Annotated in this window: 115 protein-coding genes, 1 tRNA gene and 1 pseudogene (2 of these 117 only partly in view); 73 read left to right on the top strand and 44 right to left on the bottom strand. The window is 36.8% G+C overall.

The features are described 5' to 3' along the window. The 4 genes in view from EL165_RS21615 to EL165_RS21600 are tightly spaced (at most 27 nt apart) and all read left to right on the top strand, a layout consistent with a single transcriptional unit that may run on beyond the window. On the top strand, positions 1 to 480 hold the 3' portion of the coding sequence (locus EL165_RS21615; protein WP_002984226.1) for an NUDIX hydrolase. It extends 150 nt beyond the left edge of the window; 480 of the gene's 630 nt are visible here — the last part of the coding sequence; the start codon falls outside the window, past its left edge; its stop codon occupies positions 478 to 480. A 27-nt stretch (positions 481 to 507) separates the two neighbouring features. Further along, positions 508 to 1,314, top strand: a complete 807-nt coding sequence (locus EL165_RS21610) for a lysophospholipid acyltransferase family protein (RefSeq protein ID WP_002984229.1) — start codon at positions 508 to 510, stop codon at positions 1,312 to 1,314. A gap of 14 nt (positions 1,315 to 1,328) precedes the next feature. Then, positions 1,329 to 1,766, top strand: a complete 438-nt coding sequence (locus EL165_RS21605; protein ID WP_002984232.1) for a hypothetical protein — start codon at positions 1,329 to 1,331, stop codon at positions 1,764 to 1,766. Between the two features lie 6 nt (positions 1,767 to 1,772). Then, positions 1,773 to 3,110 (top strand): UDP-N-acetylmuramate--L-alanine ligase, encoded by a 1,338-nt coding sequence (locus tag EL165_RS21600; RefSeq protein ID WP_002984235.1) that lies wholly within the window; start codon positions 1,773 to 1,775, stop codon positions 3,108 to 3,110. 41 nt (positions 3,111 to 3,151) lie between these two features. On the opposite strand, the gene EL165_RS21595 is transcribed toward EL165_RS21600, so the two are convergent. Together EL165_RS21595 and EL165_RS21590 are read right to left on the bottom strand one after the other, a co-directional pair. Further along, positions 3,152 to 4,219, bottom strand: coding sequence for an NAD(P)H-dependent flavin oxidoreductase (locus EL165_RS21595; RefSeq protein WP_002984237.1), 1,068 nt, complete (start codon positions 4,217 to 4,219; stop codon positions 3,152 to 3,154). Positions 4,220 to 4,390: 171 nt separating this feature from the next. After that, positions 4,391 to 5,266 carry an aldo/keto reductase gene (locus EL165_RS21590; protein ID WP_002984238.1) on the bottom strand — a complete coding sequence of 292 codons (876 nt, stop codon included), beginning with the start codon at positions 5,264 to 5,266 and terminating at the stop codon, positions 4,391 to 4,393. A 332-nt stretch (positions 5,267 to 5,598) separates the two neighbouring features. Here EL165_RS21590 and EL165_RS21585 point away from each other — a divergent pair, with 332 nt between their 5' ends. Both EL165_RS21585 and EL165_RS21580 read left to right on the top strand, forming a co-directional pair. After that, entirely contained in the window at positions 5,599 to 6,033 is a 435-nt protein-coding gene (locus EL165_RS21585) for a GNAT family N-acetyltransferase (RefSeq protein WP_002984241.1), read from the top strand. After that, the gene (locus EL165_RS21580; RefSeq protein ID WP_002984243.1) at positions 6,034 to 6,501 is read left to right on the top strand and encodes a GNAT family N-acetyltransferase; all 468 of its coding nucleotides are present in this window, start codon (positions 6,034 to 6,036) and stop codon (positions 6,499 to 6,501) included. It begins immediately after the preceding gene. Here EL165_RS21580 and EL165_RS21575 read toward each other — a convergent pair. Together EL165_RS21575 and EL165_RS21570 are read right to left on the bottom strand one after the other, a co-directional pair. Continuing rightward, a complete protein-coding gene (locus EL165_RS21575; RefSeq protein ID WP_002984245.1) occupies positions 6,475 to 7,374 on the bottom strand; it encodes a LysR family transcriptional regulator in 900 nt (299 codons plus the stop codon). The two genes, EL165_RS21580 and EL165_RS21575, sit on opposite strands and share 27 nt — an antisense overlap. Positions 7,375 to 7,414: 40 nt before the next feature. Then, positions 7,415 to 8,161: a metallophosphoesterase family protein gene (locus EL165_RS21570; RefSeq protein ID WP_002984248.1), complete on the bottom strand. Its 747-nt coding sequence runs from the start codon at positions 8,159 to 8,161 to the stop codon at positions 7,415 to 7,417. A 400-nt stretch (positions 8,162 to 8,561) separates the two neighbouring features. Between EL165_RS21570 and EL165_RS21565 the strand changes: the two genes are divergently transcribed. The 6 genes from EL165_RS21565 (at position 8,562) to EL165_RS21540 (ending at position 13,491) form a co-directional block, all read left to right on the top strand. Continuing rightward, positions 8,562 to 9,179: an NAD(P)H-dependent oxidoreductase gene (locus EL165_RS21565; protein ID WP_002984252.1), complete on the top strand. Its 618-nt coding sequence runs from the start codon at positions 8,562 to 8,564 to the stop codon at positions 9,177 to 9,179. Next, positions 9,176 to 10,060, top strand: a complete 885-nt coding sequence (locus EL165_RS21560; RefSeq protein WP_002984254.1) for an NAD-dependent epimerase/dehydratase family protein — start codon at positions 9,176 to 9,178, stop codon at positions 10,058 to 10,060. The genes EL165_RS21565 and EL165_RS21560 overlap by 4 nt, the downstream gene beginning before the upstream one ends. 2 nt (positions 10,061 to 10,062) lie before the next feature. Beyond that, positions 10,063 to 10,350: a putative quinol monooxygenase gene (locus EL165_RS21555; RefSeq protein ID WP_002984257.1), complete on the top strand. Its 288-nt coding sequence runs from the start codon at positions 10,063 to 10,065 to the stop codon at positions 10,348 to 10,350. A 2-nt stretch (positions 10,351 to 10,352) separates the two neighbouring features. Continuing rightward, positions 10,353 to 11,108, top strand: coding sequence for a type 1 glutamine amidotransferase domain-containing protein (locus tag EL165_RS21550; RefSeq protein WP_002984261.1), 756 nt, complete (start codon positions 10,353 to 10,355; stop codon positions 11,106 to 11,108). A gap of 211 nt (positions 11,109 to 11,319) precedes the next feature. Next, positions 11,320 to 12,303, top strand: coding sequence for an aldo/keto reductase (locus EL165_RS21545; protein ID WP_002984264.1), 984 nt, complete (start codon positions 11,320 to 11,322; stop codon positions 12,301 to 12,303). A 219-nt stretch (positions 12,304 to 12,522) separates the two neighbouring features. Further along, positions 12,523 to 13,491 (top strand): cyclase family protein, encoded by a 969-nt coding sequence (locus EL165_RS21540; protein WP_002984268.1) that lies wholly within the window; start codon positions 12,523 to 12,525, stop codon positions 13,489 to 13,491. Between the two features lie 226 nt (positions 13,492 to 13,717). Here EL165_RS21540 and EL165_RS21535 read toward each other — a convergent pair whose 3' ends face one another. The 3 genes from EL165_RS21535 to EL165_RS21525 form a co-directional block, all read right to left on the bottom strand. Next, positions 13,718 to 14,161, bottom strand: coding sequence for a carboxymuconolactone decarboxylase family protein (locus EL165_RS21535; protein WP_002984271.1), 444 nt, complete (start codon positions 14,159 to 14,161; stop codon positions 13,718 to 13,720). 7 nt (positions 14,162 to 14,168) lie between these two features. Next, complete coding sequence (locus EL165_RS21530; RefSeq protein WP_228370587.1) at positions 14,169 to 14,600, bottom strand: DoxX family protein; 432 nt, start codon at positions 14,598 to 14,600, stop codon at positions 14,169 to 14,171. A 63-nt stretch (positions 14,601 to 14,663) separates the two neighbouring features. Then, positions 14,664 to 15,236 carry a Crp/Fnr family transcriptional regulator gene (locus EL165_RS21525; RefSeq protein ID WP_002984277.1) on the bottom strand — a complete coding sequence of 191 codons (573 nt, stop codon included), beginning with the start codon at positions 15,234 to 15,236 and terminating at the stop codon, positions 14,664 to 14,666. A gap of 65 nt (positions 15,237 to 15,301) precedes the next feature. Here EL165_RS21525 and EL165_RS21520 point away from each other — a divergent pair, with 65 nt between their 5' ends. From EL165_RS21520 to EL165_RS21505, 4 genes are all read left to right on the top strand, one after another. After that, positions 15,302 to 15,667, top strand: coding sequence for a DUF1304 domain-containing protein (locus tag EL165_RS21520; RefSeq protein ID WP_002984280.1), 366 nt, complete (start codon positions 15,302 to 15,304; stop codon positions 15,665 to 15,667). Between the two features lie 525 nt (positions 15,668 to 16,192). Beyond that, a complete protein-coding gene (locus EL165_RS21515; RefSeq protein ID WP_002984282.1) occupies positions 16,193 to 17,443 on the top strand; it encodes a quaternary amine ABC transporter ATP-binding protein in 1,251 nt (416 codons plus the stop codon). Position 17,444: 1 nt separating this feature from the next. Continuing rightward, positions 17,445 to 18,272: an ABC transporter permease gene (locus EL165_RS21510; protein WP_002984285.1), complete on the top strand. Its 828-nt coding sequence runs from the start codon at positions 17,445 to 17,447 to the stop codon at positions 18,270 to 18,272. 1 nt (position 18,273) lies between these two features. Further along, a complete protein-coding gene (locus EL165_RS21505; RefSeq protein ID WP_002984289.1) occupies positions 18,274 to 19,128 on the top strand; it encodes a glycine betaine ABC transporter substrate-binding protein in 855 nt (284 codons plus the stop codon). A 63-nt stretch (positions 19,129 to 19,191) separates the two neighbouring features. Here EL165_RS21505 and EL165_RS21500 read toward each other — a convergent pair whose 3' ends face one another. Then, positions 19,192 to 19,578 (bottom strand): winged helix-turn-helix transcriptional regulator, encoded by a 387-nt coding sequence (locus EL165_RS21500; RefSeq protein WP_041462152.1) that lies wholly within the window; start codon positions 19,576 to 19,578, stop codon positions 19,192 to 19,194. Positions 19,579 to 19,670: 92 nt separating this feature from the next. On the opposite strand from EL165_RS21500, the gene EL165_RS21495 reads away from it, so the two are divergent. Together EL165_RS21495 and EL165_RS21490 are read left to right on the top strand one after the other, a co-directional pair. Further along, entirely contained in the window at positions 19,671 to 20,666 is a 996-nt protein-coding gene (locus EL165_RS21495; protein WP_002984294.1) for an NADP-dependent oxidoreductase, read from the top strand. Beyond that, positions 20,656 to 21,129, top strand: coding sequence for a cupin domain-containing protein (locus EL165_RS21490; RefSeq protein WP_002984295.1), 474 nt, complete (start codon positions 20,656 to 20,658; stop codon positions 21,127 to 21,129). The genes EL165_RS21495 and EL165_RS21490 overlap by 11 nt, the downstream gene beginning before the upstream one ends. Positions 21,130 to 21,439: 310 nt before the next feature. On the opposite strand, the gene EL165_RS21485 is transcribed toward EL165_RS21490, so the two are convergent. Together EL165_RS21485 and EL165_RS21480 are read right to left on the bottom strand one after the other, a co-directional pair. After that, positions 21,440 to 21,901, bottom strand: a complete 462-nt coding sequence (locus tag EL165_RS21485; RefSeq protein ID WP_002984300.1) for a thioredoxin family protein — start codon at positions 21,899 to 21,901, stop codon at positions 21,440 to 21,442. Next, positions 21,898 to 23,967 (bottom strand): TonB-dependent receptor plug domain-containing protein, encoded by a 2,070-nt coding sequence (locus tag EL165_RS21480; RefSeq protein WP_002984303.1) that lies wholly within the window; start codon positions 23,965 to 23,967, stop codon positions 21,898 to 21,900. The genes EL165_RS21485 and EL165_RS21480 overlap by 4 nt, the downstream gene beginning before the upstream one ends. A 122-nt stretch (positions 23,968 to 24,089) precedes the next feature. On the opposite strand from EL165_RS21480, the gene EL165_RS21475 reads away from it, so the two are divergent. The 9 genes from EL165_RS21475 (at position 24,090) to EL165_RS21435 (ending at position 34,168) form a co-directional block, all read left to right on the top strand. Beyond that, entirely contained in the window at positions 24,090 to 25,241 is a 1,152-nt protein-coding gene (locus EL165_RS21475; RefSeq protein WP_002984307.1) for a homogentisate 1,2-dioxygenase, read from the top strand. 161 nt (positions 25,242 to 25,402) lie between these two features. Further along, positions 25,403 to 26,914, top strand: coding sequence for a succinyl-CoA:acetate CoA-transferase ScpC (gene scpC / locus EL165_RS21470; RefSeq protein ID WP_002984311.1), 1,512 nt, complete (start codon positions 25,403 to 25,405; stop codon positions 26,912 to 26,914). A gap of 217 nt (positions 26,915 to 27,131) precedes the next feature. Beyond that, a complete protein-coding gene (locus tag EL165_RS21465) occupies positions 27,132 to 28,406 on the top strand; it encodes an acetyl-CoA hydrolase/transferase family protein (protein ID WP_002984313.1) in 1,275 nt (424 codons plus the stop codon). A gap of 139 nt (positions 28,407 to 28,545) precedes the next feature. Beyond that, positions 28,546 to 29,340, top strand: a complete 795-nt coding sequence (locus tag EL165_RS21460; RefSeq protein ID WP_002984316.1) for a hypothetical protein — start codon at positions 28,546 to 28,548, stop codon at positions 29,338 to 29,340. A 233-nt stretch (positions 29,341 to 29,573) separates the two neighbouring features. Beyond that, positions 29,574 to 30,704: a 4-hydroxyphenylpyruvate dioxygenase gene (hppD, locus tag EL165_RS21455; protein WP_002984319.1), complete on the top strand. Its 1,131-nt coding sequence runs from the start codon at positions 29,574 to 29,576 to the stop codon at positions 30,702 to 30,704. Positions 30,705 to 30,775: 71 nt separating this feature from the next. Further along, positions 30,776 to 31,237 (top strand): hypothetical protein, encoded by a 462-nt coding sequence (locus EL165_RS21450; protein WP_002984322.1) that lies wholly within the window; start codon positions 30,776 to 30,778, stop codon positions 31,235 to 31,237. Positions 31,238 to 31,290: 53 nt separating this feature from the next. Continuing rightward, a complete protein-coding gene (gene fahA / locus EL165_RS21445; protein ID WP_002984325.1) occupies positions 31,291 to 32,538 on the top strand; it encodes a fumarylacetoacetase in 1,248 nt (415 codons plus the stop codon). A gap of 198 nt (positions 32,539 to 32,736) precedes the next feature. Beyond that, complete coding sequence (locus EL165_RS21440; RefSeq protein ID WP_002984327.1) at positions 32,737 to 33,558, top strand: flavin reductase family protein; 822 nt, start codon at positions 32,737 to 32,739, stop codon at positions 33,556 to 33,558. A 13-nt stretch (positions 33,559 to 33,571) separates the two neighbouring features. After that, positions 33,572 to 34,168 carry a hypothetical protein gene (locus EL165_RS21435; protein ID WP_002984330.1) on the top strand — a complete coding sequence of 199 codons (597 nt, stop codon included), beginning with the start codon at positions 33,572 to 33,574 and terminating at the stop codon, positions 34,166 to 34,168. Positions 34,169 to 34,222: 54 nt separating this feature from the next. Here the strand turns inward: EL165_RS21435 and EL165_RS21430 are convergent, their stop codons facing one another. Further along, on the bottom strand, positions 34,223 to 34,735 hold the full coding sequence (locus tag EL165_RS21430; RefSeq protein WP_002984333.1) for an Ivy family c-type lysozyme inhibitor: 513 nt from the start codon (positions 34,733 to 34,735) through the stop codon (positions 34,223 to 34,225). Positions 34,736 to 34,782: 47 nt separating this feature from the next. Further along, positions 34,783 to 35,625 (bottom strand): alpha/beta hydrolase family protein, encoded by an 843-nt coding sequence (locus EL165_RS21425; RefSeq protein ID WP_002984335.1) that lies wholly within the window; start codon positions 35,623 to 35,625, stop codon positions 34,783 to 34,785. Between the two features lie 124 nt (positions 35,626 to 35,749). On the opposite strand from EL165_RS21425, the gene EL165_RS21420 reads away from it, so the two are divergent. The 4 genes from EL165_RS21420 to EL165_RS21405 all read left to right on the top strand — a co-directional run bounded on the left by EL165_RS21420 (position 35,750) and on the right by EL165_RS21405 (position 39,984). Next, a complete protein-coding gene (locus EL165_RS21420; RefSeq protein WP_002984337.1) occupies positions 35,750 to 36,523 on the top strand; it encodes a HipA family kinase in 774 nt (257 codons plus the stop codon). Then, positions 36,510 to 36,893: a DUF3037 domain-containing protein gene (locus EL165_RS21415; protein ID WP_002984341.1), complete on the top strand. Its 384-nt coding sequence runs from the start codon at positions 36,510 to 36,512 to the stop codon at positions 36,891 to 36,893. Before EL165_RS21420 ends, EL165_RS21415 begins: the two co-directional genes overlap by 14 nt. A 21-nt stretch (positions 36,894 to 36,914) precedes the next feature. Continuing rightward, the gene (locus EL165_RS21410; protein ID WP_002984344.1) at positions 36,915 to 37,949 is read left to right on the top strand and encodes an alpha/beta hydrolase; all 1,035 of its coding nucleotides are present in this window, start codon (positions 36,915 to 36,917) and stop codon (positions 37,947 to 37,949) included. A 193-nt stretch (positions 37,950 to 38,142) separates the two neighbouring features. Continuing rightward, positions 38,143 to 39,984 carry a carbon starvation CstA family protein gene (locus EL165_RS21405; RefSeq protein ID WP_002984345.1) on the top strand — a complete coding sequence of 614 codons (1,842 nt, stop codon included), beginning with the start codon at positions 38,143 to 38,145 and terminating at the stop codon, positions 39,982 to 39,984. Between the two features lie 208 nt (positions 39,985 to 40,192). Here the strand turns inward: EL165_RS21405 and EL165_RS21400 are convergent, their stop codons facing one another. Both EL165_RS21400 and EL165_RS21395 read right to left on the bottom strand, forming a co-directional pair. After that, positions 40,193 to 42,961 carry a TonB-dependent receptor plug domain-containing protein gene (locus tag EL165_RS21400; RefSeq protein ID WP_002984348.1) on the bottom strand — a complete coding sequence of 923 codons (2,769 nt, stop codon included), beginning with the start codon at positions 42,959 to 42,961 and terminating at the stop codon, positions 40,193 to 40,195. A gap of 419 nt (positions 42,962 to 43,380) precedes the next feature. Continuing rightward, a complete protein-coding gene (locus tag EL165_RS21395) occupies positions 43,381 to 45,711 on the bottom strand; it encodes an ATP-dependent helicase (protein ID WP_002984351.1) in 2,331 nt (776 codons plus the stop codon). A gap of 294 nt (positions 45,712 to 46,005) precedes the next feature. Between EL165_RS21395 and EL165_RS21390 the strand changes: the two genes are divergently transcribed. The 3 genes from EL165_RS21390 to secG all read left to right on the top strand — a co-directional run bounded on the left by EL165_RS21390 (position 46,006) and on the right by secG (position 49,896). Beyond that, positions 46,006 to 47,319: a M16 family metallopeptidase gene (locus EL165_RS21390; RefSeq protein ID WP_002984353.1), complete on the top strand. Its 1,314-nt coding sequence runs from the start codon at positions 46,006 to 46,008 to the stop codon at positions 47,317 to 47,319. Positions 47,320 to 47,372: 53 nt separating this feature from the next. Next, positions 47,373 to 49,418, top strand: a complete 2,046-nt coding sequence (locus EL165_RS21385) for a M16 family metallopeptidase (protein WP_002984355.1) — start codon at positions 47,373 to 47,375, stop codon at positions 49,416 to 49,418. 133 nt (positions 49,419 to 49,551) lie between these two features. After that, positions 49,552 to 49,896 carry a preprotein translocase subunit SecG gene (secG, locus tag EL165_RS21380; protein ID WP_002984359.1) on the top strand — a complete coding sequence of 115 codons (345 nt, stop codon included), beginning with the start codon at positions 49,552 to 49,554 and terminating at the stop codon, positions 49,894 to 49,896. Between the two features lie 50 nt (positions 49,897 to 49,946). On the opposite strand, the gene EL165_RS21375 is transcribed toward secG, so the two are convergent. Both EL165_RS21375 and recR read right to left on the bottom strand, forming a co-directional pair. After that, positions 49,947 to 50,786, bottom strand: coding sequence for a glycosyltransferase family 2 protein (locus EL165_RS21375; protein WP_085951011.1), 840 nt, complete (start codon positions 50,784 to 50,786; stop codon positions 49,947 to 49,949). Beyond that, positions 50,782 to 51,393, bottom strand: coding sequence for a recombination mediator RecR (recR, locus tag EL165_RS21370; protein ID WP_002984364.1), 612 nt, complete (start codon positions 51,391 to 51,393; stop codon positions 50,782 to 50,784). The genes EL165_RS21375 and recR overlap by 5 nt, the downstream gene beginning before the upstream one ends. A 376-nt stretch (positions 51,394 to 51,769) precedes the next feature. On the opposite strand from recR, the gene EL165_RS21365 reads away from it, so the two are divergent. From EL165_RS21365 to EL165_RS21345, 5 genes are all read left to right on the top strand, one after another. Beyond that, entirely contained in the window at positions 51,770 to 52,375 is a 606-nt protein-coding gene (locus EL165_RS21365; RefSeq protein ID WP_002984368.1) for an LURP-one-related/scramblase family protein, read from the top strand. Between the two features lie 23 nt (positions 52,376 to 52,398). Continuing rightward, complete coding sequence (locus EL165_RS21360; RefSeq protein ID WP_002984370.1) at positions 52,399 to 52,893, top strand: hypothetical protein; 495 nt, start codon at positions 52,399 to 52,401, stop codon at positions 52,891 to 52,893. A 154-nt stretch (positions 52,894 to 53,047) separates the two neighbouring features. After that, on the top strand, positions 53,048 to 54,490 hold the full coding sequence (locus EL165_RS21355) for an aminoacyl-histidine dipeptidase (RefSeq protein ID WP_002984374.1): 1,443 nt from the start codon (positions 53,048 to 53,050) through the stop codon (positions 54,488 to 54,490). A gap of 198 nt (positions 54,491 to 54,688) precedes the next feature. Further along, positions 54,689 to 55,270, top strand: coding sequence for an LOG family protein (locus EL165_RS21350; RefSeq protein WP_002984376.1), 582 nt, complete (start codon positions 54,689 to 54,691; stop codon positions 55,268 to 55,270). A gap of 114 nt (positions 55,271 to 55,384) precedes the next feature. Next, positions 55,385 to 57,535, top strand: a complete 2,151-nt coding sequence (locus tag EL165_RS21345) for a prolyl oligopeptidase family serine peptidase (protein WP_002984378.1) — start codon at positions 55,385 to 55,387, stop codon at positions 57,533 to 57,535. A gap of 58 nt (positions 57,536 to 57,593) precedes the next feature. Here EL165_RS21345 and EL165_RS21340 read toward each other — a convergent pair whose 3' ends face one another. Both EL165_RS21340 and EL165_RS21335 read right to left on the bottom strand, forming a co-directional pair. Then, on the bottom strand, positions 57,594 to 57,923 hold the full coding sequence (locus EL165_RS21340; protein ID WP_002984379.1) for a 2Fe-2S iron-sulfur cluster-binding family protein: 330 nt from the start codon (positions 57,921 to 57,923) through the stop codon (positions 57,594 to 57,596). Between the two features lie 12 nt (positions 57,924 to 57,935). Beyond that, positions 57,936 to 58,991, bottom strand: coding sequence for an NAD(P)/FAD-dependent oxidoreductase (locus EL165_RS21335; protein WP_002984381.1), 1,056 nt, complete (start codon positions 58,989 to 58,991; stop codon positions 57,936 to 57,938). 153 nt (positions 58,992 to 59,144) lie between these two features. Here EL165_RS21335 and EL165_RS21330 point away from each other — a divergent pair, with 153 nt between their 5' ends. After that, positions 59,145 to 59,915 (top strand): DUF3108 domain-containing protein, encoded by a 771-nt coding sequence (locus tag EL165_RS21330; RefSeq protein ID WP_002984383.1) that lies wholly within the window; start codon positions 59,145 to 59,147, stop codon positions 59,913 to 59,915. A gap of 197 nt (positions 59,916 to 60,112) precedes the next feature. Continuing rightward, positions 60,113 to 61,633, top strand: a complete 1,521-nt coding sequence (locus EL165_RS21325; protein ID WP_002984385.1) for a serine hydrolase — start codon at positions 60,113 to 60,115, stop codon at positions 61,631 to 61,633. Positions 61,634 to 61,910: 277 nt separating this feature from the next. On the opposite strand, the gene pheS is transcribed toward EL165_RS21325, so the two are convergent. Both pheS and EL165_RS21315 read right to left on the bottom strand, forming a co-directional pair. Then, positions 61,911 to 62,921: a phenylalanine--tRNA ligase subunit alpha gene (pheS, locus tag EL165_RS21320; RefSeq protein ID WP_002984387.1), complete on the bottom strand. Its 1,011-nt coding sequence runs from the start codon at positions 62,919 to 62,921 to the stop codon at positions 61,911 to 61,913. Between the two features lie 126 nt (positions 62,922 to 63,047). Continuing rightward, positions 63,048 to 63,707 (bottom strand): YceI family protein, encoded by a 660-nt coding sequence (locus EL165_RS21315; RefSeq protein ID WP_041462154.1) that lies wholly within the window; start codon positions 63,705 to 63,707, stop codon positions 63,048 to 63,050. A 75-nt stretch (positions 63,708 to 63,782) separates the two neighbouring features. Between EL165_RS21315 and EL165_RS21310 the strand changes: the two genes are divergently transcribed. Beyond that, positions 63,783 to 64,718 (top strand): sulfate/molybdate ABC transporter ATP-binding protein, encoded by a 936-nt coding sequence (locus EL165_RS21310; protein ID WP_002984391.1) that lies wholly within the window; start codon positions 63,783 to 63,785, stop codon positions 64,716 to 64,718. A gap of 339 nt (positions 64,719 to 65,057) precedes the next feature. Here EL165_RS21310 and EL165_RS21305 read toward each other — a convergent pair whose 3' ends face one another. Continuing rightward, complete coding sequence (locus EL165_RS21305) at positions 65,058 to 65,402, bottom strand: zinc ribbon domain-containing protein YjdM (RefSeq protein ID WP_027373877.1); 345 nt, start codon at positions 65,400 to 65,402, stop codon at positions 65,058 to 65,060. A gap of 633 nt (positions 65,403 to 66,035) precedes the next feature. Between EL165_RS21305 and EL165_RS21300 the strand changes: the two genes are divergently transcribed. The 14 genes and pseudogenes from EL165_RS21300 (at position 66,036) to EL165_RS21235 (ending at position 80,107) form a co-directional block, all read left to right on the top strand. Continuing rightward, on the top strand, positions 66,036 to 67,241 hold the full coding sequence (locus tag EL165_RS21300) for an RsmB/NOP family class I SAM-dependent RNA methyltransferase (RefSeq protein WP_002984395.1): 1,206 nt from the start codon (positions 66,036 to 66,038) through the stop codon (positions 67,239 to 67,241). Between the two features lie 189 nt (positions 67,242 to 67,430). Next, the gene (locus tag EL165_RS21295) at positions 67,431 to 69,098 is read left to right on the top strand and encodes a GLPGLI family protein (protein ID WP_002984396.1); all 1,668 of its coding nucleotides are present in this window, start codon (positions 67,431 to 67,433) and stop codon (positions 69,096 to 69,098) included. Between the two features lie 319 nt (positions 69,099 to 69,417). Beyond that, entirely contained in the window at positions 69,418 to 71,085 is a 1,668-nt protein-coding gene (gene asnB / locus EL165_RS21290; protein ID WP_002984397.1) for an asparagine synthase B, read from the top strand. 366 nt (positions 71,086 to 71,451) lie between these two features. Then, positions 71,452 to 72,294, top strand: coding sequence for a hypothetical protein (locus EL165_RS21285; protein WP_041462127.1), 843 nt, complete (start codon positions 71,452 to 71,454; stop codon positions 72,292 to 72,294). A gap of 138 nt (positions 72,295 to 72,432) precedes the next feature. Beyond that, positions 72,433 to 73,835, top strand: a pseudogene (locus EL165_RS21280) (MFS transporter). Positions 73,836 to 74,052: 217 nt separating this feature from the next. Further along, entirely contained in the window at positions 74,053 to 74,928 is an 876-nt protein-coding gene (locus tag EL165_RS21275) for a pirin family protein (RefSeq protein WP_002984406.1), read from the top strand. 157 nt (positions 74,929 to 75,085) lie between these two features. After that, complete coding sequence (locus EL165_RS21270) at positions 75,086 to 75,397, top strand: GNAT family N-acetyltransferase (RefSeq protein ID WP_041462155.1); 312 nt, start codon at positions 75,086 to 75,088, stop codon at positions 75,395 to 75,397. A gap of 50 nt (positions 75,398 to 75,447) precedes the next feature. Next, positions 75,448 to 76,347, top strand: coding sequence for a pirin family protein (locus tag EL165_RS21265; protein ID WP_002984410.1), 900 nt, complete (start codon positions 75,448 to 75,450; stop codon positions 76,345 to 76,347). A gap of 20 nt (positions 76,348 to 76,367) precedes the next feature. Beyond that, a complete protein-coding gene (locus tag EL165_RS21260; protein ID WP_002984412.1) occupies positions 76,368 to 76,907 on the top strand; it encodes an NADPH-dependent FMN reductase in 540 nt (179 codons plus the stop codon). Continuing rightward, positions 76,900 to 77,478 carry a TMEM175 family protein gene (locus tag EL165_RS21255; protein ID WP_002984414.1) on the top strand — a complete coding sequence of 193 codons (579 nt, stop codon included), beginning with the start codon at positions 76,900 to 76,902 and terminating at the stop codon, positions 77,476 to 77,478. The genes EL165_RS21260 and EL165_RS21255 overlap by 8 nt, the downstream gene beginning before the upstream one ends. A 1-nt stretch (position 77,479) precedes the next feature. Next, positions 77,480 to 77,698 (top strand): (4Fe-4S)-binding protein, encoded by a 219-nt coding sequence (locus EL165_RS21250; RefSeq protein WP_002984416.1) that lies wholly within the window; start codon positions 77,480 to 77,482, stop codon positions 77,696 to 77,698. After that, a complete protein-coding gene (locus EL165_RS21245; RefSeq protein WP_002984417.1) occupies positions 77,698 to 78,093 on the top strand; it encodes an OsmC family protein in 396 nt (131 codons plus the stop codon). The genes EL165_RS21250 and EL165_RS21245 overlap by 1 nt, the downstream gene beginning before the upstream one ends. 1 nt (position 78,094) lies before the next feature. After that, the gene (locus tag EL165_RS21240) at positions 78,095 to 78,382 is read left to right on the top strand and encodes a GNAT family N-acetyltransferase (protein WP_002984420.1); all 288 of its coding nucleotides are present in this window, start codon (positions 78,095 to 78,097) and stop codon (positions 78,380 to 78,382) included. 165 nt (positions 78,383 to 78,547) lie between these two features. Further along, a complete protein-coding gene (locus EL165_RS21235; RefSeq protein WP_002984422.1) occupies positions 78,548 to 80,107 on the top strand; it encodes a sodium:solute symporter in 1,560 nt (519 codons plus the stop codon). 69 nt (positions 80,108 to 80,176) lie between these two features. Here EL165_RS21235 and EL165_RS21230 read toward each other — a convergent pair whose 3' ends face one another. Next, complete coding sequence (locus EL165_RS21230; protein ID WP_164720348.1) at positions 80,177 to 82,414, bottom strand: reprolysin-like metallopeptidase; 2,238 nt, start codon at positions 82,412 to 82,414, stop codon at positions 80,177 to 80,179. Between the two features lie 324 nt (positions 82,415 to 82,738). Here EL165_RS21230 and EL165_RS21225 point away from each other — a divergent pair, with 324 nt between their 5' ends. The 3 genes from EL165_RS21225 (at position 82,739) to EL165_RS21215 (ending at position 85,245) form a co-directional block, all read left to right on the top strand. Beyond that, positions 82,739 to 83,257 (top strand): hypothetical protein, encoded by a 519-nt coding sequence (locus EL165_RS21225; RefSeq protein ID WP_002984425.1) that lies wholly within the window; start codon positions 82,739 to 82,741, stop codon positions 83,255 to 83,257. Between the two features lie 102 nt (positions 83,258 to 83,359). After that, a complete protein-coding gene (locus EL165_RS21220) occupies positions 83,360 to 84,211 on the top strand; it encodes a transketolase (protein ID WP_002984427.1) in 852 nt (283 codons plus the stop codon). Positions 84,212 to 84,297: 86 nt separating this feature from the next. After that, complete coding sequence (locus EL165_RS21215) at positions 84,298 to 85,245, top strand: transketolase family protein (protein ID WP_002984428.1); 948 nt, start codon at positions 84,298 to 84,300, stop codon at positions 85,243 to 85,245. Positions 85,246 to 85,435: 190 nt separating this feature from the next. Here EL165_RS21215 and EL165_RS21210 read toward each other — a convergent pair whose 3' ends face one another. From EL165_RS21210 to EL165_RS21195, 4 genes are all read right to left on the bottom strand, one after another. Beyond that, entirely contained in the window at positions 85,436 to 85,951 is a 516-nt protein-coding gene (locus EL165_RS21210) for a hypothetical protein (RefSeq protein WP_002984430.1), read from the bottom strand. Beyond that, entirely contained in the window at positions 85,929 to 86,408 is a 480-nt protein-coding gene (locus tag EL165_RS21205) for a hypothetical protein (RefSeq protein WP_050791185.1), read from the bottom strand. The genes EL165_RS21210 and EL165_RS21205 overlap by 23 nt, the downstream gene beginning before the upstream one ends. 478 nt (positions 86,409 to 86,886) lie before the next feature. Then, entirely contained in the window at positions 86,887 to 87,840 is a 954-nt protein-coding gene (locus EL165_RS21200) for a DUF3829 domain-containing protein (RefSeq protein ID WP_002984432.1), read from the bottom strand. A gap of 42 nt (positions 87,841 to 87,882) precedes the next feature. Then, complete coding sequence (locus EL165_RS21195; protein ID WP_041462160.1) at positions 87,883 to 88,203, bottom strand: magnetosome magnetite crystal formation protein family; 321 nt, start codon at positions 88,201 to 88,203, stop codon at positions 87,883 to 87,885. 237 nt (positions 88,204 to 88,440) lie between these two features. Between EL165_RS21195 and EL165_RS21190 the strand changes: the two genes are divergently transcribed. The 6 genes from EL165_RS21190 to gwsS all read left to right on the top strand — a co-directional run bounded on the left by EL165_RS21190 (position 88,441) and on the right by gwsS (position 94,311). Next, on the top strand, positions 88,441 to 90,291 hold the full coding sequence (locus EL165_RS21190; RefSeq protein WP_002984435.1) for a helix-turn-helix transcriptional regulator: 1,851 nt from the start codon (positions 88,441 to 88,443) through the stop codon (positions 90,289 to 90,291). Positions 90,292 to 90,888: 597 nt separating this feature from the next. Beyond that, the gene (locus tag EL165_RS21185; RefSeq protein ID WP_041462128.1) at positions 90,889 to 91,089 is read left to right on the top strand and encodes a TIGR04139 family peptide modification target; all 201 of its coding nucleotides are present in this window, start codon (positions 90,889 to 90,891) and stop codon (positions 91,087 to 91,089) included. Between the two features lie 62 nt (positions 91,090 to 91,151). Further along, positions 91,152 to 92,057, top strand: coding sequence for a hypothetical protein (locus EL165_RS21180; RefSeq protein ID WP_002984438.1), 906 nt, complete (start codon positions 91,152 to 91,154; stop codon positions 92,055 to 92,057). Further along, the gene (gene gwsG, locus EL165_RS21175; protein ID WP_002984440.1) at positions 92,054 to 92,956 is read left to right on the top strand and encodes a grasp-with-spasm system ATP-grasp peptide maturase; all 903 of its coding nucleotides are present in this window, start codon (positions 92,054 to 92,056) and stop codon (positions 92,954 to 92,956) included. Before EL165_RS21180 ends, gwsG begins: the two co-directional genes overlap by 4 nt. Further along, positions 92,953 to 93,135, top strand: a complete 183-nt coding sequence (locus EL165_RS21170; RefSeq protein WP_002984442.1) for a hypothetical protein — start codon at positions 92,953 to 92,955, stop codon at positions 93,133 to 93,135. Before gwsG ends, EL165_RS21170 begins: the two co-directional genes overlap by 4 nt. Before the next feature lie 105 nt (positions 93,136 to 93,240). After that, positions 93,241 to 94,311 carry a grasp-with-spasm system SPASM domain peptide maturase gene (gene gwsS, locus EL165_RS21165; protein WP_002984443.1) on the top strand — a complete coding sequence of 357 codons (1,071 nt, stop codon included), beginning with the start codon at positions 93,241 to 93,243 and terminating at the stop codon, positions 94,309 to 94,311. An 82-nt stretch (positions 94,312 to 94,393) separates the two neighbouring features. On the opposite strand, the gene EL165_RS21160 is transcribed toward gwsS, so the two are convergent. The 3 genes from EL165_RS21160 to EL165_RS21150 form a co-directional block, all read right to left on the bottom strand. Beyond that, positions 94,394 to 94,771, bottom strand: a complete 378-nt coding sequence (locus EL165_RS21160) for a hypothetical protein (RefSeq protein ID WP_002984445.1) — start codon at positions 94,769 to 94,771, stop codon at positions 94,394 to 94,396. Between the two features lie 69 nt (positions 94,772 to 94,840). Next, positions 94,841 to 95,311: an Lrp/AsnC family transcriptional regulator gene (locus EL165_RS21155; RefSeq protein WP_002984446.1), complete on the bottom strand. Its 471-nt coding sequence runs from the start codon at positions 95,309 to 95,311 to the stop codon at positions 94,841 to 94,843. A gap of 134 nt (positions 95,312 to 95,445) precedes the next feature. Then, positions 95,446 to 100,236 carry a translocation/assembly module TamB domain-containing protein gene (locus tag EL165_RS21150; protein WP_041462129.1) on the bottom strand — a complete coding sequence of 1,597 codons (4,791 nt, stop codon included), beginning with the start codon at positions 100,234 to 100,236 and terminating at the stop codon, positions 95,446 to 95,448. 4 nt (positions 100,237 to 100,240) lie between these two features. Here EL165_RS21150 and tsaD point away from each other — a divergent pair, with 4 nt between their 5' ends. From tsaD to EL165_RS21135, 3 genes are all read left to right on the top strand, one after another. Next, on the top strand, positions 100,241 to 101,257 hold the full coding sequence (gene tsaD, locus EL165_RS21145) for a tRNA (adenosine(37)-N6)-threonylcarbamoyltransferase complex transferase subunit TsaD (RefSeq protein WP_002984450.1): 1,017 nt from the start codon (positions 100,241 to 100,243) through the stop codon (positions 101,255 to 101,257). A gap of 113 nt (positions 101,258 to 101,370) precedes the next feature. Then, positions 101,371 to 101,739 carry a four helix bundle protein gene (locus tag EL165_RS21140; protein WP_002984452.1) on the top strand — a complete coding sequence of 123 codons (369 nt, stop codon included), beginning with the start codon at positions 101,371 to 101,373 and terminating at the stop codon, positions 101,737 to 101,739. A gap of 50 nt (positions 101,740 to 101,789) precedes the next feature. Next, positions 101,790 to 102,485 (top strand): RsmE family RNA methyltransferase, encoded by a 696-nt coding sequence (locus tag EL165_RS21135; protein ID WP_002984454.1) that lies wholly within the window; start codon positions 101,790 to 101,792, stop codon positions 102,483 to 102,485. Positions 102,486 to 102,532: 47 nt separating this feature from the next. On the opposite strand, the gene EL165_RS21130 is transcribed toward EL165_RS21135, so the two are convergent. Next, entirely contained in the window at positions 102,533 to 103,207 is a 675-nt protein-coding gene (locus EL165_RS21130) for a TrmH family RNA methyltransferase (protein WP_081457799.1), read from the bottom strand. Positions 103,208 to 103,375: 168 nt separating this feature from the next. On the opposite strand from EL165_RS21130, the gene EL165_RS21125 reads away from it, so the two are divergent. The 3 genes from EL165_RS21125 (at position 103,376) to EL165_RS21115 (ending at position 105,807) form a co-directional block, all read left to right on the top strand. Then, the gene (locus EL165_RS21125) at positions 103,376 to 104,392 is read left to right on the top strand and encodes an asparaginase (protein ID WP_002984458.1); all 1,017 of its coding nucleotides are present in this window, start codon (positions 103,376 to 103,378) and stop codon (positions 104,390 to 104,392) included. 55 nt (positions 104,393 to 104,447) lie between these two features. After that, positions 104,448 to 104,534: transfer RNA gene (locus tag EL165_RS21120), tRNA-Ser, on the top strand. A gap of 118 nt (positions 104,535 to 104,652) precedes the next feature. Continuing rightward, positions 104,653 to 105,807, top strand: a complete 1,155-nt coding sequence (locus EL165_RS21115; RefSeq protein ID WP_002984459.1) for a tyrosine-type recombinase/integrase — start codon at positions 104,653 to 104,655, stop codon at positions 105,805 to 105,807. 60 nt (positions 105,808 to 105,867) lie between these two features. On the opposite strand, the gene EL165_RS21110 is transcribed toward EL165_RS21115, so the two are convergent. From EL165_RS21110 to EL165_RS26120, 8 genes are all read right to left on the bottom strand, one after another. Then, positions 105,868 to 106,380, bottom strand: a complete 513-nt coding sequence (locus tag EL165_RS21110; protein ID WP_002984461.1) for an HNH endonuclease — start codon at positions 106,378 to 106,380, stop codon at positions 105,868 to 105,870. Positions 106,381 to 106,459: 79 nt separating this feature from the next. Then, positions 106,460 to 106,732: a hypothetical protein gene (locus EL165_RS21105; RefSeq protein ID WP_002984463.1), complete on the bottom strand. Its 273-nt coding sequence runs from the start codon at positions 106,730 to 106,732 to the stop codon at positions 106,460 to 106,462. 82 nt (positions 106,733 to 106,814) lie between these two features. Beyond that, positions 106,815 to 107,033, bottom strand: a complete 219-nt coding sequence (locus EL165_RS21100) for a hypothetical protein (RefSeq protein WP_002984466.1) — start codon at positions 107,031 to 107,033, stop codon at positions 106,815 to 106,817. 81 nt (positions 107,034 to 107,114) lie between these two features. Continuing rightward, positions 107,115 to 107,408 (bottom strand): hypothetical protein, encoded by a 294-nt coding sequence (locus tag EL165_RS21095; protein WP_002984468.1) that lies wholly within the window; start codon positions 107,406 to 107,408, stop codon positions 107,115 to 107,117. 33 nt (positions 107,409 to 107,441) lie between these two features. Continuing rightward, entirely contained in the window at positions 107,442 to 107,579 is a 138-nt protein-coding gene (locus EL165_RS25960; RefSeq protein ID WP_002984471.1) for a hypothetical protein, read from the bottom strand. A 33-nt stretch (positions 107,580 to 107,612) separates the two neighbouring features. Continuing rightward, positions 107,613 to 107,894, bottom strand: a complete 282-nt coding sequence (locus EL165_RS21090) for a hypothetical protein (protein WP_002984472.1) — start codon at positions 107,892 to 107,894, stop codon at positions 107,613 to 107,615. A 5-nt stretch (positions 107,895 to 107,899) separates the two neighbouring features. Further along, positions 107,900 to 108,367, bottom strand: a complete 468-nt coding sequence (locus tag EL165_RS21085) for a hypothetical protein (protein ID WP_002984474.1) — start codon at positions 108,365 to 108,367, stop codon at positions 107,900 to 107,902. Positions 108,368 to 108,388: 21 nt separating this feature from the next. Beyond that, the gene (locus EL165_RS26120) at positions 108,389 to 109,012 is read right to left on the bottom strand and encodes a DNA cytosine methyltransferase (RefSeq protein WP_198418440.1); all 624 of its coding nucleotides are present in this window, start codon (positions 109,010 to 109,012) and stop codon (positions 108,389 to 108,391) included. A gap of 112 nt (positions 109,013 to 109,124) precedes the next feature. On the opposite strand from EL165_RS26120, the gene EL165_RS21075 reads away from it, so the two are divergent. Both EL165_RS21075 and EL165_RS21070 read left to right on the top strand, forming a co-directional pair. Then, positions 109,125 to 109,397: a helix-turn-helix domain-containing protein gene (locus tag EL165_RS21075; RefSeq protein WP_002984479.1), complete on the top strand. Its 273-nt coding sequence runs from the start codon at positions 109,125 to 109,127 to the stop codon at positions 109,395 to 109,397. A gap of 164 nt (positions 109,398 to 109,561) precedes the next feature. Continuing rightward, positions 109,562 to 109,789, top strand: coding sequence for a hypothetical protein (locus EL165_RS21070; protein ID WP_002984481.1), 228 nt, complete (start codon positions 109,562 to 109,564; stop codon positions 109,787 to 109,789). Between the two features lie 86 nt (positions 109,790 to 109,875). Here EL165_RS21070 and EL165_RS21065 read toward each other — a convergent pair whose 3' ends face one another. The 6 genes in view from EL165_RS21065 to EL165_RS21040 are tightly spaced (at most 30 nt apart) and all read right to left on the bottom strand, a layout consistent with a single transcriptional unit that may run on beyond the window. Then, positions 109,876 to 110,502 carry a glycoside hydrolase family 19 protein gene (locus EL165_RS21065; protein ID WP_002984484.1) on the bottom strand — a complete coding sequence of 209 codons (627 nt, stop codon included), beginning with the start codon at positions 110,500 to 110,502 and terminating at the stop codon, positions 109,876 to 109,878. Between the two features lie 6 nt (positions 110,503 to 110,508). Beyond that, positions 110,509 to 110,976, bottom strand: a complete 468-nt coding sequence (locus EL165_RS21060; RefSeq protein WP_126358689.1) for a hypothetical protein — start codon at positions 110,974 to 110,976, stop codon at positions 110,509 to 110,511. Next, a complete protein-coding gene (locus tag EL165_RS21055) occupies positions 110,879 to 111,307 on the bottom strand; it encodes a hypothetical protein (RefSeq protein WP_002984489.1) in 429 nt (142 codons plus the stop codon). Before EL165_RS21055 ends, EL165_RS21060 begins: the two co-directional genes overlap by 98 nt. Further along, positions 111,294 to 111,665 carry a hypothetical protein gene (locus tag EL165_RS21050; RefSeq protein ID WP_002984491.1) on the bottom strand — a complete coding sequence of 124 codons (372 nt, stop codon included), beginning with the start codon at positions 111,663 to 111,665 and terminating at the stop codon, positions 111,294 to 111,296. The genes EL165_RS21055 and EL165_RS21050 overlap by 14 nt, the downstream gene beginning before the upstream one ends. 30 nt (positions 111,666 to 111,695) lie before the next feature. Next, positions 111,696 to 114,404, bottom strand: coding sequence for a phage tail family protein (locus EL165_RS21045; protein ID WP_002984493.1), 2,709 nt, complete (start codon positions 114,402 to 114,404; stop codon positions 111,696 to 111,698). Next, positions 114,405 to 115,343, bottom strand: the 3' portion of a protein-coding gene (locus EL165_RS21040) for an SGNH/GDSL hydrolase family protein (protein ID WP_002984495.1). Its footprint extends 684 nt past the window's final position; 939 of the gene's 1,623 nt are visible here — the last part of the coding sequence; its start codon lies beyond the right edge, outside the window — the gene reads right to left on this strand; it ends in the stop codon at positions 114,405 to 114,407. It abuts the gene before it with no gap.

Genomic DNA, 115,343 nt, shown 5'->3' with positions numbered 1-115,343 from the left:
ATTGTTCTGTATCTGAAAGACAACGAGTGGTATTTTCCATTGATTCAAAGAACTATTAACGAGCACGACAGACACAGCGGACAGATATCACTGCCCGGAGGAAAGCGTGAGGAAATGGACAGAGACTTTGCAGAAACTGCGGTTCGGGAAACCTCTGAAGAAATAGGGATAGACAAGCATTATGTAAGAATCATCAGAGAAATGTCTCCTATTTACATTCCGCCAAGCAATTTTTACGTATATCCTTATATCTCCTATACTAAAAAAAATCCTGCTTTTGTTCTTCAGCAGACGGAAGCAGTGGAAACAATCGAATTTCCGATCACATCCTTTCTCAATCTTTCAGACACCCCTGAAATTATGGCCCTGCCAAGTGCAGGCGGACATGAAGTTCCTGTCATTAATTTCAACGGATACATTATCTGGGGCGCTACAGCAATGATATTAAGTGAATTCAGCCAGTTGCTGAAAAATATGTAACTTTGCACTACCGTGTTTAATTGAGAAATGGCGAAGAAAAATATTTTCACCGATGCATTCGGAACACCTTATTTTTTGAAAAGGTTTATTATTTTTATTTTAGGTATTGTATCCTACAGAAGGTTCAATGGCTTTAATAAACTGAAGATTACCGGCACAGAACACCTTGTGGATCTTCCGGATTCCAATGTATTGTTTGTGTCTAACCACCAGACCTATTTTGCAGACGTAGCAGCGATGTACCATGCTTTCTGTGCTGTAAATAACGGATATTTAAACACGATAAAAAACCCGATCTACCTGTTAAACCCAAAGATCGATTTTTACTATGTTGCTGCCGAAGAAACCATGAATAAAGGTATTCTTCCCAAGATTTTTAAAATTGCAGGAGCTGTAACGGTAAAAAGAACCTGGAGATCCGAAGGAAAAAATGTCAACCGAATGGTAGACATGAGTGAGGTAGACAATATTATGAAAGCATTGGACAATGGCTGGGTAGCTACTTTCCCTCAGGGTACTACATCAGCTTTTGCACAGGGACGAAGAGGAACGGCCAAATTGGTGAAAAATCAGCGTCCTATTGTGATTCCAATCAAAATAAACGGATTCAGAAGAGCTTTTGATAAAAAAGGACTCCGCGTAAAGGTAACCGGTGTAAAACCTACGATGGAATTCAAAGCTCCTTTGGATATCGATTATGATAATGAAAAAGCACCGGAAATTCTGTTGAAAATCATGACTGCCATTGAGCAGACAGAAGATTTCAATCTTTTACACAATTATGATGAAGAACTTAAAGCTAAAAAATTAGAACAAAAGGATTCAAATAATTAAGTAAATTAAAAATTATGAACAAAATACTTGGAATATTATTCGCAATCATAGTATTAGTTTCATGCAACAGCCAGAAGGTATATTCGGATTTTGATATCAGCTATTCGAAAAGCGGAGGCTATGCTCCTGTTTATGAAAACCTCCTTATAAAAGGGAATAATGCACACTACTCCTTTGAAGGCCAGGGGAAAAAATACAAACAGGATTTTAAAATTTCTGATGAAGATTTAAAGAAACTGGACCAGGTTCTTTCTCAGAATAATTTCAGGAGGATACAGGAAGACCGTAAAAAATTGTATGACAATATTTCGACTTCCATCAATGTAAAGAGAGGTCCCAATGAAGGCAGCAAAACGGATGCGAGTATGATCATTCCGAATTACCAGACCAACTGGAACAATATTCTTGAGGCTTTCCAGCAGATCATTAATATTAATGTTAAAAAACAGTAAAGACAATTGAAAACCCACTTTATTGCCATTGGCGGAAGCGCCATGCATAATCTTGCCATCGCATTAAAAGACAAAGGATATCAGGTAACCGGTTCCGATGATGCTATTTTTGAACCTTCAAAATCCCGACTGGAAAAGAAAGGAATAATGCCCCGGGAAATGGGCTGGTTCCCGGAGAAGATCACTCCGGATATTGATGCTGTGATTCTCGGGATGCATGCACACCAGGATAACCCTGAGCTGGCAAGAGCTAAAGAACTGGGCCTGAAAATATATTCTTATCCGGAATTCCTTTACGAACAGTCTAAAAATAAAACCAGAGTTGTTATTGCAGGATCACATGGTAAAACAACCATTACCTCAATGATTCTTCATGTGCTGAATTTTCACCGGAAAGATGTGGATTTTATGGTTGGCGCGCAGCTTGAAGGTTTTGACTGTATGGTAAAACTGACGCAGGATAATGACTTCATGGTGCTGGAAGGTGACGAATATCTTTCCTCTCCTATTGACCTGCGCTCAAAATTTTTACTGTATCAGCCGAATATTGCTTTAATGAGCGGAATTGCATGGGATCACATCAATGTATTCAAAACTTTTGATGATTATATTGAGCAGTTCAGAAAGTTTGTGGCAAGCATTACTGCAGGCGGAGTTCTCGTATACAATGAAGAAGACCCGGAAGTAGTGAAAGTAGTGGAAAATGCTGAAAATTATTTCAGAAAGATCCCATACAAAACTCCTGAATATGAAATCAGCAACGGTAAAGTATATCTAAAAACTGAAATGGGAGATGTTCCGCTTTCTGTTTTTGGAGCGCATAATCTGTTAAACCTTGAAGGAGCAAGACATATCTGCCAGCAGCTCGGCATCATGGATGAAGATTTCTATGAGGCTATTATGAGCTTTAAAGGCGCCTCCAAGCGTCTTGAAAAAGTGGAAAGAGAAGATAAAGGAATCCTTTACAAAGATTTTGCCCATGCACCAAGTAAGGTAAAAGCTGCTGTAAAAGCATTCGTAGAACAGTTTAAAACTGATAAGAAATATGGATTTCTGGAGCTTCACACCTATTCAAGCCTAAATCCTGCTTTCCTTGAACAGTATGACCACGCTATGGATGGTCTGGACGAGGCAGTGGTTTTCTATTCTGAAGATGCTTTGAAGATTAAAAGAATGGAGCCTATTTCTCCTGAATTCATCAAGGAAAAATTCAGAAATGATCATTTAAAAGTTTTCACTAATGCTGAAGATCTTCATGCCTACTGGAATACATTAGATAAAACGGATGGTGTTTATTTAATGATGAGTTCCGGAAACTTTGGCGGATTGGATTTAACAAAATAACTAATAAAAAAGCTTCAGATCATATTTCTGAAGCTTTTTTGTTAGCATTTATCTTTTTCACACTGGCTGATTAAATGTTTCAGAATCTCTTCTGTAGAACGTTCACTATACTGATGAATGGATTGTCCGACCCAGATTCCTACAAACTCCGGATTTTGCAGTGATTTTGCTGCTTTTCGTAACGCATTGGTGAGTTTGTTCTGATAAGGATATGGTAAAATATATTCCGAGTTTTCAACAGTTTCTATAAATTTATTTTTTACTCCCCTGGCATATCTCCCGGAGAAGCTCTTCGTTAGAACAATTTCTTCTTCTCTTACTTTTTTCAATCTTTCTTTTTCAAATGGCAGTAAGGCACTTTCCTGAGAAGCTAGTAGAAGGTTACCAACCTGAAAGCCCTGTGCCCCTAAATCTTTAACAGCCTGCAATGTTCTTGAGCCATAGATTCCTCCTGCATAGATCAAAGGAACATTTACCTGATCATATATCTGCGACAATAAAGATAGACCTCCGATCTGCGGAATATCTTCTGCTTCGAAACTTCCTCTGTGACCGCCGGCTTCTATTCCCTGAACACAAATGATATCAATACCGGATTTTTCAAGCATTAAAGCTTCATTTACAGAAGTACATGTCCCGATAAGGGTTACTCCGTTTTCTTTTAATTTCTGAATACTCTGATCATCAAGATTTCCAAATGTAAAACTCAGAATCTTGCATCCTTCCTGAATAATGGCATCCACCTGTTCATGATAACTGTTAATACCGATCGCATCTAGGTCCGGAAGCTGTACTTGTATACTATTTTCTCTGGCCAGTTGTTCTATAAACTGCCTGGTTTTACTATATTTTTCTTTTAAAGCATCTGTCACTGCAGGAATGTAATGGACAAAAATATTGGCAGCAAAAGGCTTATCTGTCAGTTTTTTTGTCTCTCTGATCAACTCAACAGATTGATCCGCAGAAAGATCAGCCAATGCCAATGACCCAAGACAGCCTGCCTGAGCCGCTGCTACAGCCATTTGTACCGTGCTGACTCCAAACATCGGAGCCTGAATTACAGGATATTTTATTCCCAACTTTTTACTGATTGTATCCGGCCAAAACATAAGAATTATTTTAATTAAAAGGTACAAAAAATAGGAACAGCTCATTTTCAACAGGATATGACATTCCTCATCCTGAATGAAAATACAATTCCCACAGGTTTCACAGAAAACACAGATTGTAATCTGTGAAATAGTGAAAGCTGTGGGAATATTCTTAATTTCCGGTTTTTATTATATATCCGCTACAGAATTTAGCATCTTTTGTTCCCACGCAGGATCTTTCGGATCAAAGAATAATCTTTTTCCCGTATCTAAGCTACGAACAACATTCATTTCATCTTCTGTAAGTTCAAAATCAAATACATTAAAGTTTTCCTCAATTCTTGATGGAGTCACAGATTTTGGAATCACCACAAATCCTTCCTGCAGATGCCATCTCAGAATGACCTGTGCTACGGTTTTACCATATTTTTCAGCAATTGCTTTCAGATCAGGATTGCTTAAAAGATTCGCATTACCATTTCCAAGCGGGCTCCACGGCTGTGTTATAATATTGTTTTCCCTGTCATATACCTGCAGTTCTTTTTGCTGGAATACAGGATGCAGTTCAATCTGGTTGATTACCGGTAAAACTGTTGAATTGGCTTTCAATTCTTCCAGTTTCTCAACCGTAAAATTACATACTCCGATAGCTTTGATTTTCCCCTCCTGATAGAGTTCTTCCAAAGCTTTCCACGTTCCCAGAAAATCTCCATAAGGCCAATGGATGAGATACATATCAAGATAATCCATCTGTAATCTGTCTAATGTTCTCTGAAAAGCCCTTTTCGCTTTTTCATATCCGTGATCCTGAACCCAGACTTTTGATGTAATAAACAGTTCATCCCTGTCTACTCCGCTATTTTTTACCGCAGCACCTACTGCTGTTTCATTCTGGTAAATAGCAGCAGTATCAATCATTCTGTATCCTGTCTGAATAGCTTTGATGACTGCATTTTCACATTCTTTCAGATCATCCATCTGCCATACCCCAAAGCCTAAAGCCGGAATATCCACTCCATTATTTAAAGTTACCACAGGCTGTCCTGGATAGGTTTTCTTTTGCATAAGTCTTTATTTTAATGATTAATATAAAGTGATAAACAAATTTGCAATAAAAAATTGAAAATCCGGCCTACCATTTTTACTGTTTCTGTTAAAAGATTCTTATTCATAAGGTTTTTAATATGATGTATAAACTACCCCGTCTTTTTGCTTTGCAAAAATCCACCCCTTCAAGTAAGGGGAATGAGTAGTTGATAAAACCAACCCTTTACAATTCTACCTTCTACCTTCCATCTTCCATCTTCCATCTTCCATCTTCCATCTTCCATCCTCAAATTTTCTCTCCTGCCGGCACTTCTCCTCAATTTTCACTATTTTTGTTCAAATTAAAAATCATGTCACAACATATCAGACTGGCTCATGCAGAAGATTATCCAAGAATTATGGAAATATGGGAATCAGCCGTGAAAGCAACCCACGATTTTCTTGCAGAAGAAGACTTCAACTATTTTAAAGAGGTAATTCCAAGGGATTATCTTCCTAACCTTGATGTTTATTTAATTACTGAAGATCATGAAGCTAAAGGTTTTGCATCCGTTGCAGAAGGCAACCTGGAAATGCTTTTTATTCATAATGATACGCGTGGAAAAGGCTACGGAAAAAAGCTTTATGAGTTTATGAAAGAGAAAACCGGATTGACCAAAGTAGATGTTAATGAGCAGAATCCTCAGGCAATTGGTTTTTACGAAAAAATGGGTTTCAAAAAAATCGGAAGATCAGAAAAAGATGGTTCCGGAAAGGATTATCCGCTTATTCATATGAGTTTATAAATGGAAGATTTTATTTTTCATCAATTAAGTTCCGATTCGGAAATACCTTATCAACTCTTGTTATTGGCCGATGAAACCAAAGAAGCCATTGATCAGTATATTTTTAAATCTGATATCTATCTTTTACATGATGGCATAGAAGATATTGCTGTAATGGCATTATGTAAAAGCAATGAGACCGAACTGGAAATAAAAAATGTTGCTGTAATTGAAAGCTACAGAAGCAAAGGAATCGGAAGTATCCTGATGAACAAGGCTAAGGAAATTGCCGGAGAAAATCATTATAAAACACTGATCGTTGGAACGTCAGATACCGGCTTCCAACAGATCAGATTTTATGAGAAAAACGGTTTCAAAAAAACCGGAATCCGGAAAGATTTCTTTATTGAAAACTACCCGTTACCCATTTTTGAAAACGGTTTACAGATGCGGGATATGGTTTTACTTACCCATTACCTGGCGGAATAAGCCTTTAATATGTTCTATTTCGGCTTGATAATTCGTTTTTTTACGGCATCCGAAATACAGTGTATTTTCCAGCTTTTTCTTTCCTTCCCAGATCATTTTAACTTCACCGCCTTCAATGTCATTTTTACATAGGAAGTCAGGAACAACGGCTAATCCTGTTCCTCCTTTCAGACATCGGATGATTGAATTCAGATTGGGAACGATATAATTGGGCCGGAAATTCGGCTTATGACCAAAATTCAAGGTCCAGAACTGGAAAAGGTGTTCCATATCTCCCGTAGTTCCGTACCATTTTTCGTTCTTCAGCCACTCCTCTATCTGTTCTGCATCTTTTGTTTTTAAAACTTTACTGAAAGCGGCAGTATCTACATCTTTCCCTCCAACCAGAATGATCTGCTCGGAAGAGAAGGCTTCATGCTCTATATTGGGGGAAGAACCTTTTTTAGGAGTAATGATAAGATCCAGAATTCCTTTATCCAGCTGATCCAGCATTTCAGGATATTCTCCAAAACTGATGATCAGATTGAAAGGCAGTGATGAAACATATTGTTCCAGTGTAGTCTGAAAAGTCTCAAAACACATTCCCACACTGATTGTAGGCGTAAGCTTTTCTGTAGATTTCTGAAAATTCTTCTCTACATCTTCCAGTCTGGTAAGAGGCTCAGCAACGGCATTGAACAACACCTTCCCTCTTTCTGTCGGAATCATTTTTCTACCGGTTCTGTCAAACAGTTTATAGCCTACATAAGCTTCCAAAGAACTTAAATGCAGGCTTACTCCCGGCTGTGAGATGAATAAGGCATCTGCTGCACCTGTCAATGTCCCGGTTTTATATATCGCTTTAAAAGTACGATACCATTCTAAGTTAACCATGACTTAATTATTAATATTCTGATGCAAATTTACAAAATAATTATAATATTGATACATTTTCATTTTCCAGAAACGCTGCATAATAATCCGGAATTCCGCTTTCCCTTATCTGGCAGGCAGTTTCCTCAATCGGATAAGATAACTGTACAATTTCAGGAGTAATTTTTTCTTCATCCAAAGTGAGCACCAGATAAGAAGCCAGTCTGTTTTCTTCTTTGGAACGTCCTACAGATCCACAATTGACAGCCCAAGAGTTATTTTCAAATTGTTTTTTAAATGATAAATGAGTGTGTCCCATCACAATAAGATCAGCGTCCGCATTCTTCAGCATAGACGTAAAAATCTCATCATTCTTGGACTCGTACAGATAGGTATCGTTACTTTCAAGGCTTGAATGAACCAATTGGATATTCCAGTGTTTTTCACCTGTTTTATAGTTTAATTTTAAATGAAAAGGAAGTTCAGCGAGAAATTTTTTATTCTGTTTTGTAATATGCTTTTTAGAATGGTCTATTGCAATGAACCGGGCTTCAGTTTCTTCTTCCGAATGCTTTGAAAGAGGAATGACAGGAATATCAAAAGCAATTCTTTCATCATGATTTCCCATCAAACAGGGAATGTTCAGGCTTCTGATTTTTTCAATCACTTCATTTCCCCAGGGTGCAAAATCTACAAGATCTCCAAGACAGAATTTCTGGCTGATTCCTCTCTCTTCAATATCCTTCAATACCACTTCTAGTGCAGGAAGATTTCCGTGCACATCGCTAAAAACAGCTATCTGTATCATTGTCCTTCAATTTGTTAAACAAATTTACCTGTCACAACATAATTCCGGTTTAGAAATGATATGATATTTTACCATGAAATGAGAAAAAAGTAAATTGTCAATCGTCAATTTTGCTTCGCAAAGTCAATAGTGAATGATTAACTGCTGATTAGAAATACCTGTACATACAAACAAATCGGCTGCACTCAATCCCCAATCACACATCCCGAACCTATAAAAATTCACAAGCAAAGCGAATTGACTTTTCACCATTCACATACAAAACCTTAAATTTTGAACCCAAAACCTTGAACTCTACAAACTATAATTTAAATAATACTTTTCTATAAATTATATTATTTTTATTATACAAGCATCCATCCTAACTTTGCAGAGTAAAATTTAAACAATCATAAAAGAAATGAAAAAAGTACTAATCATCAACGGAGGACAGAATTTCGGACATTCCGGAGGAAAATATAATCAAACGATCGCAGAAAATACATTGGCAGTTCTTAAAGAATTTGACAACGTAGAAGTAAAGATCACCAATGTAAGCGAAAATTATGACAAACATGAAGAAGTTCAGAAGTTTGTATGGGCGGATTACATTATTTACCACACTCCAATCTGGTGGTTCCAGCTTCCGAACGGATTGAAAAGATATATCGATGAAGTGTTCACCGCAGGTCATGCAAAAGGAATTTATATGAGTGACGGTAGAAAAGCTGAGAATCCTGAAATCAATTATGGAACAGGAGGAATGCTTGGTGGCAGAAAATATATGCTGACTACAAGCTGGAATGCTCCTGCAACCGCTTTCACACTTCCCGGAGAATTCTTTAATGAAAAAAGTGTGGACAAAGGTCCGTTATTTGGGTTCCACAGAATGAATGCTTTTGTTTCTATGGAAAAAATGGAAAGCTTCCACTTCCACGATGTGGAGAAAAACGCCAATATAGAGCGCGATATGAAGCTTTACAGAGAACATGTAAGAAATGTTTTTGAAAAAGAATTAAAATCTGAACTGGTATCATGAAAAAAATACTGATCACAGGTATTACCGGCTATATTGGCGGCAGTATTGCAAAAAAGCTCCTTGAGAGGAATTATGAAGTGACAGGACTCGTCCGTAATGAATCCCATGTACAGGAACTGGAATCATTGGGAATCAAGACGGTTGTAGGGAACATTCACAATGAAGACCTTATCAAAACAGCTGTTGCTGGTGTTGATGCAGTCATTCACAATGCTGATTCTGCCGATGATGCTTATGCTGTGGATAACTTTATCAAAGCTCTGGAGGGAAGTCATAAAACCTTCATTTTTACTTCAGGATCTGCCATTTTTGGAGGTAAAGAAAATGGTAGAAGGAGTGATTTTGTGTATAGAGAAGACTACCCTTTGACTCCAAGACTGGAAATGGCATCAAGGGTACTTATCAATAATTATGTACTTCAATCTGTTCAAAAAGATATAAGAAGTATCGTTATTGTTCCTACCATGGTGTATGGAGAAGGTCTGGGAATAAAAAAAGACAGTATCCAGATCCCTGCTCTGATTAATTTCTCACAGAAAAAAGGACATGGTGTTTATTTTGGCGAAGGTGAAAATATCTGGTCCAATTTACATATTGAAGATCTGGCAGATCTTTATGTACTGGCCTTGGAAAAAGCAAAAGAAGGTTCCATTTATTATGCAGAAAACGGAGCCTCATCTTTAAAAAACATTGCGGAAATCATCAGCAAAAAATATCATCAGCAACCCGCCAGATCTTTAAGCATACAGGATGCTGTTGACAATTTCGGGCCTGCAGGCGGCTATTTCGGTTTTGCATCTAACAGTATATGCAGCGCAGATAAAGCCAGAACAGAACTGGGGTGGAAACCCGTCTATAACTCAATTGAAAATTTTATTTAATTATGAAAATTTATCTTACAGCGATTATAAAGTCTAAAGAAGAACATCAGGCAGAAGTATTTGAAGTTCTTCAGAATATGGTAAAAGAAACAAGAAAAGAAGAGGCTTGTGAACTTTACAGCCTTCACCAGGGAATTGAAGACAAAAATGAGTTTGTTTTCTACGAAATCTGGAAAAACGAAGAAGGATTAGCCCAACATAATCAGCAGCCTTACATCAAGGCTTTCGGAGCTTTGGTTGAAGAAAAGCTTCAGGAGAAACCACAGATTTATACTACCCATATCATTTAATCATGAAAAAATTAGCGTTTTTAATGCTTGCAGTCCTTACAGTAGGATTTGTACATGCACAAACCAAAAAATCAAAGAATATGAAAAAGAAAATTTTATTTGTCGTAACCAGCCATGATAAAAAAGGCAGTACCGGCGAAGATACAGGATATTATCTGGGCGAAGTCTCTCACCCATGGGAAGTTCTGCACAAAGCAGGATATGAAATTGACTTTGTAAGTCCTAAAGGCGGAACTCCTCCGGTAGATGGTTTCGATTTGAAAGATCCGGTCAACAAAGAATTCTGGGAGAACAAGGAATATAAAAACAAAATTGACCATTCTATGACGCCGTCACAAGTCAATCCTAAGGAATACTCAACCATTTTTTATGCAGGAGGACACGGAGCGATGTGGGATTTTGCAGATAATCAGGAACTGGCAGACATTGCTTCCAAAATCTATGAAAACGGCGGTATTGTAGCCGGAGTATGTCATGGTCCCGCAGGTTTGGTGAATATCAAACTGAATAATGGAAAATATCTTGTAGACGGCAAGAAAATCAATGCTTTCACTAATGAAGAGGAATCTGAAGTAAAATTAACAAACGTTGTTCCTTTCTTATTGGAAGATAAGCTGAAAGAAAGAGGAGCAAAATTTGAAAAATCAGGGCTTTGGCAGAATCATGTGGTAACGGATCAGAGAGTGATCACAGGACAGAATCCACAGTCTGCAAAGAGTGTTGGAGAAGCAATTTTAAAGGAATTAAATAACAAATAATTTTTAACCACAAAAGTCACAAAAGCTTCAGACACTTAAATAAAAAGAAGTTTCTAATCAGAATACAGAGAAGAATATTTAAAGTCTTTTTATATCGAAAAGTTCTTAAAAGTGTCAACATTGAAACGGCGAGAATTCCCCTCCAGTGGAGGGGTGGCGAAAATTCAAAGAATTTTTGACGGGGTGGTTTACACATAACAATTAAAACAAAATGGAATACAGAAAATTAGGAAATACTGATTTAGAATTATCAACAATCACACACGGAGCATTTGCAATCGGTGGAAATATGTGGGGCGGTAATGAAAAGCAGGATTCTATCAACTCTATTCACGCATCATTGGATCACGGTGTTACTTCTATCGATACTGCACCATTTTATGGTTTCGGACTAAGTGAAGAAATGATCGGGGAAGCCATCAAAGGTAAAGACCGTTCAAAAATCCAGCTTTTGACAAAATTCGGATTGGTATGGGACGGAAGCAATAATGGCAAAGGAGAATTTTTCTTTGATGCTGAAGACGAAGGAAAAACTCTTCCGGTTTATAAACTGGCTTCAAAAGAAAATATCATCAAGGAAGTTGAGGAGAGTTTAAAAAGATTAGGGACGGATTATATCGACCTTTTACAGCTTCACTGGCCGGACAGCACTACCCCAATCTGCGAAACTATGGAAGCTATGGAACTATTGATCCAGCAGGGAAAAATCCGTGCCGCAGGGGTAAGCAATTACAGCGTGGCTCAAATGGAAGAAGCTAACAGAACGTTAAAGCTTGCCAGCAACCAGGTTTCTTACAGTATGTTGAACCGTGCTATTGAAAATGATCTTGTTCCTTATTCTTTGGAAAACAATTCAGGAATTATCGTGTACAGTCCGATGGAAAGAGGTCTTTTAACCGGTAAATATTTTAAGGAAACCCAATTGAAAGATAACGACCACAGAAACGGATATTTCTCTCAGTTTGATTTGAATAAAGTGAAAACTTTCTTAGAAAAAATAGAACCTATTGCTCAGGAAAAAGGAGCCAGCCTTTCTCAGCTGGTACTAAGATGGACAACTTTACAACCAGCCATTACCGTTGTATTGGCAGGAGCAAGAAATGCACAGCAGGCTATTGAAAATGCAAAAGCAATGTCTATTGACCTTTCACAGGAAGAATTGAACATCATCAATTCAGCTTTAAGCGAGATATAATATAAAGCTGGAAGAAAGGGGCTGGAAGAAGGAAGTTATTGATGTCGGATAACCAATAGATTGGTTTACGATTGAACTTCAACTGTCATTCCGAAGAAGGAGGAATCTCTTTGTCACATACAGAAAAGTGCATAGAAACCACCTAATTATCAATACACTAATAGAACTTCCCTCTCCCAGCTTCCAGCTTCCTTTCTTTTAACCTCAATCCCTATAAGAATGAAAAATAATCTGATCAAAGTGTTCGGGTTAGCGACACTATTGACTATAAACAGCATTACATTAAACGCTCAGACCCTCGTTAACCCCGAAGACCAATCATGGTATCCTTCTGCTTATGGCTCAAAAGATGAGATCGGAGCTGCTAATTTATTGACACCTGAAGTTGTCAAACAGGCATTAGGACTGGTAAAACAAGGTAAAACGCTGGCGCTTGCCGTTCCCATTGATAAAAATCTTCCTGCTTTCAGACACAGAAGTTTTAATTTATACAATATTCAACCCGGAGAACAGGGCGGAAAAAGCATAGGACCGAATAAATTCACCTTCAATGATGAACTGGTCAACGGATGGACCGGCGTGGGAACCCAGCTTAACGGAATCGGGCACATCGGGATTGACAACACCTACTATAACGGAAATAAAGCAGCAGACTTTGTAACCGTAGAAGGTGTCAAGAAACTGGGCGTTGAAAAAGTACCACCTTTTGTAACCCGTGGTGTAGTGCTTGATATGACTGCTCATTATGGAAAATCAATTGTGCCGGGAGGAACAGAATTTACGGTAGAAGACATTCAATCCGTTTTAAAGAAACAAGGAATTACTCTGAGAAAAGGTGATATTGTTCTTTTCAACACCGGATGGCTTGAATTGATTGGTAAAAACAACCAGCAATTCCTGGAAACTGAACCGGGAATCGGAATGGATGCTGCAAAATGGCTTGCCGATCAGGGAATCGTAGCTTTTGGCGGCGATACCTGGGCTTCTGAAGTATATCCTAACCCAAAAAGTAAAGAAGAATTCCCTATCAACCAGTTTATGCTGGCCAAAAAAGGAATCTATAACCTGGAACTGATCGACAGCCGCCCGTTGGTGAAGCAAAAAATCTGGGAATTTTTATTCGTTCTGGGACAGCCTTTATATGTAGGCTCTACTCAGGTGAATGTAAATCCTGTGGCGATTTATTAAATATACCTTCCTAAATTTTGAAGAACAGAGAGACAACGTAATTGCGTTAAAAAATAAAATTAACCTTAAAATTTATTTTTAGAATTAATACCCAAACCAGGTTACATTGTCACTTTGCTTCTTATACTAAAACGGCCTTTCACATTTGAAAGGCCATTTTTATAAAGTAAATATCAGTAAATTATGCAGTCTTCATTGACTTCCATCTACCCGCTCCCATACTTCACTATTTTGCAATCGGAAGATGAGTACTTACTGCAATTCTGTTCCAGGCATTGATGGTTATGATCGCCATGATGATCTGGGCAATCTGGTTATCATCAAAGAAAGATTTTGCTTTCTGATAAGTTTCTTCAGTTAACCCCTTTTCACTGATCAGAGTAATTTCTTCTGTCATAGCCAACAATGCCAGCTCTTCCTCAGTGAAAAACTCTTTGGCTTCTGTCCATCCGTTCAGAATAAAGATTCTCTGGGGATTTTCTCCGTATTTGATAGCATCTTTTGTATGCATATCCAGGCAGAAAGCACATTTATTGATCTGTGAAGCTCTGATTTTAATTAATTCTTTCTGAATAGGTGTTAAAGAAATAGTCTGTAAATACCCTTCCAGTCCCATCATCGCTTTGTAAGCTGCCGAATCTACTGTTGCAATATTTAATCTTGCGCTCATAATATTATTATTTTTTGGTTAATTGATCTATACTTAAAGAATAATGTTGTTGTACCGCCAGTAAAAGTGCAGCAGCACTTCCCACCCATACAGAGTAATTCAGCGGGGCTTTTGTTCCTGATGCAATGGTCATGGATACTGCAAAAATCAGCAGCAGAATACTGCTTCCATACGCTGCAATTCTGGTTTTAAATCCAAGAATCAGCATCAAAGGGAAAAGAATTTCCAAAAAGGTAGCAGCATATGCTGAAAATGTACTCAAAGATTCCGGAAGAAAAAATGTCAGCTGTCTTGTATATTCTTTAAAGCTTTCCATATTTCCCCATGACGAATTTTCTTTGCTCCACAACCCGAACCGGTCTGCAACTGCAGAAAGCATCGTCACGGCAAGAGCCAGCCTTAAATAGAGTTGCGGAAATTGTTTTTTTGTATCTGTCATTGCATTAGCTTTTAATTGCATGACAAATTTCCGGCTTATGATCCGTAAAAAACTTAAACTGGTTTAAGAACGTAGTTTTGCTTTAATTTCACTTAAATACTCCGGTGTAAATCCGAGAAACGAAGCAACAAGATATTGGGGAATCCTTTGAATAAACCATGGGTACATTGTGCTGAAATGGATATACAGTTCTTCTCTTGAAAATTCAGACAAATAACGGAGTTTTCTTTCTGAAGCGGCGTAAGCCCTTTGATAAATAATCCGGAAATAACGCTCCATTACAGGATGTTTTGCAAACAATAATTCCTGATTTTTAAAATCAATCACCAAAACAGTAGAATGCTCCACCGACTGAATATTAAAATCCGTCTGCTGCTGCCTTTCATACGCAAATGTATCCGTAATCCACCAGTTTTCAATGGCAAACTGAGTGGTATTCTCCACTCCTTTTTCGTTGATAAAGAATTTCCTCAGACAGCCCTTTACCACAAAAAACATATTCCGGCATATCTCTCCCTCAAGCATCAGATTCTGCTTCTTCTTTACCTCCATCACCTTGAAAAATGATACAATAGAAGTATACTCCTCATCGGTTACGGTAATGAATTTATTTAAATGTGCTTTGAATGGATCCATTGTAAGAATTAATACTCAAACTTAACTTTATTTTTTTAGTTTTACAATGAGAAAAATATTGAATCATGGAAATCGTTGCTAAAATTCTGACCGCTGTTGTTGCACTGGAACACCTTTATATCCTTTGGATGGAAATGTTTGCCTGGGAAACCAAAGGAAAAGAAGTTTTTAAAGCAGCTTTGCCTGCGGAGATGTTTAAACCGACGAAAGGACTTGCTGCCAATCAGGGGCTTTACAATGGTTTTCTGGCTGCAGGACTGATCTGGTCATTTTTGATTAAAGATCCGCAATGGCAGACCAATGTGGCATTATTCTTTTTAGGATGTGTAGCTGTGGCCGGAATCTATGGAGCCATTTCTGCCACTAAAAAAATATTTTTCGTTCAGGCATTACCCGCTATCCTTGCGATTATTGCCGTTTTACTGAAATAACTTGACAAGCTATCATAAAGATTTCTTTCCAATCACCATTCTCTTAACTTTCATAATAAGAGAAAAATCATCATGAAAATACTATTTCAAAACCACACTGAAAATCAACAACTTATCTACACAAAAATCCATTTAATATAAATTTTGTAAATTTGCACCGTCATAAAAAACTGATATACAGTTTTTTGATACTGGCAAGCATTTTGATGAAATGTAGCCATTCAAGTTGTTCAGTACACATATCTGTAATTACCTCATCAGTAATTTAATTGTAGACTCTATGTAAAAAGATTAATTTCTTTTGCATAATACACTCTTTTTCTAGAGTATAATCTATTGAAATATTTAAAATAAACATAAGACCATCAGGTCTTTATGCTGTTATTTTTTGTTTGAAGCTTTTATCACTAAAGGCCCGGCAAATTATTTTATCCTATCGTCATCAGCAGAACAACGAAAGCTAAATGTATATACTAAACTGGTGTACAGTTTTTATATCAAATTATTAATTGAAAAATTCTGAATATGGAAAAAAATGAAAACACCCGAAAAGTAAAACTTAAGGTTGAAGACCTGACCATCATCTTTGGTAAAAACAAAGAAAAAGCACAGGAACTTTTAGACAAAGGTTTTTCCAAAAAGGAAATTCTTGAAAAAACAGGCTGCACCATAGGAATCAACAAAGCCAGTTTTGAAATTTATGAAGGGGAATTCTTTGTCATCATGGGACTGTCAGGAAGTGGAAAATCTACTTTACTGCGCTGTCTTAACAGACTGAATGAGCCTACTTCCGGAAAAGTATACATCAACAACGATGATATTACCAGTAAAAACAACAAGGAACTTTTAGAAGTAAGGAGAACGGAAATGAGTATGGTATTTCAGAAATTCGGATTGCTGCCCCATCATACCATTTTAGACAATGCAGGTTTCGGGCTGGAAATCAGAGGAGAAAGCAAAGCTTCCCGGGACAAAAAAGCACAGAAAGCACTGGATATTGTAGGATTAACAGGTTTTGAAAACCAATATCCTTCGCAACTTTCAGGAGGAATGCAGCAGAGAGTAGGATTGGCAAGAGCTTTGGCCAATGATCCCGAAGTATTGTTGATGGACGAAGCTTTCTCAGCACTTGACCCATTGATAAAATCTGAAATGCAGGATCAGATGCTTGAACTGCAGAATACCTTACAGAAAACCATCGTCTTCATTACCCATGATCTGGACGAAGCCATTAAAATCGGAGACCGCATCGTCATCATGAAAGATGGTGTCATAGAACAGATAGGAACAGCGGAAGAAATTTTAACCAACCCAGCAAGCGACTATGTAAAAGCGTTCGTAGAAAAAGTAGACCGTAAAACCATTATTACAGCAAGATCTTTAATGTTTGATAAAGCTACGGTGGTCCGTTTCAGAAAAGATGGCCCTGAGGGAGCTTTACGAAAAATGAGAGCCACCGGATTAGAAAACTTACCTGTTGTAGATTTTCAGAATAAATTCCTTGGATTTGTTACCCTTAACGATGTCGTACGCATTGCCAGAAAGAAAGAACCAACGGTAGAATCCATTATCAACAGTAATGTTCCTTCGGTGTACCCTGAAGTGACTGTTGAAGAAATGTTACCCCTGATCTCAGAAAATAAATCGTCCATTGCCGTGATTGATGAAGACAATAAATTTTTAGGTCTTGTGACCCAGTTATCTCTGGTCATAGAAGCCACAAAGTTTAACGAAGAAGAAATTATTGAATTAAAAGAAATCGCAAACAACCAATAAGATGAATAAAACTATAGATATAGGTCAATATGTAGAAACTGCAATCAATTGGCTCACAGAAAACGGAAAACCTGTATTCGATGTTATAAAACACTTAGGAAATGCCTCTATCATGGGGATTGAATGGGTATTAACAAACACACCTTTTTATGTAATCATTCTCTTCTTTACCCTTCTGGCACTGTGGAAGGCCGGAAAAGCTATCGCTGTGGTAACTGCAGCCGGACTAAGCTTAATATTTTTAATGGGATTATGGAAAGAAACCATGGAAACGCTGGCATTGATCTTTGTTTCTACCATTACTGCCCTTATCCTTTCTATCCCTTTGGGAATTCTGGCTGCTAAAAGCAAAATAGCAGACAAAATCATCCGTCCTTTACTGGATTTGATGCAGACCATGCCCGCATTTGTCTACCTGATTCCGGCAGTACTGTTTTTCAGTATCGGAAAAGTACCTGGTGCTTTTGCCACCATCATTTTTGCGATGCCGCCTGCAGTAAGGTTAACGGCATTGGGAATTGAGGCTGTTCCAAAAGATATTGTAGAAGCAGCAAGAGCTTTTGGAGCTACCGGCCGTCAGATTTTGTTTAAAGTAGAGCTTCCTTTAGCGATGAAAACGATTTTAACAGGGATCAATCAAACGATATTATTATCCTTATCCATGGTCGTGATTGCAGGAATGATTGCTGCAGGCGGTTTGGGAGAGAAAGTACTGGAAGGAATTAATAATCTGGATATCGGTTTAGGATTTGAAAGTGGATTATCCGTTGTGATTTTAGCCATTATCCTCGACCGTATTACCCAGGGATTTGTAAAGAAAAAGCAATAAGATGAAACAATTAAAATATCTGTTTTTACCCGTTTTAATGTTACTTTTTACAGCATTAAGTTCGTGTGAAAATATTAAAAACTCTAAATATATCACCATCGGAATGGTAGATGGCTGGGCGGAAGATGTCGCGATGACACACCTTGCTAAAGCCATTCTGGATGAGCAGGGATATCACGTTATTATTCAAAAAGCCTCTACGGATATGATCCTGGCTTCAATGAATAATGAAGATACAGACCTTTTCATGGGAATATGGCTTCCTTACACTCACGCAAAAAAGCTCGCTAAATTTCCCGGATTAACTTATCTTGGAACCAATTACGACAACGGCCGTATAGGATTGGTGGTTCCGGATTACGTTCCTGTTTACTCTATTGAAGAGCTCAATCAGCATAAAGATCAATTTAATCGTAGAATCATAGGCATTGAAAAAGGAGCCGGATTAACCACCGGAACAGATAAAGCAATCATAGATTATAAACTGGATTATCAGCAGATCAATTCCTCTACCATTGCCATGATCACCGAGTTACAGAATGCCATACAACGAAAAGAATGGATTGTGGTAACCGGATGGCAGCCTCACTGGATGTTTGGTAAGATGAAGCTTAAGTTTCTTGATGATCCCAAAAAGATATATGGTGAAGCAGAACAGATTAAGACTTATTCCAGGAAAAGCTTTTCAACAGATCATCCGGAGCTGGCCAGATTCTTTTCAAAACTTCATTTTGATGATGAGAACATGTCTGATCTTTTAATGAAAATGGAACAGAGTAAAAACAAAGAAGCCACGGCCAAAGAATGGGTGAAAGATCACCCGGAACTGGTACAGTCTTGGTTAAACAAAAATTAATAAACAATTTGGTATTATTTAAAATCCTCAACTCTATATGAGCCTGAGGATTTTTTTGATTTATTATGCAGAAGAACTCATTGATTCTTTGATTTTCTCACGATGAAGGATTCCCCAATTGACTAATGTTTCTGTTACCGGAAATACAGATTTTCCATATTCTGTGACAGCATAGGTTACCGTAATAGGTTTTGTATCCTGAATCGTTCTTGTGATCAGGAGATTGGTTTCCAGTTCTTTTAATTCTTTGCTCAGCATTTTTGCAGAGATCCCTTCAATACTGCGTTCCAGCTTTTTAAAATGAATCATTTGATCCGGTCTGTTCGTCAGATACCGTAAAATCATCAGTTTCCATTTTCCTCCCAAAACATCCAGACTGTCACGCATTGCAAACAGTTCTTCTGTACAGCTTGCTTCTCTTTCGATACCGTTTTCAATAATTTTTGCCATAATAGTTTCATGAAGGTAACTAGTTACCATTGGTTAACTAGTAGCAAATATAAACTATTCCCTCTTTACATTTGTGTATCAAATTAACAATAATGAAAGCAGTTATTTTAAATAAGAACGGAACACTGGAAGACGGATTTGCTGACCAGCCGCAACGTAAAAGTAATGAAGTATTAATACGGATTAAAGCAAGTGGTTTCAATCCCATTGATTACCAGATGCTGGAAAATGAACTGGAAAGAAAACTCATCAGTTCTCCGATATTAGGAAGAGAATTATCCGGAATTGTAGTAGATATAGGTTCAGAAGTTACAGAATTCAATATTGGAGACGAAGTCTATTGTGGAAGCGGTTCTATGGGAAGTAACGGTACTTATGCAGAGTACATAAGCGTTCCCGAGGCCATTATTTCTTTTAAACCAAACAATATTTCGTTTGAGCAGGCGGCTGCTATTCCTTCAGCAGGGCTTACTTCTTTACAGATCTTTAACCGTTTGAAATTAAACCCGGAAAATACAATCCTTGTTACAGGTGCTGCCGGAGGTGTTGGTTCATTCCTGATTAAACTTTTATTAGCTTATAATATCAGGAAGATCACGGCAACCGCTGGCAGTGAAGAAAACAGGCAGATGCTTCTTAATTTAGGATTAAAAAGTGATCAAATCATCAATTATAAAGAAGAAAATCTTATTGGAAATATCCTGAAAGCCAATAATGACGAGCCATTTGAATATGGAATTGATCTCGTAGGAAACTACATGTCAGAAGTAACGGCAGAAGTTTTAAAAATCAACGGTATGTATGTAGATGTTACTGCTTTGGTAACAAAATATGCTCATGAAACATTGTTCAACAAAGGAACTTTAATCATGAATATCTCCAATTACGCGTATGGTATGACTAAAAAATATGACTATTATAAAAACAGTTTACTGGAAATAAAAAGACTTATTGAAAACGGAACCATTCTTCCTCCCCAGCATAAAATAGTTGGAAATCTTTCTTTGGAAACTGTTATGAAAGCACATTCTATGTTAAAAAATAACCAGACCCAGGGTCATAAACTTATCATGAGAAATGATGAATAAAATACCAAGACGTATCGTAACAGGAATTAAAGACGGAAAATCTGTTATTGTAGAAGATCAGCAGGTTGAAAACGCTGTGGAACATTTTCCGGGACTTATCATTTCAGATGTATGGAATACTCAGACAATGCCAGCCAGCTTAGACTTTGAAACCAGAATTCACAATACAGGATTTCCGAAAACACCTAAAAACGGCACTTATTTTAGGTATGTAGTAGTTCCTCCGGATAAAGATTTAGGCGTAGAATGGAAAAAAAACGAACCTCATCCGATGATGCACCAGACTCCTACGTTGGATTATATCATTATCCTTTCCGGTGAACTGTATCTGATCATGGAAGAAGGTGAAACGCTTTTGAAACCGGGCGACATTGTCATCCAAAGAGGAACGAATCATGCATGGAGCAACCGTTCTGACGAGCCTTGTATTCAGCTGGCTGTGTTGATTGATGCAAAAATTTAATAGTAAAGAATTTCCCACAGATCACACAAATACCACAGATAAAAATTCACGTAGATGCAGCAAATTTTACAGAGATCTGCATAATCTGTGGGAAATAAAAAAGATTTTTAAAGTTGGGAAAACGCAAAGGCGCAAAGAAAAATAAACAATAGGTTGTTTTAAGGCGCAAGAAAATCAAAGATTTTCAGCAAAGATTAATCCATATAGTATTAGGAACATACAATTTTATTGCAGATAAAATCCTTGCGCCTTACAGCATAATAAAAGAAAAAAATTGTGCCTTTGCGTTTTCCAACAAAAACCTCTTAACTTACAAACCAGAAAGCTCCTTCAGTTTCTGCTTCATTTTTTCAGGCGTCATCTGCCCTTCCTGATAATACACCAGATTCTGATGCTGATCAAGAAATATCCACAAAGGATAAACAGGCTGATTTTTATTCTTTGATAATGCCAGTGCCAATTCATGAATTCCGGAATTTCCATTCTGCAGATATTCAAAATCCTGATTTTGAAAATGAATGGTCTCCTTCGTCTTTTCTGCCTCAAAGTTGATAAAATAAAAGTGATCATTGATCATACTCACCAGCTCTTTATCTTTATTCAAACGATGGGCCTCAATCTTACAGACTGCACACCAATCTGTATACAGATGAATCACCACCGGCTTTGGATTTTCTTTCTGCTGAGTCTCAAGGTCAGAAAAAGTGCCCGTCTTCATCTGAGACAGATAAAAACAGGGCACTAACATTAAAAATAAAGCTATTTTTTTCATTTCAAAGTATATTTTACTCCGAGGAAACCTCTGATTCCCTGCATGGGTGCATAGCCATATGCCGTATCAAATGTATAATGATTAGGATTATTGATGGGATCATCAACATGTTTATCAAATGGGTCAAATGGTCTCATCAAAGGATCTTTAGGTCTGAAATTGAATAAATTTTTCATCCCGCAATACACTTCAAATCCAGATTTGAAGCTCTTGGACACCTGAATATTGGCCAGAGAATAAAACGGTGAATATTCAGGGCGGTAGTCATTCACCAGAACAGGAAGCCGCATCGGTCCGTAAAACTGTCCCGTAAAGTCTATCGTCAGATTATTCGCAAACTTATAAGTCAGGTTATAAGTACCACTCCATTTTGGGGCATGCAGCTGTTGTTTTTTTTGATTTTCATTATCAAATTTCTGATACACATCCAGATATGTGACTCCCAGATTAATACTTAGAGGAAATTGAAAGCTAAAATCTACATTCAAAGAAGCTCCTCTTGAAATTCCATATCCGTGAAGATTGTCGTAAATAATTTTGTTCGGATCGGAATCAAAATCCCCTACAATTTTATTGCTGAAATAAGTATAAAATGCCGAAGCATCAAGATTTACCATTATGCTACCTACCGGAATTTTCCAGATATAATTCAGGTTACCGTTAACAGATCTTTCCGGCTTTAGATCTGATTTTACCACGACTTCCCTGGAACCTGTCAAAGCTGCATGATCTTCCGTAAACAAATTAACCACTCTGAACCCTGTTCCAAAATTGAAACGCAAAGTGTGATAAGGATTAGGGTTAAATTTCCATGCAAACCTTGGTGAATGTACGGAATGATGCACTTTATCATAATCGTATCTGTACCCAAGTAACAAGGTATTTTTATCGTCGATCTCCCACTGGTCCTGGATAAAGGCGCCCCAGATAGGAGACTTCATCGGTGCATTGGTAATTCCGTCCGCATCGAGTGTTCCCGGAGTATTATCATCGTAAAATGTTCTTTTAAAAGTAATCCCGGCAGTAATATCATGCTTCCCGAAGCTTCTGTCCCAATACGTCTGTACAAAGGCTACCTTTTGTGTCGCATTGAACGGATTTGATCCATAAAACGAATTCTGATCGTGATAGTTATAAGAAAACTGAGTCACGATATGCTCTTTCATGGGCCATTCGTATAATCCGAAAATCTCTGCCCTGTTTGTATAAATACTTTCTCCGTATACTTCATCACTGCCACGGAAAGATTTATTCCACTGCATTTCACCTCCAAAACGGTCTTCATACAGATATCTCATGGCAAAACTTGCCTGTCTGTTTTCCTTTCTTTTAAAATTCCATTTGTTAAAAACCGAAATTCTGCTTTGCAGCGTAGCATCTGTAAAATTATCTTTATTCTGATCTATCCTCTCCTGAAAACTGAAATAATTTAAACTTAATAATGAAGCGGCCTTTTTTCCAACATTGAATTTTGTGGAAAGATCCAGGTTATTCTCACTCCAGGTACTGGTCATCATATCAACACTCAGTTTAGGAGCGGTCAGTGCATTTTTGTTGATAATATTGATCACTCCTCCCATGGCTTCAGAACCATAAATAGAAGATGCCGGACCTTTTACTACTTCTATTCTATCTACCAAGCTATTAGGGATTCCGCTTAATCCGTATACGGTGGAAAGTGAACTCACAATCGGCATTCCGTCAATCAGGATCATCGTGTATGGACCTTCCAGTCCGTTGATGTGAATATCTCCTGTATTACATACAGAACAGTTCAGCTGAGGTTTTACTCCATTCACCATGGCAATGGCCTCAAAAATACTTGGGGTAGGATTTTTCTGAAAAAATTTCTGACTGTAGATCTCTACCACCACAGGACTTTTGGATCTGCTCATTGGTTTTATGGTTCCTGTAACCACTACATCCTCAATGTTGCTTGTTTTGTATTCCCTCTTCATAACGCTGGCAGAATTCTGACTTTTAGTCTGCTGTAAACTCAAACTGTCCGTCTCCTGTGCAAAACAATAGGTTGATAAAAAAGTAATAGAAAATAATATTCGCTTCATGAAATTAAAATTGTTAGACAAATCTAACAATTATTTTTCAAATACAAAACTTTGCATGAAAATATAGATTGAGTCAATTCATGAAAAATGATTAAATTTGAGAAACTACATACGAAAGTAAAATGAGATATCATCAATCGGGAAATATCCCACCAAAAAGGCATACGATCTTTAAGTCTCCTGAAGATAAATTTTACTATGAACAGCTTTTCGGTACAGAAGGCTTCCATGGTATTTCTTCTCTGTTATATCATATCCACCGCCCTACACAGATCAAATCTATCGGTGAGCCGAAAGATGTGACTCCTAAGATCGCAGTGGAAAAAAACATTACTCCCAGAATGTTTAAGGGAATGAATGTCACTCCTGAAAACGATTTTCTGGACAGCCGAAAAATCCTTTTGATGAACAACGACCTGAAAATGGGATTGGCAAAACCAAGAAATTCGATGGATTATTTCTACAAAAATGCGGAATGTGATGAGCTTTTGTACGTTCATAACGGAGCCGGAATTTTAAAAACATTTGTAGGAGACCTTGAATTCGTAACCGGCGATTATCTTATTATTCCGAGAGGAACCATTTATCAGGTAGAACTAAAATCTGATGATACTGTATTTTTCGTACTGGAAAGTCACTCTCCTATTTATACTCCGAAAAGATACAGAAATGAATTCGGGCAGCTTCTGGAACATTCTCCATTCTGTGAGAGAGACATGATTGCTCCTACTTTCAAAGAACCCGTTGACGAAAAAGGAGAATTCCTGATTAAAGTAAAAAAAGAAAATCAGATTACAGATTTCATCTATGCAACACACCCGTTTGATGTGGTGGGCTGGGATGGCTATTTCTATCCTTATAAATTCAATATTAAAAACTTTGAGCCGATTACCGGAAGAATTCACCAACCGCCACCGGTTCACCAGAATTTTGAAGGACACAATTTCGTAGTATGTTCATTCTGCGCAAGAATGTATGACTACCATCCACAGGCGATTCCGGCACCTTATAATCATTCCAATATTGATTCTGATGAGGTATTGTTCTACACAGAAGGTGATTTTATGAGCCGTAACCATATTGATTTGATGGATTTCACGCTTCACCCCGGAGGAATTGTACACGGGCCACACCCGGGTGCTATGGAAAGAAGTATCGGTAAAAAATTCACAGAAGAATATGCTGTAATGGTAGACCCTTTCCGTCCTTTAAAAATTACAGAGGAAGCTTTAAAAGTGGAAGATCCTTCCTATAAAACTTCCTGGCTTGAATAAATCTCAAAAAGTATTACTGAATACATACAAAAGACGCTTTAAATCCTTTATTTAAAGCGTCTTTTTTCGTAAATTTGTAAGGTATGGTTAAACATATTGACCATCATTATTTTTCATGACGCATCCTAAGTAATGGTGGTTTAAAACAAAATCAATATTACATGTTAGAAAGAATCAGATTAGAAAGTCTACGCGACAAAGTAACCACCGCGGAAAATGCAGTAAAAATTATCAAAGACGGTATGACTATTGGGTCCAGCGGCTTTACAAAGGCAGGTGACAGCAAAGCCATTTTGCCGGCACTGGCTGAAAGAGGAAAAACCGAAGACCTTAAAGTCACTTTAATGACCGGAGCTTCACTGGGCCACGGTACTGATGGAAAACTGGCAGAAGCCAACGTCCTGAAAAAAAGAATGCCCTTCCAGGTAGATCCTATTCTAAGGAACAAAATCAACAATGGTGAAATTCTCTTCATCGACCAGCATTTAAGCGAAAGTGCAGAACTTCTTCACACTAAAAACCTTCAGAGCATTGATGTAGCCATTATTGAGGCTGCCTATATTGAAAGAGACGGAAGTATTGTTCCTACCACCTCTGTGGGAAATTCGGTGACCTTTGCGGCTTTGGCTAAAAAAGTCATCATTGAAATCAATACCGAAGTTCCTGAAGAAGTCTATGGAATCCATGACATTTACCAGGCAGAAGATTATCCTTACAGAAATGTTATCCCAATTGTAGCTCCTTGGAATAAAATCGGAAGAAAAAGCATTCCCGTTGACCCCGATAAAATTGAAGCCATTGTTTTTACTAACCGCAAAGACAGTCCGGCAGATATTGCAGAACCGGACGAAAAAACAACAGCCATTGCTAAACACCTTCTTGCATTCTTTGAAAACGAAGTTCTTTTAGGTCGTCTTACAGACCGTTTACTTCCTCTTCAGGCCGGTATCGGTAAAGTAGCCAATGCTGTTCTGACAGGTTTCAAAGACAGTAATTTTTATGATCTCACCATGTTTTCCGAGGTGCTGCAGGACAGTACTTTTGATCTGATCGATTCCGGTAAACTAAGCTTTGCATCAGCATCTTCCATTACCGTTTCTCAGGAATGTTATGAAAGAGTTTTAGGAAACCTTTCAAAATATAAAGACAAATTTGTTTTAAGACCTCAGAATATTTCCAATACACCCGGACTGATCCGAAGATTGGGAGTGATTGCCATCAATACAGCTATTGAATTCGATATTTATGGAAATGTAAACTCCACTCATATCGGAGGAACAAAAATCATGAACGGAATCGGAGGTTCCGGAGACTTTGCGAGAAATGCCTATCTGAGTATTTTTGTGACTCAGGCGGCTTCAAAAGGAAACAATATTTCCCATGTTCTTCCTATGGTTTCACATACCGATCATACAGAACACGATGTGGATATTCTGGTAACAGATGTCGGATTGGCAGATTTAAGAGGACTGGCACCAAGAGAAAGAGCACAGAAGATTATAGACAATTGTGTTCATCCGGATTATAAAGAAGAATTGCAATCTTACTTCGACAGAGCATGCGAAAAAGGAGGTCATACTCCCCATTTATTACAGGAAGCCTTCAGCTGGCATTTACGATTTGCAGAAACCGGAAGCATGAAACAGAAAACAACTGTAGAAGCCGCTAATTAAATATTTTCATCAAAGAATAAATAAGAAAAAAGGACCGGATGTCAATGCATCCGGTCCTTTTTTATACAATATTCCTGCATGTTCTGCATGACAAAAGTCTTTTCAATATCTTTAAAATATTTGAAAAGTATATTGTTATAAAGATTATCTTTGAAAGAAGAGCTGTATTTTTTATGAGATTTAAAATACGTTGAACACCCTTTTAAAAAGACAAAATATGAATAATTACATCAGTGCAGAAGAAGCAATATATACGATAAAAAGTGGAAACCGTGTATTCTTTCACGGCAGTGCATGTACCCCGAACTACCTGATTGATGAGCTGGCAAGACAATCTAACCGATTGCAGAATGTGGAAATGGTTTCCATTACCCAGCAGGGAAATGTGGAAATTGCAAAACCACAATACAAAGACAGTTTTTTCATCAATTCTTTATTTGTTTCCACCCCTGTGCGTGATGCTGTAAATTCCGACAGAGGTGACTTTGTTCCGGTATTTTTAAGCGAAATTCCTATTTTGTTCAGAAAAAATATTTTACCCCTTGACGTAGCCCTGGTAACCGTTTCTCCTCCGGACAGACATGGTTTCTGCACATTGGGAACTTCTGTAGATATTGCCAGAGCAGCAGTAGATACGGCAAAAATCATTGTGGCTATCGTTAATCCAAGAATGCCGAGAACCCATGGAGACGGGATGATCCACATCAGCAGAATCCACAAACTGGTTTGGCATGAAGAGGAACTTCCAACGGTAGACTATGGCTCAAAAGTAGGTCCCGAAGAAATGCTCGTAGGAAAGAATGTTGCTGAACTTATTGAAGACAGATCTACCCTTCAGATGGGTATCGGAACCATTCCTGATGCGGTTCTGAAATGCCTTACCAATCACAAAGACCTCGGAATTCATACAGAAATGCTGAGCGATGGTGTTATTGATTTAATTCAGAATGATGTGATCAACAACAAATATAAAGGATACAACGATAATAAAACCATTACAAGCTTCTGCTTCGGAACCAGAAAACTCTATGATTATGTGGATGATAATACCGTTTTTGCTTTCAGGGATGTAAGTGAAGTCAATTTTCCGATCAATATCATGAGAAACAAAAAGATGGTAGCCATCAATTCTGCTATTGAAATAGACCTTACAGGACAGGTTTGTGCCGACTCTATCGGAACACTTCAGTACAGCGGAATCGGAGGACAAATGGACTTTATGCGTGGTGCCGCTTTAAGTGATGACGGAAAGCCCATCATTGCCATTACGGCCAGAACCAAAAAGGGAGTTTCAAGAATTGTTCCTTTCCTTAAACAGGGAGCTGGTGTAGTAACAACAAGAGGTCACATTCATTACGTCGTTACTGAATACGGAACTGCCTATCTGTACGGAAAAAATCTTCGCCAGAGAGCACAGGAGCTTATCAGCATTGCTCATCCTGATGACAGAGAGATGCTGGAGAGAGCGGCCTTTGAAAGATTTAAACATTGAGAATCAAATCATAAAGCATAAAAAACTGTTTTTGAAACTAATTATTTAAAACAAATTCTGAACTGTACATCCCTAAAACATAAAAAAACATTAATATTTTGGCAGTATATTTGATAAAATTCATTCAAAAACAAGGAAATTGAAAACTATATATAATTCGATACGGGAGGAAGTTATAAAGCATTCGAAAGTAAGGAATTCTGTTTTGGGGAATGTGAATGAATGGAAAAGAAGCCATTATATTATTCTTTCCGAAATTATTAAAGAAGAACTTTCCGGAGCCGAAGAACTGAAAGGAGGAAAAAAATTTGAAATCGGAAATACCATTTCCCACGTTACCCTCCAGCGATTCTTTGAGAATGATTACCAGGATAAAACCCACAGTGATCTCAGATTCCTGAAGACCCTTGATAAAATCTGTATTTTCTTAGGATATAAAGATCTTAACGATTATATTCTTGCCATCAGATACAGAAAAGAGAATGAAGAAGAAAACAATGATCAGTCTTATCTTACGCAGATGGTGTATGATTATTGTGCCACCGCTTTTGAGTTCTGCAAACAGTTTCCTGAACACAACACCAATCTGTTTAAAGAACTGGTTTTTGATGATTCTCCTTTTTTAGAACGGGTTTCACAGTTCAGCAAAGAACTGTGTGATAAAGACTTTCAACTGGTAACAAAAAATAACCGGTCCAATTATGAAGTTTTTGATATTCATATCGTTACCGATGAGCCGGATAAGAAAATCCTGGAAACTCAGGAATTCTGGAATCTGCTGTTCAAGGTAGGAGAAACCGGTGAAGAACATTTTGTGAATCAGCTGAGTACCCAGATCTACTTCATCCGGAAAATAAACAATACCTGGAAGATATGGGATAATTACAATCCCGACGCGGGAATGCTCAACAGAAAAATTGAAACCACTTCATAAGAAAGCCGTAGATATTCTCTACGGCTTTCATGTTTCGAAATATTTTTTTTTCACTTGTATTTTGTATAACAAATGTAGGTAGACGATTTTAAACTAATTAAACTTAAATATACTTAAGTAAACTCTTCTTTAAGATTATGTTAAATATATTCAATGAAACTGCGGGAATATTTTCGCCATATCTAAGAATTTTGTAATTTGCATACCAATAAAATAAAAGTAAAAGAGAAAATATGTCAACACTTACATTTGCCGAGAAAATAGCTCAAGCAGAAAATTTCTTGCCGATTAACGGTACGGATTACATTGAGTTTTATGTAGGAAATGCAAAACAGGCTGCCCATTATTACAAAACCGCTTTTGGTTTTCAGTCTGTAGCTTACGCGGGTCCTGAAACAGGGGTAAGAGATCGTGCATCTTATGTACTTCAACAGGGAAAAATCAGATTGGTATTAACAACAGGACTTAAGTCTGATTCTCCTATCAACGAACACGTAAAAAAACATGGTGACGGAGTAAAAATTTTGGCACTTTGGGTAGATGACGCTTATGCAGCTTTCGAAGAAACAACTAAAAGAGGTGGAAAACCATATTTAGAGCCTGTAACGTTAACTGATGAGCAAGGTGAAGTAAGAATGTCCGGTATCTACACCTATGGAGAAACCGTTCACATGTTTGTGGAAAGAAAAAATTATAACGGAGCTTTCATGCCTGGTTATGAAAAGTGGGAAAGTGATTATAATCCTGAAGAAGCAGGCTTGTTATACGTAGACCACTGTGTGGGAAATGTTGACTGGAACAGAATGATCCCGACAGTAGAATGGTATGAAAAAGTAATGGGATTTGTAAATATCCTTTCTTTTGACGACAAGCAGATCAACACAGAATATTCTGCACTGATGTCTAAAGTAATGTCAAACGGAAACGGATATGCAAAGTTCCCGATCAACGAACCTGCAGAAGGTAAAAAGAAATCTCAGGTAGAAGAATATCTTGATTTCTATGAAGGAGAAGGTGTACAGCACATTGCTGTGGCTACAAAAGACATTATCCACACTGTAACAGAGCTTAAAAAACGTGGTGTAGAGTTCCTGTCTGCTCCGCCGGAAGCTTATTATGATATGGTTCCTGAAAGAGTGGGCCATATTGATGAAGATCTTAAGAAACTTCAGGAGTTAGGTATACTTATTGATCATGATGAAGAAGGATACTTATTACAGATCTTTACGAAACCTGTAGAAGACCGTCCTACTCTATTCTTCGAAATTATTGAAAGACATGGTGCACAGAGTTTTGGTGCCGGGAATTTCAAAGCTTTATTCGAAGCACTGGAAAGAGAACAGGAAAGAAGAGGTAATCTTTAATTTTACATTAGAAAATATAAGTTTTGTCAGGATACAGTATTCTGGCAAAACTTTTTTATAAAACACAGTATATGAGAAAATTTTTAATCGGGATTTTTCTTTTGGGAACATTAGGGCTTAAAGCTCAATATGGAACTCTGAACGAAATCCTTAACCGACTTGAACAAAGAAAAGGCATTAATCAGCATCTTGAGAATGTAAATATTGACAACAAAAAGTTCATTTTCATTAAAGATGAAGCTGATCATACGGAAAGGGACTTTATTGTTATCAAAGGGAATAATGCTACGTATGTAGAAGTTTTCGATGATAAGGCAACCGGAGAAAGCAGTTCCAATGTATTCACCGGTGATATCATCAGGAAAAAAAATATTATTTCCTTAAGAGCAGATATGCTTGAAAATAAAAAAATCCCAATGCCTGTCACGAAGACTTTATTGCTGACCCAGCAGGATAATATCCTGTATCTTATTGATGTCAATACCAGAGATAGGTGGATAGATGAAGCATCTTACTCAAAAAAGGCAAAATAAATGTTCCGGGGAATTTCTCCGGATGATATTTAATCTAACTAAAATCTAAACTTATGAAATCATTTGTAGACTATTCCTCAAATTCGGATTTTTCTATACATAATATTCCTTTCGGAGTCGCTGTTTTTAACAAAGAATATATCGGATGTTGTACAAGAATCGGAGATCAGGTCATTGATCTTGCGACCTTATATGACCTTGGTTATTTTGAAGATATTGAAGGATTGGACGACAATGTTTTTGAAGCGTATACCATCAATGAATTTATTGAACTTGGAAAACCTGTTACCAATGCTGTTCGTACCAGAATTCAGACTTTATTGCAGGAAGGATCAATTTTATCAAAAGATCAGAAAACCATCGAAGAAGCATTTTATGATCTGGATAAAGTAAAAATGATGATGCCTGTGCACATCCCGAATTATACGGATTTCTACAGCAGTATTGAACATGCTACCAACGTTGGAAAAATGTTCCGCGATCCGGCAAACGCATTATTACCCAACTGGAAACATTTACCGGTAGGTTACCACGGAAGAGCCTCCTCAATTGTTGTTTCAGGAACAGAAATCAACCGTCCGAAAGGTCAGATGAAACCTGCAGATGCGGATAAACCTGTTTTCGGTCCATGCAAGCAGCTGGACTTTGAACTGGAAATGGCATTCATCATCAACAAAAATACAGAGATGGGAGAAAGTATTTCTACTAAGGACGCGGAAGATGCCATCTTCGGTATGGTTATTTTCAACGACTGGTCTGCAAGAGATATTCAATCGTGGGAATACGTTCCGCTGGGACCATTCCTTGCAAAAAACTTCGGTTCATCCATTTCACCATGGGTCGTTACCCTTGAAGCGCTGGAACCATTCAGAACGGCTTCTCCTGTACAGGATCCTGAAGTGTTGGATTATTTAAAATTTGAGGGTGATAAAAACTACGATATCAACCTTGAAGTATACATCCAGCCAGAAAACGGGGAGCAAAACCTGATCTGCGAAAGCAACTACAAACATATGTACTGGAATATGACCCAACAACTTGCACACCACACCGTAAACGGTTGTAACGTAGAAGTAGGTGACATGTATGCGAGCGGAACTATTTCCGGAAGTGATCCGAAATCTTTCGGATCTATGCTTGAGCTTACATGGAGAGGCCAAAATCCTTTATCATTAAGCAACGGAGAAGAGAGAAAATTCATTGAAGACAATGATACGGTTACCATGAAGGCATGGGCTGAAAAAGATGGGGTGAGAGTAGGCTTCGGGGAAGTTTCAGGTAAAATTATTCCGACACTTTAATTTTTATTTAATTTTAACTTTGCACAATACTACTATTAAACCTTATAGGTTTTGAAAACCTATAAGGTTTGGTGTATGACACTGCTAGAAATATACTGTTAAACAGTTAGTATTAGAAGTGTCATGTTGAGCGGAGTCGAAGCACATTTTTAATATCATTTGAATACTTAAGTTAAATTAAGTGTTAAAACCAAAAACATGAAAACAGTAATCCCTTCCGAGATAACCTCCGTACAGCTGCAGACGATCATGCAGACAGCCGTTTCACCGCGCCCGATTGCACTGGCATCTACTGTGGACAAAGACGGTAACAGTAACTTATCTCCATTCAGTTTTTTTAATATGTTCAGTACGGTTCCTCCCATTCTGATTTTTTCACCTTCGAGGAGAGTACGTGACAATACAACCAAACATACCCTGGAAAATGTTCTTGAAGTACCGGAAGTGGTAATCGGAACAGTGAATTTTCCAATTGTACAACAGATTTCTTTAGCTTCCACAGAATATGAAACCGGAGTCAATGAGTTTATCAAATCCGGTCTTACGATGAAGGATGCAGATCTTGTACAGCCTAAACTGATTGAAGAATGCCCTGTCAACTTTGAATGTAAAGTTTTAGAGGTAAAACCATTGGGTGATCAGGGCGGCGCAGGAAATCTGGTGATCTGTGAAGTTCAGAAAATCCATATCAGAGAAGAATATCTGAATGAAGACGGAAATCTGGATCAGAAAAAACTGGATATGGTAGCCCGTCTGGGCAGCAACTGGTATTCCAGAAGCAATGAAAACAGCCTTCTTGAAGTACCTAAACCTTTGGTAACAAAAGGAATTGGTTTCGATCTTCTGCCGGATGCCATAAAATACAGCAAAGTATTTACAGGAAACGACCTTGGAATGCTTGCCAACACCGAAGTATTACCTGCCAACGACTTCCATTCCGATGAAAATATTCATCTTGAGGCCCAGAAATTACTTCTGGAAAGTAAAATTGAAGAAGCGTGGAAATTATTAATCAGATAATTGAATTGCATTCATGAAAAAATATATTTTCTTTATCTTTCTATTCATAGCTTTACAGTCATGCTATTATCCGGTAAGGAAAGATTATGGCATTTACAGTAAAGCATTGGTGTTTTCTAAAGACAAAAAATGGTTGATTAATGACATCAGAACAGGAGTAGACTCGCACCACAGAGAAATGATGGGTAAAGAAACTCTTCAGCTATTTCAAAATCTAAGCAATGGTAATGCGTATGATTTAAAAATGGCAAAAGCCGGGAACCTCATTCAAAATAATATTCCATTTGAGCCGGAAAGTGAAGATCTTGAGGCATTGAAAAACAATTCTGATTTTAATTTTCTGGTAAACATCTACACAATGAAGGTGCGAAACGGTTTAGACAATTCCATTGGAACCCAGTATGAATATAATAAAAATGAAACTTTTACAATGATGGATGTTTATGATATTACAACCATGAAAAAGATATATTCTTTAAAAGCATATTCGGAAGTTTCTGTAGATAAAGATCAGAAAGCAACTATTTTTACTCCTACGACTGAAATGATGACTATGAAAAATTTTAGAAGTCTTTTAAAGTCCGTAAAAAAGAATGCTGTTAAAAACTAAAGATATCTATTGATAACCAACAAAAAAGGAGTGAAAGTTTCACTCCTTTTTTTATTATTTGGATTTAAGCGATTCTGAAACAGTAATTTTTCCTTTTTCAGCAAAATCTGTTACCTTACCGTTTTTATCAATGGAAACATTCAGGTTGTCATTTTTAGCATCATAGTAAATGCTTGTGGCATATCCCGGACAGTCGTGCTGCTTACAGCCTGTCAGTTTGTAAATTCCATTCTCTGATGCGATAGGACCTTCCACATTGAAATTCTTCACCATTTCTTCGTATTGGGATCCTGCCAGTTTTTTCAGTCTTTCTGATATCTCCTTATCTTCAAAGAATTTAATATCATGTGGATATTTACCTACATTCTTGGTGATAATATTATCAGGAGCCGGGGCAGAAGGTGATGGTGATGCAACAGAATCGTTTTTTGGAGTTGAGACAGTGTCTTGAGGCATCGCCGTAGTAAGAGTATCCGTAGTGCTTACAGAAGATTCTGTTTTAGTTTCTTTTTTACACGAAACAACAAATAATGACAGCGCAAATGCGCCCGCAATAACTTTTTTCATAATGATATTGATATGGTGATTAATATGTTAACGTAATTTTAAAACCTTTATTTTAATTTTTCTTTGATAAAATCAATACATTTTTCGGTTACAGTATTCAGATCTTTGGGTAAATCTGCTTCCGTCCATGGTTCTTTCGCTCCGAAAGTATGATTGCCATTTTCAATCAGAAACAGTTCGGAATTCGGGTGGAGAATATGAAGATGCTCTGCCTGTTTTACTTCTACAGCCTCATCGTCTGTCCCATGAATAATGAGCATATGTGCTTTTGCCATTTCTGTAGCTCTTTCCACATCAAAACGGTGAATATTCTGCTCATAATCTTCATAAAACTGGTAATAATGCGGCATTTCCTGTTTGGTACGCCCGTTAACCGCATAATACACTCCATTATTTTTCCAGTTTTCAAAAGCCTCTCCTTTGGGAAACCGGTCCAGAGTATCAACACTGGCCAATGTAATCAACCCGTTGATTCTTTCGTCTTCAAAAGTTTTAATAATAGCAATACCTCCTCCCCTGCTGTGTCCCATCAGAACAATCTTTTCGTCATCCACGTGAGGATTTTTACTAAAGTGGTCAATTACTACTCCAAGGTCAGAAAGTTCTCTGGAATAATTATTATTCCCAAAAGCTTCAAGATCTCCAAAGTTTAACGGATCATCTGTCGTTGTCCCATTATGCGAAAAATTTAATTTGACAAAGAAAAAACCGGCTTCAGCAAATTTTTCAGCCATCAGATTCCAGGCTCCCCAATCTTTATAACCTTTATATCCGTGAACAAATATTACTAAGGGAAGTTTTTGTCCTGTGTTTTGATAAAAAGCATCGGCAAGAAAACCTTTTGTTTCTTTATTTTCCAGATATATATTCTTTTCGGTAATCAGATTCATAACAAATTTTCCTTTCCTTTTAAGATGGTAATTTATGAAAAAAACTCTGTTTTCCGGTCTTTAATTCATTATTTCTTTATTAAAAGTCAGGTCAAAGTTTCTAAAAATAGCATATTTTTGTACCATGCAGAATTTAAGAACTGTAACCGTGATGCGTTACATTCTGCCTCTGAGAGAAGGAGGATCTCTTCCCGCTCTGGCAGAAGCTGATGATGATTTCAAATATGTATTAAAGTTCCGTGGCGCCGGTCACGGAGTAAAAATGCTGATCTCTGAACTTTTAGGCGGAAAGATTACCGAAGCATTGGGACTTAAAATTCCTGAACTTGTTTTTGTCAACCTTGATGCCGATTTCGGAAGAACGGAAGCCGATGAAGAAATACAGGATCTGCTCAAGTTTTCCGAAGGTCTGAATCTTGGACTGCATTATCTTTCCGGCTCTATCACCTATGATCCGGGAGTAAGTGTGGATCCGCTTCTGGCTTCAAAAATTGTATGGCTGGATGCATTCATCACCAATATTGACCGTACTTTTAAAAATACAAATATGCTGATGTGGCATAAGGAACTCTGGATCATTGATAATGGTGCCTCGTTCTACTTCCACCACTCATGGCAGAATTTTGATGCAGCCGCTAAAACACCTTTCAAATATGTGAAAGACCACGTGCTTCTTCCTAAGGCAAAAATGCTTGATGAAGCAGACAGGTTTGCTCATGAAGTTCTGAACGAAACGTTATTCCGGGAAATTGTCAATATGATTCCTGAAGACTGGTTGCATTGGAATGATGCTGATGAAACCCCTGAAGAAATCCGTGAGATCTATTTTCAGTTTTTGAAAACCAGATTAGAAAATTCTCAAATCTTTGTAAACGAAGCCAAAAATGCAAGAGGATAAAATATATGAATACGCGGTAATACGCCTTGTACCTAAAGTTGAAAGAGAGGAATTTTTCAATATCGGGCTGGTGATGTTTTCAAAAAAGGAAAAATTCATCAGGGTAGAATTTTATTTGTGCCCGGACAAATTTAAGCTGATGCACAGCAAGCTGGATTACGAAGATATCATCCATAATCTGGAGAGCTTTCAGAAAATTGCAAATGGCGATAAAGACGGCGGCCCTATTGCACTGCTTGATATTCCGGAACGTTTCCGATGGCTGACAGCTGTAAGAAGTGCTGTCGTTCAAACCTCCCGCCCACATCCGGGAAAATCCAAAGATCTAGATGCTACTTTTGGTAAGCTTTTTGAGGAGTTAGTAAAATAACACATCCTTAAAAAATTTAATATGAATTTATCGATAAACAACATATCAATTTACAGGTTTTTCATAAACCTGTTTTTTATTTCATTTTTAAGCTTTTCCAATTTATTTTTTTCACAAGACCTGCCATTAAGGCCAACTAAAGCTCCTGCTGTAAAAAGCACACTACTTCCCGAAATAGCAACAGTTTCAGAAAATATTGTTTACAAAACCAACAGAAAAGGCCAGCCTCTCGCTCTTGATCTCTATACTCCTAAGAACAATACTGATGAAAAACTTCCGGTATTGATCTACGTTCATGGAGGCGGATGGGTAGAAGGCGACAAAGTGGTAAATGCCGATAATTATCTTGAAACGACTATAAAAAAACTCATAGGCAAACAATATGCAGTGATCAGTATCAACTATACGCTTCTAAGTGACAGCATCCATTTCCCATTGCCTTTGGAAGATACTAAAGATGCGGTCAGATGGGTCAGAAAAAATGCAGAAAAATATCATTTTGATACCAGCAACATCGGCCTTTTCGGAGCTTCAGCGGGAGCTCACCTTTCTCTGATGGCAGCTTATACACCAGACAATACTTATTTGGGTAATCCTGAGCTTTCATCCTATTCTGCTAAGGTAAATTATGTAATTGATCATTATGGTCCTGCAGACCTCAACAAACTTTTCCACACAAGATTAGGGACAATCCCGGTAGGAATGATCGGATTACTGTCCAAAAAAATTGTCGGTTTACAGGAAAATCTGGTGAAAGGGATTTCAGGATATGATATCAGAAAAGATCAGGACAGAGCAATAGATTATCTTAAAACGATATCTCCGGCTAACTTTGTTTCAGGTGGTGTTCCTACTTTAATTGTTCAGGGAAATAATGATAAAATTGTTCCTTTAAGTCAATCTAAAAAGCTTCACAGAAAATTAAACAGGGCTAAAATACAGAATTCACTGATCATCGTTGATGGCGGAGTCCATGGTTTTGGTACCACAGACAAAGACTATCTTGATAAAATAACAGATCAGATGGTCGACTTTATTCTTTTACATAAAAAATAATATACATAAACCAATCCATACTATTATTAATATTCTAAAATTCAATACAATAAATAACAAAAAATCAAAAATATGCTAGATTGATATACATATTGGTATTTTTTATTCGGGAATTAATTACCTTGGCTAATGTTTAAATTATTTATAATAAAATCATTAATAATTTAATTATTTACCAATAAAAATACATAATATGGATTCATTAAACAATATTAATGCGCTCACCCTCATATTTGCTTCTGTTCTTATTTTCGCGATCGCTTACCGGTTCTATGGTATTTTTATCGCCAACAAAGTGCTCCGGCTCAATGACCAAAACTTGACTCCTGCTGTTGAATTTGCAGATGGTAAAGATTATGTTGCCACCAATAAAAATGTGCTTTTCGGGCATCATTTTGCCGCAATCGCAGCAGCCGGGCCATTGGTAGGACCTGTTCTTGCAGCACAATTCGGATATCTTCCCGGTGCGCTATGGATCCTTATCGGATGTGTTCTGGGTGGTGGAGTACATGATATGATCGTACTTTTTGCTTCGGTAAGACATAAAGGCCAAAGTCTTGCCACCATTGCTTCTAAAGAAATCGGTAAAGCAACGGGAACTGTTGCAGGATTTGCCATTCTTTTCATTCTTATCCTTACACTCGCAGGATTATCATTAGCTTGTATCAATGCAATGCACGAAGCTTCATGGTCTCTGTTTACGGTAGTCATTACGATGCCTATTGCGATCATAATGGGTCTGATTATGCGCTACAAAAAGAACAGTGTTCTGTTTGCAAGTATTTTGGGAGGTATTCTCTTAGTTGCAGGAATTATCGGAGGGCACAGCCTCATGCAGAATCCTACAATGAATAATTTATTTTCATGGGATATTAAAACAATTTCCATAGCGATTCCTCTGTATGGTTTTATTGCTTCTGTCCTGCCTGTATGGCTTCTTTTGGTTCCAAGGGATTATTTGTCAACCTATTTAAAGATCGGAACTATTATCATGCTTGCCATCGGTGTAATTGTTATTCATCCTACCATACAGATGCCGGCTATCACAGCTTTCGTTAATGGCGGAGGTCCTATTATAGGTGGACCTGTGCTTCCTTTTATTTTTATTGTGATTGCCTGTGGCGCGATTTCCGGATTCCATGCGGTGATTGCTACGGGAACCACTCCAAAAATGCTTAATAAAGAAAGAGAAATTCTTTTCGTAGGATATGGAGCTATGCTGGTAGAAGGTTTTGTTGCATTAATGGCACTTATTGCAGCCTGCACATTAATGCCTGGCGATTATTTTGCAATCAATACGCCTAAAGAAGCTTATGACTCATTCCTTGCTGCGCACCCTTCTCTTCACGGAGTAGATATTGATTATTATTCACAAAAAATAGGCATTGACCTCTACGGCAGAACCGGCGGTGCTGTATCTCTCGCTGTGGGAATGGCTCATATCTTCAATAAAATCCCGTACATGGATCAGCTTACTGCGTATTGGTATAATTTTGCGATCATGTTTGAAGCTGTCTTTATCCTGACTGCTATTGATGCAGGAACAAGGGTTGGACGTTTCTTTTTACAGGAAATGCTGGGTTCTGTAGTTCCGAAATTCAATGATAAAAACTGGATTCCCGGGATTATTATCAGTAGTCTTCTTTTCACTTTTGCCTGGGGCTATCTTGTGTATACAGGAAATGTAAACAGTATCTGGCCGTTATTCGGCATCAGTAACCAGCTGTTAGCAGCCTGCGGACTGATCGTCTGTACAACTATGCTGATCAGGATGAACCGGGGTAAATATGCTTTATGTTCTGCAGTTCCCGGGGTTTTTATGGCTGGAATTACTTTTTGGGCTGGTTATATACAGGTAACAGCTATTTATATCCCCAAAGAACAATATTTACTGGCAGCTTTAGCGGTAACGGCAATGGTTCTGATGCTTATTGTGTTTATCGGAGCTTTCAGGAAATGGTATCAGCTGCTTCAGATCAATAAGACAGAGATTGATCATTATGGCGAACCTGTGAAGGAACTTGTGGAAAGATAAGATTCTCATTCTATAAATTAAAAACCATTAAGAAGTATTTAAGAAATAAGTATAGTTAAGATGAATCATTCTGATTTTTAAGATTAAAGTGAAGATTATCTTAATGCTCTTAAACTCTTATTAGATCTTAACGGTTCAAAAATAAAAGTTCATAAAAAACAGTTCAGAAATTCTGAACTGTTTTTTATGAACTTTATCGGTTATTCTATTAAAAGTTGAAATTTAGTCTTGCAAAAACATATCTTCCGTTCTGTCCAAACTGAGAAGTGGAACGTGAGTAAACGAACTGATCATTATTGGTAGAAGCAGGAAGGTTTTTCGTTGGATAAATATCAAACAGGTTATTCACACCCAAAGTAAGCCCTACATTTTTGGTAAACTGATAGGCCGCAGAGATATCAGTAATGATTTTATCTCCGATCTGCTGATGTTCATTAAAATCAATGATTCCATCTCCGTTAACATCAATGATATCAGCACCTGTTACTTTTCCGAAATAAGTATTTCTCAGATAGAAGTTGGCATTTTTCCATGAAAGGGTATGCGAAAGGCTGGCTTTCACTCTTGGCACAGCTTCTTCAAGATACACTCTTGATTTTTCAGAAAAATAAATCTTTTCAAGGGAAGGAGACTGCAGCAGCCCGGCTGAATGAATTTCTCCTACCTGTTTGGTTTGGTTCAGGTTAATTGCAAAATTATTATCCAGTTTAAATCCTGAAAATCTTGCATTATGTGAGATCACAACGTCTACTCCCTTTGTTTCTGTATCAATGGCATTGGTAAAGAATTGTGCAGCATTGATTCCTAACTGGTCGTAAGCTTCCTGTGCTTTCTGTGGAACGCTTGCTCTTAAGAACTGGTCTGTAAGAATAATACGGTTATCAATTCTCGTGAAATAACCGTCTGCGGTAAAACTAAGCCCGGCCGAAGGAATTCTGTATGTAAACCCTACACTTGCTGATTTGGAAGTTTCCTGCTTCAGTTTAGGCATATCCAAAAGCCCTGCGAGCTGAGAATCATTACTGAAAGTTCCTACTTCCAAAAGCTGATTATTCGTAAACAATGTAGAGGTTACATTATAATAAATCTGATGGATTGATGGTGCTCGGAATCCCGTAGAACCAGCAAATCTTATATTGAAATCAGGAGCAACCTTGATTCTTGATGCCAATTTATAATTAAATGTAGAACCAAAATCAGAATAGTTTTCATATCTCGCCGCAGCATCTACCAATAGCCAGTTGGTAAAGTTAAATTCCACATCCGCATAGGCTGCTACCGACTGTCTGTTTTTATCTACTGCATTTCCGGGCTTAAATCCGTTGAAAACCTGAGAACCTCCCGGAAGCGATGCTCCGAAAAAATCTGTAGGTCTTACAGAATTTCCGTTCCAAACATTTCCTGAAACGTCATATGTTGCATAAGAAGCTTCCTCTCCCTGGGTAATTTTAAAATTTTCATATCGGTGCTCACCTCCAAAGGCTACATTGATACCTTCCCATACATCGTATTTTTTAGAAAAATCTAAATTGATCGTATTTTGAGAAAACCTTAAGCCACCTGCATTGAATTCCCTTGGTGAAGCAAAGCGCAGAGAGGTATTGCCTGTATTCTGAATATTATAGGTAAATGAATTCTGTCCGTAAGTATTACTGAAATCAATATTCCATCCATCCCATTTCCCTTTTATTCCTGCTGCTAATGAAATATCCTGAATATCTGTTCCGATTTGTGGAAGGTAACCATTGGGATATAATCCCGTAAAAGTTCTGCTTTCGCTTGGTCTTCTGTAAAACCCTCCGGAAGTTCCATGTCTTAAACTGTATCCTCCAAAAGTGTATACTTTCCAGTTTTCACTGACAGGCACTTCAGCATTTACAAACAACTGATGATTATTAAGTTTTGACTGCCCGACCTGCATATTAAAATCCTTTCTCGTCTGACCTCTGTAAGCCAGTTCCTGATCGGTAAAGTAATTAAGCTGATCTCTGGTAAAGCTCGAAGATTTCAAGACATTCTGTAACGCAGAGATGGTACCGGCTCCCTGAATCGCATTTTGTAAATCCGGAGAAAAATAGCTTACATTCTGTGCATACTGATGAATGTAATTCACGATCTGCTGTGAATTGGGTGTATTATTTATATTGGTAAAAAGAGAAGAAAGGTTTACTCCGTCATTTAAAGCACGTTGTTCAATTGCATTATAAGCATTATAAATAGGTCCACTTTCTGTTCCTGCTCTATACGTTGGATTTCTGAACTGTGACGACCAGGTAATATTAAAGAATCCTCCCTTGGTTCCGATTTTATTTCCATAATTCAAATCCAGCTGAATATTTTGTCCGTCAAAATCTCCGGTATGATCGTTAGCTGTTGGCGTAAGGTTTCCTCCGTAGCTGATCTGACCTGCAAGTTTTCCTGTATCTCTTTTAAGATCAAGGTTAATGACACCTGCAATGGCATCAGAACCGTATTGCGCTGCAGCTCCGTCTCTTAAAACTTCAATTCTGTTTAAAGCAAAAGATGGAATAGCATTCAAATCTGTACCAACAGTTCCTCTTCCCGGCGTTCCGTTTACATTCACCAATGCTGAAGTATGTCTTCTTTTTCCATTCACTAAAACCAAAACCTGATCTGGTCCCAATCCTCTGAGCTGTGCGGGATCCAGATGGTCTGTACCATCAGAATTGGTTTGAATAGTGGAAGTAAATGAAGGTGCTACCGCGTTAAGGATCTGCCCTATATTCGTCTGCGGAAGAATGATTGAAGATTCTTTTACATTAAAGACATCTACAGGAACCGCACTTTCTGTCTTAGATCTGGCACCGGCTCTTGAACCCAATACAACTACTTCTTCTACATTATTGGTTTTTATACTGTCTTTATTTGTTTTTATGCTGTCTTTTTCCTGTCCGTAAGTAAATATACCAAGGAAAAATAAAACAGAGGCCGAAAGAATAGTTTTTTTATTTCTCATATAGTTTAGAATTTGATAACATTTATGTTTTTTACAAGGTGCAAATGTAAAATTTATTTATTAGTCTACAAAATAGATAGACTTTGTTTTTATAAAAAATAGTTATCGTTTCTTTCTATTCCTCACTTAAAGTTAAGATAACTTAAGGAAATATTTATAAAAAATGTTGTTTTATAGCAGGTTAACTTTAAATTGAATTTTATAAAAACGCTACGCACGCAAAGAAATCTCTTACTTATTGATTATTTTTTGGTCGCAACGCACTTCGTTCAGCAGGATTTATCTTAGCTAAGTGGAACGCCTTCGCGAACGAAAAAATGAAACAGTTCAAATAGAACAGAACTCTGCGAACTTCGCGTTTAAATAAAAAAACGGATCCAAAATTGAATCCGTTTTCTTTATATTATTTTATGATAAAATTAAATCTTAGTCAGTTTTGCATATTTCAGGATCAGATTTTTCTCTCCTTCATGCATGAAAACTACTTTTGCTTTGATATTCTGAGGATCAGTTCCATCCAGAAAAGTGACTTCTCCAATTCCGAAACGGTCATGTCTCACTTTATCACCTACTTCAATATCCTGAGACGAGGCTCCGCTTGGATTGATAATTTTAGCCGTGCTAACAGGTTTCAGTTTTCTTACTTCCGGTGCCGGTTTTGAAGTCTCTCCCCTGTCGATTGTCTTTTTTTCAACCTTTTTGAAAGATCTCATTTCGGAAGGATGTTCATCAAAAATATTGGACTTTACCCCTGAATTATTGATAAACCTTTTTTCCATAGCAGGATTAAGGAATTCAATATATTCATCATCAATTTCACTTAAGAATCTTGAAGGTTCAGCATCGGTGATTTTCCCCCATTGGAAACGGGAAACAGCATATGAGAAGAAAGCTTGTTTTTCTGCCCTTGTCAATGCTACGTAGAATAATCTTCTTTCTTCTTCAAGATCTTCTCTGGTAGCCGAACTCATAAAGCTCGGGAATAAATTTTCTTCAAGCCCTACCAGGTGAACGACCGGGAATTCCAGCCCTTTGGAAAGGTGAATGGTCATTAATGAAACCATATCATCTTCCAGTTCTTTATCCTGAGTATCTGCAGAAAGAGCAATATTTTCAAGGAAATTGGAAAGACTCGGATCACCGTCTTCAAGCTGCATCTGTTCTTCAATGAATCCCTGCATAGAGTTCATCAATTCCTGTACGTTTTCTACTCTGGAAATTCCCTCAGGAGTCTGATCATCTTTCAGGAATTTGATTAAACCGCTTCGTTTTGCCACTTCCATGGCAACACTGTAAGCTGTTTCTGTTTTTAATAGTACCTGAAAGGCCTTGATCATAGACCAGAAATCATTCAGTTTATTTAAAACTCCGTTGTTTAAACCTAACTGTGGTGCATACATCGGAAGATTATCCAACACTTTTGAAACGGCGATATTGTGAGCATCTGCAAAAACGATCAGCTTATTCTGTGTTGTTTCTCCGATTCCTCTCGCCGGATAATTGATAATCCTCATCAATGCTTCAGAATCATTCTCATTGATAAGGAGGCGAAGGTACCCGATAAGGTCTTTTACTTCTTTTCTTTGGTAAAATGAAAGTCCACCGTAAACTTTGTACGGAATGTTTTTACGTCTCAACGCATCTTCAAAGGCACGCGTCTGAGAGTTGGTTCTGTATAAAATAGCGAAATCACTGTACTTTCTCTGGTCACGGTTACGAAGTTCCCAGATATTTCCTGCCACGAAATTGGCTTCATCAGCATCGGAAAGCGAACGGTATATTTTAATTTTGTCCCCTTCTTCATTATCACTAAATACATTCTTCTTAAACTGCTGCAGGTTTTTTGCAATCACAACATTCGCAGCATTTACAATATTCTGTGTAGAACGGTAATTCTGCTCCAAAGATACCGTTTTAGCATCCGGATAATCTTTTTTAAAGTTTAAGATATTATAAATATTCGCTCCACGGAAAGAGTAGATAGACTGTGCATCATCCCCTACCACACAGATATTTTCAAATTTTGAAGCCAACGCTTTTACAATAAGGTATTGAGAGTGGTTCGTATCCTGATACTCATCCACCATAATGTATCTGAATCTGTCCTGATATTTGGCTAATACTTCCGGGAAACGGGTTAAAAGTTCATTGGTTTTCAACAAAAGATCATCAAAATCCATGGATCCGTTTCTGAAGCACTGCTCAACGTATCTCTGATAAATCTGCCCGATGAACTTCATGTTCGCTTTTTCATCAGCTTCCATCAGTTCCGGATTATTGAAATATGCTTTTACCGTAATCAGATTATTTTTATAAGTCGAGATTCTTGCCTGAACTTTTTTAGGTTTATAAAGATCTGCATCAATATTCATATCCTTCAGTACCTTTTTGATCACATTCAAAGCATCCTGCTGATCATAAATGGTAAAGTTGGAAGGATAACCAAGATAATGGGCTTCAATTCTTAAAATCCTCGCAAAAACCGAGTGAAAAGTTCCCATCCAGAGACTTCTTGCATTGCTTTCCCCCACAACTTTTGCGATACGGTCTTTCATTTCACGTGCCGCTTTATTGGTAAAGGTAAGCGCCAGGATATTGAAAGGGTCTATTCCGTTGTGTATTAAGTGGGCAATACGCATGGTAAGTACACGCGTTTTCCCGGAACCTGCTCCGGCAAGCACCATCAGAGGTCCCTGTAAAGAGGTAACGGCTTCATATTGTGATTCGTTGAGTCCTTTCAAATAGTCCATACAGCAAAAATTTTGGGAACACAAAATTAAGGTATTCGGAGGAGAATTCAAACTCTCATAAAGAAGTTAGGGGTATGAAGTATTAAGATTGTATTTGTCAATGGTCAATTTTGCTCCGCAAGTAAATTGTGAAGGATTATTCTTGGTCTCAACTCCCGCAACCCTAGTCACCTAACAAATTGACAAGCGAAGCGAATTCACTATTCACCATTCACTATTCACCAATATATTTCTACATATTCTGTAACATTTAATTCACTTTTCATACTAATTGGTAAACAATTTCTAAATTTTATGAAAAAGCGACTTCTTTCTGCTGCTGCCGTAGCTTTCTTCGGGCTAATGCTGAACGCACAGCAAATTAAATTCGAAGAGTATGACCTTCCCAATGGTCTTCATGTAATTCTTCATCAGGATAACTCAGCACCGGTGGTAACAACAGGTGTAATGTACCATGTAGGTGCAAAAGATGAGGTAAAAGGCAGAACAGGCTTTGCTCATTTTTTTGAGCATCTTTTATTCGAAGGAACTCCAAATATACAAAGAGGTACATGGATGAAAATTGTTGCTGCAAATGGAGGAATTAATAATGCCAACACTACCAATGACAGAACTTATTATTATGAAACATTCCCTTCCAACAACGAACAGCTTGGCCTTTGGATGGAAGCTGAAAGAATGCGCCACGCTGTCATCAATCAAATTGGTGTGGATACACAGAGAGAGGTTGTAAAAGAAGAAAAAAGATTAAATATGGATAACAGACCATATGGAAATCTTTTCACAGCAATTTTAAATAATCTATTTATCAACCATCCTTATAAATGGCCCACTATAGGATCAATGGAAGATCTTAATGCGGCAAAACTAGAAGAATTCCAAGCATTCTACAAAAAGTATTACGTTCCGAACAATGCTACTTTGGTTGTTGCGGGAGATATCAAACCTGAGCAGACAAAAAAATGGATCGAAACGTATTACGGAGGAATTCCAAAGGGAACAGTATATCCTAAAGATTTCCCGAAAGAAACTCCTATCACTCAGGAAAAAGAAGTGACCGCTACTGACCCGAATATTCAGCTTCCGGCTTATGTTTTCGCGTACAGAACTCCGGCTAATAAAGAGAAAGATGCTTATGTTTTAGATATGCTTTCTTCTTATTTAAGTAATGGTAAATCTTCCGTTTTATATAAAAAATTAGTTGACCAGGATAAAAAAGCACTTCAGGTAGCTGCTTTCAACCAGGGTCTTGAGGATTACAGTATCTTCGCATTCTTCGCGATTCCGATGGGACAGACTACCAAACAGGTTCTACAGGCAGATATTGATGCTGAAATCAAAAAGCTTCAGACTACTTTAATTTCAGAAGAAGATTATCAAAAACTTCAAAATCAGTATGAAAACCAGTTTGTAAATGCTAACTCGAGCATTCAGGGAATTGCTGCTTCATTGGCAACCAACCACGTATTGATGGGTGACACGAATCTTATCAACAAAGAAATTGACATTTACAGATCCATCACAAGACAGGATCTTCAGAATGCGGCTAAAAAGTATCTTAATTCCAACCAAAGAATAATCATCAACTACGTACCTGAGAAAAAGTAATCATTCCAGTTTTTCAGGTTAACCTATGATTATTAAAAATTAAATTTTTACAAATGAAAAAGCAATTAACATATATAGCTGCAGCGTTTTTCTTTACAGGAATGGTTTCAGCACAAAAAATAGATCTTAATGCAATGCCAAAACCAGGACCTACTCCTGCGATCAACATTGCCAAGCCAAAAACATTTCAGCTAAACAACGGCCTTACAGTGATGGTGGTTGAAAACAACAAACTGCCAAGAGTAAGCGCAAGTCTTTCTATGGACAGACCTCCATACAACGAAGGGGCTGTAACGGGTGTAAGCGAAATTATGGCCGAACAGTTCGAAAACGGAACAACCAACATGAGCAAAGATGATTTCAACAAAAAAGTGGATTATCTTGGGGCTAACCTTAATTTCTCTTCAGGAGGTGCTTCTGCCAACTCACTTTCAAAATATTTCCCTGAAGTATTAAACTTAATGGCTGATGCCATCATCAATCCAAAATTCTCTGCGGAAGAAATTCAAAGTTCTAAGGAAAGAGCCATCGAAGGATTAAAATCCGACGAAAAAAACGCATCTTCTATTGCTTCAAGAGTTTCCAATGCTTTGATGTATGGAAAAAATACTTCTAGAGGTGAGTTTGAAACGGTGGAATCCATCAACAAAATCCAGCTTGCTGACGTACAGAATATATACAAAAAATACTACGCTCCGGACAATGCTTATCTGGTAATCGTAGGAGACGTAAAGTTTGATCAGGTAAAACCTCTGATCGAGAAAGCTTTCAGCGGTTGGAAAAAGGCAAATACACCTGTCACCCCACTAGAACCGGCTTCTAATGTTGCTAAAACAGAAATCAACGTAGTGGATGTTCCTTCAGCAGTACAGTCTGTTGTTTCCTTAAACAACCTGAATACCCTGAAGATGAAGGATGCCAACTACTTCCCTGCAACAATTGCCAACTACATTCTTGGAGGAGGGGGTGAAGCCAGACTTTTCATGAACCTTCGTGAGAAAAACGGATTCACTTATGGTGCTTATTCAAGCATGGTTGCAAGTAAATATTCTCCACAATTCTCTGCAAGTGCAAGTGTAAGAAATGAGGTTACAGACAAAGCAGTTAAGGAATTCATGAATGAACTTAATGCTATTTCTACTGTAAAACCGGAAGAACTGGCTAATGCAAAAGCAAAACTGAAAGGAGCTTTCATCATGTCTTTGGAACAGCCTGCGACGATCGCAAGATTTGCTTTAAATCAAAAGGTTCAGGATTTACCGGCTGATTTCTATACCAACTACTTAAAATCTATTGATAAAGTAACAGCAGCAGATGTTACCAATGCTGTAAAAGCTACCATCTTACCTAACCAGAGCAGAATTTTCATCGCAGGTAAAGCCTCTGATATTTCTGAAGGGCTGGAAAAGCTGGGGTATCCTGTAAAATATTTTGATAAAGATGCCAATCCTGTAGCGAAACCAACGGTACAGAAAGTGGATGCCAGCGTAACTGTTGCATCTGTTGTTGATAAATATATCAATGCCATCGGAGGAAAAGCTAATCTTGCAAAAATTACTTCTTACACCACAAATGCTTCAATGTCTATGCAGGGACAGAATATCGATTTTAAAATCGTTAAGGCACAAGGAGGAAAAGAACTTACTACTGTAACAGCAATGGGTCAGGTTGTTCAGAAGCAGGTATTTGACGGAAAAACAGGTTATTCTGAGCAAATGGGACAAAAAGTTGCCATCACGCCGGAAGAAATTGCTGAAAAACAAAAGAATCCTGAGCTTTTTGAAGAATTAGGCTTCACAAAATCCGCTGATTATAAATTAGGAGGAATTGAGAAAATCGGAGGCGAAGATTCTTATGCAATCAAAGGCGGAGATACAACGTATTACTACAGCGTTGCAACAGGATTGAAAACCGGAGAAACTAAAAAAGTAAAGGCTAAGGGTCAGGAAATGACTATCCCAACAACATTCTCTAATTACAAAGATGTAGAAGGCGTAAAAATGCCTTACACCATCTCTGTAAGCCAGATGGGAATGGATATGACCATGACGGTAAAGTCTTATGAAATCAATAAAGCAACGGATGCTGATTTTAAATAACAACATCCTGTTTTTATAAAAAAAACGGTAACAATTGTTGCCGTTTTTATTTTTATCAACATTTGGCGACATCTTTTTTTGCCATTCAGTAAAAAAAGATTAAATTTGCCCATTCAAAAAGATATCAGAATTAATGGATACTATATTTACACTATTGATGGTTCTTGTTATGATTGCCAGTGTTTTATTGGTAATTATCGTTATGGCGCAAAATCCAAAAGGAGGAGGCCTTTCCAGTACATTCGGAGGTGCATCATCTGCACAGTTCGGGGTACAGAGAACCAATGATTTCATGGAAAAAGCAACATGGACTCTGGGCGGAACTATCATCGTTCTTATCCTTTTAAGCGTTGTTATTACAGGTAAGCCTTCTCAGGCACTTCCTCAACAGCCAGCGAAGAAAGAAGCTCCTGCAAAACAGTCAGCTCCTGCTTCTTCTACAACAACTCCGGCACAAACTCCTGCACCGGTAAAATAAGAAGAACATTATCTTACATAAAACAAAAGCAACTCAATTGAGTTGCTTTTTTATTTTAACCTGATCTTTTCAATCTGATGCCGGAGCTTCAATCCTGCTTTCAAAAATGAATATTGTACAGGTTTAGATTCTTTATAATACTTGTCAATAAAGATCTGCATTGCTCCATAGAATCTGCTGAGATATACCTCATCTTTAATGGTACTTTCCCCTTTATGGTGAAGAATTGAAACCTTTCCATAATAGAAGTTTTTATATCCGTTTCTTAAAAAGGTATAGCAAAGATCAATATCTTCTCCATACATAAAATAAGCTTCATCCAGCCCGCCTATTTTTTCGTACACTACTTTTTTAGCCAATAAAAAAGCTCCTGTGATCACATCAACTTCAGCTACCTCATTTTCTTCTATATCGTTTCTGTAATAGGATTTTGAATTGTTCGTTTTGAAATTGGTAAACAGTTTTTCAAACGAATTGAACATATCCGGAACTGAGCGTTTACTTTCAGGCAAAAAATTTCCTTCAGCATCATGCATCCTCACTCCCAGACATCCAAAGGAAGGCTTTGCATCTGCAAAATCCAGCAATTCTTTCATATAAAATCCTTCAAGCTCCGTATCAGGATTTAGAAGTAAAATATATTCTCCTTTTGCGGTCCGGATGGCCTGATTGTTGGCTTTTGAAAAACCGCCATTTTCTTTGGAAGCAATAAAATGTATGTTGGGAAATTCAGTAATAAGCTCTTGCCATGAAGCGTCTGTAGAAGCATTATCGATGACAATGACTTCATATTTTATCTCCAGGATATATTTCTGAAGCGACTGGAGGCAGCTTCTGAGCAGTTGGGTGACATTGTAATTAACAATAATAACAGACAGCTTCATATTAATCTTTCTCGTTGTATGGCAATCTGTTGATAATAGATCTTCCTAAAGAAATTTCATCGGCATATTCCAGTTCGTCTCCTACCGAAATTCCTCTTGCAATGCTTGAAAAATTAACATTGAAGTTTTTAAATTTCTTATAAATATAATAAGCTGTCGTATCTCCCTCCATCGTAGCACTCAACGCAAAAATAAATTCTTTCACTTTCCCTTCATTCAGCTTTTTTTCAATGCTGGGAATATTCAACTGGCCTGGTCCAACTCCTTCCATTGGAGATATTTTTCCACCAAGAATCAGATATTTCCCCGTGTACTTCCCTGTATTTTCAATAGCAATGACATCACGCACATCTTCCACAATACAGATCAGTTCGCCATTTCTCTTTTCATTGCTGCATATTTCACAAACGTCAAAATCTGAAAAATTATGACATTCTTTGCAGTATTTAATTTCGTTGACGAGATTAATCAGGGAGTTTCCAAGACTTACGGCTCTGGAGCTGGGCTGCTTCAACAAATGTAATGCTAATCTTAAAGCCGTTTTTCTACCAATCCCAGGCAGTCCGGAAATCTCATCCACCGCCTTTGCCAATACTTTACTAGGGTAATCCATAAGTACAAAAATAAGGATTAAAGTTGATAATTTACAGTGAATCGTAAATCGTCGATTCGCTTCGCATGTGAATTTTCATATAACATAAATAAATTTAACGCAGTGTTCGCTAAGATTTTTTTTTAATTCTTAAAAACGATCGCGGGAGCGTTTCACTCAGCAATAGACAAATCTGATATCCTGGCTGAACGAAGTGCCTTTGTGATCGAAATAAATAAAAATAAATATCAACCTTGCGAGCATAGCGTTTTTTTTAACAAAAAACATTTTCAACACAATGTCTCATTATGATATTTTATATTTCTCTCTTACCTGAGAACTGTAAAAAAACCTTTATATTTGCGGCTTAAATTAAATATGAAAAAAATAAACTGACATGGTACTTAACAATCTTAATTATCCACTGGATTTCAAATTCAAAATCACTACTTTAGCAAGCGACTTCAACATTACTGACAAAAACGGAAATTATGTGGCGTATGTTCGTCAGAAAATGTTCAAGTTAAAAGAAGATGTTATCGTTTTTAATGATGAGAGCAAATCTAAAGAGCTTTTCAGAATCAAAGCGAATCAGTGGATTGATTTCAATGCTTCGTATTCTCTGAATGATCTTATTGATAACAAAAACTATGGCAGACTGGCAAGAAAAGGTATGCGTTCTCTCTGGAAAGCAAGCTATGATATCCTTGATGCACATGATCAGCCTAAGTTTAAAATTCAGGAAGACAGCGCATGGGTAAGATTCTGGGACAGCTTTGTAGGAGAAATTCCTATCATCGGAATGTTCACCGGCTATTTTCTTAATCCATCTTATACAGTAACCGGTATTGATGGTAAAGCTTATTTTAAGCTGAAAAAAATGCCGTCATTCTTCGGAAGAAGATTCCAGCTGGACAGACTGATTGACATTGATGATCAGGAAGAAAGTTTAGTGATCCTTTCTTTACTAATGATGACGCTTCTTGAAAGAGCAAGAGGATAAACCAATTATAAAACCACAAACACATGAAATATTTAATCATTTTATTTTCTGCATTTCTGCTGGTAGCCTGTAAAAAGGAAAAAGAAACTGTTTCAGATTCTGCTCCTGCTGACTCTTTACATGTCACTAAGGACTCTGCTTCCACTGCTGGTACTTCTTCCGGAAATATCCTGGTGGGAACAATTCCGTTTCCAAAAGAAATCAAAGAATGTTCCTGCTATTTTGCTGTAAGCAAAACTGATTTTGAAAATGAAAGATACATCTACGCAGATGATGCCGGAAAGACCGCTTATATGATGCTGGACGGTAAAAGACTCGCTATGAATCTGATCTCATCAAGCGATATGGAAGTAGATGAATTGCTTACCAAAGAAATAGAAAATGATGATTATAAGATTTCTGTAAAAGGTAAAAAAATAAAAGGCGAAGAAGCTCTGCTGTTTGAAGGTACTCTGACTATTGAGAAACCAGACGGCACCACTTTCACGACTCCTATTTATGGAGAGTGTGGATGTTAATAAAGCGAAAAAGCCCAATCGCAAAAAAGGTAGAAGCGAAAAAAGGATCAGTACATTTGCTGTTTTGCTATTTCGTCTCCAAATGCATACAAAAGTGCTTCTGTATCCCACAGAAGCATTTTTTATTTTGTAAATTTGGGAAAAATAAATTTCAATGGAATTATCTAATATAGAACCGCATATCATCTGGAAAAACTTCTCCAGATTAAATGCTGTTCCAAGACCTTCAAAAAAAGAAGAAAAAGTAATTGCTTTCATCAAAGGATTTGGTGAGAATTTAGGACTGGAAACTACGGTAGATGAAGTAGGAAACGTTATTATTAAAAAACCTGCCACTGCAGGAATGGAAAACCGTAAATCTGTTGTGCTTCAGTCTCACCTTGATATGGTTTGCCAGAAAAATAATGATGTTAATTTTGATTTTGAAACAGAAGGAATCAAAATGGAAATTGACGGTGACTGGGTAAAGGCAAAAGGAACTACACTAGGAGCTGATAACGGTTTAGGAGTAGCAACCATTATGTCTATCCTTGAAAGTTCAGATATACCCCACCCTGCATTGGAAGCTCTTTTCACTATTGATGAAGAGACCGGAATGACAGGTGCTCTGGGATTAAAACCAGGACAGTTAACAGGTGATATTCTATTGAATCTTGACACTGAAGAAGATGATGAAATTGATATCGGCTGCGCAGGTGGTGTTGATGTAACCATCACTCAAACTTACCCTGCAGAAGCTTCAAAAGGACAAATTGTAAGACTTGAAGTAAAAGGTCTTCAGGGAGGCCACTCCGGAATGGATATCCATAAAGGTTTCGGAAATGCCAATATCATTTTGGGAAGACTTCTTTACAGCGGACTGGAAAACCAGAACATTGAACTGGTTTCTATCGACAGCGGAGGGTTGAGAAATGCGATTCCAAGAGAAGGTGTTGCCGTTATTTCGGTGAGAAATGCTCAGGAGTTTATTGAAAATGTAACGGTTCTTAAAAAAGATATTTTAGAAGAATTCGCAACGGTAGAACCTGGAATCCAGATTAATATTGAGAGCTCTACATCTTCTGACAAGGCAATTTCTGAAGAAGATTCCAGAAAAGTGATCCTTACTTTAAAAGCGCTTCACAACGGAGTTTACAGAATGAGCCCGGACGTAAAAGATCTTGTAGAAGCTTCCAACAACGTGGCAAGAGTAGAACTGAAAGGTGGAGAACTTAAGATCTTAAACCTTACGAGATCTTCTGTAGATTCTTCAAAATATTCAGTAGCGGAACAGTTAAAATCTGTAGCGGAACTGGCTGGAATGAATGTTGAATTCAGCGGTTCATATCCTGGATGGAAGCCAAAACCAGGTTCAGAAATTGTACAGCTGATGGAAAAACTTTACACAGAAAAGTTCAATGAAAAACCTCATGTTGTAGCGTGCCACGCAGGTCTTGAATGTGGAATCATCGGTGCTAATTATCCTGAAATGGAAATGGTAAGCTTTGGACCTACTATCAGAGGGGCACACTCTCCTGATGAAAGAGCCAATATTCCTTCAGCACAGAAATTCTGGAGCTTCCTAAAAGATATTTTAGCGAATATTCCTCAGAAATAAAACATTAAAATTATTATATTGAATATCCAAAGTCTTATGATTTTGGATATTTTTAGTTTTAATTGAAATAAAGATGCTTCGACAGGCTCAGCATGACGCTGCTAAAAATTTATCTCTAAAAAAGCAGTTAGTATTAGAGATGTCATGCTGAGCTTGTCGAAGCATCTCAACAATAGCATAAAAAACAAATCTAATACAATGAAAAGTATCACCGTATTCTGCGGCTCAAGTTTAGGCACAGATAAAATCTATGAAGAGCAGGCATTTTTGCTTGGCCAGACTTTGGCAAAACAAAATATACAATTAATTTACGGCGGCTCTGAAACCGGCTTAATGGGAACTATTGCCAACGGAGTATTAAGCGAAAACGGCATGGTAACAGGAGTTCTCCCCTATTTTTTACAAGCTAAAGAGATTGCTCATAAAAGCCTTACCGAACTGATCCTCGTAGAAACCATGCACGAAAGAAAAACCAAAATGAATGAACTCTGTGACGGCGTTATCGTTCTTCCTGGCGGCTATGGTACATTAGAAGAGTTTTTTGAGATGATCACATGGGCACAGCTTGGGCTTCATAAAAAACCCATCGGAATTCTAAATATTGACGGATTTTATGATGATCTGATCAGATTGGTTCAAACCATGGTCGACAAGGGATTTTTAAAACAGGTAAACAGAGATATGCTGCTGATCAGCAATACCATTGATGAACTGTTGGAAAAGATGAGAAATTACCAGGCGCCTACGGTTGGGAAATGGATTTCTAAAGATCAGGCATAATCACAGGAAGAATATATTGAAACATTCGCTCTTTTTAAAATATGTTTTCATATCTGAGGTTTAAGTTTAGTACATTTGTAAGAATACTTTCTCACGACTAAAAGAATTAAAACAATGAAAAATGGACTTCTGACAGGCTGTATATTATTAAGCCAGGTCATTTTTGCTCAGTATAATTATCCCAAGACTCCTGAAAATCCTGTGACAGACGATTACTTTGGTACCAAAATCACAGACAATTACCAATGGCTGGAAAACCTGAAAAGTCCCGAAGTACAAACATGGTTCAAGGCACAGTCAGATTTCAGCCATAATCTTATTAATATCATTCCTAATCGTGATGCCCTTTACCAAAGAATGAAACAGGTTCAGGAACTTGGTGGAGATTCTTATGGCTATGCAAAACAAAGAGGAAATCTTTATTTCTATGCTAAAACCAAAAAAAATGAAAAGCTTTCCAAGCTCTACGCAAAAGACGTTTCTACGGGACAGGAAACTCTGATTTTTGACCCTGAAACCTATAAAAAGGATGCACAGATCACCGATTTCACAGTAGATTCCAGCGGTAATAAAATTGCCTTGTTATTTTCCAAGTCCGGGAGTGAAATTTGTGAGCTTAGAATTTTAGATCTGAAAACTAAAAAATTCCTTAATGATACTTTGTCGCCCATCTGGAGCGAATTCAATTTTGAATTTACTCCGGATGGACAGTATATCACCTATACCAAGATGAGCACGGGAGATCCTAACAGCAATATGTTGCTGAAAGAAATGAAGGCGATGCTTCATCAGATTGGGACCAGTCAGGATAAAGACGTTATATTGGGATCACGCGAAGAATATCCGGAACTCAATATCTTAACAGAACAATTTCCTGAAGTATCTTTTACAAGTGATTACCAAACCATGATCTTAAGAATTGGATCCACAAAAAGCGAAAACCCTGTTTTTTATGCTCCGATATCTTCTCTTAAAGATAAAAAAATCAAGTGGAAACAGATCATCAAACCATCGGACGAGATTGTACAGACATTCATCAGCGGAGATCAATTGTTTTTCCTTACTCATAAGGATGCTCCCAATTATAAAGTAGGACTGACAAGTTTATCAAATCCTGATTTCGATCATGCTAAAGTTATTGTTGCTGAAAGCAGTTCTGTCATCACCTCTATCCACAGCTCTAAAAATTATCTGTTCTATTCTTTAAGCAATGGGATTACCCAGGATAAATATCAGATAGATCGTAAAACATTGGCTATAACCAAAGTTCCTCTACCTGGGGGGATCAATAATTCTATCGCTCTTAATGCCCGTGAAAATGATAATCTGCAATGCTATAACAGCAATTGGCTTACTCCCGGCACTTTTTATGATTATAACCCAGAAAGTGGTAAAGCTGTAAAAAGCAAATATTTTAACGGAGACAGCAACTATCCTGATTACAATGCACTGTATGAAGTAAAAGAAGTGGAAGTAAAAAGTCATGACGGAGCAATAGTCCCTCTTTCTATTATTTATCCTAAAAACATCAAAATGGATGGCAGTACTCCAGCTTATATCACAGGGTATGGCGGTTATGGAATATCTTATACCCCTCGGTTTTCCACTAGATTATCAGTATTGCTTGAACAAGGTGTAGTACTGGCAGTTGCCCATGTAAGAGGAGGAGGCGAAAAAGGAGACAAATGGCACAGAGACGGAATGAAAGCTAAAAAACCGAATACCTGGAAAGATTTTATCGCATGTTCCGAATATCTTGTGAATCAAAAATATACTTCTCCCTCAAAGCTTATCGGCAATGGGGCAAGTATGGGAGGAGTCCTTATTGGGCGCGCTATTACTGAAAGACCGGATTTATATGGAGTTGCCATCGCCGAAGTAGGAATGACCAATGCTCTTCGTTCTCAGAACTCAGCCAACGGCGACAATCAAATTCCTGAGGTTGGAAGTATAAAAAATTCTGAAGATATTAAGCACCTTATTGAAATGGATGCTCAAAGCAAGGTAAAAAAAGGCATAAAGTACCCAGCTGTTCTTGTGAGTACCGGAATGAATGATTCCAGAATTACCCCATGGGAACCTGCAAAATTTGCCGCTGCATTACAGAACAGTACCTCTTCCGGGAAACCTGTTTTATTATATGTGAATTATGAAAACGGACACTTTACAAGTGATCTGGAAATAACTTTCCGTGAATATGCAGATATTTATGCTTTTGCATTATGGCAGGTGGGTCATCCGAAATTTCAACCCGAAAAAAAATAAAGCAAAACCCGTCCGAAAAAACTCGGACGGGTTTCTTATTAAGATTAAAAAATATTTTCTAAGGATAAGGAGCAATCTCCACTTCAAGTCCCTCCATTTCATCAGCAATATGCAGCTGGCATCCTAATCTGCTGTTGTCTTTCACGTGAAAAGCTTCAGCCAACATCGCATCTTCTTCATCTCCCATTGGTTCCAGCCCCGGATCATTGATTACATAAACCTGGCACGAAGCACACATCGCCATTCCTCCGCATACACCAATAGTACCTTCTTCTGCCAATTCATAGGAACGGATAATTTCCATTAAATTCATGGACATATCCGTAGGAGCTACGACATCGTGGGTTACCCCTTCTCTGTCGGTGATTTTAATATTAATATCTGACATAATTCTGCAAAATTAGTCAATTTTTTTCACAACAGCCTTCTCTGCTTCTTTACGGCTTCCGTCAAATCCGTCTACTCCACTTACCGTTGTATATTTTAAAACGAATTTTTTACCAGGATTCAGTCTGTTGTAAACACTCTGACACATTAAAGTGGCCTCATGGAAACCACAAAGGATCAGCTTCAGTTTTCCAGGGTAAGTGTTGATATCCCCGATAGCATAAATACCATCAATGTTGGTCTGATAATCAAGGGCATTGTTTACAACGATTGCATTTTTTTCAATATTTAATCCCCAGTTTCCGATCTCTCCCAATTTTGGTGTCAATCCGAATAAAGGAATAAAATAATCTGTTTCGATATCGTAAGCTTCCTGACCTTCTACTTCTACCGTGATAGCCTCTACTTTTCCGTCGCCTTTAATACCGGTAACTTCTGCAGGAGTAATTAATTTGATTTTCCCTTGGTTTTTCAGATCCTGAACTTTCTCTACAGAATCCAAAGCTCCTCTGAACTCATTTCTTCTGTGGATTAAAGTTACTTCGCTGGCTACATTTGAAAGGAAGATACTCCAGTCAAGGGCAGAATCACCTCCTCCTGCAATAACTACTTTTTTGTTTCTGAAGTGCTCAGGTTCTTTAACGAAATATTCAAGACCTTTTTCTTCATAATCAGCTATATTTTCGAAAGTGGGTTTTCTCGGTTCAAAAGTTCCTAGTCCTCCTGCAATGGCAATAGCTCTACATCTGTGAACAGTACCTTTATTGGTAATCACTTCAAACCATTCGTCATCAACTTTTGTATAAGAAACAGCCGTCTCTCCCAAAGTAAATCCTGGTTGAAACTGCTTGATCTGCTCCATCAAATTATCTACCAATTCTCCGGCATTTACTGAAGGATAACCTGGGATATCGAAGATAGGTTTCTTAGGATAAAGTTCCGCCAATTGCCCTCCCGGCTGTGGAAGTGCATCAATAATATGACACTTCATTTTTAATAAACCAGCTTCAAAAACTGCAAAAAGTCCTGTAGGTCCCGCACCTATGATCAATATATCAGTGGTTATCATAATCTTTAAGATAATTTAATTAGACATGTAACTGCAAATTTACTAATTTTAATGCGAAGCATATTTAATTGATTCTAAATAAAAACCTGAGATTTGTCAAATATCTATCAATTAAGATTTTAAATTTGGCAATGTTTTTGTAAATGTCTTGTTATGAAGAAAATTTTAAACCTTTTTGCAGTATTTATATTCTTTTTAGGCTCTGCCCAGATTGATAACATCGCAGACGGCGAATCTATTACTCTTAGGATTCACTACGGCTTCCTGAATGCAGGAACTGCGAATCTTACTACAAAAAAGACTAACTACAAAGGGGTTCCTCATCTCTATGTGAAAGGCACAGGGCAGACAACCGGCGCTGTAAAAGCATTCTTTAAGGTAGAGGATTTATATGAAAGCTTCATCAATACCCAGACAGGATTACCAAGTTTTTATGTAAGAAATGTACGTGAAGGAAGCTATCGGCAACATTTTGAAACCGCTTTCAATCACGATAATAACACTTTGATTTTAACGGATAAAAAAACACCGGCCAATGGGTCTAAAGTTTTAAAATCAGTGAAAGGTGTACAGGATATGCTTTCATGCTTCTATTATTTAAGAAGTAAAAGCCCGGATGAACTCAAAGTAGGAACAATTATCAATATGAACGTATGGATTGATGATGAAATGTTTCCTTTCCAGCTAAAAGTGATTGGAACAGAAAATTTAAAGACTAAATTCGGGACTATCAATTGTTTGAAAATTATCCCATCTGTAAAAAGCGGAAGGGTATTTAAAGAAAAAGAAGGTGTCACCATGTGGGTTTCCAACGATGCTAACCACATTCCTATGCTGTTGAAAGCCGAACTTGCCGTAGGGGCACTGAAAGCCAGCATTGATGATTATAAAAATGTGAAGTATCCTTTAAAGTTTAGTAAATAACGATAATAGAATTCGCCTTACTTAAACTAAAAGGGCTATCTCCTATATTGTTTTTATTATCCAATGTAGAAGATAGCTCCTTTTTATAAGTTTTCATATTTCATATTTTACGTAATTAAATAACAACCATACAGTTATATCTGAAAAGTTTGGCAGTTTACTGAGAAAACTGTAATTTAAACATCATATATAACGACATGCGAACCCGTAAAAATGTAACCAAAGCATCAGACTGGAGATATGCCTTAACCAAAGTCTTTTTCATATTAATGTGCTTAATAGGACCCCTCTCATTTTTACAATCACAAACCACAAAATTAGATTCTTATTTTTCTGCTAAGGCTGAACAAGGAGACTTTAATGGTGTTATTCTTGTTGCTGAAAAAAATAAAATACTATATCAAAAAGCTTTTGGTTTTGCAGATTTTGAAAACAAGGTCCCCAATACAATACATACACGTTTCCCGATAGGATCTATAACCAAATTACTAACAGCAACAGCCGTGCTTCAGCTAGTAGATAAAAAACTTCTTGAACCTGACAAACCTGTGAAATTTTATCTGCATGAATTTCCTTATCCTGATATAACCCTTGCTCATCTTCTTTCACATACGTCTGGATTGCCTTCCTGGGATATTGTATTTGGTAAAGCAATTAAAGAACACCCTGATACTGTATTTAGTAATAAAGACATTTTAAAAGAATATTCGAAACAAAATATCAATTTAGTTTTTAGCCCGGGTTCAGCTCATGAATACAACAATGCAAATTCAGTATTTGCAGCCTTGCTTATTGAAAAAGTTACCGGTAAGCGATATGAAGATTATATGAAACAGCATATTTTAATACCTGCAGGAATGAAGAATACTTTTATTCCTACAACACCCTTTTTTAATCATCTGCCTGCAGAACGGAAAAATGTAGCTAAATTATATATAAGCCATATGTACACTCCGTTAAAAGAAAATTCAGATACTATACAAACAAATAAGAATTACTGGAAAAGATTTAATTTTAAAGGTTTTGGGGAAATCATTACAACCGCGGAGGATTTATTTCGGTTTAATACCGCATTAACAACAGGAAAAATCCTTAACCCATCTGTTTTGAAGACATCACAAGAAGCAATACAGCTTAACAACGGAAGAACTCTGCCCAGAGGTATGGGTTGGCAGGTTGAAAAGGATACTATTTTAGGTAAAATAGTTGGTCATGGTGGCGGTCTTACAGGTTTGCTGACCAGTTTTGTTTATCAGGTGGATACACAGAGATTAGCTATTATCCTGGACAATACCCAACAGAGCGCAGAAGATCTTAGTATAGATGCACTAATGATTCTTGCAGGCCAACCTCTAACCCCTCCGGGAAAAGATTTAGCCCGGATTTATGGACATATTTTATTAGAAAAGGGGAGCACACCAGCTAAAAATGAACTTTATAAATTAAAAAAAAATACAACAGACTACTTCTTATCCGAACAGCAATTCAATAAACTTGGTTATGATTTTCTCCGGTCCGGAAAAATACCTCAGGCCCTTGAGACTTTTCGTATAAATACAGAACTATTCCCACAGAGCTATAATACATTCGATAGTTATGGTGAGGCTCTTCTTAAGGATAATCAGAAAGAAAAGGCATTGATCATGTATCAAAAATCCTTGGAATTGAATCCTGATAGTGAAAATGGAAAAAAGATGATTCAGGAACTGATGAAGTAATAGCCTATTGAAAGCTGCTGTTTATTTACCATTTAAAAAACTAAAATGATAACAGCTGTAATAAATTTCAATTTTAAATTGTCTTAATTATAGAGGCAGTCAAAGGGCTGCAGCATGTCAATACTTCATTGAAATACTTAGCGTATTCAACCGTAGTATGGGCATAAGAAACAGACACATGTAAATTTTTCAATAAGATCAGTTTTTAGTTACGTTTTGTTTCTTAGGTCAGTAATTAAAAACAAAAAACCTCCGGAGCCTCCGGAGGTTTGATTTTTTATAGTGTTTTGAATTGTTCAAGTGTTCTGATATCATTTTCAAAGAACATTCTGATATCGCTCATCTGGTAAAGAAGCATCGTAATTCTTTCAATTCCCATTCCGAATGCATATCCTGAATATTTCTCAGAATCGATATTCACATTTTTCAGTACCGCAGGATCTACCATTCCGCACCCCATGATTTCCAGCCATCCTGTTCCCTTCGTGATTCTGTAATCAGTTTCAGAGTTTAATCCCCAATACACATCAATTTCAGCACTAGGCTCTGTGAACGGGAAGAAAGAAGGTCTCATTCTGATTTTAGATTTTCCGAAAAGCTCAGTAGTAAAGAACTGAATGGTTTGCTTCAGGTCTGCAAAGCTTACATTCTCATCAATATACAATCCCTCAATCTGGTGGAAAATACAGTGAGAACGTGAAGAAATTGCTTCATTTCTGAATACTCTTCCCGGAGATAAAATTCTGATCGGAGGCTGGTTTTCTTCCATATAACGGGTCTGTACGGAAGAAGTATGCGTTCTCAAAAGAATATCCGGATTCTGCTCAATGAAGAACGTATCCTGCATATCTCTTGCCGGGTGATATTCCGGAAGGTTAAGTGCGGTAAAGTTATGCCAGTCATCTTCAATCTCAGGACCATCTGCTACTGCAAAGCCGATAGATTTGAAGATTTCAATAATCCTGTTTTTTACCAGATTGATCGGATGTCTGGAACCCAGATCCAATGGAAAAGCGGGTCTTGTAAGATCTTCTTTTTCAACGATAACAGAAGATGCTGAAGCATTTTTCAAATCCTCCAGTTTTACAGCCACCGCCTGCTTTAAAGTATTGATCTTCTGCCCGAATTCTTTCTTCTGGTCATTAGGAACTTCTTTAAATTTTTCAAAAAAATCATTCAGAACCCCTTTTTTACCATTGTACTTGATTCGGAAGTTTTCGATCTCTTCCTTAGAGGTAGCATTGAAGCCGTTTACTTCGATCAGTAGTTCTTCTATCTTTTCTATCATTGTTTTACCCTTTCAAAATGTTTTGCAAAAATACGATTTTAAGTTGAATAATAAGTCCGTCATAAAAAAATCTGCCTCTTTTTCGGGAGGCAGACTTCAATCACTTATTTCACTTAAATAAAAAAATTATTTCTTTTCTAAAGCTTTAACGCTGATCTGAAGAGTTACCTCATCTTTGATCACACCGTTTTCAGCAGGAGCCTGGAACTTCACCCCAAACTCTTCTCTTTTGATATCTTTCGGCTCAGTAGCTACGCTCACTTCTCCATTCTTCACAGAAACATTAGCTTTAAACTGAACAGGTTTTGTAATTCCCTTAATCGTTAAATTACCATCCAAAAGCGTATTATAATCACCTTCTGTAGCCGGAGTTACTTTTGTAATTTCATAAGAAGCTGTAGGAAATTTTTCCACTTCAAAGAAATCTCCGCTCTTAAGGTGGCCGTTTAATTTTCCTAAATCTTCCGGACTGTCTTTAAGATCAACAGAAGTTAAAGAATTCATATCAGCAACGAATTTTCCGCTTTCCAGTTTTCCGTCTTTCACTGTCACATCTCCGCTTTCAAACCTGATCGTTCCGAAATGGCTCGTATTTTCAGATTTAAATACTTTATATCCCTTCCATTCAACCTTACTGTTTAGCGTATCCAAAGTGAACTGGCTACCTTCTTTAGTAGTCGTCACCTCATTACTTTCACTGGTAAGCGGTTTATCTTTTTTACAAGAAACCATTACAGCAGCAATAAATAATGCAGAAATAGCTAACGAAAACAGTTTTTTTCTCATTTTTGATTTATTTTTATTAGTTCCGCTAATATAATAAAAAAAAATATGTTTTCATAAAAACCTTACATTTGTAATATGCTATTAGAAATAAACAATTTATTTTTCTCTCACAACAAAGAAAATCCCCTGTTTCAGAACCTTAATCTAAGGTTTGAAGAAAACAGAATTATAGCTCTTGCCGGTGAAAGCGGATGTGGAAAATCTACTCTTCTCAGCCTGATCTATGGCCTTCTTGATTGGGAGATCGGAGAAATTATTTTTAACGGAACAAAGCTTTCAGGACCAAAGGGAAACCTTGTTCCCGGAGAGCCTGAAATGAAATTCGTGGCACAGAATTTTGATCTTATGCCTTACGCTACTGTTGCCGAAAACGTAGGAAAATTTATTTCAAATATCAATTTAAAACAAAAAAAAGAAACCGTAACGGAACTCCTTGAAGTGGTAGGACTTCAGGAATTTGCCAACGTACTGCCTAAATATTTAAGTGGCGGACAACAGCAGAGAGTGGCTATTGCCAGAGCATTATCCGTACTTCCAAAGCTCCTGATTTTAGACGAACCGTTCAGTAATCTTGATTTCCCGAGAAAAATTGAAATCCGGGAAAGACTTTTCAGGTATGTAAAGCAGCATGGTGTTTCTTTAATTATTTCCACCCATGAACTACAGGATATTATGCCATGGCTGGATCAGATTGTTATTCTGCAAAACGGAAGACTTATTCAGAATGACAGTCCTGAAGAAACCTACAGACATCCTTACAATTCTTATGTTGCGAGACTATTCGGGGAAGTGAATATCTTTACCGAAACTGAGGCAGCAGATTTCCAGCTTTCAAAATTTTCTTATTATCCAAAGGAAATAAAAATTACCGAAACCGGTGTTGAAGCTGAAATTCTGGAAAGCAGATTTGCAGGAAATTATTATTGGAATAAACTAAAAGCAAAAGGTAAAGAACTGGTAGTTTATACTGATGATAAAATATCCGGACCTATATGTATTTCGTTTATTTAGGCTAAAAGGCTAAATCGCAAAAAGACGAATAGAAAAAATCCTGAAACAGATCATCAGACTGACTATTAATCCATTTTGCTATTTCATAGTTTTGCCATTTTACCACTTCATCTAACTCCTACATTTCCTTACACTTACTCATAAAAAAATACAAATATAAGAAGCAGTTATAAAACTTTTTCTTACATTTGTATTTCCACAGCATAAGGAAATTTTTGGTTAATTCTCTTTCTGCCTTCCGGACGGACATTAGCAGTACTGCAATTAAGTCTCTTGAAAGATTACACTGTCCAATTTTTTCCTTTTCTTATTTTTAAGGGTATAAAAAGCAAAGCAATCTTACGCTTTCTTTACAAATTCTGATTTAAGAGCCATCGCTCCGAAACCATCAATTTTACAGTCGATATTATGATCGCTCCCTGGTCTTAAACGGATATTTTTCACTTTGGTTCCTGCTTTTACCGGCTTTGGAGCTCCTTTTACAGGAAGGTCTTTTACTACTACTACAGAATCACCATCCTGAAGTTCATTTCCGTTAGAGTCCAATATCTTTCCTTCATTTGCAGCTTCAGAAGCAGCTTCTTCAGGGTTCCATTCATAAAAACACTGAGAACATACCATCATGTTATCGCTTGGGTAGGTAAACTCAGAGCTGCATTTCGGACAAAGTACTGTATCACTCATATTTTAATTTTTTGCAAAGGTAGGGCTTTTTAAAGGTTGAAGTCAAGAGGTAAAGCCCAGTATAGTAGACAATAAGCATATATTAATTTCACACCAACAAGTGAATTAGTACAAATTAGATAAACCTGTTACAAAGAAAATAAAGTATAATAATGAAGAGTGCATATTTTGTTAACAAATATTTTTCATTAAGCAAAAATAAAGGTTTATTCATCGTAGAGTAAAAAGTTATTGTAAACAAATAAAAAATATAAATATTCGGAAGATATTTAGAAATTCAGCATTAAAATTTATTTCTACCATATAAAAAATTAATAAATACAATGACCATTCAATACTGGATCTCAGATTGTCAATAGTTAATTTTTGCTTTGCAAAGTGAATTGTGATGCGCAACCTTCCATTAGAAAACTGATTTGTACAATATATAATTACTCATAACCTCTCAACCGGAAACCCGAATCCCAAACCTCGCAACCTGAACCCGAAAATTCACAAGCGAAGCAGAATTCACTATTTACTATTCACCATCCAGGATTCCCTTCACCTCTCCTATTCTCAATCTCTCTACTCAAATCTTCAACTCTCAATTAAAAGTCGTATTTTTGCAGATTCAAACAGCGAAGCAAATTTATGGAACTTATTCACAGAAACTTGGCAATCGGAATTCACGATGCCTTACAGGAGACATTTTTTGAGAAAAACAAATATGCCGATAAAGTTATTGAAAGACTTTTGAAAGCAAACAAAAAATGGGGAAGCCAGGACAGAGCTGTTGTTTCTGAAATTTTCTACAATATCATCCGTTGGAAAAAACGCCTTGAATACTATATGGGTGAAGGCGTAAAACCCAACAATATCTACAAACTGATCATTGCGTATTTGCTTTGGAGCAAAACCAATTATAAAAAATTTGAAGAATTTGACGGAATTAAAATCGCCGATATTCTTACCAAACTTAAAAAGAACACCGTTCCTACAAAAGCAATAGAACATTCTATTCCTGATTGGCTCGCTGAAACACTTGAAAAAGAACTGGGTGCCAACTGGGAAAGAGAAATGACGGCCTTAAATGAGCAGGCTCCTACTGTTTTAAGAGCTAATTCTTTAAGAACAACTACTAAAGAACTTATTTCTGATCTTTCGGATGAAGGTGTTGTATCTTTTCCTGTTAACGGTTATCCTGATGCTGTTCAGCTGGAAGAAAAGAAGAATGTTTTCCTTACCACAGCTTTCAAAGAAGGATTATTTGAAGTTCAGGATGCTTCTTCCCAGAAGATCGGGTATTTCCTTGATGTAAAGGAGGGACAGAGAGTGGTGGATGCATGTGCCGGTGCAGGAGGAAAAACACTTCATCTGGCCGCATTAATGAAAAACAAAGGACAGATCATAGCATTAGATATCTTCGACTGGAAGCTCGCGGAGTTGAAGCGCCGTGCAAAGAGAGCCGGAGCACACAATATTGAAACCCGTATGATCTCCGACAACAAAGTGATCAAACGTCTTCATGAAAAAGCAGACAGACTTCTGATTGATGCTCCATGTTCAGGTCTTGGAGTTTTAAAAAGAAACCCGGACAGTAAGTGGAAGATTGATCAGGATTTTATTGACAGAATTAAAAAGGAGCAGCAACAAATCCTTCAGGATTATTCTAAAATGCTTAAAAAAGGAGGAAAAATGGTCTACGCAACGTGTTCTATCCTTCCTTCTGAAAATAATCTGCAGGTAGAAGAATTCATCAAAAACAATCCTGGATTCAAAATGATTAAAGATGAAAAAGTAATGCCTAGCGAAGGGTATGACGGATTCTATATGGCTTTGATTGAGAGAGTTTCTTAATCTGATCCTAACAACAATATATTAAACTACTCTATTTTACAGAGTAGTTTTTTATTTCAAAATCTTTCTGAAAAAAATGTAACAATTTTTGTAACATTTAATATACATTATCTACTAACTGTATAGATTAAATCCGTTTTTTGACGCTGTAGAAAGTTTAGAATAACTTTGCAGGAAACTCATTTATGTATGCATACAAGAATTGTTTTCAATTTTCTGGCTGTTTTTTTATACTGTCTGTTTTCTGCACAGACGTATGAAATTCAGTATACCAGCTCTTATAACGGAAAAATATTAACTGACCAGCCTTCTACCATTGTATGGGTTAATGAAAAAGAAAATTTTATTCTCAACAATACGATCAAGGAGCAAAAAAGCAGCTATCCTTATGAGATCACTAAGGTAGAAAAACCATCCAATACTATTGTCTCTTATGCTTTTTTAAAACCCGGATCTATCATTTCAACGTCAGATGCTGAATCTGTAGGAAAACAGGATTTCGAACTGACCAATGAGACGAAAAAAATTCTGGGATACAACTGTAAAAAAGCAATCACAAAAGTCAATTCCAATACCATTGAAGTATGGTATACCAATGATCTTAAACTAAAAGGCGGACCTTCTGTTCTAGGACAAAATCTGGGATTGGTTCTGGAAGTGGAGAGAAATAAAAATTCTTTGGTTACAGCCGGATCAATTAAAAAAATCAAGAGCACCGGAATTGAAAATATTCTGAAAGGAAATATTCAGACAACAGATCAGCTAGGATATAAAGATGAGCTTTGGAAAAGCAGATTTACCACACTGAATGTTTTTGAAAATGAACTCATCAATTTCTCTGAGGCCTCAAAATCTGACAGCCAGATAAAAAGATATGCCAACGGAACCATTATCCTTAAAAAAGTAAAATTCCCTGCTATTACAGAAGGTGAAAATATTTTTTTAGAGCTGAAACAGCAGTCTAACGGAGACGCCTATGACAGAACAGGAACTGTTTTTTTTATTCCGCAGGACAAAGAAAAGTCTTTTTTTGATGGACTGGAAAAAGGAGTAAAAACACTTCCTGTCTACGAAAATGGAAACGGAAAACAATATTACGGAGTAACAGCTACCAGCAACTATAGCCCTGCCATGGAAATGATGCGGTTCTTTACAGCCTTTGGCATTCAGAAGTTCAACCATATTCAGCTTAAGGGAAAAGACTGGCAGACTATAAGTCCGTACCGGCAGGATATTACAGAATTGAAGCCTGCTTTGTCAGGAAAAGAGCTATGGATAGGAACATTCATTGGCAATTATGATAAAGGCGGACATAAAGTGAGTCTTGACATTACGATCCATAAAAGCGATCAGACAATTCATAAGAACAATGTGGCCATTCCGCTGTTCAATACTTTAAATATTATGGAAATGGCCGGACAGGATTATTCTACAATGTTCAATCAGGATAAGGGCCTTCTTGTCAATTTCACTTTAGATAAAGATCTGAAAAACGCACAGCTGAGATATACCACCACCGGTCACGGAGGCTGGGAAAACGGAGACGAATTCGTCCCAAAAACCAATTCTGTCTTTATGGATGGAAAGCCGGTATTTTCATTCATTCCATGGAGAACAGATTGCGGTTCGTATCGTTTATATAATCCGGCTTCAGGAAATTTCCAGGACGGACTTTCTTCATCAGACCTCAGCAGATCAAACTGGTGTCCGGGAACAGTTACCAATCCTAATTTCATCTCTCTTGGAGATCTGAAAGCAGGTAAGCATACGATACAGGTAAAAATTCCGCAGGGACCAACTGAAGGAACAAGCTTCAGCTCATGGAATGTTTCAGGAACATTATTGGGGATCCAATAAAAACAAAACCTTCTTGCATGAGAATTGCAAGAAGGTAAAAACACAAATGATGAAAAAAAATTATTTCGAGCCACAAAGTAAGGAGTAAAATTCATATAATTAATTACCATAGATTAATAAATATGTCATTTTTATTTCGTATAAGGGTGACATTAATTTACCTCAACGAAAAAAATTAATCAAACACCTGCTAATTTCAAAAAATAGTTAATGTTTTTAACTTAAAAATATTAATTTGATAAAATTTTACACATTTAAACTTTTTTTATTGTTATTTATAAACATCACTTCTACTTTTGTCCCATAAATAATAAAAATTATGTGTGGAATTGTATGTTTATTTGACGCCAAACAGAAAACTGATGTATTAAGACCCCAGGTTTTGGAAATGTCAAAAAAAATCCGTCACAGAGGACCGGATTGGAGTGGAGTTTTTCAGGACGAAAAAGTAGTTTTCTCTCATGAAAGGCTTGCCATTGTAGATCCTACATCCGGAAAACAACCTTTATTTACCAAAGACGGAAAAGTAGTATTAGCTGTAAACGGTGAAATCTACAACCATAGAGAATTAAAAGAAGAGTTTCCTGATTATGAATTTCAGACCCAGTCTGACTGTGAAGTAATCCTGGCTCTTTACAAAAAATACGGAAAAAATTTCGTTGAAAAACTGAACGGAATTTTTGCTTTTGCTTTATATGACACTGAAAATGACGTTTACCTGATTGCCCGTGACCATATGGGAATCTGTCCGCTTTATCAGGGCTGGGACAAAAACGGAAACTATTATGTCGCTTCTGAACTGAAAGCTCTTGAAGGAGTTTGTAAAAAAATAGAAACGTTCTTACCTGGGCATTTTGTGTACAGCAAAGACGGCGCTGAACTTCAGCAATGGTATAAAAGGGACTGGGAAAGTTTTGATCATGTAAAAGAAAACGAAACGGATATTGCAAAATTGAGAAAAGGCCTTGAAGATGCTGTACACAGACAACTGATGAGTGATGTCCCTTACGGAGTTCTTCTTTCCGGAGGTTTGGATTCATCTGTCATTTCAGCCATTACAGCAAAGTTTGCACGCCAGAGAATTGAAAGTGGTGATACCCAGGAAGCCTGGTACCCAAGACTTCACAGTTTTGCCGTAGGACTTGTAGGTTCTCCCGATCTGGCAGCGGCTCAGAAAGCAGCAGAACACATCGGATCTGTTCACCATGAAGTTAACTTTACCGTACAGGAAGGACTGGATGCTGTACGTGACGTCATTTACCACCTTGAAACCTATGATGTAACAACCATCAGAGCATCCACCCCGATGTATCTTCTGGCAAGAGTGATCAAGTCTATGGGAATTAAAATGGTTCTTTCAGGAGAAGGTTCCGATGAACTTTTCGGTGGCTATTTATATTTCCACAAAGCACCTGATGCAAGAGAATTCCATGACGAGACAGTAAGAAAGCTTGGTAAACTTCACCTTTACGATTGCCTGAGGGCTAACAAAGCATTAATGAGCTGGGGAATTGAAGGAAGAGTCCCTTTCCTTGATAAAGAATTCATGGATATTGCCATGACGATTAATCCAAAAGATAAAATGATCAGCACGGCAGAAGGAAAAATTGAAAAGTGGGTATTGAGAAAAGCTTTCGAAGATATTCTTCCTGATTCTATCGTCTGGAGACAGAAAGAACAGTTCTCTGATGGTGTGGGATATTCATGGATCGATACTTTAAAAGAGGTTGCTGAAAAAGAAGTAACAGATGAAATGATGGCGAATGCAAGATTCAGATTTCCATTGAATACCCCTCAGAACAAAGAAGAGTACAGATACAGAACTATTTTTGAAGAACATTTCCCAAGTGAAACTGCTGCAGCAACTGTTCCATCCGTTCCATCTGTGGCATGCTCCACTCCTATTGCTTTGGAATGGGATGAAGCCTTCAAAAAAATGAATGATCCAAGCGGAAGAGCGGTGAAGGTACATGAAACGTCGTATTAGATTATGTTATTTGTTTCGGGATATTTTAACGCAGAGTACGCTAAGATATTTCCATTAGTGTTTAAGAGCGATCGCAAAGGCGTTTCACTTAGCAACAGACAAACCGATATCCTCGCTGAATGAAGTGCCCTTGCGAACAAAATATATGGGATTAAAATATAAACCTTGCGACCATAGCGTTTATTTAACCTTGCCAATAATATTAATTCACTAATTAAAATATATATTTTTTTTATTCAAACCTATAACTCTCTCTGTTATAATTTATCAATCCTGTAGCAATACAGGATTTTTTCTTGAATTAACAATAACAATATGGCATAATTTAACTCACAATCCAAAATAATATCTAATAAATAATTATATTTGGAAAACGAAAATATCAATTATAAAAAAATGAGAAGAAACCTTACTGTTTTATTTGCCTTATTAGCCATAAGTTTCGCTTTTGGACAAGGAAAATATGGCAAATATCTGAATTCAAAGAAGCTTGCTTTGGCTTACAAGAGTGTGAAAGACCAGGATAAAGATGACTACTATCAACAATATTATTGGCTTGTAAAGGCAGAGCAGCTGAAAACGTATCCTCATCTTAAAGATATAAAACCTGTTGTTTTATACGAATTTGTAAAATATGTCAACCCTCAGAATCCGACAAAAAAACTGGATGCCAGAGGAAAAGAGCTTAGAGCAACAGCAGAATTATCTTTAAATCAATATTTTAAAAATAAAAAATTTGAAAACAATTCTGTTTTAATGTACAACCTTGAGACGTATGTAGATCCTTCAAAAGGCCAGTATTATACTAAGGTTGATCCGGAAAAAATCAAGGAACTCGTGCCTAAGGAATTATTTGCTTTCAATTCTTATAACAGAAACATCGGAGAGGAAAAAACATATTATCTTTGGATTGACAAGAAAAAGGACGATCTGAATATTGTAGACATCATTCCTAATGAAAAAGAGGACAAAGCTTTTTATACCAGATTAAGACAATATCTTCCCAATTATAAATTTTCAAAGTATGTTCCTACTGTAAAAAAAGGGAACAAATCTGATAAAACAGATATTGAATACTATTATATCATGCCGTTTGAGCAGAATACAGATAACATCGAATACAAAACAAAGGATTTCAAAACTTTCACTTTAAGCCAGTACAGAAAAGCCGGTGATGAATGGAAAGGAGTAGAAAAACCTAGAAAATAATTAAAAAAGTCCTGTGAAATTTCACAGGACTTTTTTAATTTTATATGGATTTCTTTATCTAAGGATCAAACCGCTTAAAGCAAGTGGTTCTTCAAATCAAATAAGTCTGGGAGTTTTTTATAACCCAGCCGGTACAAAATGACAGAAGCAAATACACCACAGACATCCGTAAAAAAAATACTTCCCTTAATTCTGGCTACTGCTATTTTTATGCAAATGCTGGATTCCACAATTCTGAATACTTCCCTACCCGCAATTGCAAAAGATCTGAATGAGTCACCACTCAATATGCAGAATGCCATTATCAGCTACGTTCTGACCCTGGCAGTTTTCATGCCGGCCAGCGGATTTCTTGCAGACCGGTTTGGGACAAAAAAAGTGTTTATATTTTCTTTGATATTATTCAGTCTGGGTTCGCTCTTTTGTTCATTATCTCAAAACCTTACTCATCTCGTTATTTCAAGAGTTATCCAGGGAGTTGGAGGAAGTTTGATGACTCCTGTAGGGAAACTTGCACTTATCAAGACCTTTGATAAAAATGAACTTCTCAAAGCAATGAACTTTGCGATCATTCCTGCACTTATCGGGCCCGTACTTGGTCCTTTGGTTGGGGCTATATGGTAGATTATCTTTCGTGGCACTGGATATTTCTTATTAATATCCCGATTGGCCTTCTGGGAATTCTTTTGGGATTAAAATTCATGCCTGACTATAAATCTGATGATGTAGATTTTGATTTAAAAGGTTTCCTGATTTTTGCAGCAGCCTCTCTCCTGCTTTCTGTTTCATTGGAACTTTTTGGAGACATACAAAATATTACTCCTGTTTTACTTGTATTTATTATGGGATTTCTTTTCCTGTATTATTATTACAAACATGCCAAAAGAGGAGGAAATCCTATCTTCCCTTTAAACCTGTTTCAGGTAAGGACTTTCCGGGTAGGTATCGTAGGAAACCTTGCCACCAGATTAGGAATCAGCTCCGTTCCGTTATTGCTGCCATTGATGATTCAGATTGCCTATAAACAGTCTGCAGTAACTTCAGGCTGGATCATTGCTCCTATGGCTTTAACTGCGATCTTCGGGAAATCATATGTGATTAAAATTTTAGATAAATACGGCTATCGTCAGACTTTAATGATCAATACGTTCATTATCGGAACTCTGATCTGTCTGCTTGCCATTCCCGATATCCATACTTCTCTGTACTGGTTTGTTCCAATCATCGCGATATTAGGTTTTTTCAACTCTATCCAGTTCACTTCCATGAACACCATTTCCATTGCAGATCTCCGGAACTTTCAGACCAGTAGCGGAAACTCTTTACTCTCTGTCAATCAACAGCTGGCAATAGGCTTTGGAATAGCCTTCGGGCTGATTGTTTTAAAGCTGTATGAAAACACAGATCTCATCAAGGGAGAAATCCATAATGCATTCCGGTTAACTTTTCTTACAGTAGGGATATTAACGATTTTATCGGGATTCGTGTTCAGGAGACTGCATATTTCGGACGGGAAGAATATGAAGTCGAAGGAGGAATAATTGTAAGGGAAATAGTAAAAGGCTAAAAGGTAAAAAAGTAAAATCGCAAAAGGGCGAAATAGTGAAACATAATGCAGAGCAGTTCTGCTCATTTGCAGTTTTGCCATTTTGCGATTCGAAGTTTTTCCACTTCGCTTTCCCCTCTCACGAACTTAACACAGATCAATGCTTTTCACAGGTAACTATGGTAATTTTGTTTACATAAATCAACAATGTGATGGCAACTAAAAAAATAGAAATCGTAGTATCTCCAAAACCTGCGCATTTTGTAGGCGATGGATTCAGGGTTCATAATTTCATTCCGGGAGTACCTGGATTGGATATGAAAAGAATGGATCCGTTCATTATGCTGGATTACAATTCAAAGTTTCACTTTAACGGATCAGACAGACCAAGAGGTGTTGGCGTACATCCACACAGAGGTTTTGAAACCGTAACAATAGCATACAGCGGAAAAGTAGAGCACCACGACAGCGCTGGCGGCGGCGGTGTTATCGGAGAAGGTGATGTTCAGTGGATGACTGCCGCTAAAGGAGTTCTTCATAAAGAATATCATGAAACAGAATGGGCAAAAGAAGGAGGAATTTTCCAGATGGTTCAGCTTTGGGTGAATCTTCCGGCGAAAGACAAAATGAGCTGTCCAAAATATCAGGCTATTGAAAACTCTAAGATGGAAAAAGTAGATCTAGGTGATAATGGTTTTGTAGAAGTGATTGCCGGAGAATATGATGGTCACAAAGGGCCCGCCAGTACATTCACACCGGTTCACATGATGAATGCCAAACTTAAATCAGGAGGAAAAGCTGATTTTAATTTCCCTGCTCATTTCAATACAGCTGCTCTGGTTATTGAAGGAAGTGTTATTATTAATGGCGAGGAAAGAGTTAAACAGGATCATTTTATCCTGTTCAAGAATGAAGGGGAAACATTTAACATTGAAGCAAAAGAAGACGCTGTTGTTCTGATCATCAGTGGTGAGCCTATCAACGAACCGATTTATCCTCATGGTCCTTTTGTTATGAATTCCAGGGAGGAAATCATGCAGGCTTTCGAGGATTTCAATACCGGAAAATTCGGATATCTGGAAGATTAAAAGAATTAAATTTATCGTAATCTTTAATTATTCCTTTTTTATTAACTTTATATGATGGCAAACCTTACGGGTTTCAGAAACCTGTAAGGTTTAGCTATTATCATGAATATGTTCTGTTTATCCTATTTGGAAACAGAATCCTTTAATGCAAAAAATTATGAAACCTGAATTTGAAAATATACCTCTTGTAAAAGCAGAAAAAAGATTTGAAATAGAAGTCAACGGGTATCACGCATTTATTGATTATCGTGAGACTATGCACCAGATCTCTTTAATTCATACTGAGGCAGATGCTGAACTGGCAGGAACAGGTGCAGCCGCAGCCGTAGTGGAAAAAACACTCAATTATATTGAAGAGAGCGGGAAAAAACTTCTACCGTTCTGTCCTTATGTTTTCGCCTTTATCAGAAAGCATCCTGAATGGAAGCGTATCGTGGATGAGAGATTTGAAGGATATGACAAACTCTAAACACTTTCATCAATTCAATTAAATAACATTTAAAAAAGTATCACATCATTATGTCAAATATTGGACTTATCATTGAAGAAAAAGCAGCGGATATCGGTAATTTCCTGGTAGGAAGACTTCTTCCTTTCCGTGAAAAAAGAGCTGTAGGACCTTTTGTTTTTATTGATCATATGGGACCATCAGAATTGAAAGATTATCAGAATCTTGATGTTCCGCCACATCCTCATATCGGTTTATCTACGTTAACTTATCTGCTGGAAGGCTCTATTTTCCACAGAGACAGCATCGGAAGTGCTATTGAAATAAAACCGGGTGCAGTAAACTGGATGACTGCCGGAAAAGGAGTGGTACATTCTGAAAGAACTCCTGAATATTTAAGGCACAGTGATAAAAGACTGCACGGATTCCAGATCTGGGTAGGACTTCCAAAGCACCTTGAGCAATCAGAACCTACCTTCCATCATATCGAAGCGGATGATATTCCGGTTTGGGAAGAAGATGGCATTCAGTATAAATTAATAGCCGGTGAAGCATTCGGCAGAACCTCTCCGGTCCCTGTACACAGCAAGTTATTTTTCCTTGAAATTAAAACCAAAGAAGCTAAGAAAATCAGCATCGGAAAGGATCTTTACGGAGAAGCGGCAATGTACGTTCTGGATGGAACTGTGACAACAGAGGGAAACTCTTATGGTTCAAAACAGCTGATGATCGCTAAAGACACCAAGCTTTGTGAGTTTGATATGAGTGAAAACGGAACGGTTTATCTTTTCGGTGGCGAGCCCTTTGATGAAGAGCGTTTTATATTCTGGAATTTCGTCAACTCTGATAAAGAATTAATTGAGCAGGCAAAAGTAAACTGGAATGACCAGAATCACGAGGCATTTCCATTGGTACCAGGTGACGAAAACGAATATGTTCCGCTTCCTAAGGCTATTTTAAACAGAAAATAACTGCAGCCCGATTTATTACCATGAAAATATTAGCATTTGCAGGAAGTACGTCTTCCACGTCTATCAACAAGGAACTGGTAAAATTTGTTCTGAAAGATTTTCAGGATGAAGAAATCAATCTGATTGACCTCAACGATTTCACCATGCCTGTTTTCTCTGTAGATCTTGAAAAGAAGGGTTTTCCTGATCAGGCTCATCAGTTTTTAAAAGTTATTGAGGAATGTGATGTTATCATCTGCTCTCTTGCAGAGCACAACCGTTCTTACAGTGCTGCTTTTAAAAATGTTTTTGACTGGGCTTCCAGGATCAATGTAAAAGTATTTCAGAACAAACCAATGCTTCTGATGAGCACCTCTCCAGGAGGTTATGGCGGCGGAAATGTGATGAATACAGCAAAAACATTTTTCCCACAGTTCGCAGCAGATATCAAGGATACATTTTCATTACCTAAATTTTATGAAAATTTTGATATGGAAAGCGGAGTGATCAATCCGGATATGCTGAATGACCTGAAAGGTAAAATACAGAATTTTAAAAATCAGGTAAAAACAAATGACTAAGGGAAGACTTGAGGCTTTCAGTGACGGTGTTCTGGCTATTATTATCACCATTATGGTACTTGAACTGAAAGTGCCGGAAGGAAATAGCTGGACCAGTCTCAAACCTCTTCTTCCTAAGTTTCTGGCTTATATCTTCAGTTTTATTTATGTGGGGATCTACTGGAATAACCACCACCATTTGTTTCAGACCGTAAAAAAAGTAAATGGCAGCATTCTTTGGGCCAATCTTCATCTGTTATTCTGGCTCTCTCTGATGCCTGTTGCTACAGAATGGATCGGCACTACAGGTTTTGCAAAAAATCCTGTAGCTGTCTATGGTATCGGACTCATTATGTCAGCGATTGCTTATACCGTTCTGGAGCATGTAATCATCCGCTGTGAAGGGGAAGATTCAAAACTGAAAGAGGCTATTCATTCAAAATATAAAGAATATATCTCTATTGTATTTTACGTCCTGGGAATCGCTACTTCATTTTTTTATCCTTATATTGCCATAGGTTTTTATTATATCGTGGCTCTCATATGGCTGATTCCGGACAGAAGAATCGAAAAATCATTAAAAGAAAATTAATATGGAAACACACGAATATCCCAACGGCGACATCACTGTCATCTGGCAGCCCCAAAAGTGTATCCACTCGGCTGTATGCGTAAAATTGCTTCCAAAAGTCTACAATCCTAAAGAAAGACCCTGGATAAAAGCGGAAAACGCAAGCCCGGAAGAACTTAGAAAACAGATAGACCAATGCCCCTCCGGTGCATTAAGTTATAAATTCAACACAGAAAAATAATGGCGGTAACAGTAAAAGCAAGTTTAGGAAAAACAAAATATTATACAGAAGTAACAGCCGGCGAAAATCAGATCATTACTGATGAGCCGATTGATAAAGGCGGACAGAATAAAGGCTTCAATCCTCTGGAAATTCTGGCAACGTCACTGGCAAGCTGTACAGCTGCTACATTGAGAATGTATATTGAAAGAAAGGAATGGGATGTGGAAAACATCAATGTGGAAGTAGAGCTTGAAAATTTCCCGTTAACAAAAAGAGCTGTCTTCAAAAGAGATATCAGCTTTGAAGGTATTCTGGACGACGAACAGAGAAAAAGACTGCATACCATTGCCGATGCATGCCCTGTTCATAAAATCTTAACCAACGACATAGAAATATTAACCAAATTCTCATAGTATGATCGAAGTAAAACAAAACAACGACGAAAAACACGGAAGTTTTGAAGCTTTCATAGATGGAAGACGCGCAGGAATGATGACGTATACCTGGGCGGGAGAAGAAAGATTTATTATTGACCACACCGAGGTGGAAGAAGCCTACAACGGAAAAGGTGTAGGTAAGGAAATGCTTCTGGCAGCAGTAGATTTCGCCAGAAAAAACGGGAAAAAGATTATCCCGCTCTGCCCTTTCGCTAAGGCAAGTTTCCAGAAAAGTGAGGAACTTCAGGATGTTTTAGTGAATTAACCACTGTTTCCACCCTTACAATACAAACCTTCCGGAATAGATCCGGAAGGTTTTTTGATGCAGTTATTTTTAATACCAGTTTCTCATGTAAAAATTGTGTCTGAACTAAATTCACGATTCACGACTGATCTTTTTTATATATTTGCTAAAATTTAAAAATCAGGCATGAATCCAGGAACTATCCTTTTGCTATTTGTTTTCGTCTATTTTATCGGTCTTTTGGTGATTTCCTATTTCACCAGCCGGAATTCTGATAACCAGTCATTTTTTATCGGTAATAAAAAGAGTAAATGGTGGCTCGTAGCATTTGGGATGATTGGGACCAGCTTAAGCGGGGTTACTTTTATTTCAGTTCCGGGAACCGTCGGAAAAATGACCGGGTCCGAATATATTTACGGAGGTTTTGAGTACTATATGATGGTTATCGGGTTTTTCATCGGATATTTTATTGTTGCAGCCATATTACTTCCGCTGTATTATAAAATGAATCTGACTTCCATTTACACTTATCTTGGAAAAAGGTTCAATGTGGAAGCTCATAAGATAGGCTCCATCTTTTTTATCATTTCAAGAGCAATTGGTGCTACGGCAAGGCTATATCTTGTGGTAAACGTTTTACAGATTTTCCTGCTTGAAGGATTGGGAGTTCCGTTTTGGGTAACCTCACTTGTACTTTTGCTGATGGTTCTTCTGTATACTTTTGAAGGTGGCGTAAAAACGATTGTGATTACAGATACGCTGCAAACCTCTTTTATGATCATCAGTCTTGTGGCATGTATCACTTATATTTTATCAAACCTGAACTTATCTTTTGGGGAAGCATACACGATTCTGGAGCAGAAAAATTATACTCATTTCATCAATTTTGATCCTAATTCCAAAACCTTTTTTCTGAAAACCATTCTGGGAGGAATTTTTATTACGATTGCCATGACAGGGCTTGATCAAGAAATGATGCAGAAAAATATCTCTGTGGATAATCTTAAGAACTCCAAAAAAAACATGCTTACGTTTGCAGGAACGCTTCTTCTGGTAAACCTTGCCTTCTTATTCCTGGGGGGACTATTGTACCTTTTTGCTCTGCAGCATGGAGCAGAATATGGAACAATAAACGGTGAAACAGTAACGAATATTTTCGGATTTAAAGATACTGCAGGAAACATCAAAAATATCATGGGAGATGATCTTTTCCCGGCGCTGTCACTTCAGGGATATTTCCCGATGGCTATTTCCGTTATTTTTATTATCGGATTGATTTCCGCATTATTCCCTTCAGCTGATGGAGCTCTGACAGCTGTAACAAGTTCATATTGTGTTGATCTATTGAACCTTAATGAGGATAAAACCAAAAACGAAAAAGAAAAGAAACGTCTTCGTATGAAAGTGCATTTAACTTTCACTGTTGTTTTCTTCATTCTTATTATGGTTTTCAAAGCAATGAATGACAAGTCTATTGTTTATCTTATCATGGAAATTGCAGGGTATACTTACGGACCGCTATTAGGACTCTTCGCTTTCGGAATTTTCACCAAATTTCAGATTTCAAGAAAGTACTCTATTCTTACCGTAACGATCTTAGCTCCTGTACTGACCTACCTGATCAATCTGGCGGTTACCACTTATACAGATTACAGAATCGGCGTAGAGCTGATTGTTCTGAATGGCTTATTAACTTTTATTGGCCTATGGCTGGTAAAAGACAGACAACATTTAAGAGTAGCATAATTAAAATAAAAAAATAAAGCGGCTGTTTTCAATTGAAAACAGCCGCTTTTATATCATAACCCGGATGGATTATTCTTTAATCCACTTGATTGTTTTATCTATATTCTTAGATTTAACTTTAATCAGATAATCTCCTTTAATCAGGTAAGACAAGTCGAAAGTACCTGTTTTATCATGATTCAGTTTATTATTTGCCTTAGCGAATACCAGTTTCCCACTTACATCATAGATTGTAATATCATACACTTCATTTGAATTGGCAAACTGAACATTCAGCAATCCTTTACTTGGATTAGGGTATACTACAAATACATCTTTATTTGCAGATGCTTCATTCACTCCCAATGTTTGGGTAATAGTAAAGTTAATCGGGTTAATATTATAGAAGACGTTCGTTTCTGCAGCTACCATAATTCTGGCCTGCGTTGTATTCACGTTAGGAATGGTAACTGTCTCGGAACCGTCGTTCGGAGTAGAACCTAAGAGCAGTGTAGGATAAGTAAGACCTCCGTCTGTCGAAAGGTAAATATTTACAGTAGCGGCATTTACCGGGAATGCAGTTGTATTGGCAACATTCCATGTTATGGTTTGGGTAGAATTCCCTGCCCAGTTTACTGCTGTAGTAGGTGCTGTTACAGTAAACGGCCCTGAGTTACCATCTACAGTAATAATAGCATCATCGTTTGAAACCCCTGCGCAACCTGCATTGTTATCTCTTACAGTCAGTCTGAATTCCATTGTTCTTGCGTAAGAAGGTCTAACTTCTCCTTTGGAAACAGTACCATTAATCACATCTGTAAGTTTTGGAAAATATCTGTAAGGAACTGTTACCGGAACGTATGATCTGAACAGCGGTGCATTTCCTGTTGGAGCATTCCAGTCACCTGCAGGCCCTACATCATTCTGTTCCCAACTGTAAGTAAGTGGGTTGTTATCTATATCTGAAGCAGATCCTTCCAGTCTGAATGGTGTACCTTTAGGAATTGTATAATCACCGCCAGCATTTACAGTAGGAGCGAAATTATTGGAAGGAATAGTCACCTGACATGTTGTTGACTGAACTTTTGCCGTGATAGACTGGAATGATTTTGTATGGAAAGTAGGAATACTGTTAGCCGCTAAGTTATTTGTACTTCCACAAATTCCTGCATAAGCCATAATGGTAATCCCGCTTCCAGGTTCTACAGCAGTGGCTGCATTACGATTTCCACCACCACAGCTTCCTGTAGTTGCATTAAAAGTATGTGGCCCTCCAAACTGATGCCCTACTTCATGAGCTACATAATCAATATCATAAGGATCACCTACAGGGTTAGGAGAACCCGTGATTCCTCTTCCTTTATTGGTACTGCTACAAATTGCCCCTAACCAAGCAAGTCCACCACCTCCGGTACTGAAAGTATGTCCGATATCATAATTGGCATTTCCTATCAGCAAATCAATCTGAGTCTGGCTTTCATCAATCAGCGTACCGGCATCGTTATTTCCGGTAAATGGATCTGAAGTCGCATTCGTAAAGACTACATTGGTTTCATTAGCTACCAATACCAGTCTTGAAGCTACTTCCTGCTCATAGACTCCATTTACTCTGTTTACAGAAGTTACAATCGCTGAAAGTGTCTGTGCAACAGTAGGAGTAGCAGAACCTGTTGCTGCCACAGCATATTCACCTGTACAGGCAACAGCAAGTCTGAAAACTCTAATTTGAGTTCCTACGCTTGGACTTACGGTTTTCTGAGCGTTTTTTTTTCCTAACGGAGAATCGTCTTCATCTTTTACTCCGCAGGTTCTTGGATTTTTATCAATTAAATCACTTTTTCTGTAAATAATATAATTGTTAATATCCTGTTTTGCATAAGGATCAATATAAGTATCCCCTGCTACTGCAGATTTTATCTGTGCATGGAATCCTAATTCGGTAAAATCCAGTTTTATCGTAGCATACTTATCGTCAATTCCCTGCCCTGTAAAAGTAACAATCTGAGGAAACTGACCTGCCAATTCCGGAGCCATCACTGAAGATTTCCAGATTCTGAATTTTGCTTTTGTGCCATCAGGCATTGGCAGTACAATAACTGGTGCGTTATCTTTACGATCACTGTCTTTTAATTCCGGAACAGTATTAAAATAATTTTTCATTCCGGCCACATCCAATGTATAGGTCAGTGACTTTTCCGGTTGTACGGTTCTGTTTTTAGGATCTGCTTTAATAGACCTTTCACTGATTACCGTAAAAAAATCCTGGGCTTTCCCTGAGGAAACGGATATAATGAATATCCCCAAATAAAATAATTGTTTAATTTTCATATATAATGGTATGTAATTTTTATTCATTTTGAACATCAATCAAAGACCGAAAAATTTTTAGTCAAAGAAAAATAAATCAAAAATTCTTGAATTATAAAATTAATTAAATTAATCTGATTGTCACATAATAAAATTCAAAAAAATGAATATAAATTTACAAAAACAACAAGAAACCTTATATTTAAAGCATTAAAGCAAAAGAGAATAGTTTATTTTTTTTCTTTTTAATAAATCGTTACTCAACGTATTTCAATATCTTTGAAGTGGATAAAATAAACAAGACAATAAACTCATTAAAATAAAAAAAACAGAAATTAAAAAACCATGAAAAAAATTATTACAATTTTCACATTTCTATTAACACTTAGCTTTATGAATGCTCAGGAGAATTTTGAAGTATCAACATTAAGAATCGGACCCTTTAAGGTCTTCATGCCAAAGGTTGAAGCTGAGAAAATCGCGGGAATAAAACTGGGTAATTCTAACGGAGAGAAAAAAAACATCGTAAAATATAATGGAGAGGTTATTCAGATTGATCTTTTTGATAATTATATCAATGAAGCTAATCCTAGTGTCCCTTCTATCACGTATATGACAACAACAAGTAAAAAATTTAAAACCAAAAGCGGGATCGGAGTCGGAAGCACAAGGGATGACCTCATTAACGCTTATAGAAATTACCCTAATTTCAGTGTGCGTCCGGATTGGGATAAAAACGATAAGCCGGTTAAGGATTCGGGTTATTTCAATATTGAGGACAGCCAGGCGGGAACCCTATTAAGCTTTAAATTTGTTAATAATATTGTTACTGAAATTTCCGTTTACCTCAATGAAGGCTGTTAAAAGCGGAGTATTAAATTAATCATACAAATCCGGGTTTTTATATCCCGAGACCGGCATTTCCGGTAAAAAATTGTAAATTCGCATACAAATAAATCAGATATAATGAGTAAAAGTATTGAAGAGTTAAAAACTCTTACTACGCAGATCAGAAGAGACATTTTAAGAATGGTTCACGCTGTAAATTCAGGACACCCGGGTGGTAGCTTAGGCTGTACAGAGTTCTTCACAGCCCTTTACGGAAAGGTAATGAACTATAAGCTTCCTTTCACAATGGAAGGCAAAAATGAAGATCATTTTTATCTATCAAACGGACATATTTCCCCGGTATTCTACTCTACTCTGGCAAGATTCGGTTTCTTCCCGGTTGAAGAACTGAGTACTTTCAGAAAATTAGATTCAAGATTACAGGGGCACCCTACTACACATGAAGGACTTCCGGGAGTTAGAATTGCTTCAGGTTCACTTGGACAGGGACTTTCTGTAGCACTTGGAGTAGCACAGGGTAAAAAATTAGATGGTGATCAGTCTCTTGTTTACTCTCTTCACGGAGATGGTGAGCTTCAGGAAGGTCAGATCTGGGAGGCATTGATGTATGCTGCTGCTAAAAAAGTCGATAATATCATTTCTACTATTGATTATAACGGACGTCAGATTGACGGAGATACAGATGATGTATTAAGTCTGGGAAATCTTCATGCAAAACTGGAAGCATTCGGCTGGATTGTTCTGGAAGAAAAGAACGGTAATGATCTTGAAGCGGTCATTGCAATTCTTGAGAAAGCAAAAACAGAAACCGGAAAAGGAAAGCCTGTAGCTATTCTTCTTCATACAGAAATGGGTTATGGAGTAGATTATATGATGGGATCTCATGCATGGCATGGTAAAGCTCCTAATGATGAGCAGTTAGACACAGCATTCAAGCAATTGTACCTGGAAGCTCCGGCTGATTATTAATTATAAATGATAAATTATTATTGATAAATGATTTATAATATGTTTAATCTCTCATCATTTATCAATGATCAAAAACTTTAGTAAAAATGAAATATACATATACAGAAAAAAAGGACACTCGTTCAGGATTCGGAGCAGGATTAGCAGAACTCGCTGACAAAAATCCTAATGTAGTAGCACTTTGTGCAGACCTTATCGGTTCTTTGAAAATGGAGAAATTCATTGAGAAAGCTCCTGAAAGATTCTTTCAGATAGGAATTGCTGAAGCTAACATGATGGGAATTGCTGCAGGTCTTAGCATTACAGGAAAGATTCCTTTCACAGGAACTTTTGCCAACTTCTCTACTTCAAGGGTATATGACCAGATCCGTCAGTCAATTGCTTATTCTGACAAAAACGTAAAAATCTGTGCATCTCACGCAGGTCTTACTTTAGGAGAAGACGGGGCTACGCACCAGATTCTTGAAGATATCGGTATGATGAAAATGCTTCCGGGAATGACTGTAATCAACACTTGTGATTACAACCAGACTAAAGCAGCTACATTGGCGATTGCAGATTTCGAAGGTCCTGTATATTTAAGATTCGGAAGACCGGTAGTTCCTGTATTCATCCCTGAAGATTTGCCTTTCGAAATCGGAAAAGGAATCATGCTTCAGGAAGGTACTGATGTAACCATCGTTGCAACCGGACACCTTGTATGGGAATCTCTTGTAGCAGCTGATGAGCTTGAGAAAGAAGGTATTTCATGTGAGGTGATCAACATTCACACAATTAAGCCTCTTGATGAAGAGATCATTTTAAAATCTGTAGAAAAAACAGGTAAAATTGTGACGGCTGAAGAGCACAACTTCCTTGGTGGTTTAGGAGAATCTGTTGCAGGTATGCTTGCAAGAAGAAGGCCTACAAGACAGGAGTTTGTAGCGGTGAATGATACTTTCGGAGAGTCTGCAACCCCTGCTGAACTGATGAAGAAGTATAAAATTGATTCTGAAGCTGTGAAAGAAGCTGTGAAGAGAATTTTGGCTAACTAAGATTAGTATTTATAATATAAGCTCCGGCTGGTTCTCTGAACCAGCCGGAGCTTTTGTTTAGTCCATAAAATGTTGATTGTTGTTTCGCTAATGACCACCGTCAAAAATTCTCCGAATTTTACCACCTAACGAGGGATGGGAATGGTTATACTTCCATTTTCATAGTATTAGTTTTTATCCTCTTTATTTATTACTCCGGCGGATTCAGAGGAATTCCTACAGCAAGCAAAACAGGACCTAAAATTTCTTTGATATATTCATCTTCTCTCCTTTCAGAAGCTTTTGATCCTGAAAAATAATTGCTTATCCTGTAGTTTTTCACAAACTGATTTCTTTTTTTTCCAATGGAATAATAATAGCCACCTCTTTCATCATTCACGAAATAGGTCATTTCATCAAAATTCATGAGCTTCCTGGATAGTAATAATTTTCTGTAAATGCACCTCTCTGATTTATCAAAGATATATTTTACCGGAATTCTGAAAAAGAGATCAAACAGAAAGTAAATCATATAAATAGCCCACAATCCTATTGTAATTTTAAACTGGTCACCAGATATCTTATCTATGAAAAAGCCGATAATCAACGGAAGAGCGATCACTCCTAATGCCAGCCACCATATCAAAGTACGCAGAAAACCATAATTGGGCATAAAGCTTATTTCACTTCCGTTTTCCTCAAATCTATAGCGGTCTCTGATATCCATTCTCAGGATTATTAAGGTTTAAAATATCTTCTGTCTCGTTAACCATTTTCTGTATTCCTTTTTCGGTAAGAGCCTGTCCAATCGTAAGCTGATTTTCTCTTCCATCAACTTCAAAATACATTGACAGCATTACATTTGTGGTGATAAAACCTAGATATTTGGTGGCCAAAACATGAAAATTTCTGAAATTTTCTATAGGATAAGTTTTTACCGGAACAAAAATGGAGTGTTTTCCGGTAATCGTTTTCCGGTCCAAATCAATGATAAATTTCTTGGTAAAGAAATTGATTAAAATAAGTACCACCACAGCAATAATAATGTAGCTTCCTATTCTTACACTATTAAAAATCAATGCCGCGATGATGAGAAAAAAAATACAAAGCACGGATACAAATACCGGTTGATTTTTAAAAATATACTGGTTTCCTTCTTGTCTGTAAAATTTATAATTATTCATAATTACTGTTATTGTTCTTTTTATATTTTGGTTTGTGATTACGTAGTGAAAGATCATTTAGAGACTTCTGAGGCAATTATTTTATCGGGCTTCATATTTATATATTTAAAGTGTTTTTTTAATTCGTCATACTTTTAATTGCCGCAGATAGTCATCCAGTTCAGACATTCACTTTTGTATTTTTGATCATTTAGTTTAGTGCATCCTCTATTTGCTGTTTCAAAATTTCAAAATCCATATTTATTTCCTTTTAAAACGGATGGTAAAATTACCTTTATCCTGTCAAATCAACACATTCTATTCTCTATAGGCATAGTCAGTTTCATGATTATAGCTATCTGTTTTTATCATACATAACCATCCGGAATCAAAATAACTGCAACAATTAGCATAGGAATCAGCTCTCAATAGTCAGAACTCTGCTATACTCAGGGTAATTTCTAATGTTTTTTAATTCCGGGTTTAAATTTCTGGTGAATTAATCTACAAAAGTGTTATAACGGTCAAGAACATATCCTGCTTCTCTTTCCAGATTATCAAGATCACGGTTCAGGTCCTGATTGTTTTCATTCAGGCTTCGCTGTACGATTCTCATTTTACCCAGGAAATCATTGACTGAATTGTTGAATGCCTGATAACTGTTTTCCTTCTGTTTTTCTGAAGACGGAATTTTTTCGTTAATATTTTTGTTATATAATTTTTCCATCTGCTGATATTGCTGGGAAAATTTATTTTTATAGACATTCATATCCGTTACATCATAGGAATCATCAATGATTTTCTGAGTCAGCTCCATAATCTCCCTGGATTGTATAATCTGCGTTTTAAGCGGATGATCTTTAAGCACCTCTACTTCTGCTTTATCTGCTCTTAGGGAAAGCTTGCTAAATAAATCATTGGCCGCTGTACGGTTTTCTTTGATAAGTTTTATTGCCTTTTCGTTGATTTCAGCAACTTTCTTTCCTTTATCATCTTTCCAGTCTTCTGCCTGTTTGTAATTGTCCAGTTCCTTTTTCAAAGATTCCAGCTGGGTCATTGTCTCCTTCATCTTATCCACAAGATTCTGAAAATCTTTTCCCAATACATCCGGAGCCTTTAATTCCTGACGGGTGTACAACATCACTGAAGGGGTAAAAATGGGCATAATACCGGAAAACTGCGGGTTTGCCTCAGCATTTTTTACATAATCTTCCATTTGTATCAATACATTCTGAAAATCTTTGATAAAATCTGACTGCTCGTCATCCATTTTCACGACCTTGTTATTAAAAGAAATAATATCTCTGTTTGCATCCCCGGAATTAACACTGAAAGGGTTTACCTTTCCACTATCATTCTGCGACAGCTTTTCTTTAACTTTTTCCAGTTTATCACATGATATAACAGAAAAGCTTAAAAAAAGAATTCCTGCAATGATTAATGGTCTTTTCATAATTCTAATTAAATATTAGGTTTTTGCCAAATTTTTTGAATCCTATCCGATAAAAGAAAACTTATCTTCAAATATTTTTCCGATCAATGGCAAAGGTTTTTCAACATTATTGGCAGCATTGATAATTCCGATAATCATCAGTATCAAAGGAATGAAACCCAATATTCCCAAAACTCCAATTTTGGTAACCATCAGTATGATATTAAGAATGATGGATAATACAATAGAAAAAAGTATCAGCCCCAAAGATTGTTTCAGGTGATATTTTAAAAGGCTGTCGGATTTTTCCTTTCCGACAACGAAAGAAATTAGCCATCCGAAAAGGGTGATGTAAGATACAATTGATAATGTTTTGTTGTCCATAACCATAAAATTTTAAATTAATATTCTTTGATTTTTCTAAGTCAAAATTGCGACAGAAAAAGATGCTAACGTTCTTTTAAGCAACTACAAAACATCTTCAATGCAGCTTACGGATGACTACAAAACGTCTACAAGAATAAATAAAATACTGATTTACAGAAATTTAAAAACAACCCCTGTTTCTTCTTTTTAATACAGGAAATTGACAGGTGTCTGCAATTTTTGTACTTTCACCCTATGAAATTAAGGTACTCACTTTTATACTGTATACTTTTTATCTGCACTTTATATCCTGCACAGAATACATTTATTGATGGTCTTAAAGGCCAGTTGAATGAAGATCATATTTCTGTTGCAGAAAAATTCAGAATTTATAATGAGCTTACCGAATATTACAGAGTCAGTGATCAATATTCCGTAGCTGAAAAATATGTTCAGCAACAGCTGGAACTTGCTCAAAAGGAAAAGAATTATGCTGAAGAGGTAAAAGCTCTTAGTCAAAAAGGAGTCATTAAACTTAATCAGGCTGAATATGACAAGGTTCCATCTATTATAGATGCGGCGAATGCAATTGTTCAAAAGAGTAATAATAAAACTGCGGAATTATATGCCACTTATCTGAATATCTATTACAGAAACGCGCTTGGTGAACTTGAAAATACAATTAAGCTGGTTCAGAAAGTTCTTCCCGTTGTTGAAAAACAATCTTCTGAAATCTTATTAAATGCAAAACTGAATTATCTTCTTTATGGAATTTATACAGAATGGAACGATGCGGAGAACGCCACCAAATATGCAAAAAAATCCATAGAGCTTGCCGAAAAAGCGGGAAACAAAAATCTACTTAGTTCTACCTATTCGGCGCTGGCTGTCTGTTATTCTTTCCAATATGAAAAAAGCGGAAAATTACAAGATCTGAAACCAGTCATAGAGATGTGTAAAAAAGCTGTTGCCTTGTACCATCAATTTCCTGGTCATGTCTCAGCCCATGTACATGCAATGGCATTACTGAATCTTACCAATTATTATCTGAGCTATCCTGTTATGACTCCGGAAATCCGTACAGAAATTCAAAATAATGCCAACGAAATTCTGAAGCTTACACAGCATACAACTCTTAACCAGGGGATGCAGGCTGGTGCGCTTGGTATTTTAAGCAATCTGGCATCACGGGATCAGAATGATGCTTTATCAGAACAATATCTTTTAAAAGCAGAGCAGATTCTTCTTACGCAACAGCCAGTTTATTACCATGTCATGATCAATGTGGTAAAAAACCTTGCTGAGCTGTATGCCAGAGAGAAAAACTACAGGAAAGCATATGAGTACGAAACAAAAGTAACGGAATACAGCAATCTTCTCTTTGACGAAGGACAGGCAGAAACGGCAAAAAGACTGGAAGCTCAATACCAGTCTCAGAAAAAAGAATCTAAGCTCAAGTCCCTTACTGAAAAAACTGCCAGCCTGAAAAAAGAGAAGCTGTTATACATCGGTTTGGGAATTATTGGATTGATTGGTGCTTTCTTTATGTTTCGTTCTTATCATTTTAAACTCAGGTATTCTATAGAAAGAGAAAATAAGCTTGATACGGAAAAACACGAAGCAGAAATGGAGATTAAACTTCAGCAAGAGGAACAGGCAAGATTAAAAGCCGAACAGGCGCTCCTTACTCTTCAACAGCAAAAGCTTCAAAGTGAGGTACTGGCCAGCCAATTGCATATTCAGCATAAGAATGAGGTTCTGCAGCAACTTCAGACTCAGCTTTCCGATACTGATATTAATATTCATCAGATGGTAAAAGGAGAAAACCGAGTTGATAATGATTTTGAAAAGATCAGATTTACCATCCAGGAACTGCATCCGGATTTCTTTAAAAATGTCAATGAAAAAGCTAAGCAAAAACTTACTGCTCTGGATTTGAAATATTGTGCTTACATTTATCTTGGGATGGATACTAAGCAGATTGCCAACCTACTTAATGTGGAACCTAAGAGTGTCAGAATGACCAAATACCGACTAAAGAAAAAGTTCGGATTAGATGAGAATATTGTTTTAGAATCCTTTTTTCAGAGAGTATTTCCCGGGTAATCAACAATTTTATTTAAACAATCAAAGCCTTTTAACATACAATTAAAAGGCTTATTTTTTTTTCCAATTTTTTATCTTTTTTTCTATTCAAGCATATGAAACTGATGTTTTTTGTCAAGATTTCTATGATGTTCTTATCTGTTTTTAGATTAAAAACCATTATTTTTTTTGCAAATAATATGCAAATTTGCTTGAAAACGAATCTAAAAACATCTGATTTTCACCTCTTAATTGTCTTTATTTGTCATATTGTACAATAGAATATATTACTATACAAACCTCTGTTAATTTTGAGGTTTTCTCAATATTAACTGCATCACTTTATACTTTTCAATGTTTGAAATATTTCACCAAACGTGCTGAAATATACACAATTTGCATATGCATGTGTGTACAAAAAATAAACAAATCACTTACAAGTTTTATCCCACTGAAGTGAACTGAATATTTATAGATTTGAAAACATCAACGTTGACGGAATGCATTTCCATTTTTAGATTGTATGTGTACAGTACATGATAAACATGAGAAACCATTCACCCAAATGTCAGGGTTTATATGACACAAATGTTTACACAACACAAAAAACGTATCAAAATGAAAAAATTAAATGGAATGAAGGGTAGCTTCTCTTCTGCAGAAAACAAAAAGTTACAAAGAAAAGACTTAAAATCAATTTTAGGTGGTGATGATTACAAATATGTAGAAACAGATTGTGGTTCTAGCTGCTATGATAAAGAGACATGGAAGGACGGAGTTCGCATCAGTACTCTACAAATAGATACCAGTCTTGATTAATTCTAATACAGATAGAGGGTTATCCCTCTATCTTTTTTATCAGATATATTCATAGAGAATTCATGGGAAAAGATACCTGGCATTATACTTCTTACGCTTTAATAGCTATAATTTTTACTCTTGCGGCTTGTAAGAGCAGAAATTATAACTATATAATCTACTATAATAAAATCAATGAGGCTGACAGTATACTTCGTTTTCAAAAGGATACAATGGCTGCTGTTAAACAATATAAAAAGATATTCAGACAATATGCTCCCAAAAACCAGGAACGGATCAATGAATATGAAAATTACATAAGACTTTCACATCAACATCATAAAAATTTTGGTGGGAAGAAAAGTCTTTACAAGCTTATTCCGTTAGTTGCACATAATTGGAAATATAAAAAGCAAGACTCCAGCTTCATACAGCTCTATCAAAAATATGGCATTGGCAGGCAGGAAATAGAATTTAAAGTTGAGGAATGGAAAAGAGGACTTAATCAAAAACTTGTAGATTCTTTTACAGTCGCGTTTAAACGTGATCAAGACAGCCGTATTGATTCAAATTATGCAGATATCAATAAAAATGATAAAAAGAATGCTGAACTTCTGAGGTGGATGTTTGAGAATTATGGTTTCCCAAGTCTGCAAAAAATTGGTTTATCAAATGGTGATTTCTTTATGCCATCAGGACCTATATTACTACACATGGCAGATTATGAAGAGTATTACCCATATTTGAAAATAAAGCTATTAGAGTATGTAAAATCTGGTGAATGTCCTCCAAGAGATTATGCAGCGATGGTAGACAGAAATAATTTGCATCATAAAGTTCCTTATACCTATGGCGTTTATCAAGGATATGAAAATATAAAAGATTCCGCAACCGTCAACCGTAATCGTAAAAGCATAGGACTACCGAGCCTAAAGCATGCTCAATTGATTACTAAAGATTTCTTCAAAAAAATAAAAAAGAAAAATTGATACTTATTATTTCTCAAAATAACGAAATCACCACTACAGAAGTTATTAAATGGCTTCTGAAAGTAGGAAAAAGCTTTATCCGAGTACATGAAGATGAAATTTTTGATATTAAGATCAAAGAAAAACGGATTTATATACAAAGCCCGAGAAATTGTTTTTTTATTGATGAAATTACCAGTGTTTGGTATAGAAGAGGAGAATTGAAATTTAACCGTCTGCCCTATAAGAATTCTGCAATTAACCTTAATATGAATGAATATCAGCACTGGCTGGAAGATTATGTAATAAAGGTTTTAGAGTCGAAAAAACATATCAATAAGCAAAGTAATAGTGATATTAATAAACTTCTTGTGCTTGAAGAAGCACAAAAATCGGGATTAGATGTTCCTTATTATTTTCTGGCTGATAATACAGAGAATGTTATTTTAAATAAGACGATTATTAAAACTATTGGCGGAAATCCACGAATGGAAAGCATACTCAAAAACTCCAGTGGTATGATGTATACAACGACTATTCAGGAAAAAGAAGATAAAATTTTTTTTATTACTTTCTTCCAGGAAAAAATCGAAAAAGATTTCGAAATAAGAAGTTTTTATCTGAATAAAAAGATTTGGTCCATAGCTATTTTTTCACAAAATGACGATCAAACTAAAGTTGATTTCAGGAAATATAATACTAAAAAGCCAAATAGAAAAGTACCTTACAACCTTCCGAAAGAAATTGAACAAAAAATTCATCTGTTAATGCAGTCTTTAGACCTCAATTGCGGTTCACTTGATTTCATTAAGAGTGGCAGTACATATTATTTCCTGGAAGTCAACCCCGTAGGTCAGTTTCTGGGAATGTCAGTCATTTGTAATTATTTATTAGAAAAAGAAATAGCAGAATATTTATGAAAAGAGATTTTACTACAAAAGAAAAGCATAAACTTCCACTAACCTTTAAATATATTGATGTTGTAAACAGTAAAAGTCGTGAGAAGAGATATTTCAGCATAACAATCTCTTGTGAAAAATATCATACTGATTTCTATGCAAAACTTAATCCTTATAAATTTCTGACGAGATTGGTATAGAATATTTTAACAAGATGCTCAAAGAATATTATTGGTTTTGATACATGGCAAGTGGTAATTCAGATGATCAGAAAAAGAACTTAATCTTCAAGTATTTATTAACTCATGAACTATTTCAACCTATTCAGCAATATCCTCATCACCAAAGGTCCTACAAGAATTCTGATCTCGGATCTGCAGAGAAATATATCAGAACTGTATCCTCTGGAATTGTATGAAATTATTGTAGAACTTAAAAGCCATTCAATTGAAACTATACTGAAAGATTATGATCAGGAATCCAGATCAATTGTTCACGAATATATTGATCTTCTGCTGGAAAAAGAATACGGATTTATTACTGAAAATGACTGGGACAGGAATTTCCCTTCCCTTTCTTTCGAACATCATGAACCCAGCACCATAACCAATCTTTTCATAGAAATGGCAGATATAGGGGTCCTGAAAAAAATATATACATCAGTAGAAAATCTGGGAATCAAACATCTGGTGATTTATAGTTTAAACCCTTTAACCTCAAAAGATTTTATAGAAATTGATACAATATTTAAAAACTCAGTCTTATCAGGAATAGAAGTTTTTTCGCCGTTTCATCAAAAAATCAACCTATCTTTTGTACAGGCTCTTCAAAAAAAGACAGTCAGATTATACAGTCTTATCTTCTACAATTGTTCGAAACCTCCTTTCAAAGCTAAAAATGAATACAAATTTTCGCTGCATTTTCTGAAAGATGATCTGAAAATATCTGCCTGTGGAAAAGTGGAACTAAAGTACTTCAATACCAATATTCCCAAAGTCATTGAAGCAGTTAATCACAATTCCTGCCTGTATAAAAAGATGGGCATTGACAAAAACGGCAATCTCAAAAACTGTCCTCTCATGAATGAAAGTTTTGGAAACATCAATAGCCAAAGCCTTGAAGAAACACTAAACCAATCAGGTTTCAAAAAATACTGGAACTTAACGAAAGATTATATAGAAACCTGTAAAGACTGTGAGTTTCGCTATGTCTGTACAGACTGCAGGGCGTATACCGAAAATGCTGAAAAAAACAAAGAAGGCCTGAATATATCCAAACCTTTGAAATGTGGCTATAATCCTTATACAGCAGCATGGGAAGACTGGTCAAAAAATCCCTTGAAACAAGAAATTTTTCATTCTCTGGAACTCAGATAATATGTTCTCTTTTTTATTATTCAAAAACCGCTTTTAAATGTTATTTAAAAGCGGTTTGTTATCTTATTGCAATTGACTAAGCTTATTTAAAAAACTTCCATTTCGGGATAATGGCAAGCATTCCGAATCCTGTGAACAGGAAAAGATTGGTAACATCAGTATACAGGAATGTAGACAGATAATAATTGTGCATAAAGAAATGCAGCACCAGTAACGCCGGAAACATAAAGATCCCAACCTTTCTGTAAAAAAACATCAGCACCAGCCCGATCATCATCAGTACATCAATAGAAAAGATGACATAGAAGTACCACCTTGGAATCTGAAGGTATTCATGCTGCAGATACTCATCCACATCTATCCCAAGCCCCATGACGGTAAACAACATCAATGCGGCAAATGCGAGTATAAATCCCCATCCTTTCTTCGGGTCTTCGTCAAAATAGCTGTATTCTTCCATACCTGCAAAAATAAAGAACTTATGAGAGATTTCATAAGTTCTTTTATAATTATTCGTTTAAAATTTGACTTACACAGAGATTGCGTTGATCAGTCTGTTTTTGTCACTTAAGAATTCCTCCATAGAGATCATACTTTCAGTTCTCATTACATCCTGAATGTCATCGATCTGGTAAATAATTCTTTTAGCATCATCAGTGTTCTTAGCTCTTACTTTACAGAAAATATTATATTTTCCGGAAATAACGCTAGCCTCGATTACGTTAGGAATAGTTGACAATTCTTTCAATACTTCCTGAGTACGGTTTGATTTTGTCAAAAGGATACCTATGAAAGCTGTAAAGTGATAATCCAGCTTACCATAATCGATGTTAAGAGATGATCCCAAAATAATACCTGCATCTTCCATCTTTTTCACTCTTACGTGAATTGTTCCAGCAGAAACATCCATCTGCTTTGCAATTTCAGTAAAAGGCATTCTTGTGTTTTCTACTAAGAAATCAAGAATCTTCTTGTCTATTTCGTCCAGTTGATAGTTCATATTAGTTAAATTACAATTTCTTTAAAAAATCTATGTATTTTTTGCAAATTTACGAAAAATAATTTAACTAAAAAATATATATCAAATATTAACAATAATTAACACAGATGATAAAAATCATTAAAATATTCTAATTATTTACCTTGCGATTTTATAGAATCTGTTTTTATTTCACCTTTTGCCTCTGAAGTTTTTTTGTCTTTTTTCTTCTTTTTAAACAAAGAATTGAAGCTTTTACTCCACACAACCCCTCCTCCATAAGCCTGATTAGCAGAACCGTTTGTACTCACCATTCCTATGTTTGTAGGCTTGGAATACGCACGTATCACCAATGATCCGTCATTCTTTTTAGACAAATCATATTCTACTGACCCTTCCGTGGAAAGATAATTGTTTTGTGCACCATCGGTTTTGGATAACGGAATGCCCAACCCTGTCTTGATATTGACTCTTGGAGAAACAGCTACACTTACCCCGGCATTGGCTCTGTCCCCGAAATTTGAATTCTGGTCTCCTTTCACATAATTAAGGTCAATCTGGAATTCGTTACTCATCGTATTAAGTACAGATCCCAGCTGTTTCAGAAGCATATTATATCCTGAAGATTCTGCTACGTTTCCTACATTCACATCGAATCCACCTGTATTGGATACGTTAAAGGTACTCAACAGCAATACAGACCCAAACTGAAGAACTTTCTCCCCTTCCTGGCTCATTTTTGCAGCAAGGGTTTCTCTTACCTGGCTGGATACATCCATAGCAGTCACATTAAGGTCAATCTGCGGATCTACCAATGATTGGGTAATGTGCGCCTGAAGCAATATACTGATAGGCTGTAGTTTCCCCAGGCTCAGATATTCGCCGGCATTGGAAACCATTCTGATGTAATTGGCATTAATATCCAATGTAGGCTTCATCGCATCACCATCCCATCTGATGCTGCTGTTTCTTTCGATCTGGAATGTCTTATTAAGGATAGCCTTGGAAACGAATGTACCGTTATCTACTTTATAGGTACCGCTCATGGCAATATTTCCCTGTCTGTTCATATGGAACCTCAGCGGATCTGCAGATCCTTTTACGGTAATATTTCCTACATCGTCACCAACCAGTACATTTACAGTGGTTCCCTTATCTACAGCCAGATTAAAATCGATATTCATATTGGCTCCTGTTTTCTTCTTTTCTTCCAGGGTAATCAGGCCGTCTTTTCCTTCTTTCAGGAACCTCAGCATTTTGAATTCTTCTACATTGGAAGTAGAACTGGAATTAAAGGTAAAGGTACTTCCGTTAAGTGCCTTCATATTAGGAGTGGTTATACTCAATCCTGAAACAGGTCCGTCCACATAAAGGTCTCCCTGCCCGTAAACTCTTCCCCAGAACAGGTCAAAATCTTTTTGTGTCGTATTCAGCATCAAAAGGTTGTCTGCCCTCATTACGAGTGACACCCCCATGGAAGAAAGGGTTTCAAACTGAATCGCCCCCGAAACATTTCCTTTGGAATTGGTTCTTCCATCGTGCACTTCAATATTGTTGAGAATAGCAAGTCCTCTGGACAGCTGGATTACCGTATCATCAAATGAATAATCTACTCCTGTAAACAAAAGTTTTAAACCAAAATCTTTTAAAGCAATATCACCGCTATAATCAAGATCGTTAAGTTTTCCATTGATTTTAAGATCCCCTGTAGCTTTTCCACGAAGGTTTCCAAAAACGGTCTGTACAAACTGCTGCGTAAATGAAAGATCAAAATCACGCATTTCTGCATTAAGATCAATGATCGGAGAAGATGTATTATTATTAACAGTTCCTGTCAGATTAAGACTGTTATTTCCAAGGACTCCTGCAGAGTGAACTTTTACATCAATATCATAAACATTCAATGAGAAGCCATTGGTTGCAGAAATAGAGATATCACCCATATCATTGCCATTCATCTTAATATTATCGATATTAAGATCTACCAGCGGCTGAAGGGTACTTTTATCCATTTTGATCTTCACACTTCCGTTGGCAAGACCTTTTATATCCATCGTATTTCCTCCTGACTGCATTTCCAGCAGTTTTTCTACAGCAAAATCATTGATATCAGCATCTACATAAAAATCTTTAGCTGATTTAAACTGTGCTTCTTTAATAAACAAAGCACTTTTATCGGAATATACCCTCAGGTTTCTGATATCAAAATCACCGGTTTTCCTTCTGTAAGTAATAGAATGATTCAGTTCGGGACTTGTATCTATTGCCCATGTAACTTCATTGAATTTTACTTCAGTAGGTTCAAACCTGAATACATAATCACCCGCTGCATCTGTAGACTGATCCACGTTAATGGCATATTCTTTAAGCTTTTCATTCAGCTCATCATCCGGACTTCCATGTTTGAATACGGTTGCTAAATGAAGTGTATTTCCGTTTTCATTATTCCCTTTAAGTTCAAAATCTTTGATCACATTTTTATTATACACTACTCTATTGATCTTGGCGTACAATTGCTGATTAAGATCTGCCGTGTTAATTCTCACTTTAACACTATCCACCAAAGCACTGTCTCTGCTGATATTTTTCCTGTCATTGACTTTATAATCAGGATTGGAAGCTGCCAGCGCCTTATCAGCATCTGTAATTTCTTCCTCTTTTGTCATGATATACTTTAAAGAAGCCGCATCAAGATTCAGGATAAGATTATTGGAATTTCCATCATATTCTCCTTCTACAACCGCTCCCTGAGGCAATCTGAGATCCGGCAAGAAATAATTGACTAAACCTTGCTGAACATCAAACTTAAGTGCGAAATTCTGTCCACGATATAATTTCCTTGGCGGTGGACCAACCAATATTTTTCCTAATCCGTTTTCTACCATTCCGCCAAGATCTGCCAGGCTGTATCTCCCTGAAATTTTACCTGTGGCAGCTCCCGGAGCATCTACATCTATTACGCGGGATCCTGCTTCTATAAATGTTTTTAACTTAGCATTCGGAATATTATATTTTTGAGTAGCAGTAGCAAAGTGAAGATTATTGGCATTCACATCCAAAGTAAGGTCATTAATGGAAGACATAGCCATTTTTCCTTCAACCTGTCCACTTACCACCTGAGTACCAGGTTTATTGGTAAAATAGTTCATATTCAGGTATGAAACATCAGCATTGACATCCATTGCTACTCTTGAAGTACTGAAGTCTATCAATCCTTTGACCGTAGCTTTTGCCTGTTCATCATTAACGGTTATAAGTCCGTTATATTTTTTATGATCCAACAATCCGTCCAGATAAAGGTTGTTGATCGTTTTATCCATAATTTCAACACTTGCAATCTGAGATTTTGTAGTCAGACGCATGGTATTAACATCAAAGCTTTGTCCGTTAAGATCAAATTTACCGGAAATTAAACCCACTGTTTTATTCTTGGTGATCACAGAGGTGTTAAGATCTTTTACATCAAGATAGCCTGAATATTTTGGCATAGCTGTACTGTAACCCGTCAGAGTAAGCTTGGAGATTTTTGCCTGCCCAATTCCTGTCATCAGATTTCCGTTATCCACATAAATCTGGTCCGGGTTCACTTTTGCTGTTCCGTTGTACTTTAGCTTCCCGAAATCATCAGCAAAATTCTTCATCTTTTTGGAGATAAATGAAGGCATCATTGCTTTCAGATCTTTGTAGGTAAAATCTGTGGAAAGATCTTTCGTTTCGATAGCAAAATGTCCTTTCAGCAGATTGTCAACCTTCATTGTTTTCGTGGCAATATTCACATCAGGATTTCTGATCAGGAAGTTTTCCAGATGAAACTTGTTCAGAGGACCAGTCATTGTTCCTGAAAGATTGAATGGTTTGATATTATCCCAGTTTGTTACAAAATAGCTGATATCATAACCGCTTAACTGGCTTCCCTGCTTGATATTCATATCCCATCGTACCTTATCGGCAAAATCTGCCCATGAGCCGTCATGAAGATTGAATTTGATATCTCCCTGAAGCAAGGTATGATCTGTATTCAGCGTAAGGTCTTTCAGTGATAGAAACTGCTTCGTTAACGAAAGTTCTGTTGAAAACGTATCTACAAGATGGGCTTTTCCCCATCTTGAAGTTACAAACGACATATTATTAATCAGCGCCGAAACGTTCGGGCCATTGACTTTTACATTGGGAGCTTTTAAGTTGAATTGTGTTGCTGTAAGCCATTTTCCCTGTTCGCCGGGAGAATTTTGATTGACAATGGAAACTTTGGAGTCCATAATCTGTATTCTGGAATTCAGCTGAAAAGGAGGTTTTTTCGGATCTCTTTTCTTTCCGTTGTCAAAAAGTTCTACAAACCTCACAAAATTAGAAATACTGTCTCCTTTATAGGTAATTACTTTTATATCGGAATTGACAAGTGTCAGAGAATTGAAACTTAAAGAATTACTGTTTCCAGAAATGGCATTTATGGCAAGAGACATCCAGTCTGAGTCTGCCCGAAATTCACGGGCTGTAATAAAATCAAAACCTTTATAATCTTTTACTTTTAAGCCTTTTATCGTTACGTCACCGAAATAATTTACATCTACACTTTCTGTAGTAAAATCAGATTTGAAATCATTATTAACAAGCTTCAGTGCCTGATCAGCTGCCCATTGCTTTGTCACCGGAAGATTAATGGCAATAAGTACTCCTCCAACAAGCACAATTCCAAGCCAAAAGAGAATCAGGAGAAGTTTTGCCCACCAGGTATAGCTGGTAACATCTTTCACAGCCTGCTTCCCAAACTCTTCAGCTGTTTCCACAGGATGATGTATGGCATCTGAAGCCAGTTCAGATGCTTCTTTCACTGTCTCCCGAACTTTTTCCTCTACATTTTCGACAGTTTTCTGTACCTGATTACCTAGGTTTTCAGCTACTGATTTTTTATTCTCATTCTCGTTATTATTCTCTAACTTTGCCATTATTATGAGCGACTCTATAATTTTAGGTATTGAATCGTCCTGCGACGACACCTCAGCAGCTATCATCAAGGGAAATTCTATTCTTTCAAACATTGCCGCGAACCAGGCCATCCACAAAGAATATGGTGGTGTTGTGCCTGAATTGGCTTCACGGGCCCATCAGCAAAATATTATCCCCGTTGTTGAAAAATCTTTTTCCAAAGCAAATATACAACAAAATGCTATCTCAGCTATAGGATTTACACGCGGACCCGGACTTTTAGGATCTCTTCTTGTAGGAACATCATTTGCTAAGTCTTTGGCTATGAGCCTTAACGTTCCGTTAATTGAAGTAAATCACCTTCAAGCCCACATTCTGGCCCATTTCATCGAAGATGCAAATCCTGTGCCGCCCAACTTTCCTTTTTTATGTCTTACAGTAAGTGGCGGGCATACTATGATTGTTCTCGTAAAAGACTATTTCGATATGGAAATCATTGGAAAGACCATCGATGATGCCGCAGGAGAAGCTTTCGATAAAATAGGAAAAATCTTTGACCTTGATTACCCTGCCGGACCTATCATTGACAGACTGGCCAAAGAAGGAAACCCTGATGCTTTTCAATTCAACAAACCCAAACTGGAGAACTATGATTATTCCTTCAGCGGAATTAAAACTTCAGTGCTATATTTCATTCAGAAAGAAGTCAGAAAAAATCCTGATTTTATCAAAGAAAATCTTAATGATCTTTGTGCATCTGTACAGAAATCCATTATTGAGATTCTGATGAATAAACTTGAGAAAGCAGCCAAAGACCTCAATGTGAATGAAGTTGCCATCGCGGGAGGTGTTTCTGCCAATTCTGCATTGAGAAAAGCTATGGAGGAAAACAGAGAAAGACTGGGCTGGAATATCTACATTCCAAAGTTTGAATATACTACAGATAACGCTGCCATGATTGCTATGGTAGCAAAGCTGAAATTTGAGAGAGGAGAGTTTACAGATCTCAGAACTACAGCAACGGCAAAATATGATTTATAGGAGGGCAAAAAGGCAAAATCGATAAACAGCGAAATAATGCCCCCTTTACCTCATTTATTATTTGTTTTTAATGGTGAATTAATTAATTTGCATGTAAACCAAATAATGAAAATATGTATAAATTTTATTTTGAAAAACTGGAAGTTTGGAATAATGCGAGAAGTTTAGTGAAAGATATTTATCAAATAACTTCTTTATTTTCAGAGAATGAAAAATTTGGAATTACTAATCAAATTCGCAGAGCCACTACAAGTATTACAGCTAATATTGCTGAAGGAATGTGCAGATCAACGGAAAAGGAAAAGTCCAGATTTATCTCTATATCTTTTGGCAGTTGTATTGAAGTGATTAATTTTCTTATTATATCTAATGATTTAGAATTTCTAGATAATAAAAATTATGAACAGCTAAGAATTAAAACTGAAAGCATTTCAAATCAACTTAACGCTTTATATAAAACTTTAAATATTAAGAAGGTTTAATTACATTATCCTGTTTTGCGATTTTGCCTTTTTACCATTTTACCAATATTATGAAACTATTCTACGGAGAAATCAACGGAAATAACGTAATAATCAACGATGAAGAGCAGCAGCATATTGTGAAAGTTCTTCGGATGAAAGATGGAGAAGATATTCATGTGACAGATGGCAAAGGAAAACTGGCTTCCGGAAAACTCATTATAGAAGGGAAGAAAGCTGGTATTGAAATTTCTGAGATCAAAGAAAACATGCCTGAATTCAGCCCCATGCTTCATATTGCCATTGCTCCTACCAAAAATATTGACAGGATCGAATTCTTTGTGGAAAAAGCTGTGGAAATGGGCATTTCTGAGATTACGATCCTGCAGACTGAGAAAACAGAACGTAAAAACGTCAATATTGATAAGATCAGGAAACAGGCTGTTGCGGCATCAAAGCAAAGTTTGAGATTTCATTTTCCGGTTATCAATGATTTAATTAAAATTCAGGATTTTCTGAAAAGTATTGATCCGGAACATACATTTGTTGCGCACTGTCATGAGAACTTAGAAAGAATTGCTCTGAAAAATATTCCTAAGATGGAAAAGCTTACATTTTTAATAGGTCCGGAAGGTGATTTTTCTGAAAAGGAGATTGCATTTTTAGCAGAAAATAAGGTAAGAGCTGTATCACTTGGGAATCAAAGACTGAGAACGGAAACAGCAGGCGTTTTCGTAGCAGCATGGAATTATTATAATATGATATAAACATGAAGAGAAGGTTGCTCAACCTTCTCTTTTTTATTTCAGATTGACTATTTCCAGTCAATATTATTTTCTCTCAGATATTTTTCAAAGATCTGCTGTCCGCTTCTGATTGAATTGACAGCCCATAGGATTTTCATTCTTAAAAGCTTTTCTTCATTCAATTTATAATCAATATCAGATTTTATCAGCTTCTGCTTCAATTCATACATACAGATTGAAGCTGCCACAGAAACATTGAAGCTCCTTGTAAAGCCATACATCGGAATAGCCAATGTCTCGTCAGCAAAATCTAAAATTTCCTGAGAAACACCCTCCATTTCAGTTCCAAAAACCAGAGCAATAGGTTCAGTTACTTCATATTCTGGCAGCATTTTAGCATTCTTTTCCAGTGAAACAGCCACTATTTTATATCTTCTGTCTTTAATATTCTGAAAAGATTCCATATTCCGGGGAAGCTTTTCTACTTCAACCCATGTGTCTGCTCCTTTTGTGACCCGAAGATTGGGTTCAAAACTGTATTCTTCCTGCAAAGCCACTACTTTATGGAAACCACAAGCCTCCACAGAACGTACGATTGCAGCTGCATTTCTGAACTGATAAACGTCTTCTACTACCGGAAGTACAAAATCTGAACTTTCCTTGGAAAAATGTTCGATTTTCGTCAGTCTTTCTTCCGTTAAAAACTGTTTTAAATATTCATAAGTTTGCGATAAATCATTCATCTGCATTTAGTTATTTTTTTCAATAGCCCTATGAAACCGCTACAATTTTCATTTTATTTTTATAAAATTTCAAGATAAGCGTTTCATTCATTTTCAAATCTTTGCAAATTAACGTAATTTTGACCTATGAACCCTAATCGGGCTCCAATTCTTAATTAAAATTAGTACATGAAGCGAAAAGTCCTGCTCATCTATACCGGTGGAACCATCGGAATGGAAAAAGATTACGAAACCGGAAGTCTCCGCGCCTTTGATTTTGGAAATATATTCGAAAAGATGCCTGAAATGAGGCTTATGGAATGTGAAGTTTTTGTTCATCCTTTTGCCAAACCGCTGGACTCTTCGGATATGGGACCTGAAGAATGGAGAGTGATCGCCAATTATATCCACAAAAACTATAATGACTATGACGGCTTTCTTATTCTTCACGGAACAGACACGATGTCCTACACCGCTTCAGCACTGAGCTTTATGTTGAAAGGATTAAGAAAACCTGTGATTATGACTGGTTCTCAGCTTCCGATTGGTGATCTGAGAACGGATGCCAAGGAAAATCTTCTGACCAGCCTTTACTATGCCAGCCTGTATGAAAACGATGAAGCGGTTATTCAGGAGGTAGCCATTTACTTTGAGTACAAATTATTAAGAGGAAACAGAACATTGAAATATTCTGCAGAGTATTTTGATGCCTATGCAAGCCCTAATTACCCGATTCTTGGGCAATCCGGAGTTCATTTGAATATTATTAAAGATAACCTGTTCCGTTGTGATCCGGAGGTGGAATTTCATGTGGATGAGTATATTTCTGAAGATATTTTATTCTGGAGAATTTTCCCGGGTATGCATTTGAGCCACTTCAAAGAAATCCCCAAAATGAAGGTTCTGATCCTTCAGGTTTTTGGTTCAGGAACGATTTTCAGCAGTGAGAAAACACAGGAAACCCTTCAGGAAATCAGAAACAACGGAACTGAAATTGTGGTGGTAAGTCAGTGTATTTCAGGAGGTATTTCATTCGGAAAGTATGAAAACAGTAATATTTTCTCAAGAATCGGAGCCATCAGCGGAAGAGATATGACTGCCGAAACTGCGATTACTAAAGCAATGCACCTTATTGACAATCCAAGCTACTCCGGAAGCTTCGCAGATAATTTCACCAAAAGCCTTTGTGGAGAAATTACGGATTAATTTGTAAGAATAATTTGGATATTAAAGAAAATACACTATTTTTGCAATCTCAAAAAGAAAGGTGTCCGAGTGGTTGAAGGAGCTACCCTGGAAAGGTAGTATACGGGTAACTGTATCGAGGGTTCGAATCCCTTCCTTTCTGCAATTTTCATAAAGTGTTATTTATCAGTGTTTTACAAGCTATAGATAACACTTTTAGTAAAAATAAGTAAATTTTTCTCATACTCCCTCAAGTGTTCACAAATCAAAATATTTGTGAAATGAAAAATTTAGAAGTCCGAATCTCTTCATCAACGGATATGAAGTACCGTTGGTATGTCTATGTTTACAATACAGAGACACAAAAAATCATCAAGAAAATTTCAAAAGGCCTTAATTCATCAAATGATTATAGCGAACGTATGTTTGCTGCTGAAATTCTAAAATCAACGCTTGAATTAAAATTAAAATCCGGAATCGAATTAAATCCGGCACTAAAAAAGAAAGCTGACGTAATCAAGATATGTGATGCTTTAGATTTCGCTCTGAAAAAAAAGAAACCTGATCTTTCAAAAGACTCTCACGGAAATTACAACTGTGCTGTTAACTTTTTCAAATATTCTGCGGTCAAATTAAAATTTACAAATGTTAATATTTCTGATGTAGAAAGGTATCACGTAAAGTCGATAATGGACGATATTCAGCAAGAAAGAAACTGGACCGGGAAAGAATATAATAAGAACCTGGGATATATTAAATCATTGTTTTCAGAGCTGGTTGAATGGGAATATATAAAATTCAATGTTGTGCGGGATATTCGGCCGAAAAAAGAGGAAAAAACAGAAGGATATATACTGGCTACTGATAAACAACATAAAATAATTTCCAAACACTTGTATAACATAGATTACAATTATTATGTTTTCTATAGCATTGAGTATTATTTGGGAATAAGACCAAAGGAAATACTATTGCTTAAATGTGGCGATATAAACATTGAACATAAAGTAATTAGAATTGCATCTGAAGACTCAAAGGATAATTCTTACAGATATGTACCTATTTTTGAGCCTGTACTATCTATGCTTAAAAAAATGGACCTTCGCAATAAAGACTACTATCTCATTGGAAGACCGAAGCCTTACGGATGTAGATTTTTCAAACACGAATACTTTTGTCCTAATCCATACCCAATAAAGAGAGATACAGCTACAAGAAAGTGGAAGGAATACATAATAGACGGATTGGGAATTAATGTAAAATGCTATTCTTTCAAACATAAAGGCGCTAACGACAAATTAAAAGCGGGTATGGACCTTAAAACAATATCGGAAATATTCGGGCATTCAGATGAAAAGATAACAGAACTTTACGCCAACCATATTAATTCAATTCGTTTCGAGGAAGCAAGTAAAATAAAGTTAGAAAAATATTAAAATTATTAAGGCGTGTCTAAAACGATACGCCTTTTTCTTTTAGTTCCAAAATTTCAATTATTATTGCTTTTCAAATAATAGCCCGTTGATGGGCTTATTATTCTTGATGCTACGCGATACAGACCCATACGACAGATTTAAAATACGTTCAGCTTCAGCAAAAGAACCATATACACACCCATTATTTTTGCATATTACTTTCAAACTCCTATTATGATTAGCACCTGATTTGCCTTTATAATGTAATGGTTTATATTTCTTCAAACCAGTATCATACATGTGCTTAATGTTTTCAGATCTTGTAGACCATTCAAGATTTTCTACCCTATTATCTGTTTTAATCCCATTTATATGATTGACTTGCGGTTTATTAAATGGGTTTTCTAAAAAAGTTAATGCAACCAATCTATGTATAGACCTATTAAATGACTGCCCATTCTTACGTAAAACAAGAAACTTGTATCCGCTAGTCATAAATCCGGGTTTTAAAATCTTTCCAGTAAGTTTACTCTTAACATTTCCATCTTGATCAATCAAGTACGAGTCGAAACCCGGTATTGCTTTATAATTCATACCTAAATTTACGAATACAAATGAATAATAACAAGCTAAAAATCATTATTTTAAACCTAAAATACAAATATTATGCAAATTATTTATCGCCGTACTTTGAAACGAATTCAACTGCTTTATCACAAATTAAATGGGTAAAATATGACTTCTCTCCCGTTTTCGGATCTTCAAAAACTTCACTCTCCCATTTAATCCACATATCAATCACGTCCCATTTTCTGAATTTATGCTCGTGCGGATTAAAGGAGCATTTAACTTCAAAATGCTGTTTTTTCTTGTCACCTTCAAACTCAACTACCATTGTATTTTTAGAAGGCTGGGTTTCTTCCCTGACAGTTCCTCGTAATTTCATGCAACAAAATTGATACAAATTGAATCAATATCAAAGTATAAAATGATACAAATTGTAACAAATTTAAATTTTTAAGGAATCATCATACTTTCACTTTACTTAAATAATACCCAACAATGCGCATTCGCCAAAGTCTATACTTTTTAACTGTTACAGTTGCTTCCAGCCAATCTCCTTTTTTTAATCCGGAAACAATGTAGTTATCGCTTTTCCTGTACATTAGGTCTAACTTAGTACCATCATCGAGTTCAATTCTAGTATAACGTTTCTTTACCTTTAAAATAGTTCCTTCAATTTCCATGGTTAATTTTAAAACTAAGTTACGAAAACAAAAATCCCCGGATCTCTCCGAGGATAAAACTAATAACCATGAAAACTCAAATTAATGAGTTGTATTGTACTTTTTAAGCAAATCTTTTGCTAATTTAACATTACTGTACGATAAATCGAATTGATCAAATTCATAAATATACTGTTGTATTACCTCTTTAAATTCAGGTATTGATTCGTTACTATTTTTCATTTCCAAATACGTCTTTGTATCAATTATTGTATTTCCGCCTTTATCTAATTGTATTTTTTTAACTATGCGGATAATTTCATCCATATCCTGTTGAAGCAAAGTAACATTATGTTCATTACTCATATAATTGAATAATTCTTGATATTCTTCCATATTCTTATATTTTGTGGAGACTACTCCGTGGGGTTAACTATACTTTTTTATTACTTTTTTAGCATCTGCAACCGTTAATGGCATCTCCTCACCAGTTGCTTTACCAATTAATTCTAACGATTCAACAACCTTTATTAAAATTCTTAATAGTTCTTTTTTTTCATTTTCCATATTCTTACACTTAGAGGAGATTACTCCGTGGGGTTAAATTCTTGATTCTCTGAAATCCTTGTATGTGAAAAAACCTTGATTAATAATAATATCTTCAATTATTGTCGGAGGCACATTAGATCCATCCGCATCAGTTAAAACCATACCATCGCCTGCTTGAATAAAACATGCTAAACTATTTACAAAATCATCTTCAAGATAATCCTCTCGAGTTCTTTTATACCCCTTCAATATTTGGCAAACTATCTTACTGCAGTATGTGTCGCATTTTTCTTGCGCTGACTCAGCTTTTTTGATCAAATCAATTATTTTCATTATTTTTATTTTATTCCTATAGCCTCTAAAGCGGAAGGGGTTAATGTTAATGCGTAACTTACTAAATCTTCAACCTTTTTCACATATCCATAACCAATCCCGTTTTCGTGGAAAATAGCCAAAGTACCTGTTTCTGTATTTATTTCCAATCCAAGTTCGTGATGTTGAACCCAGCCATATCTATCTTCATGAGTCCAGCCTTCAAACAAAACCTTCTTATTGATTTCGTTATATCGCTTTAGATCGTTCTCGAAATTAAATTTAATGAGTATGTCTTTTAAAATATCATACTCTTCTATCTTAGGTTCATTAAGAACGTTTCCAACAAAATCAACAGGAACAAACATTCCCAACGCCAATGGCTGTTTTAGAAAGTGAGCATAGCTCTCTATCACTTCTATTTTATCTGTGTTTCTGCTATAGTGTTCTTCTCTTTGTTGTAAAACAAAATCTGTCATATTTAGTAAATTCATGATGCAATATTTTCTGTTTAATTATTTATTATTTAAAAAGAAATGTTCAGCAAAACCACGACTACACATTGATCTGATGTCAGCATCACATTTTATTTTGTCTTTTGCCCATTGAAATTCAGGAATAAGTTCTACAGCTGATTTATGAAAATAAACTAGCCCAGGTTTTTTCCTGCCTGGCCGTACGTAAAGATTTTCATTCTTTGGTACATCTTCCCATTCTTTAAACAATGGAGCCGGCATATTAAATTCACCCCAAAGTGCTGTTTTCTTTGTCCAGGGACTGCCATATTGCCACGGTTGATAGGTTGCTTTTGGCGGGCCTATTATTTCTTTTAATCTTCCATTAAAAGGATTTTCAAGAACCCAGAATACCGGCTTTGCCTTTTCTATTATTCTTAAGCAATGATTAACCAGGATCATACCTTTTTCAAGATCATTAACTTTATCAAATCCTCCGGCTGTTGAGAATTCAGTGCAAACTGGATTTGCTATAATACCATAAACATTAGCTGGAGGCTCATAGTTTTCAACCCCTATTTCTTTGCCCACCATTACGACTTCATATTCATCTGACATTCGATAAAACAAACTGTCGCTTCCAATATCTGCACAAAGGTGTATTATCAATTTTGGGTTGTTCATGACCATTTTGTTTATGTTTCTGTAGCAAATATATACCATTTAGTAAAGATATGCAAATTAAATATCAACTATTTAGTGTATATTTGTAAATATTTTGTAAACTAACTGGTATATGTTATATTTGGGAATGAAATTTAGGATCAAAGCTGTTGCTGCGAAAAAAGGAATGACATTAGAAGAATTGTGTCAAAAAATGGACATGACATATCCTAACTACAATAAACAAATGAAGGGAAATCCTAAGGTGGGTTTAATTCAGAAAATAGCTGATGCGTTAGACTGCTCGGTTATTGAACTTATTGAACCTGAACAAGGCTTTACGCATCTTTATGACACAGACAATCAATACCATGGTGTCGGTTTAAAACCAAACAACACCAAATAAAAAACCTCCCGTAGGAGGCTGAAAAAAACTTGACTTGTTCTTGTCTCTTAAAAAAAACTCCGTAAATATACGGACATGCTGTAGTAATAACTCTACGGGAAACCGTAAGGCTTGAGTTTGAATTGTTTGTATATTGGTCGCTTAACAATTAAAAACAATAAATCATGCCTAAAAACGTACAAGGACAAGTAGTCTGTATCAATGAAGGAAAAACCATTAATGGAACACAGAATCATCCCATATTAAAGGTGGAGGGAAATACAGTAATGCCAAGAGGGTATGTTGACCAAAACGGAATGATAGCAGTTAACCATGATCAAGTGCAAGCTTTTGAAGTTTATATTTGTGATAACTGCAAATACACTGAATTGTATAAACTTCCACAAAATTAAAACAATCCCCACCTAAAAGTGGGGAATTTTTATTGCAGAAAACGCAAAACGATTTCCGATTTCCTTCTTTCGAACGAAAGATGAACTTATTTAAAAACGGTCTTGTAGTACTTCAGCTTATTGTTCCGGCCTTCTAGGCCTTTCGGAGTTCCTTTCCTTTTAAGGCTTCCCATATTGATGATTTTTGAAACTGAATAAATATCATCCTGATCAGCAAAATTATTCAAGCCTCTAGTATTCCAATACCAAATTGCTGCGATAATGGAATCTGATTCATTTAAAAGCAGATCCGGATTTGCAACATAATCAACTTGGAATCCTCTACTTTTTGCCCAGTCTGTCAATTGCTGATAATTTGATCTTCCGGTGATCTGATAAATGCCTCTGCCTCTGAACTTCCACCCGTCACCAGGTTGCGTATTTCCAAGGTTCTTCTTACCCCATTCACCTCCGTAAACTATATTCGCAATTGCTGTTTGGTTAGCAACCTGAATTGATGTTCTCCCGTAACGCCTGGCATCTTGTAAAGAAATTCTATCACTTCCGAAAACACCCTGCAGACTATCTGCGGCATAGTTCAAATTTTCAGTCTTTGCTTTTAAGCCACTCTCATGGTCTGCCTGTGCAAAAAAATGCGCTTTTCTCAACGGAGTATTAATTCCGTTTTTACTCAAAAGCGTTTTGTATTTATTTGATAGTTCTAATGCTGTCATTGTTTCCTAATTATTATTCATCAAAATAAGTCCAGCAACCCCAAGCACAGCGACTGAAACACCGCCAATTTTGACGCCATTCCAAAACCTTTTCCGCTGTTTAATATCCGCCTCTTTCTTTACCACCTCCATCTGTGTCTGTAAATAAGAAATATCAATATTTAACTGCTTTTCTCGTTCTTCCGCTGCAATTTTATCTTGCTTTGAAATTTCCAGGACGGTTCCCATAGCTTCATCTTTTGCGGTCAATAAATTTTTACTGACAGTTAATGCTTTGTCTTGTTCATTGATAAGCTGGTTTGCACTGGAAAGTGCCGATTCGGTTTTCTGAAGTCTTGTCTTTAGGTATTCGTTTTGTTTGAGCCCCTTATATACTTCAGGGATTTGTCCCTCCGCTATACTCCTTGTATTTGTATTTTGAGATAAAATCAAATTGCTCATTAATAGAAGCAGAATTAATGTGATCGCTTTCATTTTGTATATTTTTAAGGTCCGTGAAATTTTTATCATACATCGTTTTCATGTTAAGAATATTATTGTTCATATTCTTAAAATTGTCGTTCAGAATACCTATCCCAATATTCTGTTTTTCTAAGACGCTTCTAAAAGAGTCGCTTTTACTATTGGCGGCCTGTTCTCGTAATTCTGATTGGTATCGTGCATTCTTTTGCTCTTCCTGAATCTTCCTTAATTCAGTAAGTTCTTTTTCGTTACTTTCTTTGAATATGTTACCTACTACAAAGGCAAAAACCGAGATCAACAATACTATCAGAAAAGCGTATAATTTGTCTTTATTGATTTTCATTTTCCGTGGTTTTATCGTTAGATTCATCATCTTTATCATCTATTTTAATTCCGGCCCGCTTTGCTGCAGTGTCGAATATTTTTAAATATCTCTTGTCCATCCAGTCCGTCAAGTATTGACCTGCAAACGCTACCATTGGTAGTGAAGGATTTCTCCATTCGCTCCAATTGAAAGCCTTTAAAAGCTCGGAGGCTACGTAGGTAAGGCATAGATTGATCAGTAAAACCGCCATCACGTATGCTACGCTTATTTTCTGCTTGTTTTTGATGTAAACAAACGAAATGTAAGCCCCCGATCCTATCAGTACCGACATGATTAATGCGATTATCTCGCTGATATTGTAGTTTAGATTTTCCATTCATTTTTACACGTTATTTTATGTTTTATTTTAACCAACGGCGGTTAATATTCCGTTTATAAATACCATTTGTTTGTTATTGCCAAGTCCATCTTTAAAAACCACTCCTGTAGTGATGCCTGTATTTCCAAGCACCCTAATATCCCCATTTGCAATATCAAGTGCTACATTTCCTCCGGTTCCATTTCTTACATCAACCGAAATTCCAGTGTGGAAAACCCCATCAGATTTTGCATTAACAATTGACAAAATCGCAGAGCCTGAACTATCAGCTACCAACTGTGCGTATTTTTTATCATTACCTGAGCCGGAAAAGTCACCTACTGCAATCCAGCCATCAATTGATTCCAGTCCTTTTGACGAAATGGAGAAATATGTTGTTCCTGAAGTGTCTCCAAACTTTCCAGCTTGTGCATAGACTGTTCCGGTAAATGTTCCTGATGTAGCAGTAATATTCCCTGTAATATCTGCATCTGAAGCAATTAACTGCCCATTATGCAGCACTTTGAATACAGCATCATTTTTATGGGCATAATCTGCACCGGCTCCGAATCTTATACTTTCTGGACCTGCATCTGTTACAGAAGATATAAAAGCGTTTCTTTCAGTATTATTTCCGACTTCTATAACCTGGGACATCAAAAGGCCATTGTCAATTGAGGTGAAACCGTCTGAACCATCCGTAAACTTTATTTTACCTTTTATTTCCTGTGTGTCTAGGTTAATTGTCATTTGTCCATCAAGCGAGGAAATAATTCCGGTTCTGATCAATCCCCCGTTGATGGTTGTTGTTCCTACGGTAATAGAAAGAACACGGACATTTTCAACTACCGAGTGAAGAATCCCTATTAAGAAATAGTAATCATTCGCGTCTGCATCAAATTTGATCTGTTCCTGCGTGAATACTATCGAGCCGGTTTGATCGGTTTTGGAACATTTTCCGTAAACATATCTGAACTGATCGTCAGTAATTGTTTCTACATTCTCCGGAATATTCCATTCTTTGTCAAAAGTTTGAGAATAGATGATACCGGGATTGACTTTTATTTTATTTTTATTGTTTTCAAACATTACATAGAAGACAACACTGCAGCTGATTTGCTGTGACCTCGCTCCTACCGAAATCATATTAGTTTCAATACTATTCGGTCGAATGTTTTCAGGATTAAAATAATCATCGGTGTCAAAAACAAGATTCTTAAGCTCTTCGGTAGTTTTTAAACCGAGCTTTGAATAGTTTATCTGGCCTAAATTGGTAATCGATAAAACATTTTTAATCTCCTTAATTTGAAGTTCAACCTTAGAACTGTATGCGATTTCATATGAGTCTGCAATTACAATTTTTAGTCTAAAAGGATTGTAATCATAGGACTCAATAAAGCTATTCGTAATCTGGTTCACTCTTAAAACTTTGTCAATTCCCAAAACAGGATCATAAACCCGAATGTAATCTCCAATATCAAACTTGCCTACTCCAATTTTTTCCATATAAGCCGGATCGACATTGAGGTCGTAGGAAACTTTAGCATTCTTGTTTAGATCAAATTGTTCCAGACCTTTCTGAAGAAGTTCATTTTCGGCGTTGTCTATATATGTTTTTGGCATTACAATATCCAATAGCACGTATTCATCACCGACGGCAAATTGAAAAGCAGTTGACGTTTCATCGGGGAAACTTTGCCCCTGGTCATTTTTGAAAGGAATTATTTCAAAACTTTTTGTAGAGTGATTGTAACCTCCTTTTTTAATTTCGAATTCATATCCTGCTAGATTACCGGTATTAAAATGCACTTTAGCAGAAGTTCCTGCAATTAAATATTTTGTTGTTACCCCGTCGGCTTCTTTCTCATTAAGGTCAAAGTCCATACTGGAATCCGAGAACTTGAATTTAGTATCTCCTAATGAAGTGATCTTTCCGGTTCTGTGAGGGTAAATTTCATCAAATGTTATAGATCCCTCTTTTAATCCAAAACCAGCAATTGAACTCTGATCTTCTAAATAATCTGCCACTGGCAATTTTAAACGCTTACTGAAATTTCTGTACTCATTTGGTATATTGTTCGTTCCGCCAAAAACATAAAGCCGGTTTACAATATCGTTATCGTCAACATTATTCCGAGAAAGTGAATAAAGCCCTTTGCCTTTTCCATATTCAAACTTGATCGGAACTTTCTTCCCGTAATCTCCGGTATGAATAACATATTTACCGTTTTCATACTTAATCCAGAAATCAGTTTTAAATTCATTGCAAATCTTCTGCATTGCTGATAGGCAAGTATCATCCCCGAAAGTGATTGTTTTAGTTTCACCGTTAGTAAAATTCCCCAGCTCCCAATTAGCAGCAAAACGCTTCATGTTGTTTTTAATTGCAAGCAAGAAAACCTCAATAGTTCCGATCAAAGGAAATTCCAGATCCGGACCGAAACCGGTTGCGTCAGCATTAAAATATTTGCAACGCTGCATATCAAACATTAATCCCTGAGCAGTAATATTGTATTCGTACGACGTATTGCTATTTTTAACCAATGCCGGCAATGTATTGATACGATACACAGAATCAAAAATCACGAAATAATCGTTAATCAGAATATCCAGCTTTTCCCGGGAATTCAGCTTGATCGAAACTGAATCATCTGAAAGCATTACCCGGTTAAGTGTTGCAGACTCAACAGAACGTTTCCCTCGCTCAATTAAATTGAACAAGGGTGATCCGTTTCTGTATAATATTATGTTATTCATTTATATGAATCTTTTTATCACTGGAACTGCTTGCGAAGCCATACCTTGATAACCTTCGTTAATAGGGTGCAACCCGTCTGAAGTATATTGCATTATATTCCGCATGTTGATAATACCCTCTTTGAAATAATCTATCACTGGGATACTTTCATATGCTGCTACTTCACGAATAGCATTTACAAAATCAGAAAGTGTTTTACCTACTGGGTTGGTTGACCAAGATGTATATCCTCCATTATCTCTTTGCAATGGTGTCATGAATATTATTTTCGCCTTCGGATTCAACTCATAACAACGGAGAACATAAGCTTTCAAGGCTTGATAAAAGTTTAATGAAACAACAGCTCCAACACTCCCATATGACGTTAGGTTTTTGTAGTCATTAAGCGTTCCAACATCACCATTTCTCATATTCAACTTAAAGTCGTTCGTCCCAGCTAGTAGCGTGAATATATCATGAGAAACAGCATTGTTTATAAACTGTTCGATGATGCTTGTTCCGTCGGGCGTTAGGAATGTAGAAAGAGGCCTTCCAGGATACCCGTATGTCGTGTACGTTGAGAACGTAATTTTATCCTGTATGTAAAGCTGATACCCCTTAAGCGATCCTCCTACTCCATTAGCTGTAATACTGTCTCCAACCGAAGCTATTTTTAAATTTGTAAAGATCTTCGTCAGATCGCCATTGTTGATAGACGAAACGTTCCCTAATGCATCCTTTATGATGGAAGCGGCGGTATATGTAACTGTCTTCTTTTGGATATTCATATTGACAGCATTCACGTTATAGAAGTTTGCAGCTATTTGAACGACATCCGAAGGAATCGTAAACTCCATGAAGTTTGTTGCATTCACAACGTCAACTAAAATAACAACAGTTCCGTTTGCCCTGAATCCATAGACTCCCCTAATATTTAATGAAGAGTATGACTTCCCACG

The organism is Chryseobacterium gleum (assembly GCF_900636535.1).
Taxonomy (GTDB): domain Bacteria; phylum Bacteroidota; class Bacteroidia; order Flavobacteriales; family Weeksellaceae; genus Chryseobacterium; species Chryseobacterium gleum.
This window is presented reverse-complemented; position numbering and strand designations above follow the sequence as displayed.

What these genes read in the sequence shown, in the direction of transcription:
- EL165_RS21170 (WP_002984442.1), top strand. Translation starts at nt 92,953, where the DNA reads ATGAAAAGAGATTTTACTACAAAAGAAAAGCATAAACTTCCACTAACC.
- EL165_RS21055 (WP_002984489.1), bottom strand. Translation starts at nt 111,307, where the DNA reads ATGAAAATCAATAAAGACAAATTATACGCTTTTCTGATAGTATTGTTG.
- EL165_RS21240 (WP_002984420.1), top strand. Translation starts at nt 78,095, where the DNA reads ATGATCGAAGTAAAACAAAACAACGACGAAAAACACGGAAGTTTTGAA.
- EL165_RS21045 (WP_002984493.1), bottom strand. Translation starts at nt 114,404, where the DNA reads ATGAATAACATAATATTATACAGAAACGGATCACCCTTGTTCAATTTA.
- fahA (WP_002984325.1), top strand. Translation starts at nt 31,291, where the DNA reads ATGAAATCATTTGTAGACTATTCCTCAAATTCGGATTTTTCTATACAT.
- EL165_RS21140 (WP_002984452.1), top strand. Translation starts at nt 101,371, where the DNA reads ATGTATAAATTTTATTTTGAAAAACTGGAAGTTTGGAATAATGCGAGA.
- EL165_RS21060 (WP_126358689.1), bottom strand. Translation starts at nt 110,976, where the DNA reads ATGAAAGCGATCACATTAATTCTGCTTCTATTAATGAGCAATTTGATT.
- EL165_RS21270 (WP_041462155.1), top strand. Translation starts at nt 75,086, where the DNA reads ATGAAACCTGAATTTGAAAATATACCTCTTGTAAAAGCAGAAAAAAGA.
- EL165_RS21415 (WP_002984341.1), top strand. Translation starts at nt 36,510, where the DNA reads ATGCAAGAGGATAAAATATATGAATACGCGGTAATACGCCTTGTACCT.
- EL165_RS21050 (WP_002984491.1), bottom strand. Translation starts at nt 111,665, where the DNA reads ATGGAAAATCTAAACTACAATATCAGCGAGATAATCGCATTAATCATG.
- EL165_RS21125 (WP_002984458.1), top strand. Translation starts at nt 103,376, where the DNA reads ATGAAGCGAAAAGTCCTGCTCATCTATACCGGTGGAACCATCGGAATG.
- EL165_RS21105 (WP_002984463.1), bottom strand. Translation starts at nt 106,732, where the DNA reads ATGAAATTACGAGGAACTGTCAGGGAAGAAACCCAGCCTTCTAAAAAT.
- EL165_RS21155 (WP_002984446.1), bottom strand. Translation starts at nt 95,311, where the DNA reads ATGAACTATCAACTGGACGAAATAGACAAGAAGATTCTTGATTTCTTA.
- EL165_RS21575 (WP_002984245.1), bottom strand. Translation starts at nt 7,374, where the DNA reads ATGGTTAACTTAGAATGGTATCGTACTTTTAAAGCGATATATAAAACC.
- EL165_RS21070 (WP_002984481.1), top strand. Translation starts at nt 109,562, where the DNA reads ATGCCTAAAAACGTACAAGGACAAGTAGTCTGTATCAATGAAGGAAAA.
- EL165_RS21210 (WP_002984430.1), bottom strand. Translation starts at nt 85,951, where the DNA reads ATGGATATCAGAGACCGCTATAGATTTGAGGAAAACGGAAGTGAAATA.
- EL165_RS21235 (WP_002984422.1), top strand. Translation starts at nt 78,548, where the DNA reads ATGAATCCAGGAACTATCCTTTTGCTATTTGTTTTCGTCTATTTTATC.
- EL165_RS21450 (WP_002984322.1), top strand. Translation starts at nt 30,776, where the DNA reads ATGAGAAAATTTTTAATCGGGATTTTTCTTTTGGGAACATTAGGGCTT.
- EL165_RS21465 (WP_002984313.1), top strand. Translation starts at nt 27,132, where the DNA reads ATGAATAATTACATCAGTGCAGAAGAAGCAATATATACGATAAAAAGT.
- hppD (WP_002984319.1), top strand. Translation starts at nt 29,574, where the DNA reads ATGTCAACACTTACATTTGCCGAGAAAATAGCTCAAGCAGAAAATTTC.
- EL165_RS21300 (WP_002984395.1), top strand. Translation starts at nt 66,036, where the DNA reads ATGGAACTTATTCACAGAAACTTGGCAATCGGAATTCACGATGCCTTA.
- tsaD (WP_002984450.1), top strand. Translation starts at nt 100,241, where the DNA reads ATGAGCGACTCTATAATTTTAGGTATTGAATCGTCCTGCGACGACACC.
- recR (WP_002984364.1), bottom strand. Translation starts at nt 51,393, where the DNA reads ATGGATTACCCTAGTAAAGTATTGGCAAAGGCGGTGGATGAGATTTCC.
- EL165_RS21390 (WP_002984353.1), top strand. Translation starts at nt 46,006, where the DNA reads ATGAAAAAGCGACTTCTTTCTGCTGCTGCCGTAGCTTTCTTCGGGCTA.
- EL165_RS21530 (WP_228370587.1), bottom strand. Translation starts at nt 14,600, where the DNA reads ATGACAGATACAAAAAAACAATTTCCGCAACTCTATTTAAGGCTGGCT.
- EL165_RS21560 (WP_002984254.1), top strand. Translation starts at nt 9,176, where the DNA reads ATGAAAAAAATACTGATCACAGGTATTACCGGCTATATTGGCGGCAGT.
- EL165_RS21115 (WP_002984459.1), top strand. Translation starts at nt 104,653, where the DNA reads ATGAAAAATTTAGAAGTCCGAATCTCTTCATCAACGGATATGAAGTAC.
- EL165_RS21325 (WP_002984385.1), top strand. Translation starts at nt 60,113, where the DNA reads ATGCGAACCCGTAAAAATGTAACCAAAGCATCAGACTGGAGATATGCC.
- scpC (WP_002984311.1), top strand. Translation starts at nt 25,403, where the DNA reads ATGTTAGAAAGAATCAGATTAGAAAGTCTACGCGACAAAGTAACCACC.
- EL165_RS21150 (WP_041462129.1), bottom strand. Translation starts at nt 100,236, where the DNA reads ATGGCAAAGTTAGAGAATAATAACGAGAATGAGAATAAAAAATCAGTA.
- EL165_RS21555 (WP_002984257.1), top strand. Translation starts at nt 10,063, where the DNA reads ATGAAAATTTATCTTACAGCGATTATAAAGTCTAAAGAAGAACATCAG.
- EL165_RS21305 (WP_027373877.1), bottom strand. Translation starts at nt 65,402, where the DNA reads ATGAGTGATACAGTACTTTGTCCGAAATGCAGCTCTGAGTTTACCTAC.
- EL165_RS21190 (WP_002984435.1), top strand. Translation starts at nt 88,441, where the DNA reads ATGAAATTAAGGTACTCACTTTTATACTGTATACTTTTTATCTGCACT.
- EL165_RS21435 (WP_002984330.1), top strand. Translation starts at nt 33,572, where the DNA reads ATGAAAAAATATATTTTCTTTATCTTTCTATTCATAGCTTTACAGTCA.
- secG (WP_002984359.1), top strand. Translation starts at nt 49,552, where the DNA reads ATGGATACTATATTTACACTATTGATGGTTCTTGTTATGATTGCCAGT.
- EL165_RS21310 (WP_002984391.1), top strand. Translation starts at nt 63,783, where the DNA reads ATGCTATTAGAAATAAACAATTTATTTTTCTCTCACAACAAAGAAAAT.
- EL165_RS21485 (WP_002984300.1), bottom strand. Translation starts at nt 21,901, where the DNA reads ATGAAAAAAATAGCTTTATTTTTAATGTTAGTGCCCTGTTTTTATCTG.
- EL165_RS21180 (WP_002984438.1), top strand. Translation starts at nt 91,152, where the DNA reads ATGGGAAAAGATACCTGGCATTATACTTCTTACGCTTTAATAGCTATA.
- EL165_RS21185 (WP_041462128.1), top strand. Translation starts at nt 90,889, where the DNA reads ATGAAAAAATTAAATGGAATGAAGGGTAGCTTCTCTTCTGCAGAAAAC.
- EL165_RS21500 (WP_041462152.1), bottom strand. Translation starts at nt 19,578, where the DNA reads ATGGCAAAAATTATTGAAAACGGTATCGAAAGAGAAGCAAGCTGTACA.
- EL165_RS21110 (WP_002984461.1), bottom strand. Translation starts at nt 106,380, where the DNA reads ATGAATTATAAAGCAATACCGGGTTTCGACTCGTACTTGATTGATCAA.
- EL165_RS21525 (WP_002984277.1), bottom strand. Translation starts at nt 15,236, where the DNA reads ATGGATCCATTCAAAGCACATTTAAATAAATTCATTACCGTAACCGAT.
- EL165_RS21345 (WP_002984378.1), top strand. Translation starts at nt 55,385, where the DNA reads ATGAAAAATGGACTTCTGACAGGCTGTATATTATTAAGCCAGGTCATT.
- EL165_RS21200 (WP_002984432.1), bottom strand. Translation starts at nt 87,840, where the DNA reads ATGAAAAGACCATTAATCATTGCAGGAATTCTTTTTTTAAGCTTTTCT.
- EL165_RS21090 (WP_002984472.1), bottom strand. Translation starts at nt 107,894, where the DNA reads ATGAAAATAATTGATTTGATCAAAAAAGCTGAGTCAGCGCAAGAAAAA.
- EL165_RS21330 (WP_002984383.1), top strand. Translation starts at nt 59,145, where the DNA reads ATGAAGAAAATTTTAAACCTTTTTGCAGTATTTATATTCTTTTTAGGC.
- EL165_RS21215 (WP_002984428.1), top strand. Translation starts at nt 84,298, where the DNA reads ATGAAATATACATATACAGAAAAAAAGGACACTCGTTCAGGATTCGGA.
- EL165_RS21220 (WP_002984427.1), top strand. Translation starts at nt 83,360, where the DNA reads ATGAGTAAAAGTATTGAAGAGTTAAAAACTCTTACTACGCAGATCAGA.
- EL165_RS21605 (WP_002984232.1), top strand. Translation starts at nt 1,329, where the DNA reads ATGAACAAAATACTTGGAATATTATTCGCAATCATAGTATTAGTTTCA.
- EL165_RS21395 (WP_002984351.1), bottom strand. Translation starts at nt 45,711, where the DNA reads ATGGACTATTTGAAAGGACTCAACGAATCACAATATGAAGCCGTTACC.
- EL165_RS21245 (WP_002984417.1), top strand. Translation starts at nt 77,698, where the DNA reads ATGGCGGTAACAGTAAAAGCAAGTTTAGGAAAAACAAAATATTATACA.
- EL165_RS21400 (WP_002984348.1), bottom strand. Translation starts at nt 42,961, where the DNA reads ATGAGAAATAAAAAAACTATTCTTTCGGCCTCTGTTTTATTTTTCCTT.
- EL165_RS21260 (WP_002984412.1), top strand. Translation starts at nt 76,368, where the DNA reads ATGAAAATATTAGCATTTGCAGGAAGTACGTCTTCCACGTCTATCAAC.
- EL165_RS21130 (WP_081457799.1), bottom strand. Translation starts at nt 103,207, where the DNA reads ATGAATGATTTATCGCAAACTTATGAATATTTAAAACAGTTTTTAACG.
- EL165_RS21420 (WP_002984337.1), top strand. Translation starts at nt 35,750, where the DNA reads ATGCAGAATTTAAGAACTGTAACCGTGATGCGTTACATTCTGCCTCTG.
- EL165_RS21540 (WP_002984268.1), top strand. Translation starts at nt 12,523, where the DNA reads ATGAAAAATAATCTGATCAAAGTGTTCGGGTTAGCGACACTATTGACT.
- EL165_RS21195 (WP_041462160.1), bottom strand. Translation starts at nt 88,203, where the DNA reads ATGGACAACAAAACATTATCAATTGTATCTTACATCACCCTTTTCGGA.
- EL165_RS21405 (WP_002984345.1), top strand. Translation starts at nt 38,143, where the DNA reads ATGGATTCATTAAACAATATTAATGCGCTCACCCTCATATTTGCTTCT.
- EL165_RS21315 (WP_041462154.1), bottom strand. Translation starts at nt 63,707, where the DNA reads ATGAGAAAAAAACTGTTTTCGTTAGCTATTTCTGCATTATTTATTGCT.
- EL165_RS21425 (WP_002984335.1), bottom strand. Translation starts at nt 35,625, where the DNA reads ATGAATCTGATTACCGAAAAGAATATATATCTGGAAAATAAAGAAACA.
- gwsS (WP_002984443.1), top strand. Translation starts at nt 93,241, where the DNA reads ATGAACTATTTCAACCTATTCAGCAATATCCTCATCACCAAAGGTCCT.
- EL165_RS25960 (WP_002984471.1), bottom strand. Translation starts at nt 107,579, where the DNA reads ATGGAAAATGAAAAAAAAGAACTATTAAGAATTTTAATAAAGGTTGTT.
- EL165_RS21515 (WP_002984282.1), top strand. Translation starts at nt 16,193, where the DNA reads ATGGAAAAAAATGAAAACACCCGAAAAGTAAAACTTAAGGTTGAAGAC.
- EL165_RS21505 (WP_002984289.1), top strand. Translation starts at nt 18,274, where the DNA reads ATGAAACAATTAAAATATCTGTTTTTACCCGTTTTAATGTTACTTTTT.
- EL165_RS21160 (WP_002984445.1), bottom strand. Translation starts at nt 94,771, where the DNA reads ATGGAAGAATACAGCTATTTTGACGAAGACCCGAAGAAAGGATGGGGA.
- EL165_RS21475 (WP_002984307.1), top strand. Translation starts at nt 24,090, where the DNA reads ATGAGATATCATCAATCGGGAAATATCCCACCAAAAAGGCATACGATC.
- EL165_RS21535 (WP_002984271.1), bottom strand. Translation starts at nt 14,161, where the DNA reads ATGAGCGCAAGATTAAATATTGCAACAGTAGATTCGGCAGCTTACAAA.
- asnB (WP_002984397.1), top strand. Translation starts at nt 69,418, where the DNA reads ATGTGTGGAATTGTATGTTTATTTGACGCCAAACAGAAAACTGATGTA.
- EL165_RS21265 (WP_002984410.1), top strand. Translation starts at nt 75,448, where the DNA reads ATGTCAAATATTGGACTTATCATTGAAGAAAAAGCAGCGGATATCGGT.
- EL165_RS21225 (WP_002984425.1), top strand. Translation starts at nt 82,739, where the DNA reads ATGAAAAAAATTATTACAATTTTCACATTTCTATTAACACTTAGCTTT.
- EL165_RS21255 (WP_002984414.1), top strand. Translation starts at nt 76,900, where the DNA reads ATGACTAAGGGAAGACTTGAGGCTTTCAGTGACGGTGTTCTGGCTATT.
- EL165_RS21340 (WP_002984379.1), bottom strand. Translation starts at nt 57,923, where the DNA reads ATGTCAGATATTAATATTAAAATCACCGACAGAGAAGGGGTAACCCAC.
- EL165_RS21360 (WP_002984370.1), top strand. Translation starts at nt 52,399, where the DNA reads ATGAAATATTTAATCATTTTATTTTCTGCATTTCTGCTGGTAGCCTGT.
- EL165_RS21350 (WP_002984376.1), top strand. Translation starts at nt 54,689, where the DNA reads ATGAAAAGTATCACCGTATTCTGCGGCTCAAGTTTAGGCACAGATAAA.
- EL165_RS21510 (WP_002984285.1), top strand. Translation starts at nt 17,445, where the DNA reads ATGAATAAAACTATAGATATAGGTCAATATGTAGAAACTGCAATCAAT.
- EL165_RS21355 (WP_002984374.1), top strand. Translation starts at nt 53,048, where the DNA reads ATGGAATTATCTAATATAGAACCGCATATCATCTGGAAAAACTTCTCC.
- EL165_RS21410 (WP_002984344.1), top strand. Translation starts at nt 36,915, where the DNA reads ATGAATTTATCGATAAACAACATATCAATTTACAGGTTTTTCATAAAC.
- EL165_RS21385 (WP_002984355.1), top strand. Translation starts at nt 47,373, where the DNA reads ATGAAAAAGCAATTAACATATATAGCTGCAGCGTTTTTCTTTACAGGA.
- EL165_RS21495 (WP_002984294.1), top strand. Translation starts at nt 19,671, where the DNA reads ATGAAAGCAGTTATTTTAAATAAGAACGGAACACTGGAAGACGGATTT.
- EL165_RS21550 (WP_002984261.1), top strand. Translation starts at nt 10,353, where the DNA reads ATGAAAAAATTAGCGTTTTTAATGCTTGCAGTCCTTACAGTAGGATTT.
- EL165_RS21075 (WP_002984479.1), top strand. Translation starts at nt 109,125, where the DNA reads ATGTTATATTTGGGAATGAAATTTAGGATCAAAGCTGTTGCTGCGAAA.
- EL165_RS21335 (WP_002984381.1), bottom strand. Translation starts at nt 58,991, where the DNA reads ATGATAACCACTGATATATTGATCATAGGTGCGGGACCTACAGGACTT.
- EL165_RS21590 (WP_002984238.1), bottom strand. Translation starts at nt 5,266, where the DNA reads ATGCAAAAGAAAACCTATCCAGGACAGCCTGTGGTAACTTTAAATAAT.
- EL165_RS21275 (WP_002984406.1), top strand. Translation starts at nt 74,053, where the DNA reads ATGGCAACTAAAAAAATAGAAATCGTAGTATCTCCAAAACCTGCGCAT.
- EL165_RS26120 (WP_198418440.1), bottom strand. Translation starts at nt 109,012, where the DNA reads ATGAACAACCCAAAATTGATAATACACCTTTGTGCAGATATTGGAAGC.
- pheS (WP_002984387.1), bottom strand. Translation starts at nt 62,921, where the DNA reads ATGATAGAAAAGATAGAAGAACTACTGATCGAAGTAAACGGCTTCAAT.
- EL165_RS21580 (WP_002984243.1), top strand. Translation starts at nt 6,034, where the DNA reads ATGGAAGATTTTATTTTTCATCAATTAAGTTCCGATTCGGAAATACCT.
- EL165_RS21295 (WP_002984396.1), top strand. Translation starts at nt 67,431, where the DNA reads ATGCATACAAGAATTGTTTTCAATTTTCTGGCTGTTTTTTTATACTGT.
- EL165_RS21230 (WP_164720348.1), bottom strand. Translation starts at nt 82,414, where the DNA reads ATGAAAATTAAACAATTATTTTATTTGGGGATATTCATTATATCCGTT.
- EL165_RS21490 (WP_002984295.1), top strand. Translation starts at nt 20,656, where the DNA reads ATGATGAATAAAATACCAAGACGTATCGTAACAGGAATTAAAGACGGA.
- EL165_RS21520 (WP_002984280.1), top strand. Translation starts at nt 15,302, where the DNA reads ATGGAAATCGTTGCTAAAATTCTGACCGCTGTTGTTGCACTGGAACAC.
- EL165_RS21205 (WP_050791185.1), bottom strand. Translation starts at nt 86,408, where the DNA reads ATGAATAATTATAAATTTTACAGACAAGAAGGAAACCAGTATATTTTT.
- EL165_RS21250 (WP_002984416.1), top strand. Translation starts at nt 77,480, where the DNA reads ATGGAAACACACGAATATCCCAACGGCGACATCACTGTCATCTGGCAG.
- EL165_RS21595 (WP_002984237.1), bottom strand. Translation starts at nt 4,219, where the DNA reads ATGTTTTGGCCGGATACAATCAGTAAAAAGTTGGGAATAAAATATCCT.
- EL165_RS21430 (WP_002984333.1), bottom strand. Translation starts at nt 34,735, where the DNA reads ATGAAAAAAGTTATTGCGGGCGCATTTGCGCTGTCATTATTTGTTGTT.
- EL165_RS21085 (WP_002984474.1), bottom strand. Translation starts at nt 108,367, where the DNA reads ATGAATTTACTAAATATGACAGATTTTGTTTTACAACAAAGAGAAGAA.
- EL165_RS21135 (WP_002984454.1), top strand. Translation starts at nt 101,790, where the DNA reads ATGAAACTATTCTACGGAGAAATCAACGGAAATAACGTAATAATCAAC.
- EL165_RS21480 (WP_002984303.1), bottom strand. Translation starts at nt 23,967, where the DNA reads ATGAAGCGAATATTATTTTCTATTACTTTTTTATCAACCTATTGTTTT.
- EL165_RS21095 (WP_002984468.1), bottom strand. Translation starts at nt 107,408, where the DNA reads ATGGAAGAATATCAAGAATTATTCAATTATATGAGTAATGAACATAAT.
- EL165_RS21565 (WP_002984252.1), top strand. Translation starts at nt 8,562, where the DNA reads ATGAAAAAAGTACTAATCATCAACGGAGGACAGAATTTCGGACATTCC.
- EL165_RS21610 (WP_002984229.1), top strand. Translation starts at nt 508, where the DNA reads ATGGCGAAGAAAAATATTTTCACCGATGCATTCGGAACACCTTATTTT.
- EL165_RS21100 (WP_002984466.1), bottom strand. Translation starts at nt 107,033, where the DNA reads ATGGAAATTGAAGGAACTATTTTAAAGGTAAAGAAACGTTATACTAGA.
- EL165_RS21365 (WP_002984368.1), top strand. Translation starts at nt 51,770, where the DNA reads ATGGTACTTAACAATCTTAATTATCCACTGGATTTCAAATTCAAAATC.
- EL165_RS21570 (WP_002984248.1), bottom strand. Translation starts at nt 8,161, where the DNA reads ATGATACAGATAGCTGTTTTTAGCGATGTGCACGGAAATCTTCCTGCA.
- EL165_RS21545 (WP_002984264.1), top strand. Translation starts at nt 11,320, where the DNA reads ATGGAATACAGAAAATTAGGAAATACTGATTTAGAATTATCAACAATC.
- EL165_RS21065 (WP_002984484.1), bottom strand. Translation starts at nt 110,502, where the DNA reads ATGACAGCATTAGAACTATCAAATAAATACAAAACGCTTTTGAGTAAA.
- EL165_RS21440 (WP_002984327.1), top strand. Translation starts at nt 32,737, where the DNA reads ATGAAAACAGTAATCCCTTCCGAGATAACCTCCGTACAGCTGCAGACG.
- EL165_RS21585 (WP_002984241.1), top strand. Translation starts at nt 5,599, where the DNA reads ATGTCACAACATATCAGACTGGCTCATGCAGAAGATTATCCAAGAATT.